This is a genomic window from Flavobacterium sp. AC274 (assembly GCF_979258275.1).
Genome location: NZ_OZ409852.1, coordinates 3,402,616 through 3,517,958, shown reverse-complemented (window position 1 = coordinate 3,517,958; position 115,343 = coordinate 3,402,616). Strand labels below are relative to the sequence as shown.

At 32.3% G+C, this 115,343-nt stretch carries 107 protein-coding genes, 1 tRNA gene and 6 pseudogenes (2 of these 114 only partly in view); 86 read left to right on the top strand and 28 right to left on the bottom strand.

Going from position 1 to position 115,343, the window contains the following annotated elements:
* The 20 genes and pseudogenes from lpxA to ACZZZT_RS15600 all read left to right on the top strand — a co-directional run.
* A protein-coding gene (gene lpxA / locus ACZZZT_RS15695; RefSeq protein ID WP_029270176.1) for an acyl-ACP--UDP-N-acetylglucosamine O-acyltransferase crosses the window boundary here: on the top strand, positions 1-7 show its final stretch. The gene continues 779 nt to the left of window position 1, outside the view; 7 of the gene's 786 nt are visible here — the last part of the coding sequence; its start codon lies beyond the left edge, outside the window; it ends in the stop codon at positions 5-7.
* Positions 8-100: 93 nt separating this feature from the next.
* Entirely contained in the window at positions 101-667 is a 567-nt protein-coding gene (gene efp, locus ACZZZT_RS15690; protein ID WP_042567042.1) for an elongation factor P, read from the top strand.
* Positions 668-804: 137 nt separating this feature from the next.
* Positions 805-1,734 carry a UDP-3-O-(3-hydroxymyristoyl)glucosamine N-acyltransferase gene (locus tag ACZZZT_RS15685; RefSeq protein WP_042567041.1) on the top strand — a complete coding sequence of 310 codons (930 nt, stop codon included), beginning with the start codon at positions 805-807 and terminating at the stop codon, positions 1,732-1,734.
* 1 nt (position 1,735) lies between these two features.
* Positions 1,736-2,098, top strand: coding sequence for a nuclear transport factor 2 family protein (locus ACZZZT_RS15680; protein WP_042567040.1), 363 nt, complete (start codon positions 1,736-1,738; stop codon positions 2,096-2,098).
* Between the two features lie 84 nt (positions 2,099-2,182).
* Positions 2,183-3,055: a succinate--CoA ligase subunit alpha gene (gene sucD, locus ACZZZT_RS15675; RefSeq protein WP_007808093.1), complete on the top strand. Its 873-nt coding sequence runs from the start codon at positions 2,183-2,185 to the stop codon at positions 3,053-3,055.
* Between the two features lie 138 nt (positions 3,056-3,193).
* A complete protein-coding gene (locus ACZZZT_RS15670; RefSeq protein WP_073394161.1) occupies positions 3,194-3,622 on the top strand; it encodes a hypothetical protein in 429 nt (142 codons plus the stop codon).
* A gap of 155 nt (positions 3,623-3,777) precedes the next feature.
* Entirely contained in the window at positions 3,778-7,164 is a 3,387-nt protein-coding gene (locus tag ACZZZT_RS15665) for a T9SS type A sorting domain-containing protein (RefSeq protein WP_463461077.1), read from the top strand.
* 260 nt (positions 7,165-7,424) lie between these two features.
* Positions 7,425-8,033, top strand: coding sequence for an RNA polymerase sigma factor (locus ACZZZT_RS15660; RefSeq protein WP_463461076.1), 609 nt, complete (start codon positions 7,425-7,427; stop codon positions 8,031-8,033).
* 90 nt (positions 8,034-8,123) lie between these two features.
* On the top strand, positions 8,124-8,750 hold the full coding sequence (locus ACZZZT_RS15655; RefSeq protein ID WP_463461075.1) for a FecR family protein: 627 nt from the start codon (positions 8,124-8,126) through the stop codon (positions 8,748-8,750).
* 173 nt (positions 8,751-8,923) lie between these two features.
* Entirely contained in the window at positions 8,924-9,232 is a 309-nt protein-coding gene (locus tag ACZZZT_RS15650) for a DUF4974 domain-containing protein (RefSeq protein WP_463461074.1), read from the top strand.
* Between the two features lie 203 nt (positions 9,233-9,435).
* A pseudogene (locus ACZZZT_RS15645) lies at positions 9,436-13,163 on the top strand (SusC/RagA family TonB-linked outer membrane protein).
* A gap of 12 nt (positions 13,164-13,175) precedes the next feature.
* Positions 13,176-14,651: a RagB/SusD family nutrient uptake outer membrane protein gene (locus ACZZZT_RS15640; protein WP_463461073.1), complete on the top strand. Its 1,476-nt coding sequence runs from the start codon at positions 13,176-13,178 to the stop codon at positions 14,649-14,651.
* A gap of 18 nt (positions 14,652-14,669) precedes the next feature.
* Positions 14,670-15,530 carry a substrate import-associated zinc metallohydrolase lipoprotein gene (locus tag ACZZZT_RS15635; protein ID WP_084540221.1) on the top strand — a complete coding sequence of 287 codons (861 nt, stop codon included), beginning with the start codon at positions 14,670-14,672 and terminating at the stop codon, positions 15,528-15,530.
* Between the two features lie 10 nt (positions 15,531-15,540).
* Positions 15,541-16,887 (top strand): DUF4302 domain-containing protein, encoded by a 1,347-nt coding sequence (locus ACZZZT_RS15630; RefSeq protein ID WP_463461072.1) that lies wholly within the window; start codon positions 15,541-15,543, stop codon positions 16,885-16,887.
* 981 nt (positions 16,888-17,868) lie between these two features.
* A complete protein-coding gene (fabG, locus tag ACZZZT_RS15625; RefSeq protein WP_042567031.1) occupies positions 17,869-18,615 on the top strand; it encodes a 3-oxoacyl-[acyl-carrier-protein] reductase in 747 nt (248 codons plus the stop codon).
* Positions 18,616-18,770: 155 nt separating this feature from the next.
* The gene (locus tag ACZZZT_RS15620) at positions 18,771-20,798 is read left to right on the top strand and encodes a hypothetical protein (protein WP_463461071.1); all 2,028 of its coding nucleotides are present in this window, start codon (positions 18,771-18,773) and stop codon (positions 20,796-20,798) included.
* A 62-nt stretch (positions 20,799-20,860) separates the two neighbouring features.
* Positions 20,861-21,265 carry a hypothetical protein gene (locus ACZZZT_RS15615; protein ID WP_042567029.1) on the top strand — a complete coding sequence of 135 codons (405 nt, stop codon included), beginning with the start codon at positions 20,861-20,863 and terminating at the stop codon, positions 21,263-21,265.
* A 120-nt stretch (positions 21,266-21,385) separates the two neighbouring features.
* The gene (locus ACZZZT_RS15610) at positions 21,386-22,171 is read left to right on the top strand and encodes a hypothetical protein (protein WP_463461070.1); all 786 of its coding nucleotides are present in this window, start codon (positions 21,386-21,388) and stop codon (positions 22,169-22,171) included.
* Between the two features lie 5 nt (positions 22,172-22,176).
* A complete protein-coding gene (locus ACZZZT_RS15605) occupies positions 22,177-23,073 on the top strand; it encodes a LysR family transcriptional regulator (protein WP_463461069.1) in 897 nt (298 codons plus the stop codon).
* A 75-nt stretch (positions 23,074-23,148) separates the two neighbouring features.
* Entirely contained in the window at positions 23,149-24,126 is a 978-nt protein-coding gene (locus ACZZZT_RS15600) for a YeiH family protein (RefSeq protein ID WP_463461068.1), read from the top strand.
* 132 nt (positions 24,127-24,258) lie between these two features.
* Here the strand turns inward: ACZZZT_RS15600 and ACZZZT_RS15595 are convergent, their stop codons facing one another.
* Together ACZZZT_RS15595 and ACZZZT_RS15590 are read right to left on the bottom strand one after the other, a co-directional pair.
* Positions 24,259-24,840 carry a hypothetical protein gene (locus tag ACZZZT_RS15595; protein ID WP_463461067.1) on the bottom strand — a complete coding sequence of 194 codons (582 nt, stop codon included), beginning with the start codon at positions 24,838-24,840 and terminating at the stop codon, positions 24,259-24,261.
* 149 nt (positions 24,841-24,989) lie between these two features.
* Positions 24,990-25,199 carry a hypothetical protein gene (locus tag ACZZZT_RS15590; protein WP_463461066.1) on the bottom strand — a complete coding sequence of 70 codons (210 nt, stop codon included), beginning with the start codon at positions 25,197-25,199 and terminating at the stop codon, positions 24,990-24,992.
* A gap of 172 nt (positions 25,200-25,371) precedes the next feature.
* Here ACZZZT_RS15590 and ACZZZT_RS15585 point away from each other — a divergent pair, with 172 nt between their 5' ends.
* Positions 25,372-26,370, top strand: a complete 999-nt coding sequence (locus ACZZZT_RS15585; protein ID WP_463461065.1) for a zinc dependent phospholipase C family protein — start codon at positions 25,372-25,374, stop codon at positions 26,368-26,370.
* A 193-nt stretch (positions 26,371-26,563) separates the two neighbouring features.
* On the opposite strand, the pseudogene ACZZZT_RS15580 reads toward ACZZZT_RS15585, so the two are convergent.
* A pseudogene (locus ACZZZT_RS15580) lies at positions 26,564-28,656 on the bottom strand (LTA synthase family protein).
* Between the two features lie 192 nt (positions 28,657-28,848).
* Between ACZZZT_RS15580 and ACZZZT_RS15575 the strand changes: the two are divergent.
* The 12 genes and pseudogenes from ACZZZT_RS15575 to hisIE all read left to right on the top strand — a co-directional run bounded on the left by ACZZZT_RS15575 (position 28,849) and on the right by hisIE (position 40,120).
* A pseudogene (locus ACZZZT_RS15575) lies at positions 28,849-29,513 on the top strand (response regulator transcription factor).
* Positions 29,514-30,893 carry a sensor histidine kinase gene (locus tag ACZZZT_RS15570; RefSeq protein WP_463461064.1) on the top strand — a complete coding sequence of 460 codons (1,380 nt, stop codon included), beginning with the start codon at positions 29,514-29,516 and terminating at the stop codon, positions 30,891-30,893. It abuts the pseudogene before it with no gap.
* Between the two features lie 329 nt (positions 30,894-31,222).
* Entirely contained in the window at positions 31,223-32,080 is an 858-nt protein-coding gene (gene hisG, locus ACZZZT_RS15565) for an ATP phosphoribosyltransferase (RefSeq protein ID WP_042567020.1), read from the top strand.
* A gap of 142 nt (positions 32,081-32,222) precedes the next feature.
* Positions 32,223-33,506 (top strand): histidinol dehydrogenase, encoded by a 1,284-nt coding sequence (hisD, locus tag ACZZZT_RS15560; protein WP_463461063.1) that lies wholly within the window; start codon positions 32,223-32,225, stop codon positions 33,504-33,506.
* Positions 33,507-33,624: 118 nt separating this feature from the next.
* Positions 33,625-34,671 carry a histidinol-phosphate transaminase gene (gene hisC, locus ACZZZT_RS15555; protein ID WP_463461062.1) on the top strand — a complete coding sequence of 349 codons (1,047 nt, stop codon included), beginning with the start codon at positions 33,625-33,627 and terminating at the stop codon, positions 34,669-34,671.
* A 298-nt stretch (positions 34,672-34,969) separates the two neighbouring features.
* Positions 34,970-36,106 carry a bifunctional histidinol-phosphatase/imidazoleglycerol-phosphate dehydratase HisB gene (gene hisB, locus ACZZZT_RS15550; RefSeq protein ID WP_463461061.1) on the top strand — a complete coding sequence of 379 codons (1,137 nt, stop codon included), beginning with the start codon at positions 34,970-34,972 and terminating at the stop codon, positions 36,104-36,106.
* Between the two features lie 82 nt (positions 36,107-36,188).
* Entirely contained in the window at positions 36,189-36,770 is a 582-nt protein-coding gene (gene hisH / locus ACZZZT_RS15545) for an imidazole glycerol phosphate synthase subunit HisH (RefSeq protein WP_042567016.1), read from the top strand.
* A 3-nt stretch (positions 36,771-36,773) separates the two neighbouring features.
* Positions 36,774-37,247, top strand: coding sequence for a hypothetical protein (locus ACZZZT_RS15540; protein ID WP_042567015.1), 474 nt, complete (start codon positions 36,774-36,776; stop codon positions 37,245-37,247).
* Positions 37,248-37,315: 68 nt separating this feature from the next.
* Positions 37,316-38,041, top strand: a complete 726-nt coding sequence (hisA, locus tag ACZZZT_RS15535; protein WP_463461060.1) for a 1-(5-phosphoribosyl)-5-[(5-phosphoribosylamino)methylideneamino]imidazole-4-carboxamide isomerase — start codon at positions 37,316-37,318, stop codon at positions 38,039-38,041.
* Positions 38,042-38,124: 83 nt separating this feature from the next.
* Complete coding sequence (locus ACZZZT_RS15530) at positions 38,125-38,436, top strand: NIPSNAP family protein (protein WP_073394182.1); 312 nt, start codon at positions 38,125-38,127, stop codon at positions 38,434-38,436.
* A 110-nt stretch (positions 38,437-38,546) separates the two neighbouring features.
* Positions 38,547-39,302: an imidazole glycerol phosphate synthase subunit HisF gene (gene hisF / locus ACZZZT_RS15525; RefSeq protein WP_463461059.1), complete on the top strand. Its 756-nt coding sequence runs from the start codon at positions 38,547-38,549 to the stop codon at positions 39,300-39,302.
* A 218-nt stretch (positions 39,303-39,520) separates the two neighbouring features.
* A complete protein-coding gene (gene hisIE / locus ACZZZT_RS15520) occupies positions 39,521-40,120 on the top strand; it encodes a bifunctional phosphoribosyl-AMP cyclohydrolase/phosphoribosyl-ATP diphosphatase HisIE (RefSeq protein WP_317043529.1) in 600 nt (199 codons plus the stop codon).
* Between the two features lie 264 nt (positions 40,121-40,384).
* Here hisIE and ACZZZT_RS15515 read toward each other — a convergent pair whose 3' ends face one another.
* On the bottom strand, positions 40,385-41,083 hold the full coding sequence (locus tag ACZZZT_RS15515; protein WP_463461058.1) for a carbohydrate-binding family 9-like protein: 699 nt from the start codon (positions 41,081-41,083) through the stop codon (positions 40,385-40,387).
* A gap of 159 nt (positions 41,084-41,242) precedes the next feature.
* Between ACZZZT_RS15515 and ACZZZT_RS15510 the strand changes: the two genes are divergently transcribed.
* The 3 genes from ACZZZT_RS15510 to ACZZZT_RS15500 all read left to right on the top strand — a co-directional run bounded on the left by ACZZZT_RS15510 (position 41,243) and on the right by ACZZZT_RS15500 (position 45,177).
* Positions 41,243-42,898, top strand: coding sequence for a M1 family metallopeptidase (locus tag ACZZZT_RS15510; RefSeq protein ID WP_463461057.1), 1,656 nt, complete (start codon positions 41,243-41,245; stop codon positions 42,896-42,898).
* Positions 42,899-43,054: 156 nt separating this feature from the next.
* Positions 43,055-44,710, top strand: a complete 1,656-nt coding sequence (locus ACZZZT_RS15505; protein WP_463461056.1) for a M1 family metallopeptidase — start codon at positions 43,055-43,057, stop codon at positions 44,708-44,710.
* Positions 44,711-44,994: 284 nt separating this feature from the next.
* Complete coding sequence (locus ACZZZT_RS15500; protein WP_463461055.1) at positions 44,995-45,177, top strand: hypothetical protein; 183 nt, start codon at positions 44,995-44,997, stop codon at positions 45,175-45,177.
* 107 nt (positions 45,178-45,284) lie between these two features.
* Here the strand turns inward: ACZZZT_RS15500 and ACZZZT_RS15495 are convergent, their stop codons facing one another.
* Positions 45,285-46,829 carry a hypothetical protein gene (locus ACZZZT_RS15495; protein WP_463461054.1) on the bottom strand — a complete coding sequence of 515 codons (1,545 nt, stop codon included), beginning with the start codon at positions 46,827-46,829 and terminating at the stop codon, positions 45,285-45,287.
* A gap of 155 nt (positions 46,830-46,984) precedes the next feature.
* Here ACZZZT_RS15495 and ACZZZT_RS15490 point away from each other — a divergent pair, with 155 nt between their 5' ends.
* The 7 genes and pseudogenes from ACZZZT_RS15490 to acs all read left to right on the top strand — a co-directional run bounded on the left by ACZZZT_RS15490 (position 46,985) and on the right by acs (position 57,688).
* The gene (locus ACZZZT_RS15490) at positions 46,985-48,160 is read left to right on the top strand and encodes a 2-isopropylmalate synthase (RefSeq protein WP_463461053.1); all 1,176 of its coding nucleotides are present in this window, start codon (positions 46,985-46,987) and stop codon (positions 48,158-48,160) included.
* 102 nt (positions 48,161-48,262) lie between these two features.
* On the top strand, positions 48,263-49,381 hold the full coding sequence (leuB, locus tag ACZZZT_RS15485) for a 3-isopropylmalate dehydrogenase (protein ID WP_073394189.1): 1,119 nt from the start codon (positions 48,263-48,265) through the stop codon (positions 49,379-49,381).
* Positions 49,382-49,647: 266 nt separating this feature from the next.
* Complete coding sequence (ilvD, locus tag ACZZZT_RS15480) at positions 49,648-51,321, top strand: dihydroxy-acid dehydratase (protein ID WP_042567005.1); 1,674 nt, start codon at positions 49,648-49,650, stop codon at positions 51,319-51,321.
* Positions 51,322-51,475: 154 nt separating this feature from the next.
* A complete protein-coding gene (gene ilvB, locus ACZZZT_RS15475; protein WP_463461052.1) occupies positions 51,476-53,164 on the top strand; it encodes a biosynthetic-type acetolactate synthase large subunit in 1,689 nt (562 codons plus the stop codon).
* A gap of 85 nt (positions 53,165-53,249) precedes the next feature.
* The gene (ilvN, locus tag ACZZZT_RS15470) at positions 53,250-53,771 is read left to right on the top strand and encodes an acetolactate synthase small subunit (RefSeq protein ID WP_463461051.1); all 522 of its coding nucleotides are present in this window, start codon (positions 53,250-53,252) and stop codon (positions 53,769-53,771) included.
* Between the two features lie 40 nt (positions 53,772-53,811).
* Positions 53,812-55,280: pseudogene (gene ilvC / locus ACZZZT_RS15465) on the top strand (ketol-acid reductoisomerase).
* A 497-nt stretch (positions 55,281-55,777) separates the two neighbouring features.
* On the top strand, positions 55,778-57,688 hold the full coding sequence (gene acs / locus ACZZZT_RS15460; protein ID WP_042567002.1) for an acetate--CoA ligase: 1,911 nt from the start codon (positions 55,778-55,780) through the stop codon (positions 57,686-57,688).
* A 315-nt stretch (positions 57,689-58,003) separates the two neighbouring features.
* Here the strand turns inward: acs and ACZZZT_RS15455 are convergent, their stop codons facing one another.
* The 4 genes from ACZZZT_RS15455 to ACZZZT_RS15440 all read right to left on the bottom strand — a co-directional run bounded on the left by ACZZZT_RS15455 (position 58,004) and on the right by ACZZZT_RS15440 (position 61,845).
* Entirely contained in the window at positions 58,004-58,600 is a 597-nt protein-coding gene (locus tag ACZZZT_RS15455) for a 3'-5' exonuclease (RefSeq protein WP_042567001.1), read from the bottom strand.
* 3 nt (positions 58,601-58,603) lie between these two features.
* Complete coding sequence (locus tag ACZZZT_RS15450) at positions 58,604-60,520, bottom strand: DUF294 nucleotidyltransferase-like domain-containing protein (RefSeq protein ID WP_463461050.1); 1,917 nt, start codon at positions 60,518-60,520, stop codon at positions 58,604-58,606.
* A 432-nt stretch (positions 60,521-60,952) separates the two neighbouring features.
* Complete coding sequence (locus tag ACZZZT_RS15445; RefSeq protein ID WP_463461049.1) at positions 60,953-61,336, bottom strand: hypothetical protein; 384 nt, start codon at positions 61,334-61,336, stop codon at positions 60,953-60,955.
* An 89-nt stretch (positions 61,337-61,425) separates the two neighbouring features.
* Entirely contained in the window at positions 61,426-61,845 is a 420-nt protein-coding gene (locus ACZZZT_RS15440) for a hypothetical protein (protein WP_073394192.1), read from the bottom strand.
* A gap of 144 nt (positions 61,846-61,989) precedes the next feature.
* Here ACZZZT_RS15440 and ACZZZT_RS15435 point away from each other — a divergent pair, with 144 nt between their 5' ends.
* The gene (locus tag ACZZZT_RS15435; protein WP_463461048.1) at positions 61,990-63,219 is read left to right on the top strand and encodes a multidrug effflux MFS transporter; all 1,230 of its coding nucleotides are present in this window, start codon (positions 61,990-61,992) and stop codon (positions 63,217-63,219) included.
* Between the two features lie 150 nt (positions 63,220-63,369).
* On the opposite strand, the gene ACZZZT_RS15430 is transcribed toward ACZZZT_RS15435, so the two are convergent.
* The 5 genes from ACZZZT_RS15430 to ACZZZT_RS15410 form a co-directional block, all read right to left on the bottom strand.
* Positions 63,370-64,629 (bottom strand): NAD(P)/FAD-dependent oxidoreductase, encoded by a 1,260-nt coding sequence (locus tag ACZZZT_RS15430; RefSeq protein ID WP_463461047.1) that lies wholly within the window; start codon positions 64,627-64,629, stop codon positions 63,370-63,372.
* Between the two features lie 125 nt (positions 64,630-64,754).
* Positions 64,755-65,255 (bottom strand): GNAT family N-acetyltransferase, encoded by a 501-nt coding sequence (locus ACZZZT_RS15425; RefSeq protein WP_463462444.1) that lies wholly within the window; start codon positions 65,253-65,255, stop codon positions 64,755-64,757.
* A 106-nt stretch (positions 65,256-65,361) separates the two neighbouring features.
* Positions 65,362-66,696 (bottom strand): DEAD/DEAH box helicase, encoded by a 1,335-nt coding sequence (locus ACZZZT_RS15420; protein WP_463461046.1) that lies wholly within the window; start codon positions 66,694-66,696, stop codon positions 65,362-65,364.
* Positions 66,697-66,817: 121 nt separating this feature from the next.
* Complete coding sequence (locus ACZZZT_RS15415) at positions 66,818-68,356, bottom strand: DEAD/DEAH box helicase (protein WP_042566993.1); 1,539 nt, start codon at positions 68,354-68,356, stop codon at positions 66,818-66,820.
* A gap of 108 nt (positions 68,357-68,464) precedes the next feature.
* The gene (locus ACZZZT_RS15410; protein WP_463461045.1) at positions 68,465-68,998 is read right to left on the bottom strand and encodes a DUF6155 family protein; all 534 of its coding nucleotides are present in this window, start codon (positions 68,996-68,998) and stop codon (positions 68,465-68,467) included.
* Between the two features lie 103 nt (positions 68,999-69,101).
* On the opposite strand from ACZZZT_RS15410, the gene ACZZZT_RS15405 reads away from it, so the two are divergent.
* Both ACZZZT_RS15405 and ACZZZT_RS15400 read left to right on the top strand, forming a co-directional pair.
* Positions 69,102-69,389 carry a DUF3817 domain-containing protein gene (locus tag ACZZZT_RS15405; protein ID WP_042566991.1) on the top strand — a complete coding sequence of 96 codons (288 nt, stop codon included), beginning with the start codon at positions 69,102-69,104 and terminating at the stop codon, positions 69,387-69,389.
* A complete protein-coding gene (locus ACZZZT_RS15400) occupies positions 69,382-70,638 on the top strand; it encodes a mechanosensitive ion channel family protein (RefSeq protein WP_463461044.1) in 1,257 nt (418 codons plus the stop codon). Before ACZZZT_RS15405 ends, ACZZZT_RS15400 begins: the two co-directional genes overlap by 8 nt.
* Before the next feature lie 139 nt (positions 70,639-70,777).
* Here the strand turns inward: ACZZZT_RS15400 and ACZZZT_RS15395 are convergent, their stop codons facing one another.
* Positions 70,778-71,206, bottom strand: a complete 429-nt coding sequence (locus ACZZZT_RS15395; protein WP_073394199.1) for a hypothetical protein — start codon at positions 71,204-71,206, stop codon at positions 70,778-70,780.
* A 133-nt stretch (positions 71,207-71,339) separates the two neighbouring features.
* Between ACZZZT_RS15395 and ACZZZT_RS15390 the strand changes: the two genes are divergently transcribed.
* The 4 genes from ACZZZT_RS15390 (at position 71,340) to ACZZZT_RS15375 (ending at position 73,928) form a co-directional block, all read left to right on the top strand.
* Positions 71,340-71,747: a glyoxalase gene (locus tag ACZZZT_RS15390; RefSeq protein WP_463461043.1), complete on the top strand. Its 408-nt coding sequence runs from the start codon at positions 71,340-71,342 to the stop codon at positions 71,745-71,747.
* Positions 71,748-71,755: 8 nt separating this feature from the next.
* Complete coding sequence (locus ACZZZT_RS15385) at positions 71,756-72,181, top strand: hypothetical protein (RefSeq protein ID WP_463461042.1); 426 nt, start codon at positions 71,756-71,758, stop codon at positions 72,179-72,181.
* 23 nt (positions 72,182-72,204) lie between these two features.
* Complete coding sequence (locus ACZZZT_RS15380; RefSeq protein ID WP_463461041.1) at positions 72,205-72,780, top strand: Crp/Fnr family transcriptional regulator; 576 nt, start codon at positions 72,205-72,207, stop codon at positions 72,778-72,780.
* 176 nt (positions 72,781-72,956) lie between these two features.
* Positions 72,957-73,928 (top strand): quinone oxidoreductase family protein, encoded by a 972-nt coding sequence (locus ACZZZT_RS15375; protein WP_463461040.1) that lies wholly within the window; start codon positions 72,957-72,959, stop codon positions 73,926-73,928.
* 64 nt (positions 73,929-73,992) lie between these two features.
* On the opposite strand, the gene ACZZZT_RS15370 is transcribed toward ACZZZT_RS15375, so the two are convergent.
* The 4 genes from ACZZZT_RS15370 to ACZZZT_RS15355 all read right to left on the bottom strand — a co-directional run bounded on the left by ACZZZT_RS15370 (position 73,993) and on the right by ACZZZT_RS15355 (position 78,651).
* Positions 73,993-74,778: a toxin-antitoxin system YwqK family antitoxin gene (locus tag ACZZZT_RS15370; protein ID WP_463461039.1), complete on the bottom strand. Its 786-nt coding sequence runs from the start codon at positions 74,776-74,778 to the stop codon at positions 73,993-73,995.
* The gene (locus ACZZZT_RS15365; RefSeq protein WP_463461038.1) at positions 74,771-75,619 is read right to left on the bottom strand and encodes a hypothetical protein; all 849 of its coding nucleotides are present in this window, start codon (positions 75,617-75,619) and stop codon (positions 74,771-74,773) included. Before ACZZZT_RS15365 ends, ACZZZT_RS15370 begins: the two co-directional genes overlap by 8 nt.
* 153 nt (positions 75,620-75,772) lie before the next feature.
* Positions 75,773-77,749, bottom strand: a complete 1,977-nt coding sequence (locus ACZZZT_RS15360; RefSeq protein WP_463461037.1) for an alpha-ketoacid dehydrogenase subunit alpha/beta — start codon at positions 77,747-77,749, stop codon at positions 75,773-75,775.
* 152 nt (positions 77,750-77,901) lie between these two features.
* Positions 77,902-78,651, bottom strand: coding sequence for a 4-hydroxy-tetrahydrodipicolinate reductase (locus ACZZZT_RS15355; RefSeq protein ID WP_463461036.1), 750 nt, complete (start codon positions 78,649-78,651; stop codon positions 77,902-77,904).
* Positions 78,652-78,906: 255 nt separating this feature from the next.
* On the opposite strand from ACZZZT_RS15355, the gene ACZZZT_RS15350 reads away from it, so the two are divergent.
* The 11 genes from ACZZZT_RS15350 to ACZZZT_RS15300 all read left to right on the top strand — a co-directional run bounded on the left by ACZZZT_RS15350 (position 78,907) and on the right by ACZZZT_RS15300 (position 87,400).
* Complete coding sequence (locus tag ACZZZT_RS15350; protein WP_302096130.1) at positions 78,907-79,857, top strand: isopenicillin N synthase family dioxygenase; 951 nt, start codon at positions 78,907-78,909, stop codon at positions 79,855-79,857.
* A gap of 115 nt (positions 79,858-79,972) precedes the next feature.
* Complete coding sequence (locus ACZZZT_RS15345) at positions 79,973-80,305, top strand: translation initiation factor (RefSeq protein WP_463461035.1); 333 nt, start codon at positions 79,973-79,975, stop codon at positions 80,303-80,305.
* Between the two features lie 205 nt (positions 80,306-80,510).
* Entirely contained in the window at positions 80,511-81,380 is an 870-nt protein-coding gene (locus tag ACZZZT_RS15340) for a nucleoside phosphorylase (protein ID WP_042566980.1), read from the top strand.
* A 138-nt stretch (positions 81,381-81,518) separates the two neighbouring features.
* Positions 81,519-81,830 carry a DinB family protein gene (locus tag ACZZZT_RS15335; protein ID WP_463461034.1) on the top strand — a complete coding sequence of 104 codons (312 nt, stop codon included), beginning with the start codon at positions 81,519-81,521 and terminating at the stop codon, positions 81,828-81,830.
* 98 nt (positions 81,831-81,928) lie between these two features.
* On the top strand, positions 81,929-82,402 hold the full coding sequence (locus tag ACZZZT_RS15330) for a DUF4265 domain-containing protein (RefSeq protein WP_463461033.1): 474 nt from the start codon (positions 81,929-81,931) through the stop codon (positions 82,400-82,402).
* Between the two features lie 59 nt (positions 82,403-82,461).
* The gene (locus tag ACZZZT_RS15325; RefSeq protein WP_042567220.1) at positions 82,462-83,313 is read left to right on the top strand and encodes a substrate-binding domain-containing protein; all 852 of its coding nucleotides are present in this window, start codon (positions 82,462-82,464) and stop codon (positions 83,311-83,313) included.
* 18 nt (positions 83,314-83,331) lie between these two features.
* On the top strand, positions 83,332-84,264 hold the full coding sequence (locus tag ACZZZT_RS15320) for a transglutaminase-like domain-containing protein (protein WP_042566978.1): 933 nt from the start codon (positions 83,332-83,334) through the stop codon (positions 84,262-84,264).
* Between the two features lie 190 nt (positions 84,265-84,454).
* Positions 84,455-84,820 (top strand): hypothetical protein, encoded by a 366-nt coding sequence (locus ACZZZT_RS15315; protein WP_042566977.1) that lies wholly within the window; start codon positions 84,455-84,457, stop codon positions 84,818-84,820.
* A 221-nt stretch (positions 84,821-85,041) separates the two neighbouring features.
* Entirely contained in the window at positions 85,042-85,470 is a 429-nt protein-coding gene (locus ACZZZT_RS15310) for a GNAT family N-acetyltransferase (RefSeq protein ID WP_463461032.1), read from the top strand.
* A gap of 74 nt (positions 85,471-85,544) precedes the next feature.
* Entirely contained in the window at positions 85,545-86,183 is a 639-nt protein-coding gene (locus ACZZZT_RS15305; protein WP_463461031.1) for a YdeI/OmpD-associated family protein, read from the top strand.
* Between the two features lie 161 nt (positions 86,184-86,344).
* Positions 86,345-87,400, top strand: a complete 1,056-nt coding sequence (locus ACZZZT_RS15300; RefSeq protein ID WP_463461030.1) for a Gfo/Idh/MocA family protein — start codon at positions 86,345-86,347, stop codon at positions 87,398-87,400.
* A 142-nt stretch (positions 87,401-87,542) separates the two neighbouring features.
* Here ACZZZT_RS15300 and ACZZZT_RS15295 read toward each other — a convergent pair whose 3' ends face one another.
* Together ACZZZT_RS15295 and ACZZZT_RS15290 are read right to left on the bottom strand one after the other, a co-directional pair.
* Positions 87,543-87,743: a hypothetical protein gene (locus ACZZZT_RS15295; RefSeq protein ID WP_463461029.1), complete on the bottom strand. Its 201-nt coding sequence runs from the start codon at positions 87,741-87,743 to the stop codon at positions 87,543-87,545.
* 35 nt (positions 87,744-87,778) lie between these two features.
* Positions 87,779-87,973: a hypothetical protein gene (locus ACZZZT_RS15290; protein WP_463461028.1), complete on the bottom strand. Its 195-nt coding sequence runs from the start codon at positions 87,971-87,973 to the stop codon at positions 87,779-87,781.
* Between the two features lie 87 nt (positions 87,974-88,060).
* On the opposite strand from ACZZZT_RS15290, the gene ACZZZT_RS15285 reads away from it, so the two are divergent.
* From ACZZZT_RS15285 to ACZZZT_RS15250, 8 genes and pseudogenes are all read left to right on the top strand, one after another.
* The gene (locus ACZZZT_RS15285; protein WP_463461027.1) at positions 88,061-88,762 is read left to right on the top strand and encodes a S24 family peptidase; all 702 of its coding nucleotides are present in this window, start codon (positions 88,061-88,063) and stop codon (positions 88,760-88,762) included.
* 125 nt (positions 88,763-88,887) lie between these two features.
* Positions 88,888-89,211 (top strand): ArsR/SmtB family transcription factor, encoded by a 324-nt coding sequence (locus ACZZZT_RS15280; RefSeq protein WP_042566972.1) that lies wholly within the window; start codon positions 88,888-88,890, stop codon positions 89,209-89,211.
* A gap of 6 nt (positions 89,212-89,217) precedes the next feature.
* Positions 89,218-89,685 (top strand): SRPBCC domain-containing protein, encoded by a 468-nt coding sequence (locus ACZZZT_RS15275; protein WP_463461026.1) that lies wholly within the window; start codon positions 89,218-89,220, stop codon positions 89,683-89,685.
* A gap of 120 nt (positions 89,686-89,805) precedes the next feature.
* Positions 89,806-90,180, top strand: coding sequence for a DoxX family protein (locus ACZZZT_RS15270; protein WP_463461025.1), 375 nt, complete (start codon positions 89,806-89,808; stop codon positions 90,178-90,180).
* Positions 90,181-90,196: 16 nt separating this feature from the next.
* Positions 90,197-90,775 (top strand): YdeI/OmpD-associated family protein, encoded by a 579-nt coding sequence (locus ACZZZT_RS15265; RefSeq protein WP_463461024.1) that lies wholly within the window; start codon positions 90,197-90,199, stop codon positions 90,773-90,775.
* Positions 90,776-90,804: 29 nt separating this feature from the next.
* Positions 90,805-91,470 (top strand): DNA alkylation repair protein, encoded by a 666-nt coding sequence (locus ACZZZT_RS15260; protein WP_463461023.1) that lies wholly within the window; start codon positions 90,805-90,807, stop codon positions 91,468-91,470.
* Positions 91,471-91,516: 46 nt separating this feature from the next.
* A complete protein-coding gene (locus tag ACZZZT_RS15255; protein ID WP_463461022.1) occupies positions 91,517-91,975 on the top strand; it encodes an SRPBCC domain-containing protein in 459 nt (152 codons plus the stop codon).
* 11 nt (positions 91,976-91,986) lie between these two features.
* Positions 91,987-92,543, top strand: a pseudogene (locus ACZZZT_RS15250) (DUF4256 domain-containing protein).
* A gap of 45 nt (positions 92,544-92,588) precedes the next feature.
* On the opposite strand, the gene ACZZZT_RS15245 reads toward ACZZZT_RS15250, so the two are convergent.
* Both ACZZZT_RS15245 and ACZZZT_RS15240 read right to left on the bottom strand, forming a co-directional pair.
* Positions 92,589-92,882, bottom strand: a complete 294-nt coding sequence (locus ACZZZT_RS15245) for a PepSY-like domain-containing protein (RefSeq protein ID WP_463462443.1) — start codon at positions 92,880-92,882, stop codon at positions 92,589-92,591.
* On the bottom strand, positions 92,837-93,022 hold the full coding sequence (locus ACZZZT_RS15240; protein WP_463461021.1) for a hypothetical protein: 186 nt from the start codon (positions 93,020-93,022) through the stop codon (positions 92,837-92,839). The genes ACZZZT_RS15245 and ACZZZT_RS15240 overlap by 46 nt, the downstream gene beginning before the upstream one ends.
* Before the next feature lie 272 nt (positions 93,023-93,294).
* Here ACZZZT_RS15240 and ACZZZT_RS15235 point away from each other — a divergent pair, with 272 nt between their 5' ends.
* From ACZZZT_RS15235 to ACZZZT_RS15205, 7 genes are all read left to right on the top strand, one after another.
* A complete protein-coding gene (locus tag ACZZZT_RS15235) occupies positions 93,295-93,864 on the top strand; it encodes a Crp/Fnr family transcriptional regulator (RefSeq protein ID WP_463461020.1) in 570 nt (189 codons plus the stop codon).
* A gap of 78 nt (positions 93,865-93,942) precedes the next feature.
* Complete coding sequence (locus ACZZZT_RS15230; protein ID WP_463461019.1) at positions 93,943-94,680, top strand: SDR family NAD(P)-dependent oxidoreductase; 738 nt, start codon at positions 93,943-93,945, stop codon at positions 94,678-94,680.
* A gap of 134 nt (positions 94,681-94,814) precedes the next feature.
* On the top strand, positions 94,815-95,213 hold the full coding sequence (locus ACZZZT_RS15225; protein WP_463461018.1) for a VOC family protein: 399 nt from the start codon (positions 94,815-94,817) through the stop codon (positions 95,211-95,213).
* A gap of 211 nt (positions 95,214-95,424) precedes the next feature.
* The gene (locus tag ACZZZT_RS15220) at positions 95,425-96,516 is read left to right on the top strand and encodes an acyltransferase family protein (RefSeq protein WP_463461017.1); all 1,092 of its coding nucleotides are present in this window, start codon (positions 95,425-95,427) and stop codon (positions 96,514-96,516) included.
* Between the two features lie 168 nt (positions 96,517-96,684).
* Complete coding sequence (locus ACZZZT_RS15215) at positions 96,685-97,413, top strand: SDR family oxidoreductase (RefSeq protein WP_463461016.1); 729 nt, start codon at positions 96,685-96,687, stop codon at positions 97,411-97,413.
* A gap of 47 nt (positions 97,414-97,460) precedes the next feature.
* A complete protein-coding gene (locus tag ACZZZT_RS15210) occupies positions 97,461-98,378 on the top strand; it encodes a helix-turn-helix domain-containing protein (protein WP_463461015.1) in 918 nt (305 codons plus the stop codon).
* A gap of 142 nt (positions 98,379-98,520) precedes the next feature.
* Positions 98,521-99,234 carry a hypothetical protein gene (locus tag ACZZZT_RS15205; protein ID WP_463461014.1) on the top strand — a complete coding sequence of 238 codons (714 nt, stop codon included), beginning with the start codon at positions 98,521-98,523 and terminating at the stop codon, positions 99,232-99,234.
* Between the two features lie 95 nt (positions 99,235-99,329).
* Here ACZZZT_RS15205 and ACZZZT_RS15200 read toward each other — a convergent pair whose 3' ends face one another.
* The 3 genes from ACZZZT_RS15200 to ACZZZT_RS15190 all read right to left on the bottom strand — a co-directional run bounded on the left by ACZZZT_RS15200 (position 99,330) and on the right by ACZZZT_RS15190 (position 102,532).
* Positions 99,330-100,499, bottom strand: coding sequence for an outer membrane protein assembly factor BamB family protein (locus tag ACZZZT_RS15200; protein ID WP_463461013.1), 1,170 nt, complete (start codon positions 100,497-100,499; stop codon positions 99,330-99,332).
* Between the two features lie 167 nt (positions 100,500-100,666).
* Entirely contained in the window at positions 100,667-101,779 is a 1,113-nt protein-coding gene (locus ACZZZT_RS15195; protein ID WP_463461012.1) for a ligand-binding sensor domain-containing protein, read from the bottom strand.
* A 396-nt stretch (positions 101,780-102,175) separates the two neighbouring features.
* A complete protein-coding gene (locus ACZZZT_RS15190; RefSeq protein WP_310281044.1) occupies positions 102,176-102,532 on the bottom strand; it encodes a winged helix-turn-helix transcriptional regulator in 357 nt (118 codons plus the stop codon).
* Positions 102,533-102,668: 136 nt separating this feature from the next.
* On the opposite strand from ACZZZT_RS15190, the gene ACZZZT_RS15185 reads away from it, so the two are divergent.
* On the top strand, positions 102,669-103,451 hold the full coding sequence (locus ACZZZT_RS15185; RefSeq protein ID WP_463461011.1) for an SDR family oxidoreductase: 783 nt from the start codon (positions 102,669-102,671) through the stop codon (positions 103,449-103,451).
* 21 nt (positions 103,452-103,472) lie between these two features.
* Positions 103,473-103,796, top strand: coding sequence for a nuclear transport factor 2 family protein (locus ACZZZT_RS15180; protein WP_463461010.1), 324 nt, complete (start codon positions 103,473-103,475; stop codon positions 103,794-103,796).
* Between the two features lie 84 nt (positions 103,797-103,880).
* On the opposite strand, the gene ACZZZT_RS15175 is transcribed toward ACZZZT_RS15180, so the two are convergent.
* Positions 103,881-103,955, bottom strand: a tRNA-Val gene (locus tag ACZZZT_RS15175).
* A gap of 263 nt (positions 103,956-104,218) precedes the next feature.
* Between ACZZZT_RS15175 and ACZZZT_RS15170 the strand changes: the two are divergent.
* Positions 104,219-106,008, top strand: a pseudogene (locus ACZZZT_RS15170) (ABC transporter ATP-binding protein).
* A 97-nt stretch (positions 106,009-106,105) separates the two neighbouring features.
* On the opposite strand, the gene ACZZZT_RS15165 reads toward ACZZZT_RS15170, so the two are convergent.
* Positions 106,106-107,275: a proline dehydrogenase family protein gene (locus tag ACZZZT_RS15165; protein ID WP_463461009.1), complete on the bottom strand. Its 1,170-nt coding sequence runs from the start codon at positions 107,273-107,275 to the stop codon at positions 106,106-106,108.
* Positions 107,276-107,528: 253 nt separating this feature from the next.
* Here ACZZZT_RS15165 and ACZZZT_RS15160 point away from each other — a divergent pair, with 253 nt between their 5' ends.
* From ACZZZT_RS15160 to recQ, 7 genes are all read left to right on the top strand, one after another.
* Entirely contained in the window at positions 107,529-109,118 is a 1,590-nt protein-coding gene (locus tag ACZZZT_RS15160; RefSeq protein ID WP_463461008.1) for an O-antigen ligase family protein, read from the top strand.
* Entirely contained in the window at positions 109,115-109,837 is a 723-nt protein-coding gene (locus tag ACZZZT_RS15155; protein WP_463461007.1) for a tetratricopeptide repeat protein, read from the top strand. Before ACZZZT_RS15160 ends, ACZZZT_RS15155 begins: the two co-directional genes overlap by 4 nt.
* Positions 109,838-109,991: 154 nt before the next feature.
* Complete coding sequence (gene aroB, locus ACZZZT_RS15150; protein WP_463461006.1) at positions 109,992-111,059, top strand: 3-dehydroquinate synthase; 1,068 nt, start codon at positions 109,992-109,994, stop codon at positions 111,057-111,059.
* Between the two features lie 298 nt (positions 111,060-111,357).
* The gene (locus tag ACZZZT_RS15145) at positions 111,358-112,761 is read left to right on the top strand and encodes a type III PLP-dependent enzyme domain-containing protein (RefSeq protein WP_042566950.1); all 1,404 of its coding nucleotides are present in this window, start codon (positions 111,358-111,360) and stop codon (positions 112,759-112,761) included.
* A 105-nt stretch (positions 112,762-112,866) separates the two neighbouring features.
* Positions 112,867-113,835: a deoxyhypusine synthase family protein gene (locus ACZZZT_RS15140; protein ID WP_007811609.1), complete on the top strand. Its 969-nt coding sequence runs from the start codon at positions 112,867-112,869 to the stop codon at positions 113,833-113,835.
* Positions 113,836-113,842: 7 nt separating this feature from the next.
* Positions 113,843-114,250 (top strand): DNA primase, encoded by a 408-nt coding sequence (locus ACZZZT_RS15135; RefSeq protein ID WP_463461005.1) that lies wholly within the window; start codon positions 113,843-113,845, stop codon positions 114,248-114,250.
* 142 nt (positions 114,251-114,392) lie between these two features.
* A protein-coding gene (recQ, locus tag ACZZZT_RS15130) for a DNA helicase RecQ (protein WP_463461004.1) crosses the window boundary here: on the top strand, positions 114,393-115,343 show its 5' end (the start). The gene runs 1,158 nt beyond the window's last position; the window shows 951 of its 2,109 coding nt (coding positions 1-951); it begins with the start codon at positions 114,393-114,395; its stop codon lies off the right edge, out of view.

Below are 115,343 nucleotides of genomic sequence, written 5' to 3'. Positions count from 1 at the left end.
CTATTAAATAAAAGTTTAATCGTTTATTTGTTAATTCGTTAAGTCGAAAACAGATAAACGATTAAACGATTAAACAAAATACTAAATAAAATAAAAACAAATGGCATCTACATCAGATATTAGAAACGGATTGTGTATTAAATTCAATCATGATATTTATAAAATTGTTGAATTTCTTCACGTAAAACCTGGAAAAGGACCAGCTTTCGTAAGAACAAAATTAAGAAGTTTAACTACAGGAAGAGTATTAGATAATACATTTTCTGCAGGACACAAAATTGACGATGTGCGTGTAGAAACACATAATTACCAGTTTTTATATGCTGAAGGAGATGAGTTTCATTTTATGAATACAGAATCTTATGAGCAAATTTCTTTGAATAAAAATATTCTGGATGCTCCGGGATTGTTAAAAGAAGGTACAAGTGTAATGGTTCAGGTTAACACTGAAACTGATTTGCCTTTATCTGTAGATATGCCATCTTCTGTAGTTCTTGAAGTTACTTATGCTGAGCCAGGAGTAAAAGGAAATACTGCTACAAATGCAACAAAATCTGCTACGGTAGAAACAGGAGCAACTGTAAATGTTCCTTTATTCATCAACGAAGGTGATAAAATTAAAATTGATACAGCTTCAGGTTCTTACATGGAGCGTGTAAAAGAGTAGTTTTTTAATTAGATAATTTGTCAATGAGTCAATTAGAAAATTGATGCAGCAGCAGAAAATTGAATAATTTTGTTTTCTAATTGACACATTTCTTAATTGACACATTCTCTAATTGACAAATTTTCTAATTATAAAATATGAAATTTCCAAAAGTTCACTCTTTACGAGAAATTGCAAATTTGCTTGACTGCGAATTTATAGGAGACCAAGACTTTCCGGTTTTAGGTATGAACGAAATACATGTTGTCGAACCAGGCGATATTGTTTTTGTTGACCATCCAAAATATTATGATAAAGCTTTACAATCTGCAGCGACTATTGTTTTAATTAATAAAAAAGTAGATTGTCCTGAAGGTAAAGCACTTTTGATTTCTGATGATCCTTTCAGAGATTTCAATACCCTAACCAAACATTTTAGACCTTTTCAGGCAACAACTGTCTCGATTGCTCTTTCTGCAAATATTGGAGAAGGAACTGTAATTCAGCCTAATTGTTTTGTTGGAAACAATGTAACAATTGGAAAAAACTGTATAATACATCCAAATGTTACTATCTACGATCATACTGTAATTGGCGATAATGTGATTATTCACGCAGGAACTATTTTAGGCGCTGATGCTTTTTATTATAAAAAACGTCCGGATGGTTTTGATCAGTTAATTTCTGGTGGTAGAGTAGTGATCGAAAATAATGTTGGCATTGGTGCACTTTGTACCATAGACAAAGGTGTAACAGGTGATACAACAATTGGAGAGGGAACTAAGCTTGATAATCAGGTACATGTTGGTCATGATACAGTTATCGGTAAAAAATGTTTAATTGCTTCACAAACCGGTATTGCTGGTTGCGTTGTTATTGAAGACGAAGTAACTATTTGGGGACAAGTTGGTACCACAAGCGGTATTACAATAGGAGCGAAGGCTGTTATTATGGGGCAAACAGGTGTTACTAAATCTGTTGAAGGCGGAAAATCTTATTTTGGAACTCCAATAGAAGAATCAAGAGAAAAGTTAAAACAATTAGCCAATATCAAAAAGATTCCTGAAATTCTAAGTAAATTGAAGTAATATGTCTATAAAAGAATTTGTTCAAAAATTTTATAAGTCGGATGCCTTAATTGATAGCGAAATCATGAAAACTTATTTGCATCCCGATGTAAAGTTGGATTGGAATAGTACCAAAGGATTGATTGAGATGGATTATGATTCGATGCTCGCAATGGCCAATGAATTAAGTCGTGCTTATGTGCGATCTAAGGTGAGAATTAGCCATATAATTGCCGAAGATGATTTAGTTTCAATACGTTACTCACATTTCGTGAAAACGATTGAAAACCCACGAGAAGAAATGTTATTAGCTCATTTTGCTACAATTTGGCAAATTAAAGATGACAAACTTTATCGCGGTTATCAAATGAGTCAATTTTCTTAATTTTTTTGACGACAAAAAGGTTAAAATAGATTACAAAACCTTATTTTTGCAACACAATTTTAAAAACTACATAAAATATATATCATGAGTGTTTTAGTTAATAAAGATTCCAAAATAATTGTTCAAGGATTTACAGGAAGCGAAGGAACTTTCCATGCTTCTCAAATGATTGAGTACGGTACTAATGTTGTTGGTGGTGTTACTCCGGGAAAAGGAGGAACTAGCCATTTAGATCGTCCGGTTTTTAATACAGTAAAAGATGCTGTAGATCAAGCTGGAGCTGATACATCTATCATTTTTGTACCGCCGGCTTTTGCTGCTGATGCAATTATGGAAGCTGCTGACGCTGGAATTAAAGTAATTATTGCTATTACAGAAGGAATTCCTGTAGCAGATATGATTAAAGCAAATAATTATGTTAAAGAAAGAAATTCTAGATTAATCGGGCCAAACTGTCCGGGAGTTATTACTCCGGGTGAAGCTAAAGTTGGTATTATGCCAGGTTTTGTTTTCAAAAAAGGAACTGTTGGTATCGTTTCTAAATCAGGAACTTTAACTTACGAAGCTGCAGATCAGGTTGTAAAACAAGGTTTAGGAATTACTACAGCTATCGGTATTGGTGGAGATCCAATTATTGGAACTACAACTAAAGAAGCTGTTGAATTATTAATGAACGATCCAGAAACTGAAATCATCATTATGATTGGTGAAATTGGTGGTCAATTAGAAGCTGATGCTGCTAAATGGGTTAGAGCTGATGGTAACCGTAAACCGGTTGTTGGTTTTATCGCCGGAGAAACTGCTCCTGCTGGTAGAACAATGGGTCATGCAGGTGCTATTGTTGGTGGTTCTGATGATACAGCTGCTGCTAAAAAACAAATTATGAGAGACAACGGAATTCACGTTGTTGATTCACCAGCTGAAATTGGTAAAAAAGTAAAAGAAGTATTGGGTTAATCTCCAATGTTTTAAATAACAAATTCCAAAAAAGTCTCAATATTTGTTGAGACTTTTTTACATTTTTAAAATGTAGAGGAATAAATTAAAAACTTAGCAACTCAGTTTCTTAGAACCTCAGAAGCTTAAAAAAGAAATATGTACAAAGAATTAAAAAAGTTTAAAGTAAGCAACAGTTTTACTTTTACAATCGAAGATAGTTTAGAACAAGTTTGTAATGCTCCCGAAGGTGGTGCAGGAATTTTTGTTGTATATGCTGTTGAAGGTGATGCGAAAGAATTAATAATGGTTGCTTCTACAGGAACTGTTCAAAACGACGGGACTTTGAAAAGCAAAAATGGAGGTTTATACGATAAAATCGTAAACGGACACCAATTTGCAAAAACAGGAAGAAAATATTCATGGCCTGCACAAATGAAATTAGAAAGTATTGAAGCTCTTGAAGTGGTTTGGTACGAAACTTTTAATGCAGATGTAAAAGCAATTCCAACTGCAGTTGAAGGACAGGTTTTACAAAATTTCTTAGATGAAAATGCAAAATTACCAAGATGGAATGTAGCTTTCTAAAAGCTGTTTAAAATAAAATTTCACGAAAAGCCTTGCTATTTATTTAGTAAGGCTTTTTTTATTAAGTGTTAGGATTTAAATTTTGAGCGTCATATATTTAGCATCCAAAAACAAACCAAAAATATGATAAAAAACTACTTATTATTACTGGCTTTATGCTTTTTTCTTCTATTAATGCTCAGATAATTAATATTCCTGATGCTAATTTTAAGGCAAAATTGCTTCTTGCTAGTACATCAAATCAAATTGCATCAGATGTCAATGGTTTAAGCATGAAAATTGATACTAATGATAATAAAGAAATAGAGGTTTCTGAAGCGTCTAAAGTTGGATATTTAACACTTACTAATTCACAATTAAGCTCTTTAGAAGGAATCTCAAATTTCAGTAATTTAAAATCATTGCAATGTGGTTCTAATTCATTGACAAATCTAAATGTTACAAATTTATCAAAATTAGAAATTTTAAGATGCGATCGTAATTTACTTACTTCTTTAGAAATAGGTGGTTTAACTGAACTTATTGCTTTATTTTGTGATGGTAATAGGCTCACAAGCATAGAAGTGGCCGGATTAAGTAAATTGGAGGCAATAAATTGCGAATACAATAAATTGACAGAATTGGATTTGACTTCTTCAAAGAATCTTTATTATGTAATTTGTGCTTCTAATGTTTTAACTTCATTAAAATTATCAGGTTTGTCTAAGCTCAATAATATTGATTGTCAATTTAATACTCTTAGCACATTCGAAATTAAAAATTTGCCTGCATTGCAGCGTTTAAATTGTAAGGTGAGTTTCTCTACAGTAACAATAGATCTTAGTGGTGTACCTAATCTTACCTGGTTAGATTGTAGTTCTAATAAGTTTACTTCTTTGGATGTGAGTAATTTAACTAAATTAAAGTATCTGGATTGTGGCTCAAATAAACTGACAACACTAGATGCAAGTAATTTAAAAAGCCTTACTGAATTATTATGCTGGAGAAACGAATTAACTAGTTTAAATGTAAATGGACTTGCCTTATTGGAATCTCTTAATTTTTCTGAAAATAAATTTACATCATTTACAGGAACGGGGCTAAGTAAAATTAAAAGCTTAGATCTTAGAGGAAATAAATTGACAAGCCTGGATGTTTCATCGTCAACAAGCCTTGAATCTTTATTTTGTTCTGAAAATTTATTGACGTCTTTAAATATTACTGGTTTAAATAATTTAAAAATGCTTTATTGCAATAATAATAAATTTACCAATTTAGATGTTACCGGTGCAGGAAAACTGAATTTTTTCTATTGCAAAAATAATATTTTGACTAGTATCAATGTAAAAAATTTAGCCAATTTAACAGAGTTATATGTAGATACTAATCAATTGACAACTATTGACTTAACGGGTTTGACGAATTTAAGTAAGCTTTCGTGTTCTGCCAATAAATTCGCCGATATAAATTTGTTGGGACTAAATAATTTAACCGCTTTTTATTGCACGAGTAACGAATTAACTAAAATTGATTTAACAGGTTTAAGTAAATTAACGATTTTAGCTTGTGGAAAGAATAAATTAACCAATTTAGACCTGTCAGGTTTAAGTAATCTTATTTCCTTAAATTGTAATTATAATCAATTTTCTACATTAAATGTTTCTGCACTTACCAATTTAAGAGATTTCTATTGTACTAATAATCAAATTACTGACTTAGATCTTACTGGTCTTAGTAATCTTGGATTATTGGAATGTGATAATAATTTGTTGACAAAACTGAATGTTTTGGGACTAAAGAAATTACAAATGCTTTCATTCAAAAATAATACTGTTGAAAGTATTGATTTAACTGGATTGCTAAATATTATAACATTCGATTGTACAAACAATAAGTTAACAAATTTAGATTTTTCGACTGTTATTTACACTCCACAGGATGGTTTTATGGGGCCGGGGACATATATCTATGAATATGCAGATGGAAGTGCTATGTTTACTACTATGTGCGATTATAATTTAAATGATAATCAATTTGAGTTTATTAATTTAAAAAACAGTAATGACTTTGAAGCTGTATTTTTAAACAATCCGACTTTAAAATATATTTGTGTAAATGATAATAAAATCCAGGATATTGAAAAATCTATTAGTAAATATGGATATACAGATTGTCATGTAAACTCTTATTGTTCATTTAAGCCAGGAGGAACAAACTATGTTATTCAGGGAAATATTAGAATAGACAGTAATAATAATGGCTGCGATGCTTTAGATATTCCAGCTTCCAACCTTAAATTTGTTATAGATGATACGATTAAAAACGAAAGTATTATTAATAATTCAACAGGCAACTACTTAATTCCCGTTTCAGAGGGAAGTTATAAAGTAACGCCAATATTAGAAAATCCTGATTATTTTACGGTTTCACCAAGTTTTGTAAATGTAATTTTTCCATCGATGGCGAGTCCTTTTGCCCAGGATTTCTGTTTAGTACCTAATGGTTCTCATAAAGATTTGGAAATTAATATATTACCAATTCAACCAGCAAGACCTGGTTTTGATGCTAAGTACAAAATCATTTATAAAAATAAAGGAAATTTAACGCAATCTGGTTCAGTAAATCTTGCTTTTGACGATTCTACTTTGAATTTTGTTTCTACTAATGTTACTTTTTCCAGTCAGACAACTGGGGCTATTGCCTGGGATTTTACAAATTTAAAACCTTTTGAGTCTAAGGAAATTGAAATTGTCTTAAAAGTAAATACTCCAACACAAACTCCTGCAGTAAATAATAATGATATTTTAAGATACACTGCTAAAATAAATTCTGCTATTGCAGATGAAATAGAAACGGATAATACTTTTGAGTTAAACCAAACAGTTGTAGGTTCTTATGATCCAAATGATAAAACGTGTCTTGAAGGAAATGTGATTAAACCAGAATTAATTGGAGAGTATGTTCATTATTTAATACGTTTTGAAAATACCGGAAATTATCCGGCAGAAAATATTGTTGTAAAAGACATGATCGATTTATCAAAATTTGATATTGCAACTTTGGTTCCCACAAGTTCAAGTCATTCGTACACCACTAAAATTTCTGATGGAAATAAAGTAGAATTCATCTTCGAAAAAATAAAACTTCCATACGACGATGCTCATAATGATGGTTATATTGCTTTTAAAATTAAAACATTGCCAACATTATCCGTAGGCAATTCGTTTACAAATGAGGCAAATATTTATTTTGATTATAATTTTCCAATCTTAACTAATAAAGCAACTTCTACATTCAAAACTCTTGGTACTAAGGATTTCGATTTTTCTAATTATTTTAATATATATCCAAATCCTGCAAAAGACGTTTTGAATATTTCCTTAAAAAATAATATTGAAATAAATTCGATTTCAATTTATGATGTATTAGGACAATTGATAATTGCTGTTCCAAATGGTAAAAACGTTTCTACCATTGATGTTTCAAGATTGAGAGCAGGAAATTATTTATTGAAAATTAAAACAGACAGAGGGTCTTCTGTTGCAAAATTTATTAAGGAATAAACTTATAGAACTATCTGTAAAATCTCACAATTGTAAGGTTCTTCAAATAAAAATATTTTTTAACATTTATTTAAGAATCCTGATATAGTCAAAGGTAAGGAGCGGTTTCTAGATTAAGAAACCGCTCCTTTTTTGTAAATAAATTGCTTTTATATTTTTGCTTTTATATATTTATCGAACAATACGAAAGAATAATGTTAAAATACTATTCTGTTTGTATTAAGAAAAGCCTGTTTTGATAATTCCCACGCCCGATAAATATGAAAAGCCAAACTTTAAACAATAAGTTTTTAGATGATAATACTCTTTGGAGTAATTTAAAAGCCGGTGATGAAAAATCTTTTTCTCAACTTTTTGAAAGATATTATAAGGATTTAGTTAGTTATGGAAATTCTCTTTCTCCTTTTGAAGAAAAGGTGCAGGATTGCGTACAGGATGTTTTTGCAGATGTCTGGGTATATAGAACTACATTGCAGGAAAATGTTGTTGTAAAGGCGTATTTATTATCGAGCGTAAGAAAAAGAATTGCCCGTTTATTTCAAAGAGATCATATTTTTCGCAAAACAACTTCGACAGAAGCGATCGAATTTCTTTTTGACTTTTCTATAGAAAATGAACTCGTTGAAGATGAAGTGACTGCAGAACGTGTTTTATATTTGAATAAATTACTTAACGATTTGCCCCCTCGTCAAAAAGAAGCTTTATATCTGCGATATCATCAGGGATTTGTTGTAGAACAAATTGCAGAATTATTAGATGTTAATTATCAATCGGCAAATAACTTATTATACCGCGGATTATTGAGCCTTCGTAAGGAATGGAAAGGCAATTTGTCCTATATTTTACTGCTATCTTCAGTCCTTTTTTGAATTTCTTAAAAAAAACTTAAAAAAAATCATAATTAAGTGAGTATGTAATAAGAAAAGTGTCCTCTATGTTTTTGTAACCCTAATTCTAAGATGCAAAAACGTAATACTTATACCGAAATCGAAGATCTTTTAGCTGATCAGTCATTTCAATTGTGGATTTTATCTAAAATTGATGAACAAGGCTGGGAGGAATGGACTTTAGAAAATCGTCAACGAGCCAAATTAGTTGAAGATGCAAGACTTTTATTGTTAGCAATGAAAGTTACCGATGTTAATCTGTCTCAAAATGAGATTCATGAAGCATTGGAATCTACCTGGAAAAAAATCGAAGAAAAAGAAGATTTTAATAATACGAGATCAAAAATTTTCTATCTGAGAAAATATTGGTTAAGTGGCGTTGCAGCTCTTTTAATCATTTCACTATCATCAGTTTTGGCTTTTAGAAATAATAGCTTGATCAACAATACTGTTGTCACCTATAATGAATTGATAGAAGAAAATAATGAGGGATTAGTTGAGCAAACCAATAATTCGGACATTACTCAAACTATCACATTATCTGATGGAAGTTCGGTTTTATTACAGCCAAAAAGTAAATTAAGTTATCCTAAAATCTTTACCGGAAATGAAAGAAAGGTCTATTTATCCGGCGAAGGTTTCTTTGAAATTAGTAAAAATCCCAAAAGCCTTTTTTTGTTTACGCAAACGAAATTGTAACAAGAGTTGTTGGTACTAGTTTTAGAATTAAAGCTTATCAGGACCAGCAAAATGTTGAAGTTCTTGTTCGCACCGGTAAAGTAAGGGTAAAATCCAATAGTTTAATTTCGAATGCTACAGATCATGAAGTCGTACTTCTTCCAAATCAGGCACTTCGGTTTATTCGTAAAGATTTGGTTTTTAATAAAATAACCAATATTACAAAAGATGAAGCTTTGGTTCGTAGTGTTGGAAATATCGAACAATTAAGTTTTGAGTTTAACGATATTCCGATTGCTCAAATTTTCGAAACTATAGAACAAGCTTATTTAGTTGATATTGATTATCCTAAAGATAAATTAAATGATTGCCATTTGACCACATCACTTAGCGATCAGCCACTGCCGGAGAAACTTAAAATTATTTGTAAAAGCATTGGTAACGATACGAGTTTTGAAATGAATGGAAATCAAATTACCATAACATCAAAAGGCTGTAACTAAAAAATATTATTCAAGAAATTTAATTAAAACCCCTTAAACTAAAAATTCATAAATGCCTATGTAAGAATAAAATACATAAAAAAAGTGCCGAAATGCTGTAACATTATCGACACTTAAATTAATTGAATTGCTTTCTGTAAAAAGTAATTCATAGTGTTTCTTAAAATACACTCGAACAGTATTAATCAAAACAAACCAAAATTATGAAAAAACCAGTTGTTAAACAACGATTACTCCACCGAATCATGAAAATAACGCTATTTCAGTTTGTCTTAGCACTTGTATTTTCAAGTGTTACAATGGCGAACAGTGTAAATGGACAAAGAAAACTAGATACAAAAGTTACGATTACTGTTTCAGATTTAACTTTAGATAATGCTTTATCTAAATTGCAAAAATCTGCACATGTAAAGTTTTCGTACAATTCAAGATTGCCGCAATTGAACCAAAAGTTACAATTGAGGCCAATCAGGAAGTTTTGTCTAGTGTACTTAATCGAATTTTAAAACCCTTTAATATTACTTTCTCTGAGGTAAGTAATCAGATTATTTTACAGAAGGACAATTCATTAGAACCTTTTTCGAACTTAGATAGTAATAATTCTTTATTTGATGTGCTAATGGCAGGGCCTATCATTAAAGGAAAAGTTACTGATCCGTCTGGTGTGCCGCTTCCTGGCGCAACAGTTATGGCTAAAGGAACTAAAATTGCTGTATTAACAGATTTTGACGGAAATTTTTCTATCGAAATGCCTGCAAATAGTACTGCTTTAGTAATTTCTTATGTTGGAATGGAAACTAAAGAAATTGGTATTGAAAATACTTCGCCTACAGTAATTTTGAACGAATCAGGCCAAAACCTGAAAGAAGTGATAGTTACAACAGGTTACGAAAAAACATCAAAAAGAACTTTTACAGGAGCAATCAGTAAAATTTCGGGAGCAGAATTAAAAGTAGACGGGGTTGTAGATGTGAGCAGAATGATTGAAGGTAAAGCTGCCGGTGTAACAGTACAAAACATTACAGGAACATTTGGTACAGCTCCAAAAATTACAGTTCGTGGATCTTCTTCTATTTTTGGAGATACAAAACCGCTATGGGTAATTGATGGTGTTGTTCAGGAAGATATTATCAATTTGACATTTGCAGATTTAGCGTCTGGTAATTCAGAGACATTATTGAGTTCGTCTATTGCTGGTTTAAATGCAAATGATATTCAAAATATTGAGATTTTAAAAGATGCCTCAGCAACTTCTATTTATGGTTCAAGATCATTAAACGGAGTTGTAGTTATTACTACAAAACAAGGTCGTAGAGATGCACCTTTAAAAGTGAGTTATTCATTGGAACAAACTGTTAGGGCAGTTCCAAATTACAGCCAGTATGATATCCTGAATTCTCAGGAATCTATGAGTATTTTCAAAGAAATGGAATCTAAAGGATATCTGGATTTACCATCAACTGTAAATGGAAGATACGGAGGAGCTTACAATATTTTAGGTAGAGCAATAAATACTTATGTGCCAGAAACAGGTGGTTATTTGGTTAATAATGATCCTGTTAGCCGTAATAATTTCTTAAAGAAATACGAACAGGCAAATACAGACTGGTTTAGTGTATTATTTAGACCATCTATTACACAAAATCACTCTTTGAGTTTTTCTGGCGGTGGTAAAAACAATACATTTTATGCCTCTTTGGGGTATTATACAGATCCGGGATGGACTATTGCCGATGATGTGAAACAAATCTCATCAAATATTAAAGGTACATTTTATGTAAATGACAGATTAAATGTTACACTTTCTACTATGGCTTCGGTTCGTGATCAAGGTGCACCTGGAAGTTATGAAAGCGAAAAAGATGTCGTTTTTGGTAAAGTAACTCGTGATTTTGATATCAACCCATTTAACTATGTATTAAATACAAGCAGAACTTTAAGACCATACGATGAAAATGGTAATCTGGAATACTACAGAAATAACTGGGCTAAAATGAATATTATCAATGAATTGGCAAACAATTTCATGGAAATTCAGGTTAAAGATATTCGTTTTCAATTGGATTTAGATTATAAAATTAATCCACACTTAAACTATAATTTAACAGGTTCTGCACGTTTTGCGAACACAAGTCGTGAGCACAAGATTATGGAAAATTCAAACGTAGTTGGAGCTTATAAAGCTGGAACTCCTGATGGTGAAGACGGTGTAAATACATTGGTTAGAGATCAAAATATATTTTTATATCAAGATCCGAATGATTTAACGGCTCCTAAAGTTTCTGTATTGCCAAATGGTGGTTTCTTAAGAAAATTTACAAATGACATGACTTCTTATAACTTAAGAAATAGTGTTAGTTATAGAAATACATTAGATGATAAACACGAATTAGAAGGTTTATTTGGTACAGAATTAAGAGTTGTAGACAGAGGCAGTGATAATTTTACCGCTGCAGGTTTACAATACGACAGAGGTTTAACTGCTTTTACAGACCCAAGATTAATTGAAAAAATTATCAACGGAGGAGATTCTTATTACGGATTTAATGAAGAAAAAGAAAGAACAGTAGGTTTCTTCGGAAAAGTTGGTTATACGTATGATCGTCGTTATACAGCTTCTGTTACAGGACGTTATGACGGATCAAATAGACAAGGAAACAGTGATTCATCAAGATGGCTGCCAACTTATACTTTTAGTGGAAAATGGAATGTTGCCGAAGAAAAGTTCATGAAAAATGTTGAATATGTAAATACTTTAGCTTTAAGAGCTTCTTACGGACTTACTGCAACTGCAGGACCTGCAACAAACTCATTGGCGATTTACAAAAGTTATATCACAGATCGTTTTGGTCTTGACGACAGAGAATCAGGGATTAATATTGAAGAATTACAAAATGGAAATTTAACCTGGGAAAAACAATTCGAAACCAACATTGGTGTTGATCTTGGAATGTTTAACAACAGAGTACAGTTTACTTCGGACATTTACAGCCGTAAAGCTTTTGATTTGGTTGATTATGTAATCACTTCTGGAATTGGAGGTCAAAGAATCAGACAAGGAAATAATGCTGATATGGAAACCAAAGGTCTTGAGATTGGTTTTACAACCAAAAACATTGATAATCGTGATTTTAAATGGTCTACAACACTTAATTTTTCTGTTTATTCTCAAAAAATCACAAAACTTGAAAATACACCAACTGCATTTGATTTAGTAGATGCAAACGGAGGAAATTCAATTGGTCATCCAAGAAATTCATTGTATTCTTATCAATTTACGGGTTTAAATAATCAGGGATTACCAACTTTTATTCTACAAGACGGAGCAGATAATAATATTACAGAAGCGAATTTTCAGGACAATTTGGATGTGACTAAATATTTGAAATACGAAGGTTCTATTGAGCCAAATAAATCACTTGGTTTAGCCAATACATTTACATATAAAAATTGGTCTTTATACGTATTCTTTGTAGGGTCAGGAGGTAACAAAGTACGTTTAAATCCTATTTATGATAGTACTTATGATGATTTAACAGTATTCACTAAAGATTTTACAAACCGTTGGATTAATCCGGGTGATGAAAACTTTACAAACGTACCTGTTATTGCAGACAGACGTTTGAATGCAAATTATGGAGGAGAACGTACATTGGCAAGAGCTTATAATACCTATAATTATTCTGATGCTCGTATTGCCGATGGAGATTTTGTAAGGCTTAAAAATATTTCATTAAGCTGGGAGTTTCCTAATGATTTCAAGAAAAAATTAGGATTAAGCACATTTACTTTAAAAGGATCTGCAGTTAACCCATGGTTAATTTATTCAGACAAAAAATTAAATGGTCAGGATCCTGAGTTCCGTAATTCTGGAGGTGTTGCTATGCCGGTTACGTCTCAATACACTTTTACTTTAAACATTTCATTATAATAGTTCAAAAACATGAAAAAATTAAAAATAACTTTATCGCTATTAATACTTATGAGTATTACTAGTTGTGATGATTTCTTGTCAGAGAAGCCAGATAACAGAACTGAAATAGATACCCCGGATAAAATATCAGAAATATTAGTGGGAGCGTATCCTCAAATGAGTTATTTTGATATTGCCGAAACAATGTCAGATAATGTTTTTGATAGTGGTATGGCGGAAACATTAATAAAAAACGAACAAAATTATAATTGGGAAATTCAGACAGAAACAACTGATATTGATACTCAGGCCTATTACTGGGATGCTTGCTATAAAGCAATTGCACATGCAAACAAGGCTTTGGAAGCAATAGATCAATTGGGAAATACAGCTGACTTAAACCCTCAAAAAGGAGAAGCACTTATAGCTAGGGCTTATGCTCATTTTATGCTGGTTTCATTATGGTCGCAACGCTATAACCCTGCAACAGCTTCGACAGATTTAGGTATTCCATATGTTACAAAACCTGAAACAGAATTAATAACAAAATATACAAGAAATACTGTAGCTGAAGTTTTTAAATTTATTGAAAACGATATTGAAGAAGGTTTAAAATATGTTGCCAATGATTACAAAGAACCAAAATTTCATTTTACTAAAAATGCTGCAAAAGCTTTTGCAAGCCGTTTTTACTTAGTAAAAGGAGATTGGGACAAAGTAATTTCTTTATCTGATGATTTAGGAAACAGACCTACTGGCAAACTAAGAAATCATTTAGTATATGAAGGTATAGGTGTAAATGACCAAAGATTAGCTTATGCAAGTAGTGATGCCGAAACAAATCTATTGATAGTTTCTGCAAATTCTATTGTAAGCAGATCGTATTACTCAAACCGTTTTTATCTTTCAGGTCCACGTTATCAACAAATATTTGGACCAGCGACTAATATTTTTGCAAAAGCGTGGTATTATAACTTTTATTCATCAAATAGTAGTATAACTGTATTTCAGCCTAAATTTTACGAGTATTTTAAATACTCAAATGTTACGGCAGGAATTGGAGATCCGTATGTTGCTGAAGTTTTATTAAGCAATGACGAATTTTTCCTTAACAGAATTGAAGCTCACGTAATGAAAGGCGAAATAAATGTTGCCAATGATGAGCTTGAATACTTTTGGTCAACAAGAACTGTAGGCTATGCAGCAACCGATAAAGTTACAGAAGCAAAAGTTGTAGCAAAATATCCAGTTATTGCCGATGAATATACTCCATTCTATGCAATATCTCCCGTACAAACATCGTATGTAAAAGCAATTGCAGAAACAAGAAGAAGAGATTTTGTACATGAAGGAATGAGATGGTTTGATGTAAAACGTTTTAATATCGTAGTTAATCACGAAACTGCCAACAAACCATTAAACACATTAGTAAAAGATGATAAGCGAAGAGCATTGCAAATTCCGCTTCATGCAACAAATACAGGTGTAGAGTTAAATCCTAGATAATCTTAAAAGCAAATTCTTATGAAACTAATAAAATATAAAAATATAGCATTATTACTTCTTGTTTCAATAGTTGCAATTTCATGCGCACAAGATGAGCAGCCGGGTGATAGTCAATTAGATTATACACAGCCCGAAAAAACAGCATTGGATAACTGGATTGCAACCACTTATTTAAATCCATACAATATTAATGTACAATATAAATGGAATCAAAATACAGTAGACAATAGTCGATTTTTATTTCCTCCAACAGTAGAAAAAGTTCAGCCAGCGCTTGAAATTGTTGAAACAATATGGCTTAAAAGTTATGCCACAGTTGGTGGTGCAGATTTTGTTAAAAAAATTGCTCCAAGAGAAATTGTTTTGGTAGGAGGTGTAAACTTGAATAGTGTAGGAACCAGAACACTTGGTATTGCAGAAGGAGGACAGCGTGTTACTTTGTTTGAAACAGATTATATAGACCAATCAGATCGTGAGAATGTTTCAGAATTTATTCATACAATACAACATGAGTATATCCACATTTTGAATCAGCACAAACCTTTTGACGAAAAATCATGGTCGGCCATAACTCCGGGAGGATATGTAGCAGATTGGTACAATTATGAAATTCCCGAATCAAACGAAATTGGATTCATTACAAGTTATGCAAGATCAAATATTAACGAAGATTTTGCTGAAACAGCTTCAATGATATTGATCTATTCAAAAGATGAATATGCTGCTTTTCTGGATGGTATTGAAGACCCTGCAGCTTATGCAGCATTAAAAGCAAAAGAAGCATTGGTAGTGAAATATTTTAAAGAAGCATTTGATATGGATTTTTATGCATTACGAGATGCCGCTGAAATCAATACAAGTACTGTAATAACTAATTAAACCAAGTATTATGAAAATTAAAAATATATATATGTTCTTATTTGCAGCATTTTTGGCACTGCAATTGAGCGCCTGCGACAATAATACTGATGCAGAACCAAAATTTGATCAAACACCAACTGAACGATTAAATGCCCAAAAAGCAGAGTTGAATGAAGCATTACTTTCTTCTCCGGAAGGCTGGAAAGCAGTTTATTTTACAGATAACACCGTTTTAGGTGGCTATACGCATTTATTTAAATTTGCTGCTAACGGAACTGTCGAAATGGCTTCTGATTTTGATGATGTTGCAAAAACGTATCTAAGTGAAGTTAGTGAATATCAGATACAGCTAGGAAGTACTGTAAGTCTGGTATTTACAACAAAAAACAAAATACACTTATTATCTGACTCAAACGATTACCCAATTGATGCTTTAACATCAGAGGGATATCGTGGTGATTTTCAGTTTTTGTATTACGGACAAGAAAATGGTGAAATTATTTTTAGAACAAATAGAAACAACCAGGAATTGCGTTTTGTAAAAGCAACAAAAGGAGATTGGGATGACTTAGTATTAAATTTTGATATGATTCCAAATATCATTGGAGACCCAACATTAGGGCTTTACAGAGGTTTGGAAGTAAATAACGGAACAATTAAAACAACTTACGATTTTAATCCGTTTTCTACAGTAACACGCCACACTACAATCACCGACGCCGCAGGTTCATATGATATGGGTATCGGTTATGCGCCAAATGGTTTGGTAGTTAGTCCTCCCGTAGTTGTTGGAAATCAGAAACTAAGCAATTTTATTTTTAATGAAACCGATGGAAGTTTTACAGCTACAGGAACGGGTGGTGTGAGTGCATCGATAAAATACTCTGATGTTCCGTTTTTACTTACTGATGATTATAAAATACTTCTTTCAGGAAGAGCATATTCGAGATTTGGTTACTATACAGATGATTATACTGTAGATGCACCCACTAATTCAGCATTGTTTAATGAAGAAATAGCAAAAATTGATGCTAATTTACCTGCCGGTCAATATATTACTGGTGTGCAGTTGTATATGAACCACTCACTTGGAACTTTTATTTACTACACTTTCGCTGGACGAACAGCACTTCAGCATTTTGTTGATGTACAAGAAGATGTAGCTGGTAAAAAAATCATTTTAAAACATAAGTCCTGGAATGGAAATACAACAGCAGCCACACCTGCATTTCTTGCAAGTTTTGATAGTTACCTTATGGACCCTAACGGAATATACGTTAAAAAAGAAAGCTTTAAATTAGGATATTCAAATACAGTTTACACATTTAAAAGTTTATCAAGTACATTTAGAATGACTACTTGGCAGCTTAACTAACAGTTTTAGTTTTTATTTATTTTGAAGAAAAAGCAGCTCAAATTTTGGGCTGCTTTTTTAACTTAAACTTCACACTTATGAATATGGAAAAGTATATCACACAAACAAATATCACATTATTTTTATGGGGCCCAATACTCCTTGTAATATCACGGTTCTATCCGGATTATACAACATATTATTTATATCTCTCTATGATCGTCATGATTACATTTATGGTTTTAAAGATGATAAAACAAAGAAAGGAAGACAAACTAAATAATACACAAGAGTTTAGGGCATCTGTTTATAAAATGTTTTTTATGATGTTGGTAGCGCTAATCGTTTTCTTTTTTATAACAAAGTAATATATGAAATAACAGTTTTGGGTTTAATTTATTTTGAAGAAATGAAGCTCCTATAGAACTGCATTTTTTTATTATTATTAAAGATGAAATCTTACATAAAATCATTTATATCGAATTTAATTGTTATATTTAAATTTTGAAAATGAGGCATTTATACTTGTTTCAGTGTCTGAAACTCAACGGACATAAAAGGATTGGGAAAACCAAAAAAAACAAACAACCTAAATTATTATGTTAAAAACAATTTTAGATTTTAAAGGAATTGAGAAACTTAGTGTAAGCGAACAAAAAAACACAAAGGGAGGAGACCAGACAGTTTGTACTATCCCCTATACAGCACTTCCTTATAATGGCCCATGTGTTATGCTTCCACCGGATTTACCAACTGGAGAAGTATAACGAGTATAATAATTTTAAACAGAATAACCAGTAGATTTTCTACTGGTTATTTTTGTTTAATCTATTTTCGACAATAAAAAAATTACATTATCATTTAAATGATTTGCAATTGTTATTTTTTTAAAAAGGGAATTATCATATATTTGACATGTCATTCAAAGCCCCCGAATGATTAAGATTTTTCTGTGATTAATTGCAGAAATAACTAAAATAAATATTAATATTAATTTTGAATATGAAATTACTAGAAGGAAAAGTTGCCATCATTACAGGCGCTAGTCGTGGAATTGGAAAAGGAATTGCAGAAGTTTTCGCTAAACATGGTGCAAACGTAGCTTTTACATACAGTTCATCTGTAGAGTCAGCTCAGGCTTTAGAAGCAGAATTGAACGGTTTAGGAGTTAAAGCAAAAGGTTACCAATCAAATGCAGCTGATTTTAATGAAGCGCAAACTTTTGTTGACGCTGTTTTGGCAGATTTTGGAACAGTTGATATTTTAATTAACAACGCCGGAATCACAAAAGATAATTTATTGATGCGTATGTCAGAAGCTGATTTTGATCAGGTTATAGCTGTAAATCTAAAGTCAGTATTTAATATGACAAAGGCAATTCAAAAAACATTCTTAAAACAACGCGCAGGTTCTATTATCAATATTAGTTCAGTAGTTGGAGTATCAGGAAACGCGGGACAAACAAATTATGCAGCCTCAAAAGCCGGTGCAATTGGTTTTACAAAATCTGTAGCATTAGAGTTGGGTTCACGTAACATTCGTTGCAATGCAATTGCTCCGGGATTTATCGAAACCGAAATGACTGCAAAATTACCGGAAGATGTAGTAAAAGGATGGAGAGACGGAATTCCGTTAAAACGTGGCGGAACTACAGAAGATGTAGCAAATGCATGTCTTTTCTTAGCTTCAGATTTAAGTGCTTATGTTACAGGACAAGTACTTAATGTTTGTGGAGGAATGCTAACATAACGTACTGTCCCGAAGCTTCGGGACTAAGTTACAAAGGTTCAAAGGTTTTAGTAATCAGTTTTATCTGGCTCTAGAATAAAAACTGGACACAACGTAGTCACAAAACTGACTTTAAAATCTGATTACTGTAAACTGATACTGAATACTAAATAAATATGACTACAAATACGATTCTGTTAATATTACTATCTTTAGTAATCGCTGGAGGCTTGTCGTATTTTCAATATTTTTTCAAAGCCAAAAACAAATCCAATGTGATTTGGTTTTTGGCTTTTTTACGTTTTTTATCCATTTTCGGATTATTACTTTTATTGATAAATCCAATAATGACCAAGAATTCCCTTGAAATTACCAAAACACCTTTGGCAATTGCAGTTGATAATTCAAGTTCGATAGTTGCCTTAAAATCAGACGAAAAAACTGCCGAATTATATAAAGCCTTGGTTTCAAATCCTGCACTTAAGGAAAAATTTGAAATTCAGTCCTATCAATTCGACGCAGATTTTAAACCTTCAGATAAATTTGATTTTAAAGGAAAACAAACCAACTTAGATGAAGTTGCCAAAAACTTAAAAAGCATCAACAAAAACCTGATTTTTCCAACAGTTATAATTACTGACGGAAATCAAACTACAGGAAACGATTATGTATATCGCTTTGATCCTGTCAATAAAGTTTATCCTTTGGTTGTAGGAGATACAACTACATTTTTAGATTTAAAAATCAATCAGTTAAACGTAAACAAATACGCTTTTCACAAAAATAAATTTCCGGTTGAAGTTTTTCTGCAATATGCCGGAGATAAAACAATAAATGCAGATTTTACCATTTCGCAAGGAAATTCGGTTGTAGCAAAAGAAAAAGTTTCTTTTTCACCATCTAAAAAAACAGCCACTTTAAATTTACTTTTACCAGCAGATAAAGTAGGCTTACAAATTTTTAAAGCAACCGTTTCTGCCAATACAAAAGAGAAAAACAGTTACAATAACGTCAAGAATTTTGCAGTCGAAATTATCGATCAAAAGTCGACAATTGCAATAGTTTCGGCTATAAATCATCCTGATATTGCAGCTTTAAAACGTTCGATAGAAGTTAATGCACAGCGTAAAGTGATTTTGGTTAAACTAAATGATATTAATCAGTTACAAGATGTTTCTGTTTTAGTTTTGTACCAGCCAACAACAGCTTTTAAGGCGATTTTCGACAACAATAAATTAGCCGGAACAAATACCTTTATCATCACCGGAAACAATACCGATTTTAATTTTTTAAACCAACAACAAAACAATTTGGTTTTTAAAATGAGCAATCAAAGAGAAGATTATTTAAACGAATTTCAATCGCAATTTAATTTATTTGCAATAGATAATATCGGATTCGAAAATTTTCCGCCGTTGCAAAATCCATTCGGGACGATTACAACAAACGGAAATGTTTCAGTTTTACTTTCGTCTAAAATTAGAAACGTATCTACAAATGCTCCTTTATTAGCTTTCGCCGAAAATCAGGGAAAACGAACCGCTTTTCTTTTAGGAGAAAATAGCTGGAAATGGCGTATGCAAAGTCATATTGATAATCAATCCTTTGATAAATATGATGTTTTTGTAGATAAGATAATTCAGTTTTTGGCAACATCAACTTCAAGAAAGTCATTAGTTGTAACACATGAAAGTTTTTACAATTCAGGAGAAGCCATTGTGATCAACGCGCAATATTTCAATAAAAACTACGAGTTCGACGAAAAAGCAAGATTAACAATCACCGTTACCAATGCCGAAACTAAACAAGTTAAGAACTACGATTTATTAAAAGGAAATAATTCTTTTTCAGCAAATCTGGATGGTTTGCAAGCCGGGAAGTATAATTTTACGGTAAAAGAATTAAACTCAAATACCGTTTATTCAAGTCATTTTGAGATTTTAGATTTTGATATCGAAAAACAATTTGTAAATCCTGATGTTGTAAAACTGAAACAATTAGCGCTACAAACCAACGGAAAGGCCTTTTTCCAAAATGAAGTTGATGATTTGATTAAAACTTTAATAGAAAACAAAGAATACAAATCAATCGAAAAAAATATCTCAACAAAAACACCGCTTATTGATTGGGTTTGGTTGTTGATTTTGATTGCTGCTTTATTGACAACAGAATGGTTTATTAGGAAATATAATGGGTTGCTTTAATAGTTACAAAGTTTCAAAGTTACAAGGAAACAAAGTTTTACTTAACTCCAAACATAATTAAAATGAATGATGTTCAAAGTATTTTAGATGAAATGTTGCCATTTGTGGAGACTTTACTAAAAGAATATGGAGAATTTTATCCAGTATCAGCCGTTGTAAATATTGAACAAAAAGTTGAACATGTTATTCTTGAAGAAGATGAAGAAAATGACAATCCAAAATCAAATTCAGTAATAGCAGAACTAAAAAAAGAATTACGTTGGAGAAAAGATGAATTTCTGGCTATAGCAATTTTTTATGATGTTAAAGTAAAAGAACAACAAACTGATGCTATTGCTGTTTTTGTTGAGCATAAAAAAGAAATGGAAGCTTTTACATTTTATTATCCTTATGAATTGGTAGATAATGATTTAATATTTGGAAAATCTTGGAAAACGATCGAAAAAATGCAAATTTTTGAAAATTAGAAAAGTAATATTTAAAAAGATCAAGTTATTTTTTTGTTTGTAACTGCTTTTTAAAATCATAATGGATTGTTGTAGCTTCGATAAACATTTAAATTAAGTAAAATCTAAAATTTTTAATATATGCTAGATTCATTCAAAAGTAATAGTAAAGAAGATGTTGTTTTTAATAAGTTTAAAATACAACTTGAAAGCAAAGGCTTAACTATTGATTCTATTGATAAAGATGGATTTATTCTTATAAATGTAGAAGAATCTGAATTAAAAGTAAGTTTAGATAATATTAGGCGCAATTACGAAAGAGATAATGATGATAGTTATATTACCGATTTAGTTAATACAATTGTTTCACATTCATCAAAAAAAGAAGATTGGGAGAATATAAAAGATAAAATTTACGTACAATTTTTCCCTAATGACTTTGAGTTTGAAAACCTGATATATGAAAAGGTAACAAATGAATTTAGTAAAGTTTTTATGCTAAATACTAATAATAATTTTTCATTTATTTCTGATGATGATTTGATAGACTGGAACTTAGACTTAGAAGAACTAAAAAATCAAGTTGATTTAAATTTAGATACTTTTTTAGATAAAGTTCAGATAGAGATTGAAGATGTTGATAATCATAAACTAGGCATGATTCATATTGAAGAAGTTTGGCTTAAAAGTGCTTGTCTCTTTTCATCAAAAATTAAGGATTTAGTTAAAAATAATATTGGTTTCCCATTTTATGCTGTTATTCCTGTGAGAGATTTTTGTTATATCTTTGGAGAACAAGATTTTGGGTATTTTTCTGAACGTCTTGGTTCTGTCGTAGTTGAAGAATATGAGAAATCAGGATATCCAATTACAACTGAAATTTTGAAATTTTCAGAAACTGGAGTTGAAGCAATGGGAAAATATTAAATAACATGGATTTCCGCCTAAAAGTATTTTACACCGTTGCACTCCGCCTTAATTTTACTAAAGCGGCAACAGAATTGTACATTACACAGCCGGCAGTTTCGAAACACATTCAGGAACTCGAAGAAACCTACAAAACTAAACTTTTTGAACGAAACGGTTCTAAAATTGCGTTGACTCCAGCCGGAGAAATTCTGCTAAAACATACCAAAAATATTTTCGAAGTTTATCGTAAAATCGACTTTGACATGAGTTCGTTTAGTAGCGAACGTCAGGGATTGTTAAGGTTAGGAGCCAGTACAACCATTTCACAATATATTATTTCTCCCGTTTTAGCACGATTTCACCAAAAACAGCAAGATATAAAAGTCAATTTACTGAACGGAAATACAGAACAAATCGAAAATTCTTTAATCAACAAAGAAATCGAAATTGGCATTGTAGAAGGACAATCAAAAAATCAGTCTATAAAGTATATTCCGTTTTTAAAAGACGAATTGGTTTTGGTTTGCAGTAACAAAAATCCTTTAGTAAAACAAAATGAAATTACTGTAGATGATTTAAAATCAATGAAATTCATAACCAGAGAACGTGGCTCAGGAACACTTGAAGTTATAGAATTTGCTTTAAAACAAGTTGGGGTAAAATTATCTGACTTACAAATCGAAATGCAATTAGGAAGTACAGAAAGTATAAAGTCTTATCTTTTAAATTCAGATTGTTTTGCTTTTATGTCCATTCATGCAGTAGATAAAGAGTTGAAGAATAAAGAGTTGATTGTTTTGGATGTTGAAAAATTATCTGTTGAAAGATATTTTTATATCATCACATTACTCGGAAAATCAGACGCCTTGTCTGAATTATTCATTCAAAATATTTCTTCTTACTATAACCTGAAGTTATAGCCGATTGTATTTTACGATTGGCGTTTTCAATATAAAGGGCAGACCTTTGTAAGGTAAAATATCAAGTACCTTATTTTGAAAACGAAACAACATACAACAGCACATTTATTTGAAGTTAACCTTTATATCCAACAAGCCGTTTTTGCATTGGTGATTATTTTGTGTTTGTTTTCGATTATTTCTCCGGCAATTGCTTTATTGCTAGGCGTTTTGATCGTAAATGTTTTCGGAAATCCATTTATTGCCTTCAATCATAAAGCCATTACTTATTTATTGCAATTTTCTGTGGTTGGTTTAGGTTTCGGAATGAATGCAGCATCGGCCATTTCAGCCGGAAAAGAAGGTTTTTTATTGACTATACTTTCTATTTTCAGCACCTTAGTTTTTGGAACGCTCCTAGGGAAATGGTTAAAAACAGACAGAAAAACATCACATCTAATTTCATGCGGAACTGCAATTTGTGGCGGAAGTGCCATTGCCGCAATTTCTCCCGTAATTAAATCAAACGAAAACCAAACTTCGATTGCCCTTGGCGTTATTTTTATTCTGAATTCTATTGCGTTATTTGCCTTCCCATTTATTGGACATCAGCTGGATTTGTCACAAAAAGAATTTGGTTTATGGTGCGCTATTGCCATTCATGACACAAGTTCTGTAGTTGGTGCGGCAAATAAATATGGCACTGAAGCTTTACAAATTGCAACAACTGTAAAGTTAGCCAGAGCCTTATGGATAATTCCAATTTCGCTTTTGACAGCTTTACTTTTTAACAAAAAATCTGAAAATAGCGGAACAAAAATCAAGATTCCTTATTTTATTGGTTTGTTTATTCTGGCAATGCTTTTTAATACTTATGTACCTGCAACAGCAATCATAGCGCCTCAAATTGTGGGTATTGCTAAAATTGGTTTAACAATAACTTTGTTTCTAATTGGTGCAACATTAAATATAAACACATTAAAATCAGTAGGAGTGAAGCCTTTATTTCAGGGGATATTTTTATGGATTTTTATTGCAGGTTTAAGTTTAACCGCAATTCTATATCTGAATTAATTTTTTATTTCACCATATAAGTTATATAAGTTCATTTAATATATTATTATTTGCTGCTTTTATTAAAAAAAGAATTCAAAAAACAAATAAAGCTTTAATATGAACTTATTTAACTTATATGGTAAAAAAAGATTATTTTATTTTCACAACCGGCTTACCAACAACTTTATAACGTTTGCCGCTAAATGTATATCGCTTTTCGATGGTAAATGTAAATTGCTTTTTTGTTTTAGCCATTTGTGCCACTTCATCCGGTAAACTAACTTCAAATTCTGCATCAGCTCCCGGTTTATGGTAGGTACCAGTTGTAGTGATAAGAATATCTCGGAAATATTTTTTATTGTTATCATTTATAACCTTATACGAACTGGACCAGCTTACGTCTTCAACATTTGTAAGCTGATATTGAAAAGCTTCCATGATGGGTTGGTATTTACCATCCAAACCAACAACGAGATACAATGTTCCATCAAACGGACCACCGCCGCCGCCATTTACATGCAACAACGTAAAAGCATACTGATCTTCTCCAATTTCTAAAAGTTTAGGTTTAGGAGATTGTGCAAAAGCCCCGAATGCAGCAACAGCAGGTTGAAAAGATCTCATTTCCCACAGTTTATCATTTTTGGCAAATTTAGCAACGCCTAAAAGACCGCCGGTAAATCTGCTGGTTTGTAAACCATCTTCATCATAAACAGAATGATTAAAAAACAATAATTTAAATTGATTTCCTTTAGAATCCGTATAATCAATATTAGAAAGAAGTCTGGTTGCAACACCTTGGTTATAAGGAAATAATGGATCGGCTTCTTCACCATTAACATCAACATAAGAGGTAGGTTTGCAGCTTTTGCATTTCCAGCTTAAAAAGTATTATGATCAGAAAGATTGTATAGTTTTCCGGGAAATAATTTTTGCATTGCTTTTGCAGGATCCAACGGATCAGCAATAGACAAAGTTCTTTTGGGATTTAAAATGGTATCGCTAACACTTTTCAATTGCACAATATCATCTTGTGCCGAACAAATAGAGGTAAATATCAAAAAAAGAAAACTCAGGCGAATAAGGCGCATATATTTAATTTAGAATAAAAAGAAAACGAAGTTACAAAGAAACTTTTAATATGAACTTATATCATTTATAGGGTTTAAAAAATTATAAAAATTAAATTTACACAATATTTGCAAGTATTCTTTTGAATTATATTTAAATGAGATAAATTTGCCCCCTCAAACAAATTTACAAATGAAAAACTTTAAAATGAAATCAAAACTAATCGCTTTTTTTGCATTAGGGATTGGATTTTTGACATTATCATGGGGAATCGTTGGCCATGAACGTATTAACAAAGCTGCAGTTATGGCTTTGCCTCATCCACTGCAAGTATTCTTTTATAATCATATTGATTTTATTACACAGGAAGCTTCGGTTCCGGACATTCGTAAATACGCCCTGAATTATAAAGAGGAGAATCCGAGACATTATTTTGATATGGAAAATTTTGGTTCGGCTGATACCTGGCCACAAACTATGGAAGAGGCAAAGAAAAAATACGATGCCAAATTCCTGAACGACAACGGAATATTGCCTTGGTATATCGAAGATTTAATGGTTAAGTTAACCAAAGCTTTTAAAGATAAAAACAGAGCAGAAATTTTATTTCTTGCTGCAGATTTAGGTCATTATGTAGGTGATGCACATATGCCATTACATACGTCTGCAAATCACGACGGACAATTGAGCGATCAAAAAGGGATTCATTCACTTTGGGAAAGCAGATTGCCGGAATTGTTCGCAAAAAATTATAAATTAAATGTTCCTCAGGCGCAATATTATGAAGATGTTCATAAAGCAACCTGGGATATGATTAATGATACACATAGTTTAGCCCAGCCTTTATTGGATATTGATAAAAAACTAAGAACTGCAACTCCTGAAAATGAAGTTTTTAAAATGGATGCAGATGGAAAAGTATTGAAAACCAAATACAATACGGCTGTTTTTTCTGATGAATATGCTAAGAAACTGCATAAAGATTTAAATGGAATGGTTGAAAGCCAAATGAGAAAAGCCATCACAGCAACTGCGAGTTATTGGTATACGGCCTGGGTCAATGCCGGAAAACCTGATTTAAGCGATTTAGATTCACCAGCGGTTACACAAAGAAACAACCAGGCATTAAAAGACGATTTAAAACTATATCAACAAGGAGATCTTTTTGGTATGAAAAATCAGAACGACTAAGAAAAAGTTTTTTTAGTTTCAGGTTTCAAGTTTCAGGTTGAAATGCGAATAATAAATGCTGAAAATTCTATCTAATAAAAAGAGCCTCAAATTCATTAGAATTTGAGGCTCTTTTTTTAACTCTCTTTCCGTTTATCAGAAATTACAAAATTATACGGTTAAATTGGAATTTGGAATTTTAAAAAATTGGAATTTAAAATTTTTGATATTTTTTATTCTTCAACAGGTAGGATGCCGATTGATAAAAAGAAACCGCATTATTTACTAAATCAGTTCTTTCTGTTTTCAACGGAATTTCATCATAATAAATTTGATAATCATCCTGAACACCAGCTTTTGGCTTTAATTTTAAGTTGAATTGCTTTACTACTTTTTTCGGAGATAAAATGGTCAAAACATTATCTTTTATCAAACCTAAATCCTGATAAGTTGCAATAAATGCACGTGGTTTATAATCAGGTTTTAAAACGTCCTGACCGAAAAATTTACTTTCATAATCAAAATGTAAAAGTCCGAAAAGCGTGGGCATTAAATCAATCTGCGACATTAGTTTATTGCATTTTTCCGGTTTTATATCAGAATTGTATATAAAAGCCGGAATTCTGTATTTGTCTAACGGAAGTTGAGTTTTTCCGGCACTTGAAGCACAATGATCTGCAACAATTACAAAAACGGTATTCTTAAACCACGGTTGTTTACTGGCTATTTCAAAGAATTTTTTCAAAGCAAAATCTGTATATTTTACACCGCCATCACGCGATTTTATATCACCCGGAATATCAATTTTATTATTCGGGTAAGTAAAAGGTCTGTGATTACTCACCGTCATAATATGATTGAAGAAAGGCTTATTTTCCTTCGCCTCGGCATTCATTACTTTTACAGCTTTATGGTACATGTCTTCATCACAAACGCCCCAAACGTTTGAAAATGTGATTTCTTCTGGTGAAAAACTCGATTGATCTACAATTGTGTAACCATTTCCAGAATAGAAATCCTGCATATTATCAAAAAAAGCATCTCCGCCATACATGAATTTTACATCGTATCCTTTTTGTTTAAAAACAAAGCCTGTAGAAAATTTATTTTTATTGTCTTCCCTTTTACAACACTTTCACCGGCGGTAGGCGGTAAGCATAAAGTAACAGCTTCAAGTCCTCGTACAGTTCTGTTTCCGGCAGCATACAAATTTGTAAACTGTAAACTTTTTTGAGATAAACTATCCAAAAATGGCGTTATATTTTGTTCATTTCCATATGCTTTCATGAAATCTGCACTCAAACTTTCTATCGTAATTAATACTACATTTTTATGATTTTCAGTAGAATCACTACTTATTGTTTGCTTTGTGTTTTCTTCAGTAATATTAGGAAATTGCTGTTTTAAAACAGAAAAAGCTTCTTTTTCGGGAAGTGTTTTGTAAAACTTAAAATAATCTAATTTGTTATTTTCAAATGCGAGATAAAATTTATATAACCCATTTGCCTGTAATTCATTAACGAAAATATTTTTTGAATTTTCAGTTTTGGCAAAAGTAGGAATAGCAATTAGGGAAATTGAAAATAAACCAAAATAAAGGACTGTAAGTTTTATTTTTTCGTTTAATGTTGGAATCTCATTGATGAAATTTTTAGAATTTTTGAGAATGAAATAGGTAACAATTCCAGTAATCAGAAATAAAGCCGAAAATAGAGGAATGACAGGATAAGACTGCATAATATTTCCAATAACTTCATTGGTATAGATAAGATAATTTACAGCAATGAAATTGTATTTTACTCCAAATTCGTTCCAAAAAAAGTATTCGCTTAAACCATTTTGAAGAATCAGTAAAACATATAAAAAGATCACAAAAGCAAACAGCCAAAACCTTATTTTTACTCTTAGTTTTGGTAAAAAAAGCAAAAGGGCAAAAAGTATTGTTTTAATTCCGATAAAAATTAAAACAATTTTAGGCAAGGCACCTCCATATTCATCAAAAATACTTTTGCCCGAAGCCACATATAGAAACAATGCAATAAAAATTCCAAGAATAATATATCCAGAAGGTTTGTTGTATTTTAAATTGGAGATAAAAATCAAATACATCCATAAAAATATACTGGCAACAACAAAAACAAAAACATCAGATATTAATCCTAAAGTAAAGATTTTCAGGCTTTCAAAAAATGTAAATGAGCTTTGTGTTATCGGATGAAAAAACAAAACAATTCGCAACACAAAACTTATAATGAAATAAAACAAAGCAAGGTTGCAAAAGGGAGAAAGCTTCTTATATAACGTCATGATACTATAATTTATGCAAAATTAATTTTGGCAGATTAATTCAGGATTAAGCTGGCTTTTACCTTACTTAGTGTTAGCTTAATATTTGCTTAAGATCTTTGAATTTGGTGTATTACGGTGAATTTTAGGTATTTCTGAATTATCTTTGATTAATAAAAAAGGGAATACATTATAATCTTAATTAAAAATTGGATGCATATTTTAATAGTTGAAGATGAGTTAGGAATTGTTCAGTTCCTGCAACAAGGCCTGCAAGAAGAAGGTTATCAGATTACTACGGCAAATGATGGCTCAAAAGGGTTTGAATTAGTTCAGAATCAAAAGTTTGATTTAATTCTTCTTGATTGGATGCTGCCAAAAATTAATGGTCTCGATTTATGCAAAGCCATTAGATTTAAAGATCAAAAAACACCCATTATTTTTTGACCGCAAAAGATACTGTTCAGGAAACAATAGAAGGTTTAAAAGCTGGTGCCAACGATTATATTAAAAAACCTTTTAGTTTTGAAGAACTGGTGGAACGAATTAAAATTCATTTTAGAAATCCTAAAGAAGCTGAAATTCTGACCTTAGGTACAATAAAAATCGATTTATCTAAACATATTGTTCTTAAAAATGAAGAAGAAATTTCGCTAACCCAAAGAGAATTTGAGTTACTGACTTATTTAATTAGAAATAAAGGAAAAGTTTGTAGCAGAAATCAGATTTTAAAGGATGTTTGGGATATTAATTTTGAATATGATACCGGTGTAATTGATGTTTTTATGAATGCTATTCGCAAAAAACTCAATTTAAAAATTGAAGAAGATTATATAAAAACAATTCGCGGTATTGGTTATATCGCCAACGATCTATAAATGAAACAACTTTCTTTTAAAAATAGAATAGCCTTAAATTATATTATTACAACTGGTTTACTGATTTTAGTAGTTTTCTCAGTCATTTATTCTATTGTAAAACATACTGTTTACAGCGATATTGATGAAAATCTAAAAGCTGAAATTAAAAACCATCTAGCAGAAATTAAAGTCGAAGGAAACAAAGTAATCCTAATTGATAAAGAAGAGTGGGATGAACGTGAACACAATACTGTTGATGTAAATCCTGTTTTTGTTGAATTCCTGGATTTAAATAAAAAGATTATTGAAAAAGCACCCAATTTAAAGTCGCAAGCGCTTGAATTTAAGGATTCTGTAGAAGATTACGAACTTTTTGATACCAAAATGGGAGATCACGCGATCAGGCAAATTCAGGTTCCGCTACATGTAAAAAACAAAAAAATAGGATATATAATTGTAGCTATGTCATTGGCCGATTCAAAATCGGTGCTTAATAACTTGTTTGACATTATGTGCTTGTCGTTTCTGGCAATTTTATTATTGCTGTTTTTTATAGCGAGATTCTTCGCTGGCAGAAGTATAAAACCCATAAATTCGATAATTAATACTTCGAGAATTATTACAAAAGATAATTTAAAAATACGGATTCCGCTGCCTAAAACGCGGGATGAATTATATACACTTTCAGGAACAATAAACAATTTATTAGAGCGGATTGAAGACACAATTGAACGTGAAAAACAATTCACATCTGATGCTTCACATGAATTAAGAACGCCTTTAACCGTTATTAAAGGAACACTTGAAGTATTAATTCGTAAACCTCGTGATAATAAAGAATACGAAGAGAAAATAAACTATTGTATTAAAGAAGTAGATCATTTAAACACACTCGTAGATCAGCTTTTATTGATGGCTCGTTACGAAAATCAAAAGCAGAATATACAAACAGAATCGGTATATCTGAATGCTCTTATTTTGGATGTTTTAACCTTAAATGCAGAGAAAATAAAGGTTAAAAATCTCAACATTAAATTTGATGCCCAACAGGATTTTTATGTAAAATCAGATAATTTTTTAGTAATTACTATTTTAAGAAACTTATTATCGAATGCTTTAAAATATACGAATGATAATGGCGAAGTTTCGATTTTACTTTCGGTACAGAATAACAAAACAGTCTGTAAAATTTCTGATAACGGAATCGGGATTGAAAAAACAGATTTAGAATCGGTTTTTAGTCCTTTCTTTAGATCTGGTTCGACGGAACATCCGGAAATTAAAGGAACAGGATTGGGGCTGTCTATCGTAAAAAGAATTACAGAATTGCTTCAGGTGGAGTTTAAAATTGATAGTAAAATTGGAGAAGGAACCACGGTAATTTTGATATTCAGCTAAATTTTGAAAACGTTATAGTAAATTGAAAAAATGTAATAAAACTAGTAGCTGTGAACTTTTTTAACAATAAACTATCGTTAAGTTAAATTAAAAATTGCTTTTTTATGAAATTATCTTTTATATTTGCAACCGAATCAAAGAATAAAACAAAACACAAATCATGATTTCAATTCAATTACATCATCATCATTTTCATTATTGCTCTCAGGCGATGTGTTAATGGTATGCATGTAAATCATCATATTTTAAAACCCGTTTGAGTACATCAAACGGGTTTTTTAATTCTTATCCTTTGTACTCAAACTATTAATTCAACAAAAACTAAAAAAATGAGTACTTTAAAAATTGCAATTCAAAAATCAGGTCGTTTAAACGAAGACAGCATTCAGATCTTAAAAGATTGCGGAATTTCGATCAACAACGGAAACGATCAGTTAAAAGCAGAAGCTTCCAATTTTCCTTTAGAAGTTTTATACTTGAGAAACTCAGACATTCCTCAGTATTTAATTGATGGAGTAGTAGATCTTGCCATTGTTGGTGATAATTTATTAGTAGAAAAAGGAAAACATATTGAAGTAATTCAGAAGCTTGGATTCTCAAAATGCAAAGTTTCTGTAGCTGTTCCTAAAACTTTTGAGTACAATTCGATTCAGGATTTAGCAGGTTTACGTATTGCAACTTCATACCCAAATACGGTAAACGAATACTTTAATTCTTTTGGTTTAAGTGTTGATATTCACCAAATTTCAGGTTCTGTAGAAATCGCACCAAACATTGGTCTTGCAGATGCTATTGTTGATATTGTTTCAAGCGGCAGCACTTTATTCAAAAACAATTTGAGAGAAGTCGAAGTAATTTTGAAAAGCGAAGCAGTTTTAGCCGTTTCACCAAAAGTTTCTCCTGAGATTCAAAAACACATCGATACTTTAAAATTCAGAATACAATCTGTTTTAAGAGCCCGAAATTCAAAATACATTTTAATGAACGTACCAAACGATAAAATCGATGAAATTGGAAAGATTTTACCGGTTTTACGAAGCTTAACCGTTTTGCCATTGGCTCAGGAAGGCTGGAGCAGTGTACACTCTGTAATTGATAAAGACACTTTTTGGGACGTAATCGACAAACTAAAAGAAGCCGGAGCCGAAGGAATTTTAGTTTGCCCAATTGAGAAAATGGTACTGTAGAATTTAAATTCCAAATTCCAATTGAAAAAAGCTTCGACTTCGCTCAGCATAACAGAAATATAGACAAGAGCTTTGCGAACTTAGCGTTTTTAAAGACAAAGAATAGTAAAAACCTTGCGCCTTTGCGGTAAAATTATACAGCATGAATAAAATAGACAATCCAAAACCAGAAACCTGGTCAGAAATATTAAAAAGACCAACCAAAACAATCGATGATATCGAAGTTACGGTAAAAGAAATTTTTAAAGAAGTACAGAAAAAAGGAGATGAAGCTGTTGCAAAATACACTTCAATTTTTGATGGAATTACTTTGGAAAACTACGCAGTTACTCCTGTAGAAATTGAAGAAGCTATTAATTTGATTTCAAACGAATTAAAAGAAGCGATTCAGTTAGCAAAAGACAATATTTATAAATTTCACGCGGCTCAAAAAACGGACAGAATTTCTATAGAAACAATTGAGGGAGTAAATTGCTGGCAGGAGAAACGTCCAATTCAGAAAATAGGATTGTATATTCCGGGTGGAACGGCGCCTTTGTTTTCGACCGTTTTAATGCTTGCTGTTCCTGCAGAAATTGCAGGTTCTAAAGAAATTGTATTATGTTCGCCACCGGATAAAAACGGAAAAATAAATCCGGCAATTTTATACGCAGCCAATTTGTGCGGCGTTACCAAAATATTAAAAGTAGGCGGTATCCAGGCGATTGCCGGAATGACCTTTGGAACGAAATCAATCCCAAAAGTATACAAGATTTTTGGACCGGGAAATCAGTTTGTAACTGTGGCAAAACAATTGGCAACTCAGTTTGGTGTTGCGATTGATATGCCGGCAGGGCCCTCAGAATTGTTAGTTGTGGCCGATGATACTGCCGTTCCTGCATTTGTGGCTTCAGATTTATTATCTCAGGCAGAACACGGAACAGACAGTCAGGTTATTTTGGTTTCGACTTCGAAACGATTAATTGATGCTGTCGAAAACGAAATTCAAATTCAAATTGAAGAGCTTCCGAGAAAAGAAATTGCCAAAAAAGCAATTGAAAATTCAAAATTGATTTATGTGCAAAACGATCAGATCGCTTTGGATTTAATCAACGAATATGGACCGGAACACTTTATTATTTGTTCAGAATTTGATGATTTCTATTGCAACGGAATCGTAAATGCCGGTTCGGTTTTTATTGGGAATTATACGCCTGAAAGTGCAGGAGATTATGCTTCCGGAACCAATCATACTTTGCCAACAAACGGATATGCAAAGAATTACAGCGGCGTTAATCTGGATAGTTTTATGAAATCAATGACTTTTCAGAAAATAACAGAAAAAGGAATTCAAAATATCGGGAAAGCGATCGAAGTTATGGCAGAAGCCGAAGGTTTGCAGGCACATAAAAATGCTGTTACTTTGAGATTGAAGAGTTTAGAGTAAAGAAAATAGAGTATAGAATAAAGAATCAAGAGGCAAGAAGCTAGATGAAAGAGTAAGGATTAGATTTTAGTCTATATTCTTGCCTCTTGATTCTTTCCTCTTCTGAAAAATAAAAAAAATGAAATTCGATATAAATACAATAACACGTGAAAACGTAAAAACATTAAAACCGTATTCTTCTGCGCGAGATGAGTTTGAAGATTTTGATACGGCACAAATGATTTTTTTGGATGCAAATGAGAATCCGTTTCAAAATGGTGTAAACCGTTATCCTGATCCGCAGCAGAGTTCTGTTAAGGCGATTTTGGCAAAGAATAAAATGGTAAAATCAAGTCAGATTTTATTAGGAAACGGAAGTGATGAAGTTTTAGATTTACTTTTCAGAGCTTTTTGTGAGCCAAAAACAGATAATATTATCTCACTACCGCCAACTTACGGAATGTACGGTGTTTTGGCAAACATTAATGCGGTAGAAAATAGGGAAATTTTGCTTTCGACAGATTTTCAGCCACAAGTAGAGAAAATTTTAGAAGCTGTAGATGAAAATACAAAAATCATTTTTTTATGTTCGCCAAATAACCCAACAGGAAATTCTTTTTCTGATGAAAGCGTGGTAAAATTGCTTCAAAATTTTAAAGGTTTGGTTGTAATTGATGAAGCTTATATTGACTTTTCGGGCAAGGAAAGCTGGTTAACAGAAATTGATGAATATCCAAATTTGGTGATTACACAAACGCTTTCAAAAGCATATGGTTTGGCTGGAATTCGTCTGGGAATTTGTTATGCATCAGAAGCTGTAATTTCTGTTTTAAACAAAATAAAACCTCCTTATAATGTAAACGAATTAACGCAGCAAAGAGCAATTGAGCGTTTAAAAGATTCAGATAAAATAAAAGAAGAAATAGCTTCTATTATTGAGCAAAGAGAAGAGTTGCTTAAAGTTTTACTTGAAGTAAGTTTTGTTGAAAAAGTTTACCCAACAGAAGCTAATTTTGTTTTGGTAAAAGTAGACAATGCTAACAAAAGATACGATGAATTAATAGCAAAAGGAATTGTAATTCGTAACAGAACTACACAGCCTTTATGCGAAAACTGCCTGCGTTTTACGATTGGAATTCCTGAGGAAAATGCTATTTTGATTAAAGAATTAAAGTTATTAAGCTAGAAAAAATATTAGCCACAGATTTCACAGATTAAAATGATTTTTTTCACGCAGATTTGGCAGATTAAAGTAGATTTATTTTGATCTTTAATTATAAATAATCTGTGTGTATCTGCTCAAATCTTTTAAAATGTGCGTGAAATAAAATTTTACGTAATTAGTGGTAAAAAAATTGAATTGATAAATATCTCGAAAACCGTTTTGCGTGAGGGATAGAGGCGGTATCCTTTTGTGAAGTGGAACGGAACAAAAGATATAGCCGAAAGCCCGACCCGGAGGGACACGCCCAAAATAATAACATATGAAAAAAGTACTTTTTATCGATCGTGATGGAACGATTGTTTTAGAACCTGAAAATTACCAGTTAGATAGTTTGGAAAAACTAGAATTTTATCCAAAAGCTTTTCAATATTTGGCTAAAATTGCCAGTGAATTAGATTACGAATTGGCAATGGTAACCAATCAGGACGGTTTGGGAACGGATAGTTTTCCGGAAGACACGTTTTGGCCAACGCAGAATTTTATTTTAAAAGCCTTTGAAAATGAAGGAGTTTTGTTTGATGAGATTTTTGTAGACCGATCTTTTCCGGAAGATAACGCACCAACACGCAAGCCAAGATCAGGAATGTTGACAAAATATCTTGATAATCCGCAATACGATTTGGCGAATTCTTTTGTTTTGGGAGATCGTTTAACGGATGTTGAATTGGCGAAAAACCTTGGCGCTAAAGCGATTTTCATGAATATGACAGACGGAATTGGAAGTAATGAAATTTCATCGAAAAGAGAGGAACTGAACGATACAATTATCTTGCAGACAACAGATTGGAAGAGGATTTATGAGTTTTTAAAACTCGAAGCTCGTTCGGCATCGATTACACGTAAAACCAATGAAACGGATATTTTTATCGATTTGAACCTGGATGGAACAGGAAAAAGTAAAATCGAAACTGGAATTGCTTTCTTTGATCATATGTTGGATCAGATTTCGCGTCACGGTCAAATGGATTTGGAAATTTTGGTAAAAGGTGATTTGGAGGTTGATGAACACCACACGATTGAAGATACCGCAATTGCTTTAGGCGAAGTTTTTGCAAAAGCATTAGGAAACAAATTAGGAATTGAGCGATACGGATTTTGCCTTCCGATGGATGATTGTTTAGCGCAGGTTGCTATTGATTTTGGTGGAAGAAACTGGCTGGTCTGGGAAACGGAATTTAAACGCGAAATGGTAGGTAAAATGCCAACAGAGATGTTCTATCACTTCTTTAAGTCCTTCTCTGACGGTGCAAAGGCCAACATCAACATCAAAGCCGAAGGAACAAACGAACACCACAAAATTGAAGCGATTTTTAAAGCTTTTGCGAAAGCGATAAAAGTAGCGGTGAAAAGAGATACAGAAAAAATGATTTTGCCTTCGACAAAGGGAATGCTTTAGGTTAAAAATTGTTTCAAGTTTCAAGTTTCAAGTTCTGCACAGCAACCTGAAACCTGAAACTTGAAACCTGAAACAAAAGATAATGAAAATAGTAATTATAAATTACGGAGCAGGAAATATTCAGAGCATTATGTTTGCTATTGAAAGACTGGGTTTTAAAGCTGTTTTGAGTAATAATCCTGAAGAAATTCTGGCCGCTGATAAAGTAATTTTTCCCGGTGTAGGCGAGGCGAGTTCAGCGATGGCTAAACTTAGAGAAAGCGGTTTAGATAATTTGATTCCGAAATTGACACAACCGGTTTTGGGTATTTGCCTTGGTATGCAATTGATGTGTAATTCGTCTGAAGAAGGGAATACCAAAGGTTTGGGGATTTTTGATGTTGATGTGATTAAATTCACATCAAAAGTAAAAGTGCCGCAAATGGGATGGAATCAGATTTATGATTTAAAATCAGATTTATTTAAAGGAATTTCGGAGAATGAATTCATGTATTTGGTACACAGTTTTTACGCCCCAAATTGCGATGAAGCCATTGCTACTACGGATTATGAACTGGAATATGCTTCGGCTTTACAAAAAGATAATTTCTACGGAACTCAGTTTCACCCGGAAAAAAGCGGAGCTGTTGGGGAGAAAATACTTGATAATTTTCTTAAGTTGTAAGTTATGGCTAAATCATTTATTGATAATTCAACAAAAAAACTAAAAGAATTAATACTCGAATATGAAGATTTTCTGAAAGACGATTTGATCGAATATAAAGCAAATAATTTATGTACTAATGCTTGGCATATTTTTGATTGGATCCTTGTCGAATTTAGAAATATTCATGGCTATTATAATATTGGAGATTTAAGAAATTCATTATATCCAAGATGCAACTCTTTGAAAATCATGCATGATATCGCAAATGCTTCAAAACATAATAACCTTGATAGACCTAAAGCATCAATACGAACAACTAATATGCATGAAGGTGATTTTTGTAAAGCTGACTTTTCAAGTGATGATTTTGATGTTTCAAGATTAGAAATAGAATTGGAAGATGGAATGATATTGAATTTCAATGAAGAAATTAAAAATGTTATTGAATTTTGGAAAAGTTACTTCAATAATGATTTAGAAATAGATTTGAATTAAAAAAGAATAAAAAAACAATAGTTTTCAGAAAATCTAAAATCTGAACTCTAAAATCTAAAATATCAAAAATGAGAATAATACCAGCCATAGATATCATCGACGGAAAATGTGTTCGCTTATCAAAAGGGGATTACGATACCAAAATAATTTACAACGAAAATCCGCTTGAAGTAGCGAAATCATTTGAAGCGCACGGAATTGAATATTTACATTTAGTAGATCTTGATGGAGCAAAATCGAGCAAAATCGTTAATTATAAAATATTAGAACAAATTGCGAATCAAACCAGTTTGAAAATTGATTTTGGCGGAGGCTTAAAATCTGATGACGATTTGAGAATTGCTTTTGAAAGCGGTGCAAACCAAATAACCGGCGGAAGTATTGCCGTAAAAAACAGAGCCATTTTCGAAAAATGGATTTCAGAATACGGATCGGATAAAATTATTTTGGGCGCTGATGCAAAAGACGAAAAAATTGCAGTTTCGGGTTGGTTAGAACATTCAAATGAAGATTTGATTCCGTTTATTCAGGATTATCAGACTAAAGGAATTCAGTACGTTATTTGTACCGATATTGCAAAAGACGGAATGCTGGAAGGACCAAGTTTTGATTTGTACGAGAAAATTTTAGCAGAAGCCAAAGGTGTAAAACTAATCGCTTCGGGTGGAATTTCAACTTTTGACGAATTACCTAAATTAGCTGAATTTGGCTGTGAAGGAACAATCATTGGGAAAGCGATTTATGAAGGTAGAATCACGCTTAAACAATTGGAGAACTATATAATTAGAAAATGAGAATTAATTAGATAATTTTTTGGATTACGCTTAGAATTATCAAATTTTCTAATTGGCACATTAACACATTAAACAACAGATTTATGATAACATGTCACTTAAAATACGTTATAGATCCTTATCAATTATCCGTTTTTGAGGATTACGGCAAAAGATGGATTAAGATTGTAAATCGTTTAGGCGGACAACATCATGGTTATTTTATGCCATCGGAAGGTGCAAATAATATTGCTTATGCCTTATTTTCTTTTCCGAGTTTAACAGCTTATGAAAATTACAGAAAGCAAATGTTTTCGAAAGATGATAAAGAATGTGTGGAAGCTTTTAAACTTGCAGAAGATACAAGATGTATTATCAGTTACGAAAGAACGTTTTTGAGTCCTGTGTTTGAATAATAAAATTAGAGTATTGCGCAAAGACGCACAAAGTAAGACACAGACATTCGCTAAAAATCTTTGTGCAACTCTGCGAAGTCTTCGTGAATCTCTGTGAAACAACTAAAAAAATGTTAGCAAAAAGAATCATTCCTTGTTTGGATATAAAAAACGGAAGAACAGTAAAAGGCGTTAATTTCGTTGACTTGCGTGATGCGGGAGATCCTGTAGAACTGGCAGAAATTTATTCGGCTGAAGGCGCAGATGAATTGGTTTTTCTGGATATTTCTGCAACGGAAGAACGCCGAAAAACGCTGGTGAATATGGTGCGAAGCGTTGCAGAAAAAATCAATATTCCGTTTACGGTTGGCGGTGGAATTTCATCTGTTGAAGATGTTGAGATCCTTCTGAATAATGGCGCTGATAAAGTCTCTATTAATTCATCGGCAGTAAAAAATCCGCAATTGATTAATGATTTAGCCCAGAAATTCGGAAGCCAATGCGTTGTTGTCGCCATAGACGCCAAACAAATTGACGGACAATGGATTGTGCATTTGGTTGGCGGAAAAGTTCCAACTGAATTAAATCTATTCGATTGGGCTGTAGAAGTGGCAGAACGTGGTGCAGGTGAAATTTTATTCACTTCGATGGATAATGACGGCACTAAAAACGGTTTTGCAAACGAAGCTTTGGCTAAATTATCAACTTTAATTAATATCCCGATTATTGCTTCTGGCGGAGCGGGAAATATTCAGCATTTTGTTGATTCTTTTAAAGAAGGAAAAGCAGATGCGGCTTTGGCGGCGAGTGTTTTTCACTTTAAGGAGATTGAAATTAAGGCGTTGAAAGAAGAATTGAGGAAGAATGATATTGAGGTTAGACTTTAGAAAATAGAAGTAAGAAGATAGAACCAAGAGAATAGAACCAAGAGAATAGAATAAAGAGAATAGAATAAAGAGAATAGAATAAAGAGAATAGAATAGAATAGAATAGAATAGAATAGAATAAAGAATTTAGCTGGGAGATTTAAAGCCGAAAGTCGAATTCTAAAAGAAATAATCATAGAGTGTAGAAATCTAAAATCTGAACTCTAAAATCTAAAATAATTATGAACATAGATATAAAAAGCTCACACGGATTGATTCCGGCAATTATTCAGGATTCTGAAACAAAGAATGTTTTGATGCTGGGTTATATGAACGAAGAATCGCTTCAAAAAACAATTGAAACACAAAAAGTAACTTTCTTTAGCCGATCTAAGCAAAGACTTTGGACAAAAGGCGAGGAGAGTGGCAACTTTTTGAATTTGGTAAGCATCAAAAATGATTGTGACGGCGACACACTTTTAATTCAGGCAAAACCTGTTGGTCCAACCTGTCACACAGGCGCAGATACTTGCTGGCAAGAAGAAAACAAAGAAAACTATGGTTTTATTTCTGATCTTGAAAACACGATCAAAATTAGAAGAGAAAACGCTGATTCTGAGAAAAGTTATGTGGCTTCCTTATTCGAAAAAGGGATCAATAAAATTGCTCAAAAAGTGGGTGAGGAAGCGGTAGAAGTTGTGATTGAAGCCAAAGATGATAACGACGATTTATTTCTTAGCGAAAGTGCTGATTTATTGTTTCACTATTTGATTTTATTGCAAGCCAAAGGTTTTCAATTGAATGATGTTGTGGATGTTTTGAAGAAACGTCAGAAGTAGTTTAAAGAAAGTAATTAATCTTTGTCATGGTACGCAGATTACACGGATTTGCTAAAGCGAAAACGCAGATTCATACGGATTTTTTATTTTAATTGTCATTGGTAGCGAAGTTGAGTATCAGACTGAGCGAAAAGTCGAAGTCCGTTTGCTGAATAACTTTGCGGGACTTCGACTCCGCTCAGTCTGACAATAATAAAAAGAAAAACCCGTGTTAATCTGCGTTTTCGCTTTAGCGAATCCGCGTCATCCGCGTCCCATTAATCGCTATTCCACAAACTCAAAAACTGCAAATTCCTGCGGTTGATGAAAACCAAATTTTAAACTCTTATAATATTGTAATGCAAGATATTCTGTTGTGTTACCGTAATCAATTCTAAAAGCATTTCCATTCCATTTTGTGCCGACTTTTGGTTGGGTAAAATTGCCATTTTTTATCTTTTCTAAACTCGAAAAAGGAATTTTAATTTCAGTACAAAAACCTTCGGGAGTTGTTTTACTTACGGCTTCCATTTCTGAAATATCAAAAGCCATTGATGCTTTCCAGCCACCACAATTTGATGATGGGCAATTGATTAGCATATCGTAATTTGCAGAAAAAGCATTTACGCCAATTTCAAGATAATTTTGCCCGTTTCCGTCAGGATCCAGAAAAATTTCTACCAAATCATCCGTTTCATATATTTTAGAATCTTTCTTTTGTGAACTTCCAATTATTGTAGAATCTTCAGTACGATAGGCGATATAAAGGTTTTTGTCATTCCACGAAAGTGAAACAAATGTATTTTGAGTAGCTTTTTCTCCCGAATTGTGAATTACAAACGGACCTAAAAAAGGTTTTTTCCAGTCTGATAAGTCACCATCGATCATTATTTTTTCATTCGTTTTATAAATCGGAATGGTTTGCGCATAGTTTATCAAAGAAAACATTAAAAATAAAAAAGTGACAATTTTTTGAATTTTCATAAGGCGTGTAAATATTTTAGTGGACCAAAAAACAAGTAAATTTTAATATTAAGTTTTCTGAAGATAAAATGCAAAATTATTAAAAAATTGATTCGAATGTTTATTTTTGTTGAAGACTAAATTCAGTTTAACAGCTTATTTATCCCAAATTCATCAATAATGAAAAAATACTTCGTTGGCGTTTTTATCGCTTTTTTGATTGGTTTTTCTGCCAATGCTCAAGGACTTTTAAAAAAGTCCGGAATTGCTTTTACACATCAGGATACACTTCGCGGAAGCATCACAAAAGAAAGAGCCTGGTGGGATTTGAAATACTATCATCTTGATATTAAAGTAAATCCGTCTGAGAAAACCATTACAGGATCTAACACGGTTCGTTATACTGTTTTAACAGAAAATAATACGATGCAGATTGATTTGCAGGAACCAATGCAAATTTATAAAGTGCTTCAAAATGGAAAAGAATTAAAATTTGAAAGAAATGGAAATGCATTTTTTATCAATTTAATTGAAAATCAAAAAATAGGAGAAACAAAAGAGATTATAATATTTTACGGAGGAAAACCAAAAGAAGCCGTTCGCCCGCCGTGGGATGGAGGACTTACCTGGAAAAAAGATAAAAACGGAAAAGATTTTATTGCTTCAACTTGTCAGGGATTAGGCGCCAGTGTTTGGTGGCCGTGCAAAGATCATATGTATGATGAAGTGGAAAATATGCTGATTAGCGTAAATGTTCCGGGAGATTTAACGGATGTTTCTAACGGCAGATTGCAAAGTGTGAAAAAGCAAAAAGATGGAACTAAGACCTTTAACTGGTATGTTTCGAACCCGATAAACAATTATGGAGTTAATATTAATATTGGAGATTACGTAAATTTCTCTGAAAAATATAAAGGAGAAAAAGGCGATTTAGATTGCAGTTATTATGTTTTACGTGATAATTTGGCTAAAGCCAAAGAACATTTTAAGGATGCACCAAGAATGCTAAAAGCGTTTGAAAACTGGTTCGGACCTTATCCGTTTTACGAAGACAGTTACAAGTTGGTAGAAGCGCCGTATTTAGGAATGGAGCACCAAAGTAGCGTGACGTATGGAAATAACTATACAAAGGGATATAATGGCAACGATATGAGTGGGAGCGGTTGGGGATTGAAGTATGATTATATTATCATTCATGAATCTGGTCACGAATGGTTTGCCAATAATATTACGTATAAAGACATTGCTGATATGTGGATTCATGAAAGTTTTACAACTTATTCTGAAGCGCTTTTTGTGGAATATTATTATGGAAAAGAAGCTGCGAATGAATATATAAGAGGAATTCGAAAAATGATTACCAATAAAAAACCAATTATTGGTTATTACGATGTTAATGTTGAAGGATCTGGAGATATGTACCCGAAAGGAGCCAATATGATTCATACAATACGTCAGGTAATAAATGATGATGCAAAATGGAAATCAATTTTAAGAGGCTTGAATAGTACATTTTACCACCAAACAGTTACTACAAAACAAATTGAAGATTACATAAGTACGCAAGTAGGAATTGATTTTAGTAATGTCTTTAATCAATATTTAAGAACGCCAAATGTGCCTACTTTTGAATATTATTTTAAGAATGAAAAATTAGTTTATCACTGGATAAATTGTGTCGAAAACTTTGATTTGCCATTAAAAGTAACTTTAAACGGTGTTGAAACCTGGCTTAAACCTACACCAGACTGGAAAATGGAAGATGTAAAAGGAGATAAACCAACTCTAATTGTTGATAAAAACTTTTATATCACAGAATTTAATATTACAAATTAGATTTCTAATATATTTAGAAAGAAACCCAACAAGTTTAATATTTGTTGGGTTTCTTTTTTATCCCTAAATCATAAAATTTGAGAAAACTTAATTCGAATGTTTACTTTTGTGAAGATTAAGTTCTATAAATACGTTATTATTTCAATTTCTACCATTATGAAAAATTACTTTGGAGGCTTTTTTATTGCCTTTTTGGTTTGTTTTACTACAAATGCCCAAGGACTTTTAAACAAGTCTGAAACGGTTTTTACACATCAGGATACACTTCGCGGAAGCATTACAAAAGAAAGAGCCTGGTGGGATTTAAAATACTATCATCTTGATGTTAAGGTAAATCCTTCTGAAAAAACGATTACAGGTTCAAATACCGTTCGTTATACTGTTTTGACTTCGTATAATAAAATGCAGATCGATTTGCAGGAGCCAATGCAAATTTACAAAGTAACACAAGACGGAAAAGAATTGAAGTTTAAAAGAGACGGAAATGCTTTTTTTATAGATTTAGCAGCTGCTCAAAAAGTAGGTGAAACGAAAGAAATCGTAATTTCATTTGGCGGAAAACCTAAAGAAGCCATTAAACCACCATGGGACGGAGGAATTACATGGAAAAAAGATAAAAACGGAAAAGATTTTATCGCTTCATCTTGTCAGGGTTTAGGCGCAAGTATTTGGTGGCCAAACAAAGATCATATGTATGATGAAGTAGAAAATATGCTGATTAGCGTGAATGTTCCGGGAGATTTAACGGATGTTTCTAATGGAAGGTTACAAAGCGTTAAAAAACAAAAAGACGGCACTAAAACCTTCAATTGGTATGTTTCGAACCCAATTAATAACTATGGTGTAAACATTAATATTGGTGATTACGTTAATTTTTCTGAGAAATATAAAGGCGAAAAAGGTGATTTAGATTGCAGTTATTACGTTTTGCGTGATAATTTGGCTGTAGCCAAAGAACAATTTAAAGATGCACCAAGAATGCTAAAAGCGTTTGAAAACTGGTTTGGACCTTATCCGTTTTACGAAGACAGTTACAAATTGGTTGAGGCACCATATTTGGGTATGGAGCACCAAAGCAGTGTAACTTACGGAAATGAATATAAAAATGGTTATTTAGGCCGTGATTTAAGCGGAACGGGCTGGGGATTAAAATTTGATTTTATCATTATTCATGAATCTGGTCACGAATGGTTTGCGAACAATATTACGTATAAAGACATTGCTGATATGTGGATTCACGAGAGTTTTACCAACTATTCTGAAAGTCTTTTTGTGGAATATTATTATGGTAAAGAAGCCGGAGCCGAATACGTAAGAGGCTGTAGAAAAAACATTCATAATGACACGCCAATTATCGGACATTATGATGTAAATAATGAAGGATCGGGAGATATGTATCCAAAAGGTGCAAATATGCTGCACACGATTCGTCAGATTATAAATGATGATGCAAAATGGAAATCGATTTTGAGAGGTTTAAACAGTACGTTTTATCATCAAACGGTAACTTCTAAACAAATTGAAGATTATATCAATACACAATCAGGAATTAATTTCAACAGAGTTTTTGCTCAATATTTGACTACAACTCAAATTCCGGTTTTTGAATATATTTTTAAAAATGGAACATTAGGTTATCATTGGACAAATTGTGTTTCGAAGTTTGATATGCCGGTAAAAGTGAAAATTAACGGTGTAGAAACATGGTTGAAACCAACAACAGAATGGCAATCTGAGAAAACTACTAATGAAAACAGAACTTTAGAAGTTGATAAAGATTTTTATGTGACGAGTTCTAATATTGTTGAATAAACTTTTTTAAAATTCCAATATTTCAAAATCCCAAATTCCAATTGATGGAGTTTGGGATTTTTTATTGTGATAATTTTACGCAAAGACCTTTGCGCAAACCATTTGGAATTTGAGATTTAAATATTGGAATTTTTATTAAGATTTCTTCTTTGTGTTAATTGTATTATTTGTACGAATATTACCGTTTTATTTTTCTACTTTAGATTCTATTAATCTGAAAATGAATAAATAAAGCGTAATCCGAAAAGCTTAAGAGTAGGAAACAAAATCAAATCAAACAAATCATGAAAAGTTTAAAAAACCTAAAAAACATTGAAATTTTAAGTAAAAATGCTCAAAAATCTATTTCAGGAGGTATTCCCTTATGCGTCATATTATGCGGCGAAGCTGGAGGGGTTATTTCGAATACGCCGGGTAGAGGAGATGTTTGTCAGCCGGGAACAACGGTTTGTTGTTATTGTAGATAAAACGCCTTAAAAGTTAAACCCGACAGGTTTTTAAAACCTGTCGGGTTTCTCATATGCGTTGGAATTTGGTCCCGAAGCTTCGGGATAAAAATTTGGAATTTTACAGATTAACGGCTATTCAACTTCGCCTTTTCCTTAATAATATCAGCAATTTTTCTATTCTCGATTTTGCTTTCCAGCCAGGAAATAATGTCTAAATAAAGGAAAGCTCTCTTTTCGTAAGTGTTTTTTTCAAGTTCTACAAAACGGGTGTGCATTTTTTTGAATTCCTTTTTAATATCTGCAGGATAAAGGTTATTCAAACTTCTCAGGAATTTAATAATCTCTTTTTGAACTTCATGTAAGTCGTTCATTTTTATTAGAAACTTATAGGTGTTTTTAATATTATTTTCTAAATAATAATCTTTTCCTAATTCATAATGTGCGATCAATGACAAAAGTCTGGCGAAACACATTAAGTCTTCTCGCATGGTTAAGTTTTTGTTATTGATAATTTTATCTAAATAATAAATGCATTCTGTGTATTTCTCGTTTCCAAAATAAATAGAAGCAATTTTATAGAAAAACAACATTTCGTGATGTTCATCCAGATGTTCGCTGTGAATTTTTAATTTGTCTAATATCTCCGGAATCAAATATTCGCTTTCGGCAAAAGTACCTTCGAGAATATGTAAATTGAGTTTGTTATTGTAGATATATAAAAATGATAGCGATGCAATGTTGTCATTTACAGGAAATTTAGGATCCTCAATGGTTTCCTCCATAAGAGTCAAATATTTCTTGAAATTCGATTTGTATTTCAACATATATAAAGACTCTAAAAAGTAATGATTCCCTTTTAGAAAAAACACCGGATTTTGATAAATCATATTCGGATTATCATAAAACAAGGTAACCCATTTATAAGCGTATTTGTAACTCGCCAGAAAATCCTGAACCAGAAAACTGCGCCAAAGATTTGCATTGTAATACCAGTATTTCTCGCGGAAACCAAATTTGCTTTCGTCTAGTTTTGCAATATGTTTATTAAAATAATCGTCAATATATTTATACTCTTCATCGCTTTTTACGTAACCTGTTTTTAGCATGATTCCGTACAATTGCAGTGATAAATTTGATAATTTGCTGGAGATTGTATTTCTGTAATTCAATTCTTTTGCCTGAACAACCAATTCATCGGCGCGGCCCTGAATACTTCGTGTAATATATTGGGATTCTATTAGTTTTTCGAACTCAACAATTTCATACGCCATATATTTTTCATCATTTTCAAGCGCAACGATTTTTGTTTTATCCAGGATTTTCAAACTCTGTTTGTATAATCCTTTATTATAAAGAATAACGGCAAAATCTATTTGTTCACGTAATTGATAGCGAATATTCTGGCTGGGAATATTGAGTCGAATACTCACTAAAATTTGTTTGTACAAATATGATTTTAAGTTAGATAGCTGTACTTTTTTGATGATTCCGCTTTTTAAAATAAGCTTTTCATCGTAGGTTTCAGATTTATCTAAAATGTTGAATAATTCGATGAATTTGGTGTTCGAACTTGTTTCTAATCGGCTTGCAAAAATTTTAAACTGTCTTTTTTCAGATTTCGAAAGCGATTTTATTAATACAAATAAGAAATCTTTTTGATGGTTAGCCATTGTAAAATATAATAGTGTAACTTATTGGTTTTTAGTTATTTAATACGTTATAAATTGTGTTATAAACAGTATAATTTCATTAAAATGAATTTCGTACTGTAGAAGTACAATATATATTTGTTATCAAGATGTGAAATTACATTAAATAAATGAATATGAATAGAGAGAAAGTTCAAATTTTTGACACCACTTTGCGCGATGGTGAACAAGTTCCAGGATGTAAGTTAGATACTAAACAAAAATTAGTTATCGCAGAACGACTTGACAAAATGGGAGTTGACGTTATCGAAGCGGGTTTTCCTGTGTCAAGTCCGGGCGATTTTTTATCGGTCTCTGAGATTTGTAAAATTGTAGAAAATGCAACCGTCTGCGGACTAACAAGAGCCGTAAAAAACGACATTGATGTTGCTGCAGCAGCTTTAAAGCATGCTAAAAGACCTAGAATCCACACTGGAATCGGAACATCGCAATCTCATATACTCCACAAATTAAATACCACACCAGAAGATATTATTGCAAGAGCAAAATATGCTGTAGCACACGCAAAATCTTATGTAGAAGATGTTGAGTTTTATGCAGAAGATGCCGGAAGAACCGACAATGCTTTCCTTGCAAAGGTTTGTGAAGAAGTAATTAAATCGGGTGCAACCGTATTAAATATCCCTGATACCACAGGATATTGCTTACCTGAAGAATACGGAGCAAAGATTAAATATTTAAAAGAAAACGTAAAAGGAATCGAAAACGTAATCCTTTCATGTCACTGTCATAATGATTTAGGAATGGCAACTGCAAACTCTATTGCAGGTGCGATAAATGGAGCTAGACAAATAGAATGTACTATTAATGGTATTGGTGAAAGAGCCGGAAACACAGCACTTGAAGAAGTGGTAATGATTTTCAAACAGCATCCCTACCTTAATTTAGACACAAACATCAATACAAGAGAATTGAACGAAATGAGTCGTTTGGTTTCTGAAAGTATGGGAATGATTGTTCAGCCAAACAAAGCAATTGTTGGTGCAAACGCTTTTGCGCACAGTTCAGGAATTCATCAGGATGGTGTTATCAAAAACAGAGCAACTTACGAAATCATGGATCCGCTTGATGTGGGTGTAAATGAATCATCAATTATCCTTACAGCAAGAAGCGGAAGAGCTGCTTTGGCTTACCGTGCTAAAAAAGTAGGTTACGAGCTTACAAAAGTACAATTAGACATTGTATACATCGAGTTTTTGAAATTTGCCGATATCAAAAAAGAAGTTGTTGATGCTGATATTCATCAGATTATCGAAGCTGCTAAAATTCAGGACGAATTAGTTAGAAGCTAGTTGGGAAGAATATAGAATATAGAATATAGAAGAAAGAGAATAGAAGAAAGACGAAAGAACAAAGACAAAAAAAAGATTTAAATACATAAAGAACGAGACGTTATGAATTTGAAAATAGCTGTTTTACCTGGAGACGGAATTGGACCGGAAGTAATTTTACAAGCCAAAAAAGCTTTATACGCTATTGGTGAAGTGTACAATCATGAATTTGTTTTTGAAGAAGCGCTCATGGGAGCAATCGCAATTGATAAAACAGGAAATCCGTTGCCGGAGCAAACGCTAAATCTTTGTTTAAATACTGATGCTGTTTTATTTGGCGCTATTGGCGATCCTAAGTATGACAATAATCCAAATGCAAAAGTGCGTCCGGAGCAGGGATTATTAAAGCTTCGTAAAGAACTGGGTTTGTTTGCCAACATTCGTCCTATAAAACCTTATAAATCATTACTTGATGCTTCTCCTTTAAAAAGAGAAATTATCGAAGGAGCTGATTTTACTATTTTCAGAGAATTAACAGGCGGTGCTTATTTTGGAGCAAAAACATTAAATGAAGAAGGAACACACGCTTCGGATTTATGTGAATATTCAGAAGAAGAAATCACGAGAATTGCACATTTAGCTTTTAAATCGGCACAAAACCGACGCAAAAAGCTGACAATGGTAGACAAAGCGAATGTTTTGGAAACCTCAAGATTATGGAGAAAAGTAGTTCAAAAAGTGAGCGAAAATTATCCGGATGTTGCTTTAGACTTTTTATTTGTGGATAACGCAGCAATGCAGATTATTTTAAATCCGAGACAATTTGATGTGATTTTGACAGAGAATTTATTTGGAGATATTTTATCAGATGAAGCCAGCGTTATTACAGGTTCTATCGGTTTATTGGCTTCGGCATCTTTAGGAGAAAAAAATGCTTTGTTTGAGCCAATTCACGGTTCTTATCCTCAGGCAAAAGGAAAAAATATTGCCAATCCAATTGCTTCTATTTTATCTGCAGCAATGTTGTTAGAGCATTTCGGATTATTTAAAGAAGCAAATGTGATTTACAAAGCTATTGAAAAAGCAATTGAATATAAAGTAGTTACTGTTGATTTAAAACCAGATTCAAAATTCGGTACAAATGAAGTAGGGGAGTTTGTTTCTAATTTTATTTTCAGCAAGGATGATCTGTTATATTTTAGAAATGACAACGTTCATATCGGACAATCAACAATTGTTTAGTTTTTTTATTAAAAAATTGAAATAAATAACAAGAAGTACTGTAAATGTTGAGATTTTATTTTTTTAGTTCTTAAAGTTTTCATACTTTTGTAACACTAAAAAATAAATGATGCAAATCTCAATTATTATTACTTCTGTCATTGTTGTCAATGTGTTTAGCACATCTGCATCGGGAATGGTATAAATATAATTGAAAAACTATATTAGAAACCTTCCAAATACTGGAAGGTTTTTTTTTGAATAAAAATTAAAAAAATAATACAATAATGGAATTAAATAAGTACAGCAAAACCATCACTCAAGATCAAACACAACCTGCAGCGCAAGCTATGTTGTACGGGATTGGTTTAACTGAAGAAGATTTGAAAAAAGCACAAGTTGGTATTGTTAGCATGGGCTACGATGGAAATACTTGTAACATGCACCTGAATGATTTGGCAAAAGATGTCAAAAAAGGTGTCTGGGATGCAGATCTGGTCGGACTTATTTTTAATACCATTGGTGTAAGTGACGGAATTTCAAACGGTACCGAAGGAATGCGTTATTCATTGGTTTCTCGTGATGTTATTGCAGATTCTATTGAAACTGTTGTGGGAGCACAATGGTACGATGGTGTAATTGCAATTCCGGGTTGTGATAAAAATATGCCCGGAGCCTTAATCGCAATGGGAAGATTAAACCGCCCGGCGATGATGGTTTACGGAGGATCAATTCACTCTGGAAAATGGAAGGGTGAATCTTTGAATATTGTATCTGCTTTTGAGGCATTAGGAAAAAGAGTTAAGAACGAAATTACTCCTGAAGATTTTAAAGGAGTTATTCAAAATGCATGTCCCGGAGCTGGTGCTTGTGGCGGAATGTACACAGCAAATACAATGTCTTCTGCAATTGAAGCATTAGGAATGAGTTTGCCATACAGTTCTTCAAACCCTGCTTTGAGTCAGGAAAAAAGAGACGAATGTCTGGCTGCAGGAGAAGCAATCAAAATTTTGTTAGAAAAAGATATTAAGCCAAGAGATATCATGACCCGTAAAGCTTTTGAAAATGCTATTACAATTGTAGCGGTTTTAGGAGGTTCTACAAACGCGGTTATGCACTTAATTGCAATGGCTCACGCGGTTGATATCAAAATTACTTTGGATGATTTTCAGGCAATTAACGACAGAACACCAGTTCTGGCTGATATGAAACCAAGTGGTAAATATATGATGGAAGATATTCATGAGGTTGGAGGAATTCCTTCTGTAATGAAATATTTATTGAAAGTAGGACTTATTCATGGAGATTGTTTAACAGTAACCGGAAAAACAGTTGCTGAAAATTTAGCTTCAACTCCGGATTTACAAGACGGACAAGAAGTAATTCACGAAATTCAAAAAGCATTAAAGCCAACAGGAAATATTCAGATTTTATACGGAAATCTTGCTTCTGAAGGTGCTGTAGCAAAAATCAGCGGAAAAGAAGGAGAATATTTTGAAGGTCCGGCTGTAGTTTTTGAAGGAGAATTTGAAGTAATTCCAGGTTTACAAGCCGGAAAAATAAAACCGGGTAATGTAGTCGTCATCAGGTATTGTGGACCAAAAGGTGGTCCGGGGATGCCTGAGATGCTAAAACCAACATCGGCAATTATTGGTGCCGGATTAGGAAGCAGCTGCGCTCTTATTACAGACGGCAGGTTCTCTGGAGGTTCACATGGCTTTGTCGTAGGACACGTTACACCAGAAGCTTTTGATGGTGGTGGTATTGCACTTGTAAAAGATGGTGATTTGATCGCGATCGATGCAGTAAAAAATACTATCGACCTGAAAATATCTGACGAAGAATTTGCAGCGAGAAAAGCGGCTTGGGTACAACCGCCGTTAAAAGTTACAAAAGGAGTTTTACTTAAATATGCCAGATCGGTTTCAAGCGCTTCAACAGGTTGCGTTACCGATAATTAATTAAATAACAATATCAAATCAATGACAATTACAATATCAAAAATCAAATAGCAATAAATCAAAAATCAATTTAAAATTTATAATTAAAATTGAATTTTGCCATTGCCATTGAATTTTGAAATTAATTTTTGACATTGATAAAACAAAATATACTATGAAAATATCAGGGGCAGAAGCCGTTATAAGATGTTTATTAGCAGAAGGAGTAGACTTGGTTTATGGATATCCGGGAGGAGCAATCATGCCGGTTTACGACGAATTATATAAATTTCAGGACCAATTACACCACGTATTGGTTCGTCACGAACAAGGCGCAACACACGCAGCTCAGGGATTTGCAAGGGCTACAGGAAAAGTAGGAGTAGCAATTGCAACTTCTGGTCCGGGAGCTACAAATTTAGTAACCGGAATTGCAGATGCGCAAATCGATTCTACACCAATGGTTTGTATTACAGGTCAGGTGGGGAAACATTTATTGGGTTCTGATGCTTTTCAGGAAACGGATATTATCGGAATTTCAACTCCGGTAACAAAATGGAATTACCAAATTACGGAAGCTTCAGAAATTCCGGAAATCATTGCAAAAGCATTTTACATAGCACGTTCTGGACGTCCGGGGCCTGTATTGATTGATATTACTAAAAATGCTCAGTTTGATGAGTTTGAATTTAGTTACGAAAAATGTACTTCAATCAGAAGCTATATTCCGGTTCCGAAATTGAAATTAGATAAAGTTGCCGAAGCTGCAGCCATAATCAATAGCGCAAAAAAACCTTTTATTGTTTTTGGTCAGGGAATTATTTTGGGTCAGGCCGAAGAACAATTAAAAGCTTTTATTGAGAAATCAGGAATTCCGGCAGGATGGACAATTTTAGGACTTTCGGCTTTGCCAACAGATCATCCTTTAAACGTAGGAATGTTGGGAATGCACGGAAATTACGGTCCAAATTTATTGACTAACGAATGTGATGTTTTAATCGCTTTGGGAATGCGTTTTGACGATCGTGTAACCGGAAATTTAAAAACATATGCAAAACAGGCCAAGGTAATTCACTTTGAAATTGATCCTGCAGAAGTAGATAAAAATGTAAAAACAGAAGTTGCTGTTTTAGGAGATGTAAAAGAAGCTTTAAATGCTTTATTGCCTTTAATTGATGCCAAATCACATGATTTGTGGCATAATGAATTTAAGGAATTACATAAAATAGAAGTAGAAACGGTTATAAACGAAGAATTAAATCCAACGAATAACAAAGGAATTTCTATGGGAGAAGCCATGGAAATGATCAATAAACACTCAAAAGGTGACGCAATTATCGTTTCAGATGTTGGTCAGCACCAGATGTTTGCCTGTCGTTATGCTAAATTCAATACTACTAAAAGTAATATTACTTCAGGTGGATTAGGAACAATGGGATTTGCACTTCCGGCTGCAATTGGAGCCAAAATGGGAAGACCAGATCGTGAAGTTGTGGCAATCATTGGTGATGGAGGGTTTCAGATGACAATTCAGGAGCTAGGAACCATTTTTCAGACTAAAGTTCCGGTAAAAATTGTGGTTCTAAACAACGAGTTTTTAGGAATGGTACGTCAATGGCAGGAATTGTTTTTTGATAACCGATATGCATCAACAAATATGATTAATCCAAATTTTGTTGCTATTGCTGAAGGATATTATATCAAATCTAAAAAAGTAACCCAAAGAGAAGATCTTGACGCAGCCGTTGCAGAAATGCTGGCATCAAAAGATTCTTATTTCCTTGAAATTATGGTGGAAAAAGAAAACAATGTTTTCCCAATGATTCCAACAGGAGCTTGTGTTTCAGAAATTAGATTAAGCTAGGAAAAGTTTCAGGTTTCAGGTTTTTTTTGTTTCAGGTTGTAGAACTTGAAACCTGAAACCTGAAACAAAAAAACTAAAAAACAACATGGAAGATAAAACATTTACCATATCGGTATATTCAGAAAATAATGTGGGTTTGTTGAATAGAATATCAGGAATATTCTTAAAGCGTCACATTAATATATTAAGTCTAAACGTTTCAGAATCAGAAATAGAGAATGTTTCACGATTTATCATTGTAGTAAATACAACAGAAAAATGGGTTCAGAATATTGTTGGGCAAATTGAAAAACAAATTGAGGTTATAAAAGCATTTTATCATACAGATGAAGAGACTATTTATTTAGAAAATGCTTTATTTAAAATCGCTTCAAGTTTGTTGTTTGATGAGAAACAGATTCAGAATATAATTAAAGACAGTCAGTCTACAATTGTAACGGTTTCGCGAGATTTCTTCGTGATTTCAAAATCCGGAAGACGTTCTGAAATTGAAGAATTGTACGCTAAATTCAAACCTTACGGAATTATGCAATTTGTGCGTTCGGGAAGAATATCTGTTTCAAAAGAAAAAATGGAAATTTCAACATTATTAGAAGCCCTAAAATAGTATCAATTATAAATTACACTTATTAAATATTTAAAAGAAAATGGCAAATTATTTCAACACACTACCACTTAGATTACAATTAGAACAATTAGGCGTTTGCGAATTTATGGAGCAATCAGAATTTGCAGACGGAATTGCTGCATTAGCCGGAAAAAAAGTTGTTATTGTAGGTTGTGGTGCACAAGGTTTGAACCAGGGATTGAACATGAGAGACTCTGGTTTGGATATTTCATATGCATTACGTGCAGATGCAATTGCTGAAAAAGAGCATCTTACAAAAACGCTACAGAAAACGGATTTAAAGTAGGTACTTATGAAGAATTAATTCCAACTGCTGATTTAGTTTGTAACTTAACTCCTGATAAACAACATACTGCAGTTGTTACTGCAATTATGCCATTAATGAAACAAGGTTCAACTTTAGCTTATTCTCACGGATTTAATATTGTTGAAGAAGGAATGCAGATTCGTAAAGATATTACTGTAATTATGTGTGCTCCTAAATGTCCTGGTTCTGAAGTTCGTGAAGAATACAAAAGAGGATTTGGTGTACCAACTTTAATTGCAGTTCACCCTGAAAATGATCCAAATGGTGCTGGTTTAGATCAGGCAAAAGCATATGCTGTTGCAACTGGAGGTCACAAAGCCGGAGTTTTAAAATCATCTTTCGTAGCAGAAGTAAAATCAGATTTAATGGGTGAGCAAACTATCCTTTGCGGATTGTTGCAAACTGGATCTATTTTATGTTTTGATAAAATGGTAGAAAAAGGAATTGAACCTGGATATGCTTCAAAATTAATTCAATACGGATGGGAAACTATCACAGAAGCTTTAAAACATGGTGGTATTACAAATATGATGGATCGTTTGTCTAATCCTGCAAAAATTGAAGCTTACGAAATTGCTGAGGAATTAAAAGACATTATGCGTCCGTTATTTCAAAAACACCAGGACGATATCATTTCTGGAGAATTCTCTAGAACAATGATGATTGACTGGGCAAATGACGATAAAAATTTATTGACATGGAGAGCTGCAACCGGAGAAACTAACTTCGAAAAAACACCTCCAACTGATGCTCAAATATCTGAACAAGAATATTTTGACAATGGAGTTTTAATGATTGCAATGGTAAAAGCCGGAGTTGAATTGGCTTTTGAAACAATGACTGAAGCTGGAATTATTGAAGAATCAGCTTATTATGAATCATTACACGAATTGCCTTTGATTGCTAACACAATTGCAAGAAAGAAATTGTTTGAAATGAATCGCGTTATTTCGGATACAGCTGAGTACGGATGTTATTTGTTCGATCACGCTTGTAAACCGTTATTGGCTGAATACATGAAAAATGTTGAAACAAACATAATTGGAAAACCATTTTCGACTTCAAACGGAGTAGATAATGCTATTTTAATTGCTGTAAACAAAGAAATCCGCCAACACCCTATCGAAGAAGTAGGAGCATGGTTGAGAGAATCTATGACAGCAATGAAAAAAATTGGATAATAAATTGGGAATTACCACACAGTCGAATGTGATGGGATTTGCACTGTATCATTATTTTATGTAATATTTTGAATTAGTAAGCACTTATTAAAGAAAATTAGATATAGATGCATATTGCATTCACTTAACTTCGGTGAGAAAGTTAAGTGAGGCTAATCCCTAAATGAAGGGGCATGTTTAAAACTAAATATGCTTGTTGAAATTTCTGTTTTAATTAATAAAGCTGCTGCTATTTTCAAAATGAAGCAGAGTATTGTAATACAGAATTACAAAATTAATTGTTATTGAAATTGTTAAAATCAAAAGGCATGATATTTATTTATCGTGCCTTTTTTGTAAAATGCATTTTTAGTTCAAAACACATATTTTTATATTAAACACATAAAAAAGCTCTATTTTTTTTTTAATATGTGTTTTTAATTGATAAAATTTATGAATTAAATAATTTTAAGAATACGTCGATATTTAATACATTTATAAAAAAATTCCAAAAACATATGAGTTATTATAAAATTGAAAATTTAGAACAATATTTTAAACATTACAATAAGTCAATAAGGGAGCCGAGGAAGTTTTGGGGAAAAATAGCTGAAGAAAATTTTACCTGGTACCAACAATGGGATAAAGTAGTAGATTTTAATATGGCCGAAGCCGAAGTAAAGTGGTTTACTGAAGCTAAAGTTAACATTACCAAAAACTGTATTGACAGACATTTAAGCAAAAGAGGTGAAAAAACGGCAATTATATTTGAACCAAATGATCCCTCAGAAACTGCTTTACATATAACGTATAACGAATTATACGAAAGAGTATCAAGAATGGCGAATGTTTTGCGCGAGCAAGGTGTTCGTAAAGGAGATCGCGTTTGTATTTATTTACCAATGATTCCTGAATTGGCAGTTGCCGTATTGGCTTGTGCCAGAATTGGGGCAATTCACTCTGTTATTTTTGCAGGTTTTTCTGCATCTGCTGTTACAGCAAGAATTAACGATTGTGAATGTAAAATGGTAATTACTTCTGACGGTGGATACAGAGGAAACAAAACAATTGATCTTAAAGGAATTGTAGATGAAGCATTAGATACTTGTCCTACGGTTGAAAAAGTTTTGGTTGTAAAAAGAACTCAGACCGAAGTTAAAATGAAAGACGGTCGTGACGTGTGGTTACAGCCATTATTGGATGCAGCTATTGATAATAGTGTTGCAGAAATTATGGATGCCGAAGATCCTTTATTTATTTTGTATACTTCAGGATCTACAGGAAAACCAAAAGGGATGGTTCATACTACAGCTGGTTATATGGTTTATACAGCTTATACCTTTAAAAACGTATTTAGCCACGAAGAAAATGATATTTTCTGGTGTACTGCAGATATTGGATGGATTACAGGTCACTCATACATTTTGTACGGACCTTTATTAAACGGAGGAACAACCGTAATTTTTGAAGGTGTGCCATCTTATCCTGATTTCAGCCGTTTTTGGGATATTATCGAAAAACATAAAATCACACAATTCTATACAGCGCCAACTGCAATCCGTTCATTAGCAAAAGAAAGCTTAGATTATATTCAAAAATATCCTCTAAAATCACTTAAAGTTATTGGATCTGTTGGAGAGCCAATCAACGAAGAAGCCTGGCACTGGTTCAATGACCACGTTGGAGATAAAAGATGTCCGGTGGTTGATACCTGGTGGCAAACTGAAACCGGTGGAATCATGATTTCTCCGATTGCTTTTGTAACACCAACAAAACCAACATACGCAACTTTGCCATTACCGGGAATTCAGCCAGTTTTGATGGATGAAAAGCGCAACGAAATTGAAGGAAATCAAGTTGTTGGTAGTTTATGTATTAAATTTCCGTGGCCGGGAATCGCCAGAACAATCTGGGGAGATCACCAGCGTTACAAAGACACTTATTTCTCTTCTTTCCCTGGAAAATATTTTACAGGAGACGGAGCTTTAAGAGACGAAGTTGGATACTACAGAATCACTGGTAGAGTTGATGATGTTGTAATTGTTTCAGGTCATAATTTAGGAACAGCTCCTATCGAAGATGCAATCAACGAGCATCCTGCAGTTGCAGAATCTGCAATTGTTGGTTTCCCTCACGATATAAAAGGAAACGCATTATACGGTTATGTAATTTTGAAAGAAACAGGAGAAGTTAGAAATAAAGAGAATCTGTCTAGAGAAATCAACCAATATATTTCAGACCATATTGGACCAATTGCAAAACTAGATAAAATTCAGTTTGTTTCTGGTTTACCAAAAACACGTTCAGGAAAAATTATGCGTAGAATTTTACGTAAAATTGCAGAAGGAGATTTCTCTAATTTCGGAGATACTTCAACATTATTGAATCCTGAAATTGTAGAAGAAATTTCAAAAGAAAGAATTTCTTAATTCTGATCTTATTATAAAATAAAAAATGCCTCTTAAATTTAAGAGGCATTTTTGTTATAAGTCTTTCTTGGTCATCTTTGTCAAAGTTTTAAGCTTTGACAAAGATTTAGCACCAAAGCGTTTCTGTGTATTTTTTTGTCAGACTTAGCGATCCCTAGGCTTCGGAGAAGTCCCCGCAAAGTATTTCTATTTAGTTTGTCATTTCGAGGAACGAGAAATCACATGATTTATTCCGTTTCTAAAAGCGCCAATCTTTGTCGAATTTCTAATGTGATTTCTCGTTCCTCGAAATGACAAAAGCACCAAGTAAAAAAACTACTTAATTCCCAATCGAGATTTCAGCTTCAAAAACAAAAGTGCAATTCGATAAGCATCTTCAGAAGAAGAATTTCTGTCGCTTTTCGGAATTTTAAAAATTTCTCCTAAATCGTCTAAAGAAAATTGTTTGTCATTAATGTCTGTTAATTTACGATACATCATATCAACATCTAGTGCTTCATTTTTTAATCTTCCACAATCCAAACGTTCAAGAGCGCTGTTAAGCATTTCGATATCAAAATTAATATGATGGCCAACTAAAACAGCATTGCCTATAAAATTAATAAAAGCTTCGAGAGCAGCAGGCTCTTCCATTTTTATCATTTTACTGTCAATAATAAACTCATTAGAAAGCCCATTATCATGCAGGAATTTATATTGCAGCAAAACAGATTCAAAACTGTCCTTGATGACAACACCGTCGTCAACAACTGCAAAAGCTCCCAAAGACAGAATTACATCCTTATTCGGATTTAAACCTGAGGTTTCAGTAGATAAAACTACAAAACGGTTAGGCTTTGTTTCGAATTTGGTTAAATAATCCTTCCAGAAATCAGGATATTCTTTATTAATATTTTTAATCCAGTCTAACATACTTTATGAAAATTGCGTAAGTTGAAATTTGCTCTTGATTAATTCTTCAAGATCTTTCATTGGTGTTAGAGCATTTTTTAATTTCTCTCTATCTGTTTTTGATATTTCTTTTATATTGATATATTGCCCGGAATCATCATTTTTTAATCCTTCAACAGTTCTAAATTTTGATAAAGTTAGAAAAGCTTCGGCACAGCTTAAATATATTTCTGCATTTTTAGAATCTGTGATTGCTAATTGCTTGAATCTTAAATAAGTATTTTGAATTCCTTTTATGTTAGAATTTAAAATCAATAAACGCGCACCATCAATCAAAGGCATTAAAGCACGGGTTTTAATGTCAAATTTCCCTTTTTGCGGACCTTCTTCTTCAACAATAAATTTTTTGAAGAAACTCAAAGGAGAATTTCTTTTTAAAGCATCATTTCCTAAGAAATCAAAGAATAAAGTATTGTTAACTGCATTTTTGAAAATTACACCTTCAATTGCTTCTTCAATTTTTGGTTCACCAAAAACGATCTCATAATCAAAGAAAATACTACTCAAGTCATTACTGTTTTCACCTGGAGTATTCATCCAACTGTTGTATTGTTTTGTCCAGTCAGTCAATGATTTACACCATAACATATTGCTTCCCATATGTCCGTTAGGGCAAAGTTCATAACCTACTTTTTCAAGTATTGCAGTTGTTCTTTTTGCCAGCCTCAAAAAGTAATCTTTTACGTCTCTGTATTTCTCAGGCGTAACATCCTCAAAAACTAGAATACTATCCTGGTCTGTCAATAAAAGTTGCTCTTTACGTCCTTGACTACCAATGCTTAACCACGCAAATCGAGCAGGAGGTGAGCCTAAATCTAAAATAGACAATTCTACCGCACGTTTAATTATTGCCAAATTAATTTCACTGGCAATATTGCTGACATGTGAAAGCGGAATATTTTTTTGAATCGAATTTTGTATCAAATCAGACAAACGATCACGAATTTGTTTTAAATCTTTTGGAAGCTGCGAACGTTTGATTTCTTTAATCAAAACCCCTGGATTACTGGCCTGAGCTACAATTAAATCATGTTCAGAAATAATTCCCTTAACGGCAGATTTACTCGTTCCATCTTTGGTAACACATAAATGGGTTACATTGTGTTTTAGCATAAGCAGCTGTGCCTCAGCAAGCGATACGTTCTCTAAAACGGTAACAACCGGTGACGACATGATTTTGTCGATGGTTTCAGTAATAGGATAGCGACCTGTAGCAATTTTCGAAGATAAATCGGCATCTGTAACAATACCAATTGGGTTATTTTTTTCAGTAACTACAATATTATCTACCATAGATTCTGTCATTAAAATAGCCACATCTTTTACAATGCGGTTTGCTTCTGTTTTTAATGGCGAATTATTATAGGTAAGTGTCTGCAAATATTGCATTTCTGATTGCTGATCAACATAAAATGAAGTTTCAGAAGTCATTTTTCCGTTAGAACCCGAACTTTCTTTTGTATGTCTGGAATTTACAGCAAAATTTTCCAGTAAAAAATTTAGAACATCAGAATTATTGGCTACAAAAGGTCTGAAAACCGCAATAGGAATAGCATAAATAATGCTTTCTTCACGTGCTTTTGCAGTCATCATGTAGTTATTTTTGGCAAAAAACGGACGTAATCCAAAAATATTTCCTTCATGACATTTATTAATAATAGTTTCCTCGGCATCTGCAATTGTAGTCAGATTTATAACGCCCGAAGCCACAACATAAAAACTATCATGCAGAGGATCGTTATTTTCAAACAATACTGCGTGTTTCTCTAAATTGATAACACGAATATTACTTGCAATATCAGCTAATTCCTGAAAAGTTAAGTTGTTAAATGGCGGGTATTCTTTTAAAAAATCTGCAATATGCTCAGCAATTGTATTCATATGTTTGATAATTTTTTTAAAGTATCGAATGTAAAAATAATAAAATAAAACCTTACAATGAAAGCATCTGGATTAGAATATATTAAATATTAAAAATATGTTAATTTTTATTGATTTAAAGGGTTTTAAACGGTATTTTTTGTTTTTAATCGATAAAATTTAATGAGATTTTTGAGCAGAATTAAAAAGAAAAGAATGTGCCAAAATTTAAATTGTAATTTTTGAAGTTTTAAAACCTTGAAGTGGTTTTTGTAATTTCTGATTTGTTTTAAATCTAATTTTAAAAACTTACATTATTGTGAAGTTACAAGAAGCAGAGTTTTATTAATGAAAAGAAGTTTCTATAATGAGTTGATATGGAGTGGTTCTTGAAAAAGTCTATTTTACATAATATAAATTATAGGTCAAAAAGAATTAAGGTAATAACAACCTTTAATCGTATAATTTGCTTAAAATCAATTCTTTTGGAACTAAGTCAGATCCGCCTCTTTTTTCGAATTGAATACGTTCTTCACTCACAAAAAGAACTGCACTGGCCGATGAACCATTTTTAGTTTTCATACTAATTTGAGCTTTTTCCCCAAGCACATAAACATATCCGGTAACTTCCATAACGCCGCTACTCAAATTTGCATCATCACTAATCACTTCGGCAGTTCCATAAATCTTGTTATTAGATTGCGCCAGATTAATTTTAAAAATATATTTTTTGCTGCAGTCTTTGCAATTTTCAGTGCTCCAGGTTCCGGTGAATTGATTTGATTGTGAAAATGCTGAAAAAGAAATAAATAATATAAAATGGATAATTTTTTTCATAAGAATAAAAACTTTTGAATAATCATTTTCAAATATATAAAAAAAGCATCCACGGTTGTGGATGCTTTAGATTCTTGTGAAGAAAAATTTTATTTAAGTTTTTTCAAATAAACTGATTTTCCGTTTAAAGAAACTTCAATTTGATTCGTTTTTTCAGAAAAAGTTGTTCTTAAAGCATTTCCTTTAAAAATTTGAACATCACCATAGACTTTTCCAGTTTCATCAGAAATGTATTCAAATAATAATTTTTTATTATCTGGCTCAATTCCTAATCTGTAGCTTGAAAATTTAGATGTTGTTAAATTGAATTCTTGTTGTGTATCAATAATCTTTCCATCAGCATAAAAATTGGTAACTGATTTATTTAAAGTGATATCAGGATAATATTTATTTACTTGTTCAAGTAATGCATACTGCGCTGGATTTGCATCTTCAATTTTTGTTGTAATAGATTGTGCAAATGACATTGTTGTAAAAATTAAAGCAAATAATAAGGAGAATTTTTTCATAATTTTAGTTTTTAATAGTTATTGTTTCAAAACAATTTTGAAACCTTACATAATAACCACTTTTTTCATAAAAAGTAATTAATATCTATAACAAGGTAGTAAATATTTATCTTTGCACGAAATTAAAAGCAACATTTTAAGAAAATGACAACAAAAAAATATATTAAGCTCATTCTGATTTTAGGTTCTCTAACTGCACTTGGTCCTTTTTCGATCGATATGTATTTACCTGGATTTTCAGGTATTGCAAAAGACTTACATACAACTGTAGCTAAAGTTTCAATGAGTTTATCCAGTTATTTTATTGGAATTTCTGCCGGACAATTGCTTTATGGTCCATTACTGGATCGTTTTGGGCGTAAAAAGCCTTTATTTATTGGTTTACTCGTTTATATTATAGCTTCTTTAGGATGCGTTTATGTAACAGATATTGATGCTTTTATATTTTTACGTTTTATTCAGGCAATTGGTAGTTGTGCTGCAACTGTGGCTTCAGTTGCTATGGTGCGCGATTTGTTTCCTGTAAAAGACATTCCAAAGGTTTTTTCATTATTAATGTTAGTTCTCGGGCTTTCGCCGATGTTAGCGCCAACAATTGGAGGTTATGTTACCGAAGATTATGGCTGGCATACTGTATTTTTTATCCTAATGTGTATGGGAATTGCTATTTTAATAGCTGCACAAGTTGGTTTACCAAATAGTTTTAAACCAGATACTTCGATTTCATTAAAACCTAAACCAATTATAAATAACTTTTTAAAAGTGCTTAAAGAACCGCAATTTTATACTTATGCATTTACAGGTTCCATCGCTTTTTCGGGCTTATTTACTTATGTAGCGGCCTCTCCTATAATTTTTATGGATATTTATCATGTGGACGCTAAAACATACGGATGGATTTTTGCTTTTATGTCAGTAAGTTTTATTGGTTCAAGTCAATTGAATTCTGTTTTATTAAAGAGATTTTCGAGCGAGCAAATGATTTTTGGAGCTTTAATTGCTCAATCTGTAATAAGTATTGTTTTCCTGATACTGGCATTAAATAATCTTTTAGGTCTTTATGAAACTAGTATAATGTTATTTTTATTCTTGGGTTGTCTGGGAATTTCAAACCCAAATACTGCCGGACTTACAATGGCGCCATTTGCCAAAAATGCCGGAAGTGCTTCGGCCTTAATGGGCGCTATTCAATTAGGATTGGGAGCTTTAGCTTCTTTTGCAGTTGGTGTTTTTGTAAAAAATTCTGTTGCCCCAATGGTTATTATCATGACTGCCACTACAATTATAGCCTTTATCGTTTTAAATATAGGAAAACGTTTTATAAAAGAAAAAGTAGAAATTTCTGGTGACGATGATATTGTTGTTGGACATTAAATTTTTTAAAATTCCAATTTTAAAATTCCAAATTCCAATTGTAGGTGTGATAAAAATGACAAACTGAAACTAAATAAAAAGGCCAGAATCTAAGATTCTGGCCTTTTTATTGGGATTTGGAATTTCAAAAATTTGGAATTTAATTCAAATTTATTGTCTTTTCTCTGGTCTGATAATCATTCTAAGAGATTGATCTCTTGCAAAATAAGCTACCATCCAATTCCAAAATGTATTAATTCTGTTTCTGTACGTTATCAAAGAAATTAAATGGATAAACAACCAAATAACCCAGGCAAAAAATCCATTGAAATGCCATTTCGGACTTGGTAAATCTACTACGGCTTTGTTTTTACCAATAATTGCCATTGAGCCTTTATCATTGTAAACAAACGGTTTAAGCTGTTTATTTTTAACTGTTGCTTTAAAATTCTTGGCTAAATTTAAACCTTGCTGAATCGCAACCTGCGCCACTTGTGGATGTCCGTCAGGAAAATTTTTATCTCCGGCCAAAATTGCGGTATCACCAATAGCATAAATATTTTCGAGTCCGTTCACTTTATTGTACTGATCTGTGGCCATACGACGACCACGTCCATAACTTTCTTTCGGAATTCCTTCAAAAATTTTAGCTGAAACTCCCGCTGCCCAAATTAAATTCTTGGTTTTGATGGTGTCTCCATTTTCAAAATGAACCGTATCATCCACATAATCAACAACTCTGGTGTTTAGTTTTACTACAACGCCTAGTTTTGTAAGTGCTTCAAGAGTATCTTTTTGAGAATCTTTACTCATTGGCGCCAACAAAGCATCTCCTCCATCAACTAAATAAACATTACTGGCAGAAGTCTCTAATTCAGGGTATTCCTTAAGCAGGATGTTTTTTCGCATTTCGGCAAACATTCCCGAAACCTCTACTCCTGTTGGTCCTCCTCCGGCAACCACAATTGTCAATAATTTACGACGCTTGCGAATATCTTTGGTAATAGCAGCTTTTTCAAGATTTTTAAGCAATGCATTTCGCATTTCGATGGCATCATTTAAGGTTTTCATCGGAATGGCGTTTTTCATCACGTTTTCCATACCAAAATAACTTGTTTCAGCGCCTGTGGCAAAAACAAGATAATCGTATGTTAATTCGCCATTATTTAAAATTATTTTATTTTCGGCAGGAACTACAGAAAGCAGTTCTCCCAAACGAAATTGTAGATTTTTTTTACCGGCAAAAAACTTTCTGAAAGGATAACTAATACTTGATGGTTCTAAAAAAGCAGTAGCAACCTGATATATTAAGGGTGGAAAAAAATTATAGTTATTTTTATCTACAAGTGTTACTTGTATTTCAGGCTGATTAACAAGTTCTTTTGCAAGATTTATGCCTGCAAAACCGCCTCCTATTATGACTATATTCATATGTATTTTTATTTAAGTAGGATTTATGAGTACAATTGTTTCTGCTTATAGCAGTTCTATAAATTTAACATTATAATTCCAAATACAAAAACCAATTTTGAGTTTTCTGTTAAAAAATTATGGAATTAATTGGTCAATTTAAGTTTCATCATAAGGTCGGTTTGCTCATCATCACCTAGTTTAAAAATGTGTTTGTCAAATTCTACAAAACCATTTTTTTGGTAAAAATTTAAGGCTCTCCCGTTTTCCTCCCAAACGCCAAGCCACACGTATTCAGCGCTTTTTTCTTTTGCAATTTCAATGGCTTTGTCGTAAAGTATTTGTCCGACTTTTTTTCCGTGAAATTCTTTTGAAACATAGATTCTCTCAATTTCAAGAGCTTTGTTATCTTTCAATTCTGTTTGAGAATCTCCAAAGTTGACTTTTAAATAGCCAATTACTTCATTTTCAAGTATAGCGAAGTAAAATTCAGAATCTTCATTGGTAAGTTCGGCAGTTAGTTTTTCATATGAAAATCCTTCATCCAAATAGGCTTCTAAGTTTTCTTTAGAATTATGTTCAGAAAATGTTTCCTCAAAAGTTTGTCGGCCAATCTTTTGTAAGTCATCAATTTCGTTAATCGAAATTTTTTTATAATAATATTTGCTGCCATTTCAATCGTATTTTATAGTTCAAATTGTCATTTGCTCATAAAAATACAACATAAATTGGCTAAATCAAGTTATCGAAATATTACTTTTTGAATTTTTTAACAGGTTTTTCTGCGACTTCAACTTTGTTCTGTAAAACGTAATTTGCCATTAGTTTTTCAATTAATTCATCCTTAGTAAGATGGTGAAAAACTGTTTTTACATTCGTTTTTAAATCTGCTGAAAGATCGTGATTTGGTTTTGTTTTGAAGATTTGTTTTGCCCATAAAAGCATATTATTTTCTTCTAAACTTACTGCTGAAGGTTTTTGGAATTTAGTAAATTTAATTCCTAATTCTTTTTCAAATTCCGGAATTTCAACTGTTTCTTCCTCTTGTAAAACCGTTAAAGAAAGTCCCTTTGCTCCTGCCCTTGCGGTTCTTCCACTTCTGTGAACGTAGTTTTCATAAGTATCAGGCAAGTGGTAATTTACCACATAAGATATTTCTTTTACATCTATTCCTCTCGCAGCCAAATCGGTAGCGACCAAAATATTAATATGTCCTTCACGAAATTGTTCCATAATTCTATCACGAATTCCCTGAGATAAACTCCCGTGAAGCGCTCCGGATGAAAAACGATTTATAGCCAGATTTTTAGCTAATTTATTTACTGCAGCCTTTGTTTTACAGAAAATAATTCCGCGCTCGCCATCTTTTGAGTTTAAAAAATGCATTAAAACATCTAATTTTTCAATTGGGTCAACCACAATATATTCATGATCAATTTCTTGGTTACCAACAGTTTCCATATTGGCACTAACCTGAACTACATTTTTATTTAAGTAATTCTGAATCAATTGTTTGATTGTTCCCGGTAAAGTTGCTGAAAACAATAAAGTGCGGTGTTTTTTAGGAAGTTCAGCAACAATTTCGTCTAAACTTTCTTTTAAGATTGAAACCATTTCATCGGCTTCATCCAAAACTAAATATTCTGTTTGTTTTAAATCAATTGCTTTACGCTGAATCAAATCGATTAAACGTCCCGGTGTTGCAACAACAATATGTGTTGGCTTTGTAAGGCGTTCAATTTGTGGCTTAATGGGGATTCCACCACAAGTTGAAGCTATAGAGATATTCGGAATATGTTTTCCGAAATCATCTAAATTTCTAAAAATTTGTTGTCCAAGTTCTCTGGTTGGCACCAAAATAATAGCCTGGACAATTGGTAATTCTGTATCAACTAATTGCAATAAAGGCAATCCGAATGCGGCTGTTTTTCCCGTTCCGGTTTTGGCTAAACCTACAACATCATGAATTTCATTTAAAAGAAGCGGAATTGTTTTTTGTTGAATTTCTGTTGGTTCAACAATGTTCAACTCGTTTAGAGCTTTTAAAATTGGTGCTGAAACTCCTAATGATGAGAATTGTTTAGACATTTTTTAGTTTTGTTTTTATTGTTTTTTTGTTTCAGGTTTCAGGTTGTTTTTCTTTGAGAATAATTTAACCCCAAAGCAAACTTGAAACCTGAAACCTGAAACTTTTTTAACCTTCTTCCTATCAATCCGGTTCGTTCATGATTTTTTCACGGTATTTTTTACCGATTAATAAAGTCATATTCTTTTTGTAATCTTCAACCAGCCATTCGCGGTAGTTTTTACTGCATTGGCTTAAGCATTTTGCATAACGTTTGATACGGCATTCTATATCATCATCCAATTCTTTTCCTAAAGATTTTGCTTCTTGTAAAGTTTCGGTATTATCAACACACATCGCCGCATGTTGTTCTAACGATTTGTCTAATACTACTTTAGAGCGTAAATTTTGTTTGATAATAAGTTTATGTTCTTCATCAACATCAAAAGTAACTTCAGCAGTTTTACTGAATTTAGCTCTTAATTCAGGTGGCATTGTATATTTAAAATATAATTCGATTTCTGTATCGTCACGTAAATTCTCCAAATAAAATTCAGGTGATTTAAAGATATGCTGCCAGTTTACCGGTTCGCTCCACAAACCAAAACGCGCTGCATTATTTCCCAGATCAATAACCGTAAATTCATCTTTACCAGGTAATTTACGAGATCCACGACCAATCATCTGGTAGTATAAAGTTAACGATTTTGTTGCTCTGTTTAATATAATAGTTTCTACGGTTGGCTCATCAAAACCAGTTGTTAAAATTCCAACCGAAGTTAAAATTGCATCCGGAGTTTTCTTAAACCAGGCCAAAATATCTTTACGTTCTTCAGAACTGCTTGTGTTATCAAGGTGTCTGATGTCGTAGCCCGCTTCTCTAAAAGTTTCATATACATATAATGAAGTATGAATACCATTGTTGAAAATCAGGGTTTTTTTACCTAATGAACGCTCTGTATAAGCATGCAGTAATTTTTCCTGCATGATCGTATTGGTATACAAATCATCAGAAGATTTTACGGTATAATCTCCATTAATACCTACTTTTAATGATGTTAATCCCACATCATAACTGTAGGTTGTAGCGCGCGCCAAAAATCCTTTGTCAATTAATGAGCTAATTGTGTCTCCCACAATAAGTTCATCATAACTCTGGTGCATTGGTAATTTTATATTAGAACTCAAAGGTGTTGCTGTTACTCCAAGAATAAAAGCATTTTTGAATGAGTTTAATAATTTTCTAAATGAATTGTAATGCGCCTCGTCAATAATAACCAAACCAATATTGTCAAGATGTAATTTCTCGTCATTGATACGGTTTTTTAAAGTTTCAACCATCGCCACAAAACATGAATAATCGTTTTGATCAGGCAGTTCTTTTACTTTACTATTGATGATTTTATTAGAAACACCAAAGCCTTTCAACATTTTTGAAGTTTGCTTACAAAGTTCTATACGGTGCGTTAAAACAACTACTTTTTTATCATTATTCGCTAAATAACGACGAACGATTTCAGAAAAAATTACAGTTTTTCCTCCACCTGTTGGTAGTTGATACAATAAATGATGTTGAGCTGGAGCATTGTCTAAACGTTCAAAAATGGCGTCGATATCGCCTTTTTGGTATGCATAAAGTTCTTTTTTCTCTTCTCTTTCTATTTCTAAAGTGTTTTGAGACATTGTTTATTTTTGGATTTTTGCAAAAATACATCTAAAAAACAGTTATCCATCCTATTTTAATTTAAAATAAATGATTTTTTTTAATAAGATTTTTTATGAGAAGTGTTTTTATAAGTCGATTTTGTCAAAAATTATCTCAAAATCGTATTTGTTTTTCCATTTTTGTTGAATAGTTTGCTGTTGGATCGCAATTATTCTTGTTTTAAATTCATTCAAAATTCCATTCGAAATAACAAAATTTAACGCTTGCTCAAAAGAATTAAACATACTTTTGTAAAATAATTCCTGCTTAATAAAATTATTAGATGAGAAAGTTTGCGCTATTTCGATATTATACAACATCAAATCGGCAATAATAAACGAATCAACACCTAATGAAATAAAATGTTTGATAATTTTTTGCGCAACAGATCGCCTCATTTTTGCTTTAGGACGCCATTTTGCATTTGGCTTTTTTACAGGGAAATATTCGTGCGAAATTTTGACTTTGCTTTCCTGCAATAATTTGTCTTCTTTTGGATTAAAAGCAAAATCATAATAGACTTTTACCGGACTAAATTTCTCGTACAATTCGATGATTTGTTCCTCAAGTTGTTCTTTATTTAAATCTGCTAAATATTTTTTTAAATCACGCTTGCTCATTATCAAAGTTTAAGGTTACAAAGTTAAATTACTTTTAGCATTCATACTCTAATAATCAACCATAATACTTAATTTTGCCGGATTAAATTTAAAAACCAAATATATGCTCAAGATTTTTAAGGTTACCGCAATTTTAGAAGGAATTTCCTATTTAGTTTTATTCGCCAATATGCTTATCATTAAAACAAACAATCCTGAACTTTATCATACATTATTACGTCCTTTAGGAATGACTCACGGCGTATTATTTATCGGATATATAGTGTTGGCTTTTTTACTGAAAAAATCTCAAAACTGGGATTTAAAAACTTTCGGAATTATATTGATTGCTTCACTTATTCCGTTTGGAACTTTCTATATCGAGAAAAAATATTTAGCAAATAATGCATAAACCTTTGGATAAAATATTCAACTTTTTATATCCGCTTTTTCGGGATTGGGGAATGAGCCGCAATTTTGCGTCCTACACTAGTCTTGTTTTTAATATTGCCATTATGGTGGCTTTGGCGTATGCCATATATTATCTTGCCAAGTTCGTTTTGGTTACGCTTACGGCGGTTTTTGCCCAGCGTACCAAAACCAAGTTTGATGATTATTTGGTTCACAATAAAACCACAAAATATACCGCTTATTTAATTCCGTTTTTCTTTATTTATAAAGCTGTTCCGATTATTTTAGATAAATACGATTATTGGGAAGGTCTTTTTGGGAAAATAGTTGGTGTTTACATCGTTTTGATCACTTTATGGATCATCAGAACAATTTTTAATTCGTTACGGGATTATTTAAAACAAAAACCGGAATACAGCGATAAACCTATTGACAGTTTTGTACAGGTTATCATGATTGTGCTCTGGATTTTTGGTGTTGCACTTATTATTTCGACTTTATTCGGAATTAAAAAAGGCGAATTACTGACTATTTTAGGGACACTTTCGGCAATTATTATCTTGATTTTCAGAGATACTATTTTAGGATTTGTTTCCAGTGTTCAGGTTGCTATAAACGACATGGTTCGTATTGGCGACTGGATTACAATGGATAAATTTGGTGCCGATGGCGATGTTATCGAAATCAATTTAACGACTGTAAAAGTTCGAAATTTTGATAATACTATTACCACGATTCCAACATATGCCTTGAGTTCAGATTCGTTTCAGAACTGGCGAGGCATGCAAAAATCTGATGGAAGACGTATTAAAAGGCATGTTTTGATAAAAAGCAGCAGCATTCGTTTTCTTCATAATGAAGATTTGAATCAGATGAAAAAAGTACAGCTCATTTCATCTTATATAGAAACCAGACAGGCCGAAATTGAGAAATACAATGCTTTGCACGGTGTTGATAAAAGCCTTGCACTGAACGGTAGAAACATGACTAATTTAGGTTTGTTCCGAAAATACATCATGCAATATCTGGTAACGCATCCTGGTTTAAACAAAGACATGCATATTATGTGTCGCCAATTACAATCGAGTGCGCATGGAGTTCCGTTAGAAATTTATGCTTTTTCGAGCGACAAACGCTGGGCAAATTACGAATATATTATGGCTGATATTTTTGATCATGTAATGGCTTCGGTTATTTATTTTGATTTAGAAATTTTCGAATTGCCATCGCAAATTGGACCTTTAGATTAAATAAAAGTTTCAGGTTTCAAGTTTCAGGTTGCTTTACTTTGAACTAAGGTCTATACGTATATAGTAAACCCGACAGGTTTTTAAAACCTGTCGGGTTTGTCATTTATAGAACTTGAAACCTGAAACGTGACACCTGAAACTACTCTTTTTTCACTTCTTCAAAAATAAATTTTGGATCGTTAAAACTCAGGGTTCCCTGAATAAAGCAAGGAAGATTCATGAAAGTGCCAATGACACCATTTCCAAGTAGTAATTTATTTTCTTTTTTAAGCAAAGCCAATGGAACTCTTTTCCAGCTTCCTCCGTTAGAAATATAATGAAAATCTCCCGTTAAAGTATTTCCTTTTATATCTCCTCTTACATCGCCGGAATCTTTTCCTGTTTTGTAATACGATATTTCATAACGTCCGTAAAAACGTTTATCACTTATACTAATGTCTAAAGTTGCTGTATCGCTGCCACTTACAGCCCGATAAAAAGCACGATTATATTTATCTTTTTTCTCCTTAGAGTTACAGGAAATTAGAAAAACGAACAACAAGCAAACGATTAAAAGTTTTTGAAACATTTTGAGTATTTTTTTTCGGTTAAAATCTTATAATAAATTAAAGTTAAGCTTAAATAAACTTATGTGGATTAGTTGGTAAAAAATTAATTATAATGAGTTTCGTGTTTTATTTTTTTAAATTTAAAGAAAAAACATGGCAGATAGAGACACTTTTTTAAAAGAATTAAGGGGAGAAACTTTAGGAACTGTAAGTGCTCAATCTTCGGCAGATGAGTTGTTTCAAAATCAGACGATTAGGCCTATTTTAAAACTCCAAAATGATTTGTTTATTGCCGTTTTTATCAACTACGTAAACAAAAACAAAGCTGATTTTTATTCGTACACAGTCGAAAAGAAATTACAAACAATTGAAAACTCCATTCAAAAGGATATTAAATTCCGTAATTCTTTAAAAGGAATTGTTATGGCACTTTTTACCATTGAAGAATACGATACTTATATTCAAAATTCATCAAGTCTAAACAAAAGAATGATGAATTTATTAATTGACCGATTGAAAAGTCAGATGCAATTGTTTGAGTTGGAATCGAATTCGAAGTAACCTATAAAATGATTAAAACAGCTTACCATTACTTATTTTATAGAACTTACGAAGTTATTTTAAAAACCAATCAATCTTCTTCTGAATCATCTTCAGCAAGATTGTTATCTATATTATTTTTTATAAATATTTTCACAGTATACTTCTTCCTTTTTAATAGTTACCGCACAATTTCTTTTTATGTTTTTATCATAATTGGAGTTGGTTTATCGATCTTAAATTTATGGTATTTTAATAATGTTCGGCACAATGATATTATTTCTGAATTTAAAAATTATAAAGTAAAATTAGCATACAAATATTTAGCCGATAGTTATCCTTATCTATCAGGTTTGTTTTTTTTAATTTCTATCAGGGTTAATTTTAGTACAATTCTTTATTATTCCGGAATAATTGTTTTGATAAAACTAATTTCCTATTTCTGGAAAGCTTAATTTTATATGATAAATATATATAAATGTTTACCAAATTCAGAAATAAATTCCCGATAAGCGACGAACGCTGGATCGAATATACAAGCTATTTCAATCGCCTTGAAGTTCCTGCAAAAACAACACTTTTAGAAGAAGGCGAAGTTTCAAAAAAGCTATTTATCATAGAAAAAGGTTGTATCAGAGTTTGGTTTAACAATAACGGAAAAGATCTTACGACGCAATTTTTCTTCGAAAATCAAAGTGTAGCTTCTATTGAAAGTTTCATAAAAAAGTTTCCAAGTCCGGTGTTTATTGAAACCATTGAGCCATCTGTAATTTGGTGGATTTCTAAAAACGATATGGATAAAATTCTGGAAGAAGTAAAAGAAATTCCGGAGTTAAGAGATCGTTTCATCGATATGATTTTTCAGCGTACATTTGATTATATCAGACATTTTGTTTCATTTATAAAAGACTCCCCTACTCAGCGTTACCTTACTTTAATTGAAGAAAAACCTCAAATTATACAACGTGTTCCTCAACATTATATAGCTTCCTATCTTGGTGTAACTACGGTTCATTTAAGCCGAATAAAAAGCAAATTGGTTCATAAAAAATAGAGAATTTCAACATACTATTTTACCATATAAGTTATATAAGTTCATTTAAGCTTGACTTATAATTACTTATATAACTTATATGGTTTAAAAACATAGCACTTGTATTTATTTGATAACAAATGTTATCGTCGGTACACAAACTGCTATCTAATTTTGCATCATAAAATTAAATAATTATGAAAGCAGCAGTAGTTTATAAAAAAGGAGAAATGCCAAAATATGCAGAAATTGCAGAGCCAATTGTACAATATGAAAATCAAATTCTAATTTCGGTTAAAGCCGTTGCAATTACCAATCTTGATAAAGGAAAAGCCAGCGGAGCACATTATTCATCTGAAAAAGAGAGTCAAAACGGTTTTGTAGTTGGCAGTGACGCAATTGGTTTACTGGAAGACGGAACAAGAGTTTATGCCCGCGGAATTAGTGGTACAATGGCTGAAAAGGCAATTATTGATAAAAATATATTTGTACCATTGCCGGACGGAATTAGTAATGCAATTGCGGCTTCAATGCCTAATGCTGTTGCAGGTTCAGCAATGGCTTTAAAATTTAGAGCTCAAATTAAACCTGGTGAAACGGTTTTAATAAACGGGGCAACCGGGTTTACAGGTCAAATGGCGATTCAGATTGCGAAACATTATGGAGCAAAAAAAATTATTGTTACAGGAAGAAATGAAAAAACACTTCAAAGTCTTTTAGAATTAGGCGCTGACGAAGTTATTTCACTTAAAAAAAACGATGAAGATTTTATTGCTCAGCTAAAAGCAATTCACTTAAATACGCCTATAGATATCATTCTGGATTATTTGTGGGGACATCCGGCAGAATTGATTCTTTCTATTTTAAAAGGAAATGGAGCATTCACAAACAAAGTAAGATATGTAACTATTGGAGGAATGGCCGGTGATACAATTCAATTGTCATCAGGAATTTTAAGAAGCGTCGATCTACAGTTATCAGGTTCAGGTTTAGGAAGCTGGGCAAAAGAAGAAGTCAAATTATTGTTTTCAGAAATTCTTCCGGAAATGTTTCTTCTGGCAGCTCAAAATAAACTTAAAGTAAATATTGAACAAGTAAGTTTAGTTGATATTGAGAAAATATGGAATGCAGAAAATATTGATGGACAGCGATTTGTAGTAATTGTCTAAAAGAAAAAGGTTTGATGAAAGTAATTTTATCAAACCTTTTTTAATTAAGTTTTAGAGTATCCCTTTAATTTACATTTACTTCAAAAGAAACTGTATCATTTATTACTGTTTTTTCTTTATCATTAAATTTATATTTAACTATAGCCCTTATATTATTAATTCCTTTTTTAGTTAAAACTTCTTTCACATCAATAGCTGTTGTTGAAGTTTCTGTAATTATTCTTTTAATCTTGGTATTACCAATATCAAGATTTTCTATTTTAAAACTGCGTTTGGTATTAGGTATGTTTGCTATTAAATAATTATGTTTTAGAGTGTCTCCAACTTTTAAAACTTGATTAATTTTTATTTTAAATCGCTCTTTGTGTGCTATTTTATATTGATATGTTTCCATTAATGGATAACCTTCGTAACTTTTTACATTACTTTGCTCATCAAAACGAACAATAAAGGCTGATTTTCCAAAATCATCGTATGATGTATACCGCTCAATTTTTCCATTTCTATAATTAAAAATTGTCTCAATCGATTTGTTATTATTTCTCTTATCTATACTCTCTATATTTCCATTATCAAAATAAAAAATAATAGGACCTATTGATTTCCCATTTTTATATACGCCGGACTTTATTTTTTCTCCATTATATTTACGAACTATATATTTTCCATCTAAAAGAGTATCTTCATTTTTAATTAAATATTCTGAAAAAACAATTTCTTTATCTTTTGGAAAATATGTTTTCAGTACACCTCTTTTTTCATTTTCTTTTTTACAAGAATAAAGTAAAAATCCAAATAGCACAAATAAAATAAAGAATTTACGAACGTTTTTCTTTTCTATTTTAATCATTTTTTTCTGTTTTAATAATTATCCCATTAACTGATTTTTCTGTCTTTTGAAGAGTATTATTTGTACCTCCATAATAAAGAGTTGTTGTAGTGTCATTTTTTATTTGTTTAAATTCCTCCTTTTGTTCTTTTACCTCTCCATATATAGTTTTAGTAGCATTTGCACCATTATCAACAGCATTTATTCCATCATCCACTTTATTTTCATAGGTTGGTCTTCCTCCATTGGTTCCTTTTCCTTTTGATGTACTTCTATTTACCTCAAAACCTAGTATTGCAATAAGAGCTTCAAATGCTCCTCCAAAATCAATCCATTGTACATTTCTTCCTCCTGTGCGCAATGAACTTGGATCTTGATTATTTCCTCCATCAGAAAATGAGATTCCGTTACCTTTGGGAAATGAGTTTCTTTTGCTAAAATCATAATGTATTTCTCCGTTGTAAGTTATTTGTTTAGTATCTCCATCGAGTAATAATCTATCACCATTAGTAAACGTTTTTCCCCAAGTATGTCCTAAATTAGAATAGCCATCAATTTCAGCATGCCCATCAAGCCAAATTATTTGCCCTGTTATTTTATTTCGATACCAGTCAAATGGGCATTCTCCATAAAGATTAGCCAATCGCAATAAATCATTATTACTATATTCCTCTGTATTATAGCTTTCAGTTTCTTTCAATGATCTGTTAAAAAACAAATTTTGATTAAAATCACTAGTTTTTCTGGCATCTAGCATTTTCTCCAACACGCTTTTTGTTTCCCATATATCGTTTTTCAAAAAATCTTCTCTATCAAATGGGTTTCTTTGTTTTTTGCCTCCGGATTTAAAATTTCTAAACATGTATATTTTTGTAAGTTATTACTTAATTTTTTTACAAGTTTAGAAATAAAATATTTGATAATACCAATATTAGGTGATTTTATGTATTTTCAAAATTAGAAAGGGTGCACGAAAATTTTTCATACACCCTAATTTATATAATGATTAATATTTTTAATATTCTAATAATTCTTTTAGAACTACCTCAAAACGATTTTTGGGTAAAAATTGATCTTCAAGTGCTTTTGTAAACGGAATTGGAGAGTCTAAACTTGCCACTCTTTTTACCGGAGCGTCAAGATATTCAAAACATTCTTCCATGATTAAGGCCGAAATATCGCTGGCAATTCCACCAAACAAGGTGTCTTCCTGATATATAATTACTTTTCCGGTCTTTTTAACCGATGCAAAAATAGTTTCCGTATCCAAAGGCTGTAAAGTTCTTAAATCAATTAAATCAGCTTCAATTTCAGGATTATTTGCCAGAGTTTCCAAAGCCCAGTGAACAGGTGCTCCAAAAGAGATAATAGTAACTGATTTCCCTTCTTTTAAAAGAGCTGCTTTTCCTAACGGAATTGTATAATAATCTATTGGAACATCCTGATAAACACTTCTGTATAATTGTTTGTGTTCAAAAAATAATACCGGATTAGGATCGTTAATAGAAGTATTTAATAATCCTTTTGCATCATACGGAAAAGCAGGATAAACCACTTTTAACCCCGGAGTTTTTGTAAACCAGGCTTCGTTTGTCTGTGAATGAAAAGGTCCCGCCTGAGTACCGCCGCCGCAAGGCATACGAATTACAACATCGGCTTTTTCGCCCCAGCGATAATGTGATTTTGCCAATAAGTTTACAATTGGATTAAATCCTGTTGAAACGAAATCAGCAAACTGCATCTCGACAACAGCTTTATAGCCATTAATAGACAATCCCATTCCGGCAGAAACTACTGCACTTTCGCAAATTGGAGTGTTGCGTATTCTGTCTTTTCCAAAAAGATCAACAAAACCTTCTGTTATTTTAAATGCACCACCATATTCTGCAATATCCTGACCCATTAAAATAAGACGATAATGTTGTTGTAATGATTGTTCAAGACTGTTTCTGATGGCATCTATAAAACGAATATTTCTGGTTTCAGATTTTGATTTAACTTCTTCATATTCAAATGGTTCGTAAACATCATTTAATTCTCCGCTGTAAGTAGGCACAATCTCAGGTTCAGCATTTGCAATAGCCAATTGCTCGTCAATTTCCTGCTTAATTTCGGCTCTCAATGTGTTATCATATTCTTCCGTAAGAACTCCTTCATCGAATAAAAACATTCTGTAATTGTCTACAGGATCTTTTGTAGCCCATTCCTTCATCATTTCTTCAGGCACATATTTAGTACCGCTTGCCTCTTCATGACCACGCATTCTAAAGGTTTTAAACTCTAATAAAACCGGATGCGGATCTTCCTGCATTTCTTTTTTTAACTGTGTTATTTTGTTATAAACTTCAATAATATTATTTCCGTCAATAATATGGCTTTCTATACCATAACCAACACCTTTATCTGCGAGATTTTCGCATAAATACTGCTCATTTGTTGGAGTCGAAAGTCCGTAGCCATTATTTTCGATAACAAACATTACAGGCAATTTCCAGACAGCGGCAATATTCAGCGCTTCGTGAAAATCACCTTCACTTGTTGCGCCTTCACCAGTAAATACAGCTGTTACTTTTTTATTTTTTTGAAGTTTATCTGCAAGGGCAATTCCATCTGCAATTCCTAACTGCGGCCCCAAATGCGAAATCATTCCTATTATATTATATTCCTGGGTTCCAAAATGAAAACTGCGATCCCTTCCTTTTGTAAAACCATTTGCTTTTCCCTGCCATTGCGAAAAAAGTCTGTGCAACGGAATATTTCTTGTAGTAAAAACTCCAAGATTCCTGTGCATTGGTAATACATATTCTGTTTCATCCAAAGCTGCAGTAATCCCTACAGAGATTGCTTCCTGCCCTATTCCTGAAAACCATTTGGATACTTTTCCCTGTCGGATTAAGATTAGCATCTTCTCCTCGATTAATCTGGGTTTTAGTATTTTTTTGTACAAATCAAGTAATTGAGGATTGGTGAGATTTTGTCTGTAAAAAATCATTTAGGTTTTGTTTTTGTAGTTGCTTTTGAATTTATAAAAATATAAAAAAATTAACATTATTAGTTAAATAATTAAATGCTATGAAATGTAATTTTTTAATCGGTCAAAAGTAGGAAAAATATTCATAATAATTATTCACGTTAAAATAAAATTTAAAGGGCAAAATAAGGCGCTAATATATCTTCAAAATTAAATAAACCTTCTTTTTTGTCGGTTAGATTTTCGGCAACAAAGACAACGCCGCTTCCAAAAGCTTCGCGCGAAATACTTTCATGAATTAGTCTGACGGTTTGAAAAGGAAATCCGAAAACCACTTCATGTTTACCCACAATTCCGCCGGCTCTTACAGAGTTTATATCTTCTTTTTCCAGATCCAGAGTTTCTGCAATTTTAAGGGCTGTTCCTGAAATTCCGTCTTTGCCTTTAAAATGTTCTTCAATGATCTCAATATCAACCCAGGGAGCGATTTTCTTTAGAAATTTAGAAGCAAATAAGAGATAATTTACGCCAAGTGTAATGTTCGGACTCCAGAATACGGTTGTAAGTTTTGAAAGCGATTTTAAAAAATCCTTCTCTTTATTACTATAATGAGAAATAGCTGAAATTATTTTGATTTTTCGCTCACTTGCCGCTTCTCCGTAAGTATAAATTCCTGATGCAGATGAAAAGTCAATTATGACATCAACAGGCTGATTATCCAAAAGTTCTGGTATTGAAGTTGTCGAACTCGAATATATTTTTCCTGCTTGATCAGAATTAATTCCGAGATATTCAGCTGTATTGCGATTTTCTAAAGCGGTATTTCTTTTTAAAACCCATTCGAGAGAAAATTTTTTGTTTTGCAATAATACTGATGCCACTGCTTTTCCTGTTTTTCCAAATCCTATTAATCCTATTTTCATAATATTATTTTTTATAAAAATAGATTTTTTAATTAGAAAACACAGGCATTATCACTATTATTAACATGTTTTTATCGTCTAAAGACGGTTAAAATGCATTATAATCAAAAATAGATTTTACTGTTTAATGGTTAAATTATTACGTTTAAATTCAATTTTATATTAATTTTTAAAATTCAAATCTAAAATATTATCTACCTTTGTTATTGTAAGGAATTACCGTTCCTTATTCTTTTTAAATAAAAAATGTAAAGTATGCAAAACATTCCTAGTGTAGACTTACGTGATTTCCTTTCGGACGACCCGAAACGTAAACAAAAATTTGTAAATGAAATCGGCAGTGCATTTGAAAACATTGGCTTCGTAGCCCTAAAAGGTCATTTCTTAGATGATCAGTTAGTAGACGAACTTTATGGCGAGATTAGAAAATTTTTCGCTTTGCCAATAGAAACTAAGCATAATTATGAAATTCCCGGAATTGGCGGACAAAGAGGTTATGTTTCTTTTGGAAAAGAACATGCTAAAGGACGTAAAGAGGGAGATTTAAAAGAGTTTTGGCATTTTGGTCAGTATGTTGATAAAGACTCAAAATATGCTGCAGAATACCCTGATAATGTTGAAGTTAAAGAGTTACCACGTTTTAATGCAGTTGGTAAAGAAGCGTACCAAATGCTTGAAAAAACGGGCGTTTATGTATTAAGAGCCCTTGCCTTGCATTTAGGTTTAGATGAGTTTTATTTTGATCAATATGCAAAAGAAGGAAACTCTATTTTAAGACCAATACATTATCCACCAATTACTTCTGAGCCAGAAAACGCAATTCGTGCGGCAGCTCACGGAGATATTAACCTGATTACGCTTTTAATGGGAGCTCAGGGAAAAGGATTACAGGTTCAAAATCATGATGGCGAATGGATTGACGCTATTGCACAAGATGATGAATTAGTAATTAATGTAGGTGATATGTTGTCAAGACATACCAATAATAAATTAAAATCAACTATACATCAAGTAGTTAACCCGCCAAGAGAATTATGGGGAACTTCTCGTTATTCTATTCCGTTTTTTATGCATCCCGTAAGCGATATGCGTTTAGATTGTTTAGAGAACTGTATTGATGCTGAGAATCCTAAGAAATTTGAGGATATCACTGCAGGAGATTATTTATACGAACGTTTAGTAGACTTAGGTTTAATTAAAAAATAAACGTAAATTAAATCCCAATATTAAAATTCCAAATTCCAAACTTAATTATTGGAATTTGGAATTTAATTTTTAAAAACCAAAACTATTGTAATTTATTTTTTAGAATTAAAAAATTATGGACTTACAAGACCAATTAAAAAATTTATTTCCCGATCACGTACAATCAAATGAACCTGAAGAAGTTCAGCAGGAAGATCATGTTCTTTACATTCAGAAAGAACCTATGATTTGTAAATTTGAAAAACGAAAAGGAAAAGCAACTACCATAATTGAAGGCTATGAAGGAAGTGATGAAGATTTTAAAATCCTGGCCAAGGAAATTAAAACAAAGCTTAGCGTAGGCGGAACTTTTAAAGACGATTCAATCATCATTCAAGGCGATTATCGGGATAAAATTATGGCAATTTTAAAAGAAAAAGGATTTAAAACAAAAAGAGTTGGAGGGTAATAAAATCCCAATTTTTTAAATCCCAAATTCCAATGTTTAACCGTGAAAATTTAACCGCAAAGTTCGCTCGAAATATTTCTAAGCTTTGTAAAAAGGCAAAGATCGCAAAGTTTTGTCATGAATATTTAGATTTCTAAAAATTGGAATTTGGAATTTGAAAATTGGCATTTTAGAAAAACCTTAGAACCTTAGTACCTCAAAAAAAATGATAAAATCATCAGAATTAATACTTAATCCAGACGGAAGTGTTTATCACTTAAACCTTCTTCCTGAACATATCGCACACGATATAATATTTGTTGGAGACCAAAACAGAGTAGAGAAAATCACTCAGTTTTTTGATTCGATTGAATATTCTACACAGAAAAGAGAATTTAAAACCCAAACGGGAATCTATAAAGGAAAAAGAATCTCAGTAATGTCAACAGGAATTGGTCCTGACAATATTGATATTGTTTTAAACGAATTGGATGCTTTGGTAAACATCGATTTAAAAACGCGTTTGCCAAAAGAAAATCTAACTTCTTTAAATATCATCAGAATTGGAACTTCGGGTTCGCTGCAGGCTGATATTCCGGTGGATAGTTTTGTAATGTCAAAATTCGCACTTGGATTAGACAACATGCTTCGCTCCTATTTAATTGATGATGTTTCAAACATCGCTCTTGAAGATGCTTTTGTGACACATACCAATTGGGACATTCGCAAAGGAAAACCATATGCGATTGCCTGTTCAGAAAAACTGGAAAAAGTAATTGAATCTGATAAAATTTTTAAAGGAATTACAGCAACTGCCGGAGGATTTTACGGTCCGCAAGGGCGTGTTTTACGTTTGAATATTCAGGACGAAGAATTAAATAATAAAATGGATAATTTTACTTTTAATGAGGAAAGAATCACTAATTTAGAGATGGAAACTGCGGCTATTTACGGGCTTTCGGCTCTTTTAGGTCATAATGCTTTGTCATTGAATGCTATTATTGCGAATCGTGCGTCGGGAACTTTTAGTGAAGATCCGTATAAAGCTGTTGATGAGTTGATTACTTATACATTAAACAAATTAGCTCAGAAATAATTAGATAATTTATGGAAGAAGCTATTTCTAAATTCGAGAAATTATTGGACGAAAATGCACCTTATTTTCCAACAATTGACCAGGTTATTTTAGAAGAAAAAAACCGGAAAATGGTCTAAAAAAGAAATATTAGGGCATTTGGTTGATTCTGCAATTCATAATTTGGTTCGTTTTACAGAGATTAATTATGTAGAAAAACCTTATCGACACAGACCATATAATCAGATAGATTTAGTAAATTTAAATGAATATCAAATAATGGATATTCATGATTTGACAGAACTCTGGCTTTCAATAAATAAACAAATTGTAAGACTTATGAAATCTGTTGATGAAAAGGCTTTAGATTATAAAATTATCCTGAGTGATGAATCTGTAATAGATTTAAGGTTTTTAATGACAGATTATGTAGATCATTTAGAACATCATATCAGGCAATTACGATCTTAAAATTAGAGAATTAGAAAATTAGATAATGCTTGAATTTTTGAATTATCTAATTTTCTAATTGAGACATTTTCTAATTATAAACGGTTACAACATTAATAATGACAGAAACACATAAAAAAATACTATTTAAATATTACAGCACCTACTTAGAAGAAATTGTTTCAGAAACCATGTGGGCTGAAATAATTGATTCTGAAAAAGGGTATTACAAACTGGATAACATTCCGTTTTTTGGACCTTTGATTGCAACAGATGATATTTTTCGCGCTGAATATGATGAGGATGAGAAATGTTTTATTCATAAAGAAACTATACAAAATTCAGGAAATTCAATTATTCAGATTTTAATTTTACAAGAAGGTTTTGACAAAGAAATCATCAGAGAGAAATTAAAAACGATTAATTGTGTTTCAGAAGCTTTAAACGATACGTTTCTGGCTGCGGAAATTGTAAAAAGTGTAGATTATTCTATTGTAAAAAGCCTTTTGGATGAATACGAATCGCTTTCGGTAATAGAATACGCAGAACCTTGTATATCAGAGAAACACAGAGCAGATTTAATGAAAAACTAATAAACGACAAACAAACTTATAATACGCATACCAAACAACTTAACTTAAACTTAAACCTAATGAAAACTGTAAAAATTGTAGGTGTTCCTGAACACTTCAATTTGCCATGGCGTATATGCATCGAAAATGGCGAATTTGAAGCTGAAAACATTGATTTGCAATGGACAAATATTCCCGAAGGAACCGGTAAAATGTGTCAGATGCTTCGTGACGGAGAAGCTGATATTGCGGTTATTTTAACAGAAGGAATTGTAAAAGATATTATTGCAGGAAACCCAAGCAAAATTGTTCAGATATATGTGCAATCGCCTTTAATTTGGGGGATTCACGTTGGCGCAAAATCTGATTTCCACACTATAAAAGATCTTGAAAATAAAAAAGTTGCTATTTCCAGAAAAGGTTCCGGATCAGAATTAATGGCGTATGTAAATGCCAATAATCAAGGCTGGGAAACCGATAACTTACAATTTGAAATCGTAAATACTATTGATGGCGCTGTTGAAGCTTTGACAAATGGAACTGCCGATTATTTTATGTGGGAACATTTTATGACAAAACCTCTTGTAGATCAGGGAGTTTTTAGACGTGTTGGTGACTGCCCTACTCCATGGCCTTCTTTTGTAATTACGGTTCGTGACGAATTTTTGAAGAAAAATTCAAAAGCGGTCGAAAAAATTCTGGAAGTAATTAATAAAACTACACACGATTTTGCGCAGATTCCGGATATTGATAAAACTCTGGCCGAACTTTTTAACCAACAGCTTGAAGATATTCAGGAATGGTTAAAGCTAACACAATGGTCGCAAAAACATTTAAATGAAAAAGCATTCGATAAAATTCAAAATCAATTATTTGATCTCGGAATTATTGATAAAAAAAGTACTTTTGTTGAAACTGTAAAAGCGCTGTAAATACTGCTTTTGATTCTTATGATAAAATTTCCTAAAATTGACTTTCCGCAATTAAAATCCAAATTACAGGTGAAATCACCCTGGGACAGGATTATTATTAGCGTTTTGAGTCTTTTGATAACGATACCCATTTTTATCATTCTGCATCAAAACCTGATCGAGTTAGAATGGGCCTTTAATCTGGATCGTGTTTTTATGTTTTTGTTTGTTTTTGCTGCAGTATTTTTTCTTTTGATGTATTTGCGAACAATTATAATTGCCTGTATTGCAATATATTTATTGGTATTGGTTTATGGTTCGATAATAGGAAATTACGGTTTCAATGAGATTTCAGAAGATTATAATTCAATGATTTATACAATGTCGGACAATCCGTATCCTCAGGATATTATTGTGGCAAAGCTACTTCCCTTTCCAAACAAATCATTGATTATTAGCGCTATAGAATATCAAAATCCGAAAGTTCGAAACTTTGCCATTATGGCTACTACAAAGCATTTTAAAGGCATAAGAGGCTATTCTGATTATAGAACAACGATTCAGTGCTTTGCTGTTTTTAAAGAAATAAACAGTCGCTGGAATTACGTAAACGACCCAAAAGAAGGCGATTATATTGCAACGGCCAGCGAATCGTTAGAATATTTTTCGGGAGATTGTGATGATCATTCTATTTTGATGGCGGCGGCGATTCGGTCAATTGGCGGAACTCCAAGATTAATCCATACTAAAGGACATATTTACCCTGAAATTCTAATCGGTTCTTCCATCGATTTAGAAAAGGTAAACTATTTGATAAAAAATGTACTTTTCCCCAAAGAAAGTTACAAGCAAAAACTACATTACCATATTGATGAGCGTGGCCAGGTTTGGCTAAATCTTGATTATACTGCCAAATATCCCGGCGGGCCATTTATGTATGAGGAAATTTTGGGAGCTTTAACGCTTAATTAAGGCGCTAAGGTTCTAAGAGGCTAAGTTGCTAAGTTTATTTGTAGATTCGATCTGCGAGCCTTTTTTTGATTACATGATTTTATTAATTGTAAGTTTAATCTTTTGATTGTTCTTATAAATATTTGATTTTTAGATTTTTAATTGAAATTATTTTTGTAATTTCATATTATCTAACTTTAATCACAAAATCATGAAAAAATCTAACTTATTTATCTTTGGGATTGCATTATTAACTATCATAATGGTTTCATGCAAAGGGCGAAACAAACTGGTAAATTCCTGGAAAATTACCGCTGTTGAAGCAAAAATGCCTCTTTCTGATTCTCTGAAAAATGTAATTTTAACTAACGGAACTTTAACGTTTACAAAAGACGGACATGTGACGGGGTTTTTACAGGGAGAAATAAATAATGGTACTTACGCACTAACAAATGGGGGTAAAAAACTCGTAATTAAAGACGAAACCGGAACCCCATATCCTTGTGAAAGTATCATTACAGATGATAAATTGATTTTGGATAGTAAGGAAATGAAATTAACACTGGACAAAATTTAAGCAAAAGAAAAACTTTACTAAACCATACAAAATCTCCTTAACATCATTGTGTTAAGGAGATTTTTTTAAATAGCTTTTAAAAATATTCTTTGTTATCCGCACTAATATAAAATTCGACACTTCAAATTTTTGGATGACGGAATGTAATAATGATTTAATGTATTTGTAAATTATTGAATTGAAAAAAAGAGTAATTTGTTGCCTTAAATAATAAACCACAAATGATTCAAATTTTTGAAAAGAACAAAAATCATATTCCCTATTTAAAAAGGATATTTCTTGAAGTTCGTCAAAAAACATTTTATTGGCTGGAGGATATTATCGAGTACAATCTTGATGATTTTGACCGTGAAACTGCAGGAGAATTTGTTTTAGTTGCTGTATTAAATAATAAAGCCGTTGGATTTATTTCGTTATGGCTTCCCGATAATTTCGTTCATCATTTATATATTGATGAAGAACATCAGCATAAAAATATTGGAACAATTTTGCTCAACGAAGCCATTAAAACTATGAATTCGCCTGTTACATTAAAATGCCTGATACAAAATACCAAAGCCGTCGAGTTTTATAAAAAGAAAGGATTTATCGAGAAAGAAAAAGGTTTTTCTAATCATGGCGAATATATTTTGTTTCTGCTTGAAAAATAAAAGCAGGATTAGTTTTTACTGTTGACATAGGGTTGTCATTCAGCCCTTTTAGTTTTGTAGTATAACTTTTAAAAATGATAAAATCAATCAATTACCAAATTACGATTAATCATAATGCGATAAATAAAAACAAAATGGAACAGAATGATTTAGAAACTTTTTGTCCGGCCAGCCAAAAAGACTGGAGAGAATGGCTGATTGAAAACCATAACTCAAAACAATCTATTTGGCTGGTTTGTTATAAAAAACAAGCCAATAAACCCACGATTAACTGGAGCGATGCCGTAGACGTAGCACTTTGTTTTGGTTGGATTGACAGCACGAGAAAATCTATTGGAAATGATACTTTTATCCAGTTTTTTACCCGAAGAAAACCCAATAGTGCGTGGTCTAAAATAAATAAAGCAAAAGTAGAACGCCTTATTGAAGACGGATTAATGCAAAAAGCCGGCTACGAAAGCATTGAAAGAGCAAAAGAAAATGGTTCGTGGAATATTCTTGATGAAGTTGAAGAATTAACGATTCCTGAAGAACTGGAAATCGCATTTGAAGAAAATCCGGGTTCAAAAGATTTTTTTATGAGTTTAAGCAAATCAGTAAAAAAAATGATTTTACAATGGGTCACTGTCGCTAAAAGACCCGAAACCAAACAAAACAGGGTTAATGAGATTGCAACGCTTGCTGCTAAAAATTTAAAACCAAAACAGTTCTAAAGATTATTATGTAACATTTTATGAAATTAGTTACTAATACTAAAATGTTTCACTAAAACAGTAATTTTTATGGAAAAAATATCAAGACGTTCTTTTGTGAATAAATTTGGCGTTGGCGTTGGCGCTTCGGTTGTATTGACTACGCTTCCTCCTTTTTAGAATTGCCTGAAAATCAGCAGGAAATTTATACAGGCAAAAAAATCAACATAGCCCTTTGCGGATTAGGAAATTACGCTGGTCTGCTGGCTCAGGGAATTCAGGTTTCTGAATATTGCACTCTTGCGGGAATTGTTACCGGAACACCTTCTAAGGCTGAAAAATGGAAAAAACAATATAATATTCCTGAAAAGAACATCTACAACTATCAAAATTTTGATGAAATAATTAATAACAAAGATATTGATTTGGTGTATGTTGTGTTACCAAATGGCCTGCATAAAGAATTTGTTATTCGTGCTGCAAAAGCCGGTAAACATGTAATTACCGAAAAACCAATGGCGGTAACTGTAAAAGATTGCGACGAAATGATCAAAGCCTGTAATGATGCAAATGTTCAGCTTGCAATGGGGTATCGTTTGCATTATGAACCTTATCATTTAGAAATTAAACGATTAGGTCAAAATAAAGTATTAGGACAAGTTCGTTTTATTGAAGCTTCACTGGGTTATAAAACTTACGATACAACTAGTAAGGCCAAAGTAGATAAAAAAGACCGTAACGAATGGCGATTGACGAAAGCACTTGGCGGCGGCCCATTGATGGATTTGGGAATTTACTGTATTCAAAGTGCGCGTTATGTTTTGGGCGAAGAACCAATTGCTGTAACAGCCCAATTTGGAACTGTAAATGATAAAGACAGATTTTCTGAAACTGAAGAAAGCATCAGCTGGCAAATGGAATTTCCCAGTGGCGCGGTTGCCAATTGTAATACTTCCTGCGGTTTTTATGTAGACAGATTTTACGCTTCTGCAGATGAAGGTTTCTTCGAAATGAGTCCAGCACTTAGTTATGGCCCGTTTGTAGGGAGAACTTCAGAAAAAGAATTAAAATTTCCTGTAATAAACCAACAAAAAACACAGTTGGATGGAATCTGTAAGGTATTAGTAGAAAATAAAAAATTACCGGATCATATTACGGGCGAAGAAGGCAAAAAAGACATCAAAGTCATTAATGCGATATATAAAGCTGCCCAAGAAGGAAAGAAAATATTTTTATAATTCGGAAATAGAATAATAAAGAAATAATTGTAGCTCAAAATAAATAACCTCCAGAGTAATCAGTTCTGGAGGTTAAAGAATGGGCATAAATAAAAATAAATAAGGAAAATACCCATTCAGACAAAAATGAACCAACTAAAAATTAATGGAAATTATGAGCTTCACCATTAAAACCTTCCTTATTATTATCTCCCCATGATTTTGCAAACTTTTTAAAAGCTTCTTTTTCTGTTCTTGAAAGTTCGCAATGACATTGCCAATTACCAAATTGATCTTTATAAACTAGTTTTTCGTTAATCTCGTATTTTTCCTGATGTTCTATTTCTTTTATTTCAACAATCATTTTACTGCGATTTATAGTTTTGGCTTATAATAGAATTACATTGTTTTTAAAAGCTCTGTAATAGCAATCTCCATTTTTTTATAATCTTTTCTAATTTTATCAGTTATTTCACTTTTTCGGTCACCAGAAAGACTCATTGTGATAAATCTTTTTGATATACCATATTTTTCTTTGATACGATTAAGGATTTCTTTATTGTAAGTATTTTTCTTTTTCGTTTCTTTGTCCATTGCTTTGTTTGTTCCCGTTGTAAGAACAAATATATAGACAATTGTTTATTAAAGCAAATAAAAAAGTAAACTATTTCCTATATTTTTATGAAAGCCATTGAAAGATTTTATCAATACCTTGAATATAAAGGTGTTAAACCAACCAGATTTGAAAAAGATTGCGGACTCTCTAATGGTTATTTAGGGACGCAATTAAAACGGAACGGCACTTTGGGCGAAGATGTTCTGAATAAAATAATAGACAATTGTCGAGATATTAACCCTGTTTGGCTACTTTCAGGGCAAGAAACTATGCTCAAAAACATACCTTATGAAACAAATTCTGATATAAATTTTGTAAGTGAAGAACCTGCAGAATACAATAAACAGCTTCTACCTCTTTATGATATAAAAACATTATCATCTGCCGAAGCATTATTTAAAGACACTAATAAAGAAATACCACTTGGGCATATAACAATTCCGAACCTGCCGAAATGCGATGGCGCAATTTATGCCAGCAGCGACAGTATGTATCCCCTTCTAAAATCGGGCGATATAATTTTGTATAAAAGAATAGCAGCCACAATCGAAAACATTTATTGGGGCGAAATGTATCTTGTTTCTTTAATAAATGATGATCAGGATGAATTTGTAATGCTGAAATGGATTCATAAATCTGAAAAAGGAGATGAATTCATCACGCTTTCTTCAGAAAACAAACATCATCAGTCAAAAGATTTCAATATTAGTACTATTAAAGGTTTGGCATTAGTAAAAGCCAGTATCAGAATAAATGCTGTGTATTGATTTACTTAATCGTATAGTTTTTAAGCGCTTAACTAAACTACTTTAAAGAAATTTTTAAACATTTTAACTAAAATATTTTGCGCAGTCAAATAACTGCATTATATTTGCAGTCAAATAACTGCGCAATGGAAATTCGAAGAGATGTATTTCAGGCAATTGCCGATCCCACACGTAGGGCAATATTAAGTCTGGTCGCCATACAAGCAATGACGCCGGGCGCTATTGCCGAGAACTTTGAATCGTCAAGACAAACGATTTCAAAACACATTCAGATATTAAGTGAATGCGAATTGTTAAGCCAGACCCAAACAGGCCGGGAAATTTATTATCATTTAAATCCTGAGAAAATGAAAGAAATAGACCAATTTATTGAACCATTCCGCAAAATGTGGGACGACAGATTTAATAAACTCGAAGCTATCATGAAAAACTACCAACCTAAAAAGTAGCATACTATGGAACAAAAAACAAAAATTGCAGCAGAAGATGACAAACAGGAGTTAGTAATTACCAGAGAATTTGATTTGCCTTTGGAATTACTTTTTAAAGCTTATGAAGAACCGGAAATTGTGGCGCAATGGATGGGAACAAAAGTAATTAAACTCGAAAATAAAAAACATGGCGGTTATCAGTTTGAAACTTCTGACCCGAACGGAAATGTGGTTTTTAAAGCAAATGGAACCATTCATGAGTTTACTGTCAACGAAAGAATTATTAGAACTTTTGAAATGGAAAACTCTCCTTTTGCAGTTCAGCTTGAATTTTTAGAATTCGAAAAAATTACAGAACAAACTAGTAAACTTACTATGCAAATTGTTTACAAAAGTATAGAATTGAGAAATCAAATGTTGAAATTACCATTTGCACAAGGATTAAATATGGCACATAACCGTTTGCAGGATGTGGTAAATAAATTAAAATAAAAATTAAACATTTGATATTTAAAACTTTAAAATATTCTTTAACTTAATTTAAAACCTCCATTTACATTTGTAAATTTCAATGTTTAAAATAGTAAACTTAACCGATTAAAATAAAATATCATGACAAAAAGAAATAAGATTATCTATTGGATTGCAACAATTTGGCTTGCTCTGGGAATGACATCAACAGGAATTGTACAAATAATAAAATTAAAAGAAGAAGTTGATATGATGACACATTTGGGTTATCCGCTTTATTTTTTGACGCTTCTTGGTGTGTGGAAAATTTTGGGTGTTATTGCAATTCTAATTCCTAAATTTCCGTTATTGAAAGAATGGAGTTATGCAGGTTTCTTTTTTGCAATGTCGGGTGCTATTTTTTCTCATTTATCTGTAGGCGATGATGCTATTGCGCTTTTTGGACCAACATTATTAATTGTTTTGACAATAATATCCTGGTATTTCAGACCTGCAGACAGAAAAGTTACGGCTTAATTTAAAAACAATTAAAATGAATCCTAAAGTTGATTTTTATTTTGATCAGGAAAAAAAATGGCAAAAAGAACAAGAACAATTAAGAGAAATTGTTCTTGAATGCGGTCTTGCAGAAGAATTAAAATGGGGCGTTCCCTGTTATATGCATCAAAAAAGCAATATCGTTTTAATTCATTCCTTTAAAGAATATTGTGCGCTTTTGTTTTTTAAAGGGGCGTTATTGAAGGATACAGACGATATTTTAATTCAGCAATCTGCAAACGTTCAGTCAGCACGCCAAATCAGATTTACAAATCTGCAGGAAATAATAGATTTAAAATCAGTTCTTAAAACTTACATTTTTGAAGCTGTTGAAATTGAAAAAGCAGGTTTGAAAGTACATTTAAAAAAGACAGCAGAATTTCCGGTTTCTGATGAATTTCAACAGAAATTAGATGAAAATCCAGAATTGAAAACGGCCTTTGAAGCCTTAACTCCCGGGAGACAAAGAGCTTATTTACTTCATTTTTCGCAACCTAAACAAGCAAAAACCAGAGAATCAAGAGTAGAAAAATGCATACCCTTAATTTTTGAAGGAAAAGGATTAAATGATTAATATTTCTTACTTTTAAAAGAAAAAATAATATGAAAATTCAGGAAATACTTGCGCAGCTTAAAGCGCTGAGCAACGAAAAAATGATTGCTCATAATAAAAAGTTTGGTGCCGGCGATAATCAGTTTGGTGTTAAAATGGGTGATATTCGTGCCTTGGCAAAAAAAATAAAAACCAATCATGAACTTGCTCTCGAACTTTGGGACACCGAAAATGTTGATGCCCGATTTTTGGCAACTTTGCTTATTGATCCAAAAAAAATAACAAAAGAAGAGATAAACAGACTGGCAAAATCTGAAAAATTCCCTCACGTTGCCGATTGGCTCTATACCAATGTAATTAAACCATATCCGGATAATGAAACCTTGCGAATCGAATGGATGCAGGCCAAAGATACCATGCAAGCCCGCGCAGGCTGGAGTCTTACGAGTGGCGCTGTTGTTAGAAATCCTGATGTTCTGGACTTCCCTGCCCTTCTCGACCGCATAGAATCTGAAATGCCAAAAGCGGCTCCCGAAGTACAATGGACGATGAATAATACTTTGGCAAATATCGGAATCAATCATCCTCAATATCGGGAACGCGCACTTAGCATTGGCGAAAAATTAGGTATTTATAGAGATTATCCTGTTTCTAAAGGTTGTACTTCGCCTTTTGCACCTATTTGGATAAACGAAATGGTGAGCAGACAAAAGTAAAAATTGTCCACTCACCTATTTATCATAACTTTTAAGGAAAAGTAAAATGGAAAAAACGAATCATACAGAAAATAAAGAACTCCGAAGTACAAAAATATTTAATGCTCCGGCAGATATAGTTTGGGAAGTCTGGACAAATCCTGAACATATAACAAATTGGTGGGGACCAAATGGTTTTACCAATACGATTCATAAAATGGATTTTGAAGAAAATGGCGAATGGAATTTAACCATGCATGGTCCGGATGGTACTAATTATCCAAACAGAAGTATTTTTAAAGAAATTATTTCGCTTAAGAAAATCGTTTTTGAGCATTTCAATCCGCATTTTATCACAACCGTTTTATTTGAATCCAAAGGCAAAGAAACCTTACTAGACTGGTCGCTTTTGTTTGATTCTGAAGAAATGTATGACATCATCGTAAAAGCGCATAAAGCTGATGAAGGACAAAAACAAAATTTAGAAAAACTGGAAAAATATTTAGCAGAAATGCTTAATAAATAAAATACAACATTATGAAAAACAAACTATCAGAATCAGCATCTGAAGAATTACTTAAAGTGCTTAAAAAACGTTTTGAAGATAATATGAACCGTCATCAAGATCTGGTTTGGGATAAAATTCAATTAAAATTAGAAGCAAATCCTGAAAAATTGTGGTCACTTGACGAAATGGAAAGAACCGAAGGCGAACCGGATGTTGTGGGGTATGATAAAAAAACAGACGAATATATTTTTTATGATTGTTCAGTAGAAAGTCCAAAAGGTCGCAGAAGCTTTTGTTACGATCATGAAGCTCTCGAAAAAGAAAAGAAAACAAGCCCAACGACAGCGCATTAAATATGGCCGAAAATATGGGAATCGAACTTTTGACCGAAGAACAATATCGCGAACTTCAAAAACTTGGAAAGTTTGATACTAAAACATCAAGCTGGATTGTTACGCCTTCAAATATTAGAAAACTTGGCGGTGCTTTATTTTCAGATTTTCGTTATGATACTGTTTTTGTGTATCATAACGGTGCTGAATCGTATTATGCAGCCAGAGGATTTCGTGGTTCTTTGCGAGTTTAAAATACAAAACGGCTTCATGTTTAATGAAGCCGTTCTTATAATGATCTAATCTTTTTTATCTTTTAGAATTTTACCTTCTTTCGTAAATTCCAAATCAATTTTATTGGTTAAATCGACATCCAGATCTTTATGACCGTAATCTATATGCGTAATTTTTTCGTTTGGATGATTTTTTGCCACATAATCTTTTACAGCTTGCGGAATAAAATCGGTTGGAATTGGTTTATCGTCTCCATCAACCTCGCGATATGTACCATCTTTCCAGAACTCTACCTCTGTTCCGTCTTTTAGTTTTACTTCGTAACCCTTTTCGCCGTGTTCAGCATCTTTTTTAGCGATATCAACAGTTGTCTTGCTAAAATGCTTTTTAGAAACTCTTGTGCCGGTTGTGGCAGTTCAGAAACTTCTATTTTCTTTTGGGCGTTTGCCGATATTATAAAGCCAAATAATGATACGGCTAATATGATTTTATTTTTCATGATTTGTGTATTAAAGTTATAATACTCACTAATTTACGATAAGAAAAAATGCATTCAAATCACTTTAAGAAATTTTTAGATTTTTTTTAACGATTATTTATTCCGATTTCCTGCAAGGTTTTCAAAACCTTGTAGGTATTTGAATTTCGATCATATTATTTTGCAGGTCTAAAATTATACCTACAAGGTTTTGAAAACCTTGCAGGATTAAAAAACCTATTTTTTTTGCCAAATGACAAATTCAGAAAAAATAACTTTGATTATCTTGCAGTATGAAAGAATTTATAGATTATATATTGCAGTTTGGTACATTAAATCAACAGCAGATTCATTTAATTTTAAAGAAAATCACAACCTTAGAACTTCAAAAAGACGACTATTTTTCTGAAGCCGGAAAAATTTCCAATCAGGTTGGTTTTGTTTTAGATGGAATTGTTCGGGTTTGTTATTACAATAACAAAGGCGAAGAAATTACTAAATATTTCATTGACGAGAATAATCTTGTAGTCGATTTAGAAAGTTTTGAAACCGAAACCCCTTCATCTGCCTACGTTCAGGCTGTAAATGATTGCAAAATCCTTATTTTTTCAAGAAAAGACTGGAGAGAACTTTCGGATACTATTGTGGGCTGGGATGCGATTGTACACAAACTTATTTCGAAAGCATTACGACAAAAAGTAGAAAGACGAAGCCCGCTAATATCTGAAGATGCTACGACGCGTTATTTAATGTTTTTGGAAATTTATCCCAATATCGTAAATCGTGTTCCGCTTTCGTATGTTGCTTCGTATCTTGGTATTACACAATCTTCTTTAAGCCGAATTAGAAAAAACATACGTTAAATTTGCTTTTTGCCATTTGGCAAATGATTCTATTTTTAAACGATTGAAATTTGCCTTATTAATTTTAAAATAAGAAAAATGAAAACAGCATTAATTACAGGAGCCAATAGAAGCATCGGATTAGAAATGACCAAACAACTTTCAAAAAAAGGATTATTTGTTTATTTAGGATCCCGCGACCTGGCAAAAGGGAAAGCAGTTGTAGCCGAATTAAATCAAGACGGATTTGAGAACATCAAAGCCATCGAAATTGATGTTACAAAACCGGAATCGGTTTTAGCAGCTCAAAAAATAGTTGAAAACGAGAAAGGAAAACTGGATATTTTGATAAACAATGCCGGAATTAGCGGCGAGTTTCCTCAAAGTGCTTTAGATACTTCTATAAATGATATTCAGAATGTTTTTGATACCAACTTTTTTGGAGTAATAAGTGTTACACAGGCATTTTTAGAATTGTTGAAAAAATCAGAAAGTCCAAGAATCAGCAACATCACTTCGGGGCTTGGATCATTGACTTTGCACAGCGATCCTAATTGGAAATATTACAATTTTAAAGCCACAAGTTATATTACTTCAAAAGCCGCTTTAAACGCTTACACCATTACATTGGCTTACGAACTAAAGGATCTGCCGTTTAAAGTTAATGCAATTGACCCAGGTTATACGGCGACAGATTTTAACCATCATTCTGGTCCCGGAACCGTAGAAAGTGCGGCAACTTTTATCATCAAACACACTTTGACAGATGAAAATGCGCCAACAGGGAAATTTTTCAGCAATGATATTGAGGATAGTTCAGAAATGAGTCCGTGGTAAAAAATAGTTCTATTGTTTTAAATAAGAAAAACTTCATTATTTTTAATGGAGTTTTTTTGTGGGCTGATGTCTGCGAATTAATTTTATGTTTTATAAAGTTTTACATTTTCAATTGAATATAAAATCAGATAAATATGGAAGATAAAAATAATCAAACAGACACACCAAAAGTAACCGGGATTGGCGGTATTTTCTTTTTTACAGAAAACCCAAAAGAAACCAGAGAATGGTACGCTCAAAATTTAGGACTTGACGTTAATGATTGGGGTTCAACCTTTGAATCCAGAAACTTTAATAATCCTGACGTGATAGATTCTCTGCAATGGAGTCCTTTCAAAAAAGATGATGCGTATTTTTCTCCATCAAAAAAAGAATTTATGATCAATTACCGTGTTCAGAATATTGAAGGTCTTGTTGCTAAACTTAAACAAAATGGTGTCACTGTTCTTGATGATATTACAAGTTATGATTACGGAAAATTTGTTCATATTATGGACACCGAAGGCAACAAAATAGAGCTTTGGGAACCTTGAATTACAAAAATTGAAGCTCCATTATTTCTAATGGAGCTTTTTTTATTCTTTAAACCAGCTTTTTAATGACTTTTTTTAGAATTGGAAATCATACATTTAATTGAATTATCTATTCGAATTTTGATATGATTATTAATTTATATAATTTGCGATGGCTTCAAATCTGGCACTATCGCCGTATTTCACTTAATCTGAAAGGATATATAAAAGAATGAATTCCAACAATACTTCCGCAGTAATTCTGCCAACAAAACAACATTTTGAAATTCTTGACGGATTAAGAGGTATTGCCGCTTTTGCTGTTGTACTATTTCATTTTATGGAATGGATTTATACTGATCCCAGTAAAAACTTTATCGGACATGGTTTTCTGGCTGTGGATTTTTTCTTTTGTCTTTCCGGTTTTGTAATTGGGTATGCTTATGACGATCGTATTGCCAAAATGGGGCTTCGTAAGTTCTTTATTTCAAGAATAATCAGACTGCATCCGTTGGTTGTAGCAGGATCAATTTTAGGATTGCTGGCTTTTTTGTTTGATCCTTTTGGAGGTCATCCTGAATTGTACAGCAACGGAAAAATTATTTTGACATTTATTTGCTCATTATTCATGATTCCTTTACCGGTAATAGCCGATCGTGGTTTTAATCTTTTTAGTTTTAATGCGCCTGCATGGTCATTATTTTGGGAATATATTGCCAATATTGTTTACGCATTTGTGCTTTATCGAATAAGCCGTAATTATTTGTTGTTGCTAACAATAATAGCTGCTATTGCTATTTGTTATGTAAGTTATAGTTCCGGTAATTTGTTAGGCGGCTGGAGCGGCCCCACTTTTTGGGACGGCTGTGCCAGGATATCTTATTCTTTTTTAGCGGGATTGCTTATATATCGTTCTAATTGGATCATCAAAAATAAACTTGGATTTACGGGTTTGTCAATATTATTATTGGTGGCTTTTATAATTCCATTTTCAAACTGGAACTGGTTATCTGAGACTATAGTTGTTCTGTTTTACTTTCCTTTACTGATAGCTTTGGGTGCAGGAGCAACATTATTGCCTAAATTTAAAAAGGTGTGTGTATTTTCAGGAAATATCTCCTACCCTTTGTACATGACTCATTACGCTGCGTTATGGATGTTTGGCAATTATTACACAAATTATAAACCTGATAATACGCAACTTACACTAATTGTTATTTTCGGACTTATTTTGTTGGTTGGATTTGCTTATTTGGTAATGACAACTTATGACATTCCCGTAAGGAAATATTTAAATGAAAGGTTTGTAAAACGAAAAGTTTAAAATATTTAAAAAACATTTTGCGAAAAACTCCATTAGAAAATAGTGGAGTTTTTTGTTTCATACCAATTCGACTACAAGATTCTCCAATCTAACTACATAAGACAAAAAACGGCAACCGAATTTTGTACTTCATTATAAAAAGAAAAAAATGAATAGTGCAGAAAAAAATTGAGCGGTAAAGTTGTCGTTATTACCGGAGCAAGCAGTGGAATTGGAAAAGCGATTGCATTGAAACTTGCAGAAAATGGTGCCAATGTGGTATTGGGCGCCCGAAGAAATGAAAAGCTTTCGGCATTAGCAAATCAAATAAAAAAGGCCAATGGAAAAGTAGAATATGTTGTAACTGATGTTAAGAAAAAAGAAGATTTGCTTAATCTGGTTCAAACAGCAATCACTGCCTATGGCAAATTGGATGTTATAATAAATAATGCCGGTATTAGCGAACTTAGCCGAATTGATGATTTGGATATTGAAGGTTGGGATGAAATGATTGATGTAAATATTAAAGGTGTTTTATATGGAATTGCCGCTGCTATTCCGTTTTTTAAACAGCAAAAATCCGGACATATTATTAATATAATCTCTACTTCGGGAATAAAAATTGTACCAATGCAAGGTGTTTATGCAGGAACTAAAAATGCAATACGCACTATTGCAGAAGCATTTAGACAAGAATCTAATGGAGAAATACGCATTACAGGAATTTCTCCCGGAGTCGTGAATACAGAATTTGTAGATAACATTAAAAACGATACAATGAAATCTGTAGTAAAAGAAAACATGAAAAAAATGGCAATTAGCCCCGATGCGATTGCAAATGCTGTTTTATACGCTATTGAACAGCCTTTGGATGTTGAAATTGGAGATATTGTTATTCGTCCTTCGGTACAAAATTAGCTTTCGCTAGTGTATATTAAAGTATTATTGTAAATTTATTTTTTAAGATGAAACAAGATAATTCAAACATACAGACTTTTAAAAGTATCTCTCAGTTGCTGTCTTATCTTCAACTGCCAGGACCAATGCACCCTCTTGTTGCTCTGGTCAATTATGATGATGTAGTGTTGAGTTCGTTTGAAAAAAATCAAAAGATTTGTCTTGATTTTTATAAAATTTCATTCAAAACCAATTTTAAAGGACAAATAAAGTACGGACACGGATATTATGATTTTGAAGAAGGAGGTTTAGCATTTTTAAAACCAAATCAAATCGTGGTTTCTTCAGAAAATTTAGAAAGCTACGAAGGATATTCATTGTATTTTCATCCTGATTTTATTAGAAATTACCCTTTAGGAACGGCTATAAATCAATATGGTTTTTTTTCGTATGCAGTTTCAGAAGGATTATTTTTATCTGCAAAAGAAAAGAAAATCATTCGAAATTTATTCAATACGATAACAGACGAATTAGAGAATAGTATTGACCAATTCAGTCAGGATGTTCTGGTTTCTCAAATAGAATTATTATTAAATTACAGTAATCGTTTTTACAATCGGCAATTCATTACCCGAAAAACAGTAAATCACGAAATAGTAAATGCTTTGGATAACCTTTTGCAGGAATATTTTATAAAAGAAAACAGTTTAGAAAAAGGTTTGCCATCGGTACAATTTGTTAGTAATCATCTCAATTTATCGCCTCGTTATTTAAGCGATATGCTGCGATCGCTCACAGGTCAAAACACGCAACAATACATTCAAAATAAGTTAATCGAGCAATCTAAAGATTTACTTAGCTCAACTTCATTGTCTGTAACAGAGATTGCCTACAAACTGGGTTTTGAGCATCCACAATCATTCAGCAAGCTTTTCAAGATAAAAACAAACCAATCTCCTTTACAATTTAGACAGTCCTTTAACTGAAATATTTTAAATATAAAACTTTTACCAATTGAGAAAATACCAGAAAAACAAGAAGATACTCCAGTTGAAACTAACCTATATAATAGTAATAACTTTTCTTTTTAATTGCAGTAATCTTCTTTACTCACAAAGAAAACATGTAATGGAAAGAAAAGAAAATGATATTATTATTAGCGAATATATAAAAACAGGAAAATATATTTTAAAAGATAGTAATGGACAAGTTTTATTGCAAGATTTAAGAGGGATGCAAAACTTAGGTGGCGGATATCAAGCGATAAACTCAAACAACGAATTAATTTACTTTTCTATAAATAAAGGCACTATAGAGTTAAAATCAGATGTTAATGAAATTAAATATATTGATTTCACTTGTGGCACAGTTCCTAATTATCAAGTCTCTGTAAAAGAAACTTTAAATCACTTTGAAATTATATTAAAGACTGATAATGCTATGGTTAACCAAGAAGATACAGTGGACATAATAGGTCAAATATCAAAAAGTGATGCAGATGATTGTTTCTTTATAAATTATGAAAAAGCATTTTCTTACGAGAATTATCCGGAAACAAATAGACTTTTAAATATTAAAAATGAGAATGCGAATTCTGTTATATTCAAGAAAAAGAATCTTTATGGAATTTTTCAAAAAACAGAAGCAATATACAGTGAAATAAAAATTGTTAATCTTATTACGAAAATCAAGAAAGACAATTTATATTCCTATTACGAAATAAATAACACTCCAAAATACAAGGAATTAGGTAATTTTGTGGGAGTATATGCGCGGTTTGAATTGCCTAATGGCAAAAAAGGATACTTGACAGGATCCGGTTATGAGTATATGGATGAATAATACTGTGCTAAATTTGTAATTCACAGTTTCTTAAGTCTATGAAAACAACCAAAATATAAAAAAATAAGCCGTCTAATGGACGGCTTATTTGTATGTTATCGAATTATTTTTAGATAAGCACTATAAGGATCATCTTTAAGAGAAGTTCGCAGATAAACTTCGTTTTCGTCTTTTGTTTTTAAGTCAAATTGAATTAAAGCTGCATCCGAATAATAAAACAGGGAATCATCAACTGGAAATTCAAAGTTTGAAATAGGATTGGTTGTTAATTTTGCTTCGGATGCTATTTCACCGTTTGATAAATCTATTTGAAAAAGTTTTTTCTTGCGGGTATATCCCCAAAGATTATCACTTTCCTCTGTAATGTATTCAACATTGTCACCTTTAAAATCAGTTTTCCATAACTGCGTTCCTGTTTTTGAATCAACAGCATATATAGAAGAAACTTCCTCACCTTGTGCTGCCAAATATATTTTTTTGTCTTTGCAAACTATACGTTCTTTGACACTATGTTGATTTTCATCTAATTTAAATTCCCATAAAATATCAAGTTTATCATGACTTAAGGCAAAAAGAATATTTTTTTCGTTTGCTATAAATATATTTTCACCATCTGTTACAGGTTTTCCGTAAATAGCTTCCTGAAAGGTTTTTTGATTAAGAAGTTTTCCTGTATTTGCATCAAAACTGTAGAAACTAGTTCCGCTTTGCGTAAAAATTTTATTGTCAAAAAAGAGAACCGGAATATCATTATTAGGAGAATCTAACTTGTAGCTCCATAGTAAACTGCCATTTTTTATATTAAGAGCATAAATGTTATTATTTTGAGCCGTTATATAAAGCTTTCCATTATTTATGGTTGGAATTTGATTTTTTAGTACAACCTGATCTGTAATAGTACCTATTCTTGATTTCCAAAAAACATCACCGCTTTGGTTATCCACTGCAAAAATCTCACCGTTAATAAACGGAATATAAACAACTCCATCTTGCAGTGTTATTTTATTAGCGCACATTTCAGTATAAGCATCTGTAGCTTTTACAGTCCAGTTGATACGTTCGGCTTCTAAATCAAATGATATAAGAGAGCCGTCGTAATCATAAATTAGGATTGATGTTTCGTCTAATGGAACTTTTGTAATCGGATTTATGACTTTATTAGTAACCACATCATTAGATTTTTCAGGCGCTGAGATGGTTGGCGTTTGCCCAAATATATTTATAAGACTAAATACAAATAAAAGAGTTATTAGTGTTTTTTTCATTTTAAAATTTGGCGTTTATGATTTGATTTCTTTCTCAGCAATAAATTTGCCAAATAAATAATATCTCTGTCAAATGTAGTAAAAAAATATTATAGCATTTTAGAAGATATATGCCTTTGAATTGTAATATAAAATGAAATATTGGTAAAATTGAGTTTGTGATTGATCTAAAACTTTCTTTCGAAAGAAATACCATTGAATACATATACACCACTTGGACTTGCTCCTCCAAACCACAATTCTCCTTGTTTACTTCTGTATATAGTCCAAATATGTTTACTGTCAAGTCCGTCATCTTTGGCAAAATTTTTCACGGAAGTGCCATTATATTTCCATACACCAGATCCTACAGTCCCAAACCAAATATTTCCTGAAGTATCCTCTCCAATGGAGAAAACTCTCTCAAGAGAATTGCCTTTGGTGTCCTCCTTTTTTAGTTTTTGTTGTGCTGTAAAATTGATTGTTTCTTTTCCATCATACTTAAGAACGCCAATTCCATTATTAGCAATCCAAAGATTCCCTTTGCTGTCTTCCATTATACTACGTATATGCAAAGAACCAGTTTGTCCGTTTAGTCCCAGATATTGATTGTCTATTATTTTAAAATTGGAGCAATTATAACCAATTACGGCACCGTACATTCCAAACCAAATTGTTCCATTTTTACCTTTCACGAAAGGCGTTGAAATGTAATATTTAAAGCCATCCCCAGGTTTAGGCGTCACAGGAAACAAGCGATAGGAAAGCTTTTGTCCTTCATATTGATACACTCCTGGATTCTTTTCAAGTTTATTGTAGCCCTCAATTTCATCCCCTTTAAACCAAAGGTCATTTTCGTTTAATTGCCATTCGTTCTTTGAAGTGTAATTTCGTTTTTTGTATATAGATAATTTTTTTCCATTATAAGTACTCAACCCTCTCCCACATTCAAACCAAATTATACCATTTTTATCTTCATAAATATTCCTGACCTGATTGTGACTTAATCCGTTTTCTGTCGTGAAATATTGGAGCTTGCCATTTTTAAGCAAACATACTCCTTCGTTGTAGCTACCAAACCAAATATTTCCTTTGCTATCTTCTAAAATTGAACGGACTCCCGAGGTATATTTCAATCTTATGTCACTGATTTTACTTTCAATTGGTTGAGTATTATTTTTAGCCTTATTTGATTGACTTTGATTATTACAAGAAATTGTTACAATAATCAAAAATGTGTAGTAAATGTTAAGTATGTATTTCCTGTTTAATTTTACTTTCATCTTAAGGATATTTTTCATAATTCACAATTTGTATATAACCAGATAATGCATATCATACTTATTATATTCAGTATGCAATGTACCATAAAGTTTTAAAAAAGAATATTTGGGATTTATATATTTTTTGAGCTAACAAAAATATAATCTAGTGAGGTTTGCAAGAGATATAAATAAAAAACGCCACTGTCTTCCAATGGCGTTGTTTGTCTTTATGTGGGCTTTCAGGGATCGCATCGAACACTTAATTGTAATTCTGACGTTTTTTAAAGGTTTAAAGTGATTAGCAGATCACGTTTTTGCCACAGATTTAAATCTTCATAAATTGCTGATCTAAAGAATGATAAGCTCTGTGCAGATCGAAAAAGTGAACTAAGGGTAAAACAATATGAGTATCAGTTTTTCTACATCTTAATTTTAACCTAAACGTTTTAAAATAAGTGATCGCAAACGTTCTTCATGCTCCTCTCCCCAATTCCCAATAGCTGCAATTACAGGAATTAGTGTTTTTCCAAAATCTGTCAGGCTATATTCGACTTTAGGAGGCACAACAGGGTAAATAATTTTTGAAACAAGTTCATGTTCCTCTAACTCCTTCAGCTGAATATTTAAAACCCTGCGTGAAGCATCTGGTATTTTACGCTGCAATTCACTTGGCCTTTTATGGCCTTCATTAATAAACCAAAGCAAACGTATCTTCCATTTGCCGTAAAGTACTTCACCTATTAGGTCAAGCCCGCAGTTTAAGTTAGGTATTATTTTTCTTTCATACATATTACAAAAGTAATCCTATGTTCCTATATGTGCAATAGGGGAATAATTTATCCCTATATGAATCGTAACTCCGTACTTGTGAGGAAGTAACATACTTCCGAGATTTGTACAATAGAAATTTAAAATACAACATAAGATGGATTATCAAAACGAATTATCAGGGAAGATTGCCTTAGTAACAGGAGGCACAAAAGGAGCCGGAAGAGCAATTGCAGAAAGACTGCTACAAGCTGGGGCAACGGTTATTATCACTGCAAGAAACGCACCGGAAAAAGAAAACAGCAAGCTGCATTTCATTCCTTCCGACTTGAGTAAAGCAGAAGGAACACAAAAAGTTGTCAGCGAAGTGCTGTCGGCTTACGGAAGGCTTGACATTTTGGTGAACAATCTTGGTTCTTCAACAACACCTGCCGGTGGCTTTACTGCATTATCTGATGAAGATTGGGAATCAACCCTACAGGCTAATTTGCTTGCTCCAGTTCGACTAGACAGGGGATTTTTACCTCAAATGATAGATCGAAAAAACGGAGTTATTATTCATATAGCTTCTATTCAAGGAATACTACCGCTATATGACTCCACTTTGCCTTATGCAGCTGCAAAAGCAGGATTGAGAAACTATAGTAAAAGTTTATCGAATGAAGTTTCACCTAAAGGTGTTCGGGTGCTGACTGTTTCTCCCGGATGGATTAATACAGGAGCATCTAAAGCTTGGTTGGCTGAGATTGCAAGAAACGCCAATAGCACTGTAGAAGAAGCACAGCAAGGCGTAATGGATGCATTGGGAGGAATACCATACGGCAGACCTGCTGAGCCGGAAGAAGTAGCTGAATTGGTTGGTTTTCTTGTCTCTCCGAGAGCCATTTATTTATCAGGAACCGAATATGTAATCGATGGTGGTACTGTACCAACAATTTAATAATCTTTAAAAATAATAACAATGAACTTACCAAAAGTATTAACTGACTTGATTAAAGCACAGAACGAATTTGACGCCGTGACGTATGCCAATTTGTTTTCAGAAACTGCCGTAGTCTTTGACGAAGGTAAAACGCATAACGGAAGACTTGAAATAGAGCGTTGGATCGATCACTCAAACAAGAACTACCAATCAGTGATGAAACCACTGAAATATACCGCAAACGGCACAACAAGCATCTTAACGGCAGAATGTTCAGGAACATTTCCAGGAAGCCCTATCGCGCTAAAATTTCACTTTGATATTGTTGATGAGCAAATTCATCATTTAAAAGTAACAGATTAAATATAGAAGAGAGTGCAACTGTTTACTATAAGTTATTTAAACAACAAAAGCCATTGTAATCCAATGGCTTTGTTTGTCTTTATGTGGGCGATGAGGGGTTCGAACCCCCGACCCCCTCGGTGTAAACGAGGTGCTCTGAACCAGCTGAGCTAATCGCCCTATTTTACTAGGCTGCTATCATTTCGTGATTGCGAGTGCAAATATACAGCTAGAATTTGTATTTGCAAGCATATTTATAAAAAAAGTGAAATATTTTTTCACATTAGTATTTATCAATCTGTTATTCAGTTTTTTAAAAAGTAAAGAGAATTTATCTTTTTCTTATTTATTTAGTTAAAAAACAAAATCTTAAACGGAATCGATAATATTCTTTTGTATTCATTTGCCAGAGTCATACATTTGCATACCTTAATTGTATTCAAATGGCAAGATTTCAAGAAAATGATTTACCGAAAGCTAAATTAGACTCTAATTCAATTCAAAAAGCACTTAAAATTTTTAAATACGGTAAAAATCACAAATGGAAATTTTTTCTGGGATTGATTTTTTTATTATTAACCAGCGCCACTGCCCTCGCCTTTCCAAAATTAATGGGAATGTTAGTTGATTGTGTTACCAATAAAAACCTTGCTAGAGCTAATGAAATAGCTGTTGGGCTTATGGTGATTTTGGTTCTGCAAGCTGTTTTTTCTTTTTTCAGAATTTCTCTTTTTGTAAATTTTACTGAAAACTCATTATCCAATATTCGTTTTGCATTGTATGAGAATCTGGTAAAACTTCCAATGTCTTTTTATTCTCAAAAGCGTGTTGGAGAACTTAACAGTAGAATCAGTGCTGATATATCTCAGTTACAAGACACTTTTACAACTACAATTGCCGAGTTTTTGCGTCAGTTAATCTTAATTATTGGAGGTTTTGTTATTTTAGGAAACATTAGCCCAAAATTAACCTTAATGATGTTGGCTATTGTGCCGATTGTAGCTGTTGCTGCAGTAGTTTTTGGAAGATTTATTCGTAAATACGGAAAAAAACACAAGATAAAGTAGCCGAAAGTCAGGTAATTGTTGAAGAAACATTACAGGGAATTAGTAATGTAAAAGCTTTTGCCAATGAATGGTACGAAATTCAGCGTTATAAAAATAAGATTAAGGAAATAGTAAAAATTGCAATTAAAGGCGGTCAATACCGTGGTTATTTTGCGTCGTTTATTATTCTTTGTCTTTTTGGATGTGTTGTAGCCGTTGTTTGGTACGGAATCACCCTTACGATCAAAGGCGAAGTTGAAGGCGTTGGAGATTTAATTTCTTTTGTTCTCTATACTACTTTTATTGGAGCTTCTTTTGGAGGAATCGCCGAAATGTACGCTCAAATTCAAAAAGCGGTTGGAGCAACAGAACGTGTTTTTGAATTATTGGAAGAAATTCCGGAAGATATTAAAGCAAGTCCTAAAGCTTCTTCTTTAGAAAAAATAAAAGGAAATGTAAGTTTCAACAATGTAGCTTTCAGTTATCCTTCCCGTAAGGAAGTTCAGGTGCTGAAAGAGGTAAATTTTAAAGCCGAATTTGGTCAAAAGATCGCAATCGTTGGCCCTAGTGGAGCCGGAAAATCAACTATATCTTCTCTTTTACTTCGCTTTTACGATATTACATCGGGAGAAATCCTTGTAGACGGAAAAAACATCTACGATTATGATTTGGAGAATCTTAGAGGTAATATGAGCATTGTTCCGCAAGATGTAATTTTATTTGGAGGAACCATTAGAGAAAATATTGCCTACGGAAAACCGGATGCAACAAATGAAGAAATCATGCTGGCCGCAAAACAAGCCAATGCCTTAAATTTTGTGGAAGGTTTCCCGGAAAAATTCGAAACTTTAGTTGGAGAACGCGGCGTAAAATTATCAGGAGGTCAACGTCAGCGTATAGCAATTGCACGTGCACTGCTTAAAAACCCAAGTATTTTAATTCTGGACGAAGCTACGTCTTCATTAGACAGTGAGAGCGAAAAACTGGTTCAGGAAGCTTTAGAAGTTTTAATGGAAGGAAGAACAAGCATTATTATTGCGCATCGCCTTTCGACCATTAGAAATGCTGATAAAATTTTAGTTCTCGATAACGGAAAAATTACGGAAGAAGGAACGCACCAGGAATTAATAAATCTTGAAAACGGAATCTACAAAAACTTAAGCAATCTTCAGTTTAGTAATTCTTAAAAAGGAAATTCCAATTTAAAAATTCCAAATTCCAATACAAAAAAATCCATTTGCTTTGCAAATGGATTTTTTTTGTAAAATGTAAAATTCAGAAATATTATTTTCCTTTTCTTCTATTACGTTCTGCTTTAATCATAGATAATTCGCGGCTTGTTTGCCCAGCAACTGAAGTATTTTCTTCAGCACGACGAATTAAATAGGGCATAACATCTTTTACAGGTCCAAACGGAAGATATTTTGCTACGTTATAACCGTTTTCGGCCAAATTATAGCTGATATTATCACTCATTCCGTACAATTGTCCAAACCAGATTCTGTTATCGTTTTTGGCAATACCTTTTTCCTGCATCATTTCCATCAATTTATAAGAACTCAATTCATTGTGAGTTCCTGCAAAAATTGACATTGTTTCTAAATGGTCTAACATATAATGTACAGCAGCATCATAATTAACATCTGTTGCTTCTTTCGAAATACAAATAGGCGAAACATAATTTTTCTCTTCTGCTCTTTTGTTTTCTTTTTCCATGTAAGCGCCGCGAACCAATTTCATTCCAATAAAAAATCCTTCATTTTTGGCAACTTCATGTAATTTTTTCAAATAATCCAAACGATCCCAACGGTACATTTGTAACGTATTAAAAACGATTGCTTTCTCTTTATTATATTTACGCATCATATCGGTAACCAAATCATCGGCAGCATCCTGCATCCAGCTTTCTTCACCATCAATCAATAAAGCAACATCTTTTTTATGTGCTTCGCTGCAAACATGATCAAAACGAGCTACTACTCTATCCCATTCTGCTTGTTCTGCAGCAGTTAGTGTTTGTTTTTCTCCTAATTTTTCATACAATTCAAAACGACCAAAACCTGTTGGTTTAAAAACTGCAAACGGAATTGCCAAACGTTCTTTAGCAAATTCAATCGTTTTTAAAGTCATTTGTAAAGCAGCATCAAATTGCTCTTCTTCTTCTTTTCCTTCAACTGAATAATCTAAAACAGACGAAACGCCTTTTGTAAACATTTTGTCTACCACTGTAATACAATCGTTTTCGTTTACACCACCACAAAAATGGTCAAAAACGGTTGCACGGATTAATCCTTCTACTGGAAGATTTGCTTTTATAGCAAAATTGGTAACAGCAGTTCCTATTCTAACTAAAGGCTGACTGTCAATCATTTTAAAAAGAAAATAAGCTCTATCGAGTTCTGTATCACTTTTCAACGAAAATGCAACTTGGGTGTTGTCGAATATTTTTTCCATTAAGTTTATTTTTTGTGCAAATATAGATAGAGTTTTGATTATTGTTCAGTTATAGAGGTGTTTTTTTGGTTTTACTTATGTTAAAACTCAATTAAAACTTAGATAATTAATTTAATGCAAATTTTCTATTGATTGAGCGTGAATAATAAATTGATTGCTGGAAATTATTATTATTTTATTGTTGTAAGATATTTTTTAGAAAATAAAATGTAAGTTTTTATTTATAAATGTATCTTTGTGAAAATTTATTACGATGGAAAAAAGTATCAATCTAAAATCAATTCTAAACAAAGGTTCATTAGTTCCAAATTATATTGTGTTACTCTTTATAGGAGCAATTTTATTAATTGATTTTTTACCCCATTCTAAAACTATAGATATACTTTATCCTCAATTTTTATATCTGTCGATATTAAATTTTGTAATGTCTATTTATTTATATTTCAATGTAAGAGAAATAACAATAGATGTTATTTCTTCCATAAAAAGATCTTATTTGTTTTGGGCCTATTTTACATTTATAATTCTTTGCGGATTATCAGTTCTTGCAGCAAAAAACACGACTTTGGTAATAGAAAAATTCATAGAATTGATAATTGCTTTTTGTCTCCTTATAAATTTGACAATCCTTTTAAAAAACAAACTTCACCTACTCCCTAAAATTATCCTTATAATTGGCATTGCCGCTTTTTTTCAATCTGTTTTAGAACTTTATTACTTAAAACAAAAAGCAAATCAAACCACAATAGTGACAGCACTTGGCTTAATGGCTGAAAGAGCAGGAAATATCAATATTTTGGCAGCAAGTTTAATGATTAAAATTCCCTTCTTGCTAATTGGGATAACGCATTTTTTGGGGCTTAAAAGAATCTTTTTATTAGTTACCCTTTTATTCGCAACAACTACTATTTTTTTAACGGGAGCAAGAACAGCACTTGTCAGCATTATTTTAATTTATATTCTATATGTTATTTATTATTTTAGAACATATTCTTTTAATAAATCATCATTTTACAGTTGTCTTACATTTATAATTCCGGTTATATTCTCTATCGGAATAACAAATGCTATTTTTAAAAAATCTGAAAATAATGATCGTTATACTTCTATAAATAACAGAATAAAACAAATTAATACTTCAGATGCTTCAGCAAACCTTAGGCTTTTGTTTTGGAATAATACGCTGCAATTAATTGAAAAACACCCAATAAACGGCGTTGGTTTAGGAAATTATAAAGTAGAATCTATTCCTTATGAGAAAACTCAAATGGATGATTCATCTATTTCCCTTCATTCTCACAATGATTTTTTAGAAATAACTTCTGAAACAGGAATCATTAATGGTTTGCTTTATATTTCCATTTTTGCATTTGTTTTTTTTGTAAACGCAAAACGAATTTTAAAAGCAGAGGATATCGAGACAAAAACAATAGCCATTTTAGTATTGATGCTAACCGTAGTGTATGTAATGGACTCGCTTTTGAATTTTCCAATGTTTAGACCTACAATGCTGATTTTTCTATGCTTATTATTGGTTTTAACAATAGTAAATACTCCAGAAATAAAGAGCTTCGAATATCATTCAGGCAAAAATAAAATTTATTTGGCTTTACTTCTGATTAGTGTTGTTACAACTTATTTCACATTTTTAGGATATAAAGCGTCAAACTTAGAATATGTAATACAAAAGGACAATCAAAATTCTTTTGTAAATAGTGTTCTTACCGGAGATGAATTAATTAAAGAATTGCCTAAATACAAAACAACACTTAGTACTGCTGAATCATTTTATGAATATGCCGGGATTTATTATATGAATGAAAAAAATATAATGAGGCTTTGAAGTATCTCTCTAAAGCAAATAAAATAAATCCGCATTTTGGGCGTATAGATTTTTATAAAATGCTTATTTCTAATGCAAAAGAAAACAGAGACAGCGCCTATATTTATGCCAAAGAAGCATTTTATTTGCGTCCAAGAAATTTAAACTTCTTTAAAATGTCAGCACAATTTGCCCGTGCAAAAGAGGATACGCAGGAAATATTAAAAGAGCATAAATTGATTACTCAATACAGAAAAATTCCTCAAGCCTGGCAAATAGCGGCAGAAGAACTTCAAAAAGCAAATTATGACAGTAATAAAACACTAAATTTTATAGACCTTGGACTGAAAGAATTTCCTGGAGACAGTATTTTGACGAAGCAAAAAAAGGACATTTTGGTTGGCAATTATATTAAAGAAGGACGATCTCTTGTAGATAAAGATAATTCGGGTAAAGAATTAAGTTTTTATATGAAAGCTCTTAAGATAGATCCTCAAAATGCTGACATAATGCAAAATATGGCCTTCTATTATTATAATAAAGCAAATTATAAACAATCATTATTCTATTTTTTGAATGCATTAAAATACAAAAAGTTTAATTCGGGAAGAACAGAATTCTTTATAGGGAATTGTTACTTAAAGCTTAATGACAAAGAAAATGCCTGTCAGTATTTCAATTTGTCCAATTCTAAAAACTTTCCTGATGCAAAACAGCAAATAGTTCAAAATTGTAAGTAATAAATCTCATCTGTACTAATACACGTGCAAATTCAAGTTTTATGCTATCTATACTGATTCTTTTTAGGGATTATTTTGTTTAAATTATAGAAAAACTTTGGACATTATTTAGTTAAAAATGCCTTATTTTGTGGTTTCAATTAACCAAAGAAATATGCAATCTATTCAAGCCAATAATTATTTAGTGCATTTCAACCAAAATGCATATGAAGCTTTAAATACACATTTAAAAGACAATAAATATTCAAATTTGTTTATCATAGTTGATAATGAGACAAATGAGCATTGTTTACCAAAATTTTTGCCTTTACTTGAAACCGATTTAACGATTGAAATAATTGAATTTGAATCTGGCGAGGTTAATAAAAATATTGAAACTTGTATTGAAATCTGGAACGTTTTAACGGAACTTGGTGCTGATAGAAAATCTCTTATAATTAATCTTGGCGGCGGCGTTGTCACGGATTTAGGCGGATTTGTAGCTTCGACTTTCAAACGCGGAGTTGATTTTATTAATATTCCAACTACCTTATTATCTATGGTTGATGCTTCTGTTGGAGGAAAAACTGGTGTTGACTTAGGAAATCTTAAAAACCAAATTGGAGTTATTAATGTACCTCAAATGGTCTTGATTGATACAAATTATCTTGAAACTTTATCGCAAAGTGAAATGCGCTCTGGTTTGGCAGAAATGCTGAAACACGGCTTAATCTACGATGCACCATACTGGAAACAATTTTTAGATTTAAAATCTATTGATTATGCTGATTTTGATGAATTAATTTATCGTTCTGTAGAAATCAAAAATGAAATTGTAATACAAGATCCAACAGAAAAAAACATTCGTAAAGCCTTAAATTTTGGTCATACTTTAGGTCATGCCATAGAAAGTTATTTTCTGGAAAGTGAAACTAAAAAAACATTATTACACGGTGAAGCAATTGCTGTTGGAATGATTCTTGAAAGTTATATTTCATGGCAGAAAAATTTAATTACAGAAGCAGAATATACTGAAATCAAAAACGCAATTAAAAACATTTATGACTATGTAGCGTTTGAAGAAAATGACATCGATCCTATCTTAGAATTACTTATTCATGATAAAAAAAATGAGTACGGATTGATTCAATTTGCACTTATTGAAGGAATCGGAAAAATAAAAATTAACCAATCCGTTGAAAATAAATTGATTCTGAATGCGTTTCAAGATTATAAATCTTAAACTTTTTTTAATTAAAACCATTGCTTTAGGTATATATTATTTTTTACATTTGCCACGATGAAAACAAACAATAAACAGAGAAATTTTAGTTCTTATAGAAACCGACTCAATAGTTCTTTACTAAGGATGTTGAACCGTTTTTATAATAGCAAAAGTCCGTTTTGTTTTGATGTTTTCTCATGCTCAAAAGCAGAACACGAAAAACTGCAAATTATATTTGCCAATATCAGGGTTTGAATTTAAGATTATTATCGTATCTTAAATTAAAAAATTACAATCCTAAAATATTGAAAAATAAATGAATACAAAATATTCTGACCTAATAAATCAAACTTACTATTTTCCACAAGAGGAATTTAAATTAAATAAAGACAACTTACAATTTCACAATATCGATTTGATGAAATTAGTTGAGCAGTATGGCACGCCATTAAAATTTACTTATTTACCTCAAATTTCTGAAAATATCAATAAGGCAAAAGCCTGGTTCAGAAAATCAATGGAAAAGAATAAGTACGAAGCAAAATATTACTATTGTTATTGTACAAAAAGCTCTCATTTTGAATATATTATGAATGAAGCTTTTAAAAACAACATTCATATTGAAACATCATCAGCGTTTGATGTTAATATTGTTGAGAATTTGTTAGAAAATGGTAAAATCAACAAAAGTACTTATGTTATTTGCAATGGTTTTAAAAGAGATGAATATATCAGCAATATTGCGAGATTAATCAATAACGGACATAAAAATACTATTCCGATCATTGACAACTATGAAGAACTTGATTTGCTTCAGGGAGAAATCAAAGGAAAATTCAAAATTGGAATTCGTATTGCAGCTGAAGAAGAGCCTAAATTTGAGTTTTATACTTCAAGATTAGGAATTGGATATAAAAACATTGTTTCGTTTTACAAGAAACAAATTCAGGAAAATGAAAAGTTAGAGCTTAAAATGCTTCACTTTTTTATTAATACCGGAATAAATGATACAGCATATTACTGGAATGAGTTAGTAAAATGTATTAAAGTATACATTGCGCTTAAAAAGGAATGCCCTACTCTGGACGGATTAAACATTGGAGGCGGTTTCCCTATTAAAAATTCACTTGCATTTGAATATGATTATCAATACATGATTGATGAAATTATCAATCAAATTAAAATCGCTTGTGATGAAGCTGAAGTTGATGTTCCAAATATTTTTACAGAATTTGGATCGTTTACAGTAGGTGAAAGCGGTGGTGCTATCTATCAGATATTGTATCAAAAACAACAAAATGATAGAGAAAAATGGAATATGATTGATTCGTCATTCATTACTACTTTGCCGGATACTTGGGCTATAAACAAACGTTTTATCATGCTGGCGGTTAATCGTTGGAATGATACTTACGAGCGGGTTTTATTAGGAGGATTGACTTGTGATAGTGACGATTATTACAATTCAGAACAAAATATGAACGCTATTTATTTGCCTAAATACAACAAAGAAAAACCATTGTATATTGGTTTCTTTAATACTGGTGCATATCAGGAAACTATTGGAGGATATGGAGGTTTACACCACTGTTTGATTCCGCAGCCTAAACATATTTTAATAGATCGTGACGAAAACGGAATTTTAGCTACCGAAGTTTTCTCAGAACAACAAACTTCTGACGATGTATTGAAAATTTTAGGATACACAAAAAAAATATAAAAAAAACCTGCAAATTAAATGTTAATATATATAAAATTGTTAATTTGCAGTATCATGTAAAAGGTCAAACTTTTAATTCAAAAAAAAACAAAAAAACAAAAAAAAATGAAAGGACCTATCAGTCAGTTTATTGAAAAACATTATTTACACTTTAACTCTGCTTCTCTTGTGGATGCTGCAAAAGCATACGAACAACAATTAGCAAACGGTGCTAAAATGATGGTAAGTATGGCTGGCGCTATGAGTACAGCAGAAATTGGTAAAATTTTTGCCGAAATAATTAGACAAGATAAAGTACAGATTATTTCTTGTACCGGAGCCAATCTAGAAGAAGATATCATGAATTTGGTTGCACACTCTCACTACGAAAGAGTGCCTAACTATCGTGATTTGACACCAGAAGACGAATGGGCTTTGCTTGAAAGAGGATTAAATCGTGTTACAGACACTTGTATTCCTGAGCATGAAGCATTTCGTCGTTTGCAAAAACACATTTATAAAATCTGGAAAGATGCTGATGATAAAGGTGAACGTTATTTTCCGCATGAATTCATGTATAAAATGCTATTATCAGGTGTCTTAGAAGAATATTATGAAATAGATTTAAAAGATAGCTGGATGTATGCAGCAGCAGAGAAAAATTTACCTATTATTGTTCCGGGTTGGGAAGACAGTACAATGGGAAATATCTTCGCTTCTTACGTAATCAAAGGAGATTTGAAAGCTTCTACCATGAAATCCGGAATTGAATATATGACATTCCTTGCTGATTGGTATCCAAAAAATAGTACTAACGGAATTGGATTTTTTCAAATTGGTGGTGGTATTGCAGGAGATTTTCCTATTTGTGTTGTTCCAATGTTGTACCAGGATATGGAAATGCATGATATACCGTTTTGGTCTTATTTCTGCCAAATTTCAGATTCAACAACTAGTTACGGATCTTATTCCGGAGCAGTTCCAAACGAGAAAATCACTTGGGGTAAATTAGATATTAAAACCCCTAAATTTATTATTGAGTCGGATGCTACAATTGTAGCTCCATTAATTTTTGCTTACTTATTAGATTTATAGGATATTTATGAAAAGAGTTATAGTAGACTACGCTAAACTTACCAATGAAATTTTAAACCTTTTGGTAGAAAAATTTCCTGATGGTTATGATGATTCGGATGTTATCCGTTTTAGAAATGCTAAAAACGAATTGATCGAAGCTGTTGAAGTACGTACTGAAGACACTATTTATTTAGTAAAAATTAGTACTAAACTTGCTGACAGAATTGAGAATTACGATGAAGACGATGATATTGACGTTGATGTTGATACAATCGAACCAGTAAAAGGTCTTGATCTTGACGATGATATTGATGACGACGATGATGACGATGCAGTAGACAAACCAGATACAGATGGCGGAGATGACGACGACGACGATGACAGAGACCCAGATGATATCGCTGATGACGATGATGAAGACGACGAAGATTAATTTATCTCCTTCAAAATAAAGTAAAGGAACTCTATACGGAGTTCCTTTTTTATTTTGAATACTAAAATCATGTATTTTTTTATAAGTAAAATCTTATATTTATAATTTCTTTAATATATTTACTTTCGCAAATAAAAGCCCAATGAATTCAGATATATTACACGCCAAACTAAAAGAAAATTTTGGTTTTGAAAAATTCAGACCTAATCAGGAAACCATAATCAACACTATTCTTTCGGGTCAGGATACTTTGGCTATTATGCCAACAGGTGGCGGAAAATCGATTTGTTTTCAATTACCGGCTTTGGTTTTACCAGGAATTACAATTGTAATTTCTCCTTTAATTGCCTTAATGAAGGACCAGGTAGATAGTTTAAAGACCAACGGAATTTCAGCTTGTTATATAAATAGCAGCCAATCCAGCGAAGAGCAACAATTTTATATAGAGAATTTAAAATCGAATACTTTTAAGCTTGTTTATATTGCTCCGGAAAGTTTATCCTATTTAGATGTTGTTTTTAACGAATTGACAATCAGTTTAATTGCTATAGATGAAGCGCATTGTATTTCATCCTGGGGACATGATTTTAGACCGGCATATACTAATTTAGGATATTTAAAAAGCCGCTTCCCTTCTACTCCAGTGCTGGCTTTGACAGCTACTGCAGATAAAGCGACGCGTACTGATATTACAAAACAACTAAAATTAAGAAATCCGAAAACTTTTGTCGCATCCTTTGACAGAAAAAACTTAAGCCTTGAAGTTCGTCCTGCATTAGATCGTGTTAAACAAATTATTGATTTTGTAGAAAGCAAACCCAATGAATGCGGAATTATTTATTGTCTGAGCCGAAAAACTACAGAAGAACTTGCCGAGAAACTGCGAAATAAAGGAATTACGGCAAAAGCATATCATGCGGGTCTGGATAATAAAGTTCGTGCACAAACACAAGATGAGTTTATTAATGATGATTGTCAGGTTGTTTGCGCAACGATTGCTTTTGGAATGGGAATTGATAAATCGAATGTGCGCTGGGTTATTCATTATAATTTGCCTAAAAATATTGAAGGCTATTATCAGGAAATTGGCCGT

Bases quoted from the DNA above. Each gene is read 5' to 3' on its own strand.
- efp (WP_042567042.1), top strand. From the start codon at position 101: ATGGCATCTACATCAGATATTAGAAACGGATTGTGTATTAAATTCAAT.
- ACZZZT_RS15685 (WP_042567041.1), top strand. From the start codon at position 805: ATGAAATTTCCAAAAGTTCACTCTTTACGAGAAATTGCAAATTTGCTT.
- ACZZZT_RS15680 (WP_042567040.1), top strand. From the start codon at position 1,736: ATGTCTATAAAAGAATTTGTTCAAAAATTTTATAAGTCGGATGCCTTA.
- sucD (WP_007808093.1), top strand. From the start codon at position 2,183: ATGAGTGTTTTAGTTAATAAAGATTCCAAAATAATTGTTCAAGGATTT.
- ACZZZT_RS15670 (WP_073394161.1), top strand. From the start codon at position 3,194: ATGTACAAAGAATTAAAAAAGTTTAAAGTAAGCAACAGTTTTACTTTT.
- ACZZZT_RS15665 (WP_463461077.1), top strand. From the start codon at position 3,778: ATGCTTTTTTCTTCTATTAATGCTCAGATAATTAATATTCCTGATGCT.
- ACZZZT_RS15660 (WP_463461076.1), top strand. From the start codon at position 7,425: ATGAAAAGCCAAACTTTAAACAATAAGTTTTTAGATGATAATACTCTT.
- ACZZZT_RS15655 (WP_463461075.1), top strand. From the start codon at position 8,124: ATGCAAAAACGTAATACTTATACCGAAATCGAAGATCTTTTAGCTGAT.
- ACZZZT_RS15640 (WP_463461073.1), top strand. From the start codon at position 13,176: ATGAAAAAATTAAAAATAACTTTATCGCTATTAATACTTATGAGTATT.
- ACZZZT_RS15635 (WP_084540221.1), top strand. From the start codon at position 14,670: ATGAAACTAATAAAATATAAAAATATAGCATTATTACTTCTTGTTTCA.
- ACZZZT_RS15630 (WP_463461072.1), top strand. From the start codon at position 15,541: ATGAAAATTAAAAATATATATATGTTCTTATTTGCAGCATTTTTGGCA.
- fabG (WP_042567031.1), top strand. From the start codon at position 17,869: ATGAAATTACTAGAAGGAAAAGTTGCCATCATTACAGGCGCTAGTCGT.
- ACZZZT_RS15620 (WP_463461071.1), top strand. From the start codon at position 18,771: ATGACTACAAATACGATTCTGTTAATATTACTATCTTTAGTAATCGCT.
- ACZZZT_RS15615 (WP_042567029.1), top strand. From the start codon at position 20,861: ATGAATGATGTTCAAAGTATTTTAGATGAAATGTTGCCATTTGTGGAG.
- ACZZZT_RS15610 (WP_463461070.1), top strand. From the start codon at position 21,386: ATGCTAGATTCATTCAAAAGTAATAGTAAAGAAGATGTTGTTTTTAAT.
- ACZZZT_RS15605 (WP_463461069.1), top strand. From the start codon at position 22,177: ATGGATTTCCGCCTAAAAGTATTTTACACCGTTGCACTCCGCCTTAAT.
- ACZZZT_RS15590 (WP_463461066.1), bottom strand. From the start codon at position 25,199: ATGCGCCTTATTCGCCTGAGTTTTCTTTTTTTGATATTTACCTCTATT.
- ACZZZT_RS15585 (WP_463461065.1), top strand. From the start codon at position 25,372: ATGAAAAACTTTAAAATGAAATCAAAACTAATCGCTTTTTTTGCATTA.
- ACZZZT_RS15570 (WP_463461064.1), top strand. From the start codon at position 29,514: ATGAAACAACTTTCTTTTAAAAATAGAATAGCCTTAAATTATATTATT.
- hisG (WP_042567020.1), top strand. From the start codon at position 31,223: ATGAGTACTTTAAAAATTGCAATTCAAAAATCAGGTCGTTTAAACGAA.
- hisD (WP_463461063.1), top strand. From the start codon at position 32,223: ATGAATAAAATAGACAATCCAAAACCAGAAACCTGGTCAGAAATATTA.
- hisC (WP_463461062.1), top strand. From the start codon at position 33,625: ATGAAATTCGATATAAATACAATAACACGTGAAAACGTAAAAACATTA.
- hisB (WP_463461061.1), top strand. From the start codon at position 34,970: ATGAAAAAAGTACTTTTTATCGATCGTGATGGAACGATTGTTTTAGAA.
- hisH (WP_042567016.1), top strand. From the start codon at position 36,189: ATGAAAATAGTAATTATAAATTACGGAGCAGGAAATATTCAGAGCATT.
- ACZZZT_RS15540 (WP_042567015.1), top strand. From the start codon at position 36,774: ATGGCTAAATCATTTATTGATAATTCAACAAAAAAACTAAAAGAATTA.
- hisA (WP_463461060.1), top strand. From the start codon at position 37,316: ATGAGAATAATACCAGCCATAGATATCATCGACGGAAAATGTGTTCGC.
- ACZZZT_RS15530 (WP_073394182.1), top strand. From the start codon at position 38,125: ATGATAACATGTCACTTAAAATACGTTATAGATCCTTATCAATTATCC.
- hisF (WP_463461059.1), top strand. From the start codon at position 38,547: ATGTTAGCAAAAAGAATCATTCCTTGTTTGGATATAAAAAACGGAAGA.
- ACZZZT_RS15515 (WP_463461058.1), bottom strand. From the start codon at position 41,083: ATGAAAATTCAAAAAATTGTCACTTTTTTATTTTTAATGTTTTCTTTG.
- ACZZZT_RS15510 (WP_463461057.1), top strand. From the start codon at position 41,243: ATGAAAAAATACTTCGTTGGCGTTTTTATCGCTTTTTTGATTGGTTTT.
- ACZZZT_RS15505 (WP_463461056.1), top strand. From the start codon at position 43,055: ATGAAAAATTACTTTGGAGGCTTTTTTATTGCCTTTTTGGTTTGTTTT.
- ACZZZT_RS15500 (WP_463461055.1), top strand. From the start codon at position 44,995: ATGAAAAGTTTAAAAAACCTAAAAAACATTGAAATTTTAAGTAAAAAT.
- ACZZZT_RS15495 (WP_463461054.1), bottom strand. From the start codon at position 46,829: ATGGCTAACCATCAAAAAGATTTCTTATTTGTATTAATAAAATCGCTT.
- ACZZZT_RS15490 (WP_463461053.1), top strand. From the start codon at position 46,985: ATGAATAGAGAGAAAGTTCAAATTTTTGACACCACTTTGCGCGATGGT.
- leuB (WP_073394189.1), top strand. From the start codon at position 48,263: ATGAATTTGAAAATAGCTGTTTTACCTGGAGACGGAATTGGACCGGAA.
- ilvD (WP_042567005.1), top strand. From the start codon at position 49,648: ATGGAATTAAATAAGTACAGCAAAACCATCACTCAAGATCAAACACAA.
- ilvB (WP_463461052.1), top strand. From the start codon at position 51,476: ATGAAAATATCAGGGGCAGAAGCCGTTATAAGATGTTTATTAGCAGAA.
- ilvN (WP_463461051.1), top strand. From the start codon at position 53,250: ATGGAAGATAAAACATTTACCATATCGGTATATTCAGAAAATAATGTG.
- acs (WP_042567002.1), top strand. From the start codon at position 55,778: ATGAGTTATTATAAAATTGAAAATTTAGAACAATATTTTAAACATTAC.
- ACZZZT_RS15455 (WP_042567001.1), bottom strand. From the start codon at position 58,600: ATGTTAGACTGGATTAAAAATATTAATAAAGAATATCCTGATTTCTGG.
- ACZZZT_RS15450 (WP_463461050.1), bottom strand. From the start codon at position 60,520: ATGAATACAATTGCTGAGCATATTGCAGATTTTTTAAAAGAATACCCG.
- ACZZZT_RS15445 (WP_463461049.1), bottom strand. From the start codon at position 61,336: ATGAAAAAAATTATCCATTTTATATTATTTATTTCTTTTTCAGCATTT.
- ACZZZT_RS15440 (WP_073394192.1), bottom strand. From the start codon at position 61,845: ATGAAAAAATTCTCCTTATTATTTGCTTTAATTTTTACAACAATGTCA.
- ACZZZT_RS15435 (WP_463461048.1), top strand. From the start codon at position 61,990: ATGACAACAAAAAAATATATTAAGCTCATTCTGATTTTAGGTTCTCTA.
- ACZZZT_RS15430 (WP_463461047.1), bottom strand. From the start codon at position 64,629: ATGAATATAGTCATAATAGGAGGCGGTTTTGCAGGCATAAATCTTGCA.
- ACZZZT_RS15420 (WP_463461046.1), bottom strand. From the start codon at position 66,696: ATGTCTAAACAATTCTCATCATTAGGAGTTTCAGCACCAATTTTAAAA.
- ACZZZT_RS15415 (WP_042566993.1), bottom strand. From the start codon at position 68,356: ATGTCTCAAAACACTTTAGAAATAGAAAGAGAAGAGAAAAAAGAACTT.
- ACZZZT_RS15410 (WP_463461045.1), bottom strand. From the start codon at position 68,998: ATGAGCAAGCGTGATTTAAAAAAATATTTAGCAGATTTAAATAAAGAA.
- ACZZZT_RS15405 (WP_042566991.1), top strand. From the start codon at position 69,102: ATGCTCAAGATTTTTAAGGTTACCGCAATTTTAGAAGGAATTTCCTAT.
- ACZZZT_RS15400 (WP_463461044.1), top strand. From the start codon at position 69,382: ATGCATAAACCTTTGGATAAAATATTCAACTTTTTATATCCGCTTTTT.
- ACZZZT_RS15395 (WP_073394199.1), bottom strand. From the start codon at position 71,206: ATGTTTCAAAAACTTTTAATCGTTTGCTTGTTGTTCGTTTTTCTAATT.
- ACZZZT_RS15390 (WP_463461043.1), top strand. From the start codon at position 71,340: ATGGCAGATAGAGACACTTTTTTAAAAGAATTAAGGGGAGAAACTTTA.
- ACZZZT_RS15385 (WP_463461042.1), top strand. From the start codon at position 71,756: ATGATTAAAACAGCTTACCATTACTTATTTTATAGAACTTACGAAGTT.
- ACZZZT_RS15380 (WP_463461041.1), top strand. From the start codon at position 72,205: ATGTTTACCAAATTCAGAAATAAATTCCCGATAAGCGACGAACGCTGG.
- ACZZZT_RS15375 (WP_463461040.1), top strand. From the start codon at position 72,957: ATGAAAGCAGCAGTAGTTTATAAAAAAGGAGAAATGCCAAAATATGCA.
- ACZZZT_RS15370 (WP_463461039.1), bottom strand. From the start codon at position 74,778: ATGATTAAAATAGAAAAGAAAAACGTTCGTAAATTCTTTATTTTATTT.
- ACZZZT_RS15365 (WP_463461038.1), bottom strand. From the start codon at position 75,619: ATGTTTAGAAATTTTAAATCCGGAGGCAAAAAACAAAGAAACCCATTT.
- ACZZZT_RS15360 (WP_463461037.1), bottom strand. From the start codon at position 77,749: ATGATTTTTTACAGACAAAATCTCACCAATCCTCAATTACTTGATTTG.
- ACZZZT_RS15355 (WP_463461036.1), bottom strand. From the start codon at position 78,651: ATGAAAATAGGATTAATAGGATTTGGAAAAACAGGAAAAGCAGTGGCA.
- ACZZZT_RS15350 (WP_302096130.1), top strand. From the start codon at position 78,907: ATGCAAAACATTCCTAGTGTAGACTTACGTGATTTCCTTTCGGACGAC.
- ACZZZT_RS15345 (WP_463461035.1), top strand. From the start codon at position 79,973: ATGGACTTACAAGACCAATTAAAAAATTTATTTCCCGATCACGTACAA.
- ACZZZT_RS15340 (WP_042566980.1), top strand. From the start codon at position 80,511: ATGATAAAATCATCAGAATTAATACTTAATCCAGACGGAAGTGTTTAT.
- ACZZZT_RS15330 (WP_463461033.1), top strand. From the start codon at position 81,929: ATGACAGAAACACATAAAAAAATACTATTTAAATATTACAGCACCTAC.
- ACZZZT_RS15325 (WP_042567220.1), top strand. From the start codon at position 82,462: ATGAAAACTGTAAAAATTGTAGGTGTTCCTGAACACTTCAATTTGCCA.
- ACZZZT_RS15320 (WP_042566978.1), top strand. From the start codon at position 83,332: ATGATAAAATTTCCTAAAATTGACTTTCCGCAATTAAAATCCAAATTA.
- ACZZZT_RS15315 (WP_042566977.1), top strand. From the start codon at position 84,455: ATGAAAAAATCTAACTTATTTATCTTTGGGATTGCATTATTAACTATC.
- ACZZZT_RS15310 (WP_463461032.1), top strand. From the start codon at position 85,042: ATGATTCAAATTTTTGAAAAGAACAAAAATCATATTCCCTATTTAAAA.
- ACZZZT_RS15305 (WP_463461031.1), top strand. From the start codon at position 85,545: ATGATAAAATCAATCAATTACCAAATTACGATTAATCATAATGCGATA.
- ACZZZT_RS15295 (WP_463461029.1), bottom strand. From the start codon at position 87,743: ATGATTGTTGAAATAAAAGAAATAGAACATCAGGAAAAATACGAGATT.
- ACZZZT_RS15290 (WP_463461028.1), bottom strand. From the start codon at position 87,973: ATGGACAAAGAAACGAAAAAGAAAAATACTTACAATAAAGAAATCCTT.
- ACZZZT_RS15285 (WP_463461027.1), top strand. From the start codon at position 88,061: ATGAAAGCCATTGAAAGATTTTATCAATACCTTGAATATAAAGGTGTT.
- ACZZZT_RS15280 (WP_042566972.1), top strand. From the start codon at position 88,888: ATGGAAATTCGAAGAGATGTATTTCAGGCAATTGCCGATCCCACACGT.
- ACZZZT_RS15275 (WP_463461026.1), top strand. From the start codon at position 89,218: ATGGAACAAAAAACAAAAATTGCAGCAGAAGATGACAAACAGGAGTTA.
- ACZZZT_RS15270 (WP_463461025.1), top strand. From the start codon at position 89,806: ATGACAAAAAGAAATAAGATTATCTATTGGATTGCAACAATTTGGCTT.
- ACZZZT_RS15265 (WP_463461024.1), top strand. From the start codon at position 90,197: ATGAATCCTAAAGTTGATTTTTATTTTGATCAGGAAAAAAAATGGCAA.
- ACZZZT_RS15260 (WP_463461023.1), top strand. From the start codon at position 90,805: ATGAAAATTCAGGAAATACTTGCGCAGCTTAAAGCGCTGAGCAACGAA.
- ACZZZT_RS15255 (WP_463461022.1), top strand. From the start codon at position 91,517: ATGGAAAAAACGAATCATACAGAAAATAAAGAACTCCGAAGTACAAAA.
- ACZZZT_RS15240 (WP_463461021.1), bottom strand. From the start codon at position 93,022: ATGAAAAATAAAATCATATTAGCCGTATCATTATTTGGCTTTATAATA.
- ACZZZT_RS15235 (WP_463461020.1), top strand. From the start codon at position 93,295: ATGAAAGAATTTATAGATTATATATTGCAGTTTGGTACATTAAATCAA.
- ACZZZT_RS15230 (WP_463461019.1), top strand. From the start codon at position 93,943: ATGAAAACAGCATTAATTACAGGAGCCAATAGAAGCATCGGATTAGAA.
- ACZZZT_RS15225 (WP_463461018.1), top strand. From the start codon at position 94,815: ATGGAAGATAAAAATAATCAAACAGACACACCAAAAGTAACCGGGATT.
- ACZZZT_RS15220 (WP_463461017.1), top strand. From the start codon at position 95,425: ATGAATTCCAACAATACTTCCGCAGTAATTCTGCCAACAAAACAACAT.
- ACZZZT_RS15210 (WP_463461015.1), top strand. From the start codon at position 97,461: ATGAAACAAGATAATTCAAACATACAGACTTTTAAAAGTATCTCTCAG.
- ACZZZT_RS15205 (WP_463461014.1), top strand. From the start codon at position 98,521: ATGGAAAGAAAAGAAAATGATATTATTATTAGCGAATATATAAAAACA.
- ACZZZT_RS15200 (WP_463461013.1), bottom strand. From the start codon at position 100,499: ATGAAAAAAACACTAATAACTCTTTTATTTGTATTTAGTCTTATAAAT.
- ACZZZT_RS15195 (WP_463461012.1), bottom strand. From the start codon at position 101,779: ATGAAAAATATCCTTAAGATGAAAGTAAAATTAAACAGGAAATACATA.
- ACZZZT_RS15190 (WP_310281044.1), bottom strand. From the start codon at position 102,532: ATGTATGAAAGAAAAATAATACCTAACTTAAACTGCGGGCTTGACCTA.
- ACZZZT_RS15185 (WP_463461011.1), top strand. From the start codon at position 102,669: ATGGATTATCAAAACGAATTATCAGGGAAGATTGCCTTAGTAACAGGA.
- ACZZZT_RS15180 (WP_463461010.1), top strand. From the start codon at position 103,473: ATGAACTTACCAAAAGTATTAACTGACTTGATTAAAGCACAGAACGAA.
- ACZZZT_RS15165 (WP_463461009.1), bottom strand. From the start codon at position 107,275: ATGGAAAAAATATTCGACAACACCCAAGTTGCATTTTCGTTGAAAAGT.
- ACZZZT_RS15160 (WP_463461008.1), top strand. From the start codon at position 107,529: ATGGAAAAAAGTATCAATCTAAAATCAATTCTAAACAAAGGTTCATTA.
- aroB (WP_463461006.1), top strand. From the start codon at position 109,992: ATGCAATCTATTCAAGCCAATAATTATTTAGTGCATTTCAACCAAAAT.
- ACZZZT_RS15145 (WP_042566950.1), top strand. From the start codon at position 111,358: ATGAATACAAAATATTCTGACCTAATAAATCAAACTTACTATTTTCCA.
- ACZZZT_RS15140 (WP_007811609.1), top strand. From the start codon at position 112,867: ATGAAAGGACCTATCAGTCAGTTTATTGAAAAACATTATTTACACTTT.
- ACZZZT_RS15135 (WP_463461005.1), top strand. From the start codon at position 113,843: ATGAAAAGAGTTATAGTAGACTACGCTAAACTTACCAATGAAATTTTA.